We start from the raw sequence: 93,256 nt of genomic DNA on the forward strand, positions 1-93,256 counted from the left end.
TGCTTGTCGTGCAGGGTAGGCTAGATGCAAGCGTAATACGTTAGAGCGCGGCGCCGCCACTTGGGCGGGCCGTGCTTTTTTAAGACGGGAGCTTTCCCGTGAAAGGAGCCGCCCATGGCAGCAACTGAGCAGCTGTTCAACGTTCGTGAGCGCAAGCGTTTTGAGCGCCACGACATCTGGGAGCGCATCGCCGAGAACGGCACGATTTCCGCCGCCGTCATGGTCTTCGCCGCCATCGCCGCCGTCATTTGCGCCAATACCGATGCCTACGAGGCCATCCATCACTTTTTGGAGACCCCGCTGTATGTGGGTCTGGGCAACCTTACGGCCGGTCTCACCGTCGAGCTATTCGTCAACGACTTCCTCATGGCGATTTTCTTTTTGCTGGTGGGCATTGAGCTCAAGTATGAGATGACGGTCGGCGAGCTCAAAAACCCGCGCCAGGCTATGCTTCCCATGCTGGCGGCCGTGGGCGGCGTCGTCGTTCCCGCCTGCATCTATCTGATCTTTAACCATGCCGGCGCGCACAACGGCTGGGCCATTCCCATGGCAACCGATATTGCCTTTGCGCTGGGCGTGCTGTCGCTTTTGGGCAACCGTGTGCCCAACGGCGTGCGCGTGTTCTTCTCGACGCTCGCCATCGCCGACGACCTCATCTCCATCGCCGCCATCGCCATTTTCTACGGTCAAAGCCCCAATCCGTTTTGGTTGGGCGCCGCCGCGCTTGTGACCTGCGCGCTCGTGTGGCTCAACAAGACGCAGCATTACCGCCTTGCCCCGTATTCGGTACTGGGTCTGCTGTTGTGGTTCTGCATGTTCAAGAGCGGCGTGCATGCTACGCTCGCCGGCGTCATCTTGGCCTTTACCATCCCGGCCAAGTGCGGCGTCAAGCTCGATAGCCTCACCGATTGGTTGGGCGAGTGCCTGCCGCTGCTCGATGACCGCTACGATGACGAGGCACACATCCTGGGCCAGCATGACTTTACCGTCTCGACCAGCAAGGTCGAGCGCGTCATGCACCGCGTGACCCCGCCGCTCATTCGCATGGAGCGTCTGATCTCCACGCCGGTCAACTTTGTGATCCTGCCGATCTTTGCGTTCGTCAACGCACAGGTTCGCCTAGTGGGCGTGGACATGAGCACGCTGCTCACCGACCCGGTGACGCTCGGCGTGTACTTTGGCATGCTGCTGGGTAAGCCGATCGGTATCTTTGGCATGACGTTTGCCCTGGTTAAGCTTAGGGCCTGCGAGCTGCCGCGCAATGTCAACTGGCACATGATTGCCGGTGTGGGCATTCTGGGCGGCATCGGCTTTACCATGTCGATTCTCATCAGCGGCCTTGCCTTCCCGACGGCCCAGTTTGAGGTTCTGGCCGCCAAGGCCGCTATTCTCGCCGGCTCTGTCACCGCGGCCGTACTTGGCATGATCTACATGAGTGTGATCTGCAAGCACCCCGCGCCCAAGAACGAGTAGGCGCGTAGAAACAGACGCCAGAGCCTGCTCGAGCGCGTGTAAAACGCGGTTTTGAGTGGTACTTGCCACCTGCCGGACACCCCAGTGGCCAAAAAACGCCGTTTGTGAGTACTGTCACAAACGGCGTTTCATTTTAGGCGCGAAAAATAATGTACAAATCTATTCTGTCTGTGCATTAACGATTGCGTGGCTGGACGAAAAATGCTGATGCATCCTTCCAAAACCGGACACAAAAGGCCAAGACTGGCCTTTTTAATTCAAAATCGCTGTTACTAAAAAAGTAACAGTACTCATATTTGCTATTTTTTGACCACAGGCCCCAATGACTAGGTTTATTCCACGGTGCCGTAGATGGCGCCCCAGCCGTGGGCGGCCAAGGCGGAGTTGAGCTGGTCGCAAAGTGACTGGCGGTCGTAATAGCCGGGCGGTAGCAGGTTCACGATTTCCATGAGATCGGGCGCCAGGTCCAAGATTTCGGCCTGTACGATCAGATCCAGGCGGTCGATGGCGTGGCGGTCGTAAAACAGTCCGTCGACCAGGCGCTGAAGGTCGCCGAATTCCTCGGCCTGGAACGATCCGTACTCCATAGTGCCTCCTTGGGCGCTTCATGCCGGCATGCGCGGCGATTCGTAATTCATTGCGATGGACTTAATCTATCACGGCTTCATAACGTTGCGACGGTGGCGGTCTATACTTAGAAGAATTGCAACGTACCGCTTCGTGAAAGGTCGCACCCATGCAGACGATCTACCAGAAGATGGAAACCACCGAACTCGATGCCGCCATCGAGGCGCTCAAAGCCGAGGTCGCCGAGGTCAAGGCCAAGGGCCTGGCGCTCGACATGGCCCGCGGCAAGCCGTCGCCCTCCCAGGTGGACATCTCTCGACCCATGCTCGATATCCTCAATGCCGATGCCGATCTGCACGACGGCAACGTCGACTGCTCCAACTACGGCTGCTTTGAGGGCATTCCTTCGGCGCGCAAGCTAGCGGGGGAGTTTTTGGGTTGCCCCGCCGAGCAGACGCTCGTACTGGGTTCGTCGAGCCTTTTGATCGAGCATGACATCGCCGGCATGTTCTGGCGCTGCGGCTCGTGCGGCAGCGAGCCCTGGGAGGCTTACGAGGCCGCGCACGACGGCAAGAAGGTCAAGTTCCTGTGCCCGGTTCCCGGCTACGACCGTCACTTTGGCATCACCGCCGACCTGGGTATCGAGAATGTCCCCGTCGCGATGACCGACAACGGCCCCGACATGGACGAGGTCGAGCGCCTGGTTGCCGCCGACGACTCCATCAAGGGCATCTGGTGCGTGCCCAAGTATTCCAACCCCACGGGCATCACCTTTAGCGAGGACACCGTGCGTCGCCTGGTTGAGATGCCCACGGCCGCACCCGATTTCCGCATCTTCTGGGACAACGCCTACTGCGTGCACGACCTGTACGACGAGACCGACGAGCTCGCAAACATCTTTGACCTCGCTCGCGCGGCGGGCACCGAGGATCGCGTGGTGGCATTTGCCTCGACGTCCAAGATCACCTTCCCGGGCGCCGGTATCGGCTTTATCGGTGCGAGCCCCGCGGTCATCACCGAGTTCTCCAAGCGCCTGAAGGCAGGCCTTATCAGCGCCGACAAGCTCAACCAGCTGCGCCACGTGCGTTTCCTTCCCACCATCGAGGCGGTCAAGGAGCACATGAAAAAGCACGCCGAGTTCTTGCGCCCGCGCTTTGAGGCCGTTGAGCGCAAGCTCACCGAGGGCCTGGGCGATACGGGTTGCGCCACTTGGACGCATCCCCGCGGCGGCTACTTTGTGAGCTTTGATGGTCCCGAGGGCTCGGCCCAAAAGGTCGCTGCGCTTTGTGCTGACCTGGGCGTCAAGCTCACGCCGGCCGGTGCTACCTGGCCCTATGGCAAGGACCCGCGCGATACCAACATCCGCATCGCGCCGAGCTATCCCACGGTCGAGGACCTGGAGGCCGCGCTCGATGTGCTGGTGCTGGCCGTTAAGCTTGTCGCTGCCGAGCTCGCGCGTGCCGAGCGCGCCTAACGCGCGGCTTCCCGTACTATCCGCACCTTCGATACGTAAAGGAGCATATACATGGATTTGGGTATTTCCACCAACCCCACGCCAGAGCTCTACACCATTAAGGTAACCGGCGAGATCGACATCTCTAACGCCGATAGCCTGCGCAATGCCATCGACCTGGCGCTCGAGCAGCCCACTGAGGCCGTTGAGCTCGATTTTGCCCAGGTGAGCTACATCGATTCAACGGGCATTGGCGTGCTCGTGGGCGCCGCGCACCACGCGGTCGACCACGGCAAGCGTTTTAGCTGCACCAATGTGCAGCCCCCGGTAATGCGCGTGGTTCAGCTGTTGGGTGTCGACCAGGAGATTTCGATCACCGCTGCATAATCTTTGCCCCCAAAAGGGCGTGCCGTTTGGCATATGTTTGTGATGCGCTCGGACGTTTTGGCGTCCGGGCGCTATACTTGACCGAATGAATAGACGAGTTCCGGCCGAATGGCGCGGTGCGGGCTCGACTCACATCGAGCCTTGGAGGTATGTGTGTTTGGTATTGGAGAGGGTGAGCTCGCGATCATCGTGGTCTTCGGCTTTTTGCTGTTTGGCCCGGATAAGCTCCCGCAGATGGGCCGCACGATCGGCCGTGCCATCCGTCAGTTCCGCGAGACGCAGGAAAAGATGACGGCCGTTGTTCAGTCTGAGATTATCGATCCGGTAAGCGAGGCCGCTTCGGCACCGGTCAAGCCCAAGAAGACTGCCGTCGATGACGATTCCGATGCGGACAAGGATGCCGCCGAGACGGCAGCGCCCGCCAAGAAGGAGACCTTTGCCGAGCGCCGTGCCCGCCTTGCTGCCGAGAAGGCCGCGAGCGAGGCTGCCGCCGAGGGCGAGGGTGCTGCTGAGGAGGCCGAGGGTGCCGAGCCTGCCGCTGCCGCCGAGCCTGTCGTCGAGCCCGAGCCTGCTGCAGAACCGGAGCCCGAGCCCGAGCCGGTAGAGCCCACGACGGCCGACCTCTACGCCCGTCGTCCCCGCAAGCGCAAGGCCGTCGTCGACCAGCTCGCCCGCGAGCTCGAGGCCGAGGACGACGCCGCTGCCGCCGACGCCTCGAAGGGAGGCGATGAGTAATGCCTATCGGACCTGCGCGCATGCCGCTCTTCGATCACCTGGGAGAGCTCCGTCGCCGCCTGACTATCGTGGTCGTGTCGGTGTTTGCCGCCGCCATCGTGCTGTATTTCGCCACGCCCGTGGTGCTCGACATCCTGGAAGACCCCATCCGCTCCTTTGTGCCGGACGGTAAGTTCTACATCACCACCACGCTCGGCGGCTTTGGCCTGCGCTTCTCGCTGGCCATCAAGATGGCCGTGGTCATGTGCACGCCCATGATCATCTGGCAGATTCTAGCATTTTTCCTGCCGGCGCTGCGTCCCAACGAGCGCAAATGGGTCGTGCCCACGGTGCTCGCCTCGACGGTGCTGTTCTTCCTGGGCGCCATCTTCTGCTATTTCATCATCATCCCGGCGGGCTTTGAGTGGCTTATCGGCGAGACCTCGGCCGTCGCCACGGCGCTGCCCGACCTGGAGAACTACGTCAACATGGAGCTGCTCTTTATGATCGGCTTTGGCGTGGCGTTTGAGCTGCCGCTTATCATCTTCTACCTGTCCGTCTTCCACATCGTGTCCTACGCGGCCTTCCGCGGCGCCTGGCGCTACGTGTACGTGGGCCTGCTTGTGGGCTCGGCTGTGATTACGCCCGACGGCTCGCCCGTTACGCTGGGCCTCATGTATGGTGCCCTGCTCTCGCTCTACGAGATTTCGCTCGCCATTGCCCGCGTGGTCATTACCGCGCGCGAGGGCAAGGAGGGCTTGTTTGTGAGCCGTCTGGACCTGTTCTCGGACGATGAGGACGACGAGGAGTAAATCGGTATGCACGAGGTTGGCATTGTCAACGGCATACTCGATACAGTGATTCGCGCGGCGCGTGGGGCGGGGGCCTCGCGCGCCGTTTTGGTAACGCTGCGTATCGGGGATATGACCGAAGTGGTGCGCGAGGCGCTCGACTTTGCGTGGGAGACATTTCGCGATGAGGACCCGCTCACGCGAGGCTGCGAGCTTGTCGTGGAGGAAGTCCATCCACAAAGCGAGTGTCTGGACTGCGGGGAGGTCTTTGAGCACGATCGCTTCCATTGCCGCTGTCCCCAATGTGGCGGCGCCAACGTGCGTCTGCTGCACGGCCGCGAGCTCGACATCGCATGTATCGAAATCGAAACCCCCGACGATTAGCCCGCTAGCCATCTGGGGACGGGGTATAAAGGGGCAGAAGTAAGGAGTGCCGAATATGGCCGAGAAAACGATTGATATCGCGTCGCCGATTCTGTCGCGCAACGAGCGCCTGGCAGATCAGCTGCGTCAGCGATTTCATGAGACAAACACCTACGTGATTAACGTGCTGTCGAGCCCCGGCTCGGGCAAGACCACCACGATCCTGGGCACCAACGAGCGCCTGCGCGACAAGACTGGCCTGCGCTGTGCCGTCATCGAGGGCGATATTGCCTCGGATGTCGACGCCATCACCATGAAGGAAGCCGGCATGCCCGCCATCCAGATCAACACGGGTGGCCTGTGCCACCTCGAGGGCAACATGATCATGGAGGCCGTTGACGCGTTCGACCAGGCCGTCGGTCTGGAGAACATCGACGTCATCTTTATCGAAAACGTGGGCAACTTGGTCTGCCCGGTCGACTTTGACCTGGGTGAGAACCTGTCCATCATGATTCTCTCGGTGCCCGAGGGCGACGACAAGCCCATCAAGTACCCGGGCATCTTCCAGCACGCTGGCGCGCAGCTGCTCAATAAGGTCGACGTGGCCCCGGCTTTCGATTTTGACATGGATAGGTATACTAAGACACTCGATGACCTCAATCCGCAGGCGCCGCGGTTTGCCGTGAGCGCGCGCAAGGGCGAGGGCATGGATGCCTGGTGCGATTGGCTCATCGGGCAGATCGAGCAAGCAAGGGCGTAAATCGGCCGCCATACGGGCGGGCGTAGCCGCAGAGACACGAGATAGGAGCCTCTTTTGAAGCTCATCATCGCCGAGAAAAATGACGCCGCGCGTCAGATTGCCGAGCGGCTGTCCACGGGTAAGCCCAAAAAGGACAAGGTGTACAACACCGCAATCTACCGTTTTGAGTGGAAGGGCGAGGAGTGCGTGACCATCGGCCTGGCCGGTCACATCCTTGCGCCCGATTTTTGCGACAGCGTGCTGTTCGATAAAAAGCTGGGCTGGTATTCGGTTACCGAGGACGGCGAGATGCTACCGGCCGACATGCCCGATGGCCTGGCACGCCCGCCCTACGACACCAAGCGCAAGCCGTTTCTTGCCGACGGCATCTCCATCAAGGGCTGGAAGCTCGAGAGTCTGCCGTATCTCACCTGGGCACCCGTCATTAAGCTGCCGGCCGAGAAGGAACTCATCCGCTCGCTTAAGAACCTCGCCAAAAAGTCCGACAGCGTCATCATTGCCACGGACTTCGATCGCGAGGGCGAGCTGATCGGTTCGGACGCCCTCAACAAGGTGCGCGAGGTGGCGCCCGACTTGCCGGTCGCCCGCGCCCAGTATTCTTCGTTTACCAAGGCCGAGATCACGCAGGCCTTCGATAACCTTGTCTCGCTCGACCAGAACCTGGCCGACGCCGGCGAGAGCCGTCAGCACATCGACCTCATTTGGGGTGCGGTGCTCACGCGCTACCTGACGCTCGCCAAGTTTGGCGGCTTTGGCAACGTGCGTTCCGCCGGCCGCGTGCAGACGCCGACGCTTGCCCTGGTGGTCGAGCGCGAACGCGAGCGCATGGCGTTTGTGCCCGAGGACTATTGGCAGATTCGCGGCATGGGCGCCGCGCAAGGCGCTGCCGAGGACGATCGCTTTAAGATCGCGCACAAGACGGCGCGCTTTACCGACAAGGATGCTGCTGAGACGGCGTACGGTCACGTTGACGGTGCCAAGACGGCAACCGTCGCCGCGGTGACCAAGCGCTCGCGCAAGCAGCAGCCGCCCACGCCGTTTGCGACCACCTCGCTGCAGGCTGCCGCCGCAGCCGAGGGTATCTCGCCTGCGCGTACCATGCGCATCGCCGAGTCCCTCTACATGGCGGGCCTCATCAGCTACCCGCGTGTCGACAATACCGTATACCCCGCGACGCTTGATCTGGGCGCTGTGGTGAGTGACCTTGCAAAGATCAACCCGGCGCTGGCGCCCGTATGCAAAAAGGTCCTCGCCGGCCCCATGAAGCCCACGCGCGGCAAGGTCGAGACCACCGACCACCCGCCTATCTATCCCACGGGCGAGGGCGATCCGTCCACGCTCGACGGCGGTCAGCGCAAGCTCTATGACCTCATCGCTCGCCGCTTCCTGGCGACGCTTATGGGTCCTGCGACCATCGAGAACACCAAGCTCGAGCTCGACGTGAACGGCGAGCCGTTCGTGGCTTCGGGCGACGTGCTCGTGACCCCGGGTTTCCGCGAGGCATACCCGTATGGACTCAAACGCGACGAGCAGATGCCGCCGCTTGAGCAGGGCGATACGGTTGATGTGTTCGACATTAAGCTCGAGGCAAAGCAGACCGAGCCGCCCGCACGCTACAGCCAGGGTAAACTCGTGCAGGAGATGGAGAAGCGCGGCTTGGGCACCAAGTCCACGCGCGCGAGCATCATCGAGCGCCTGTACGCCGTGCGCTACCTCAAAAACGATCCCGTGGAGCCGAGTCAGCTGGGCATCGCCATCATCGATGCGCTGACGCAGTTTGCCCCGCGCATCACGAGCCCCGATATGACCAGCGAGCTCGATGGCGACATGACCCGTGTGGAGCGCGGCGAGGATACCGAAGAGCATGTCGTGACGCACTCGCGCGCGCTGCTGGCTGGCGTGCTCGACGAGCTGCTCAAGCATACGCAGGAGCTGGGCGACGCTATCAGCGACGCCGTCACGGCCGATGCACGCGTGGGCGCCTGTCCCAAGTGCGGCAAGGACCTGGTTATGAAGACGAGCGCCAAGACCCGCGGCAGCTTCATTGGCTGCATGGGCTGGCCCGACTGCGATGTGACCTATCCGGTGCCGAGCGGCGTCAAGGTAAGCCCGCTCGAGGGCGAGGCGGCCGTGTGCCCCGAGTGCGGCGCGCCGCGCATTAAGTGCCAGCCGTTCCGTCAGAAGGCCTTCGAGATTTGCGTGAACCCCACGTGCCCCACCAACTACGAGCCTGACCTTAAGGTGGGCGAGTGCAAGGTGTGCGCCGAGGCCGGACGCCATGGCGACCTGATCGCGCACAAGAGCGAGAAGAGCGGCAAGCGCTTTATCCGCTGCACCAACTACGATGACTGCGGCGTGAGCTATCCTCTGCCGGCGCGCGGTAAGCTCGAGGCGACGGGTGAGACCTGCCCCGAGTGCGGCGCCCCCATCGTGGTGGTCAACACGGCGCGCGGTCCGTGGCGCATCTGCGTGAACATGGACTGCCCGACCAAGGAGAAGAAGCCCGCCCGCGGCCGCAAGACCACGACTAAGGCGAGCACGGCCAAGAAGACGACGGCGGCAAAGAAGACTGCTGCCAAGAAGACGACCGCCAAAAAGACGACGGCCAAGAAGTTGACTACCAAAAAGACCGCTGCCGACAAGTAGCCGCACGGTCGAAACATCACCTAAAACAAAAACGAGCGAGGACCTCAAAATCCTCGCTCGTTTTTTATCCGGCAGTTAGGGACGTTCCTTTTCTGCCGGCAGTTTAGGAACGTCCCTAACTGCCGGCTCGGGAACGACAAAGCGCTAGTTCACCTCGACAGGCTTGGCGCCGGGATAGCGCTTCTCAAAATCTAGGCGGTACTTATTGTCATTGGTGCCCGCCACGTTGTCGCGCGACAGCGGCGCCACGATCTCATTCTTGTGGTCCGCAGGCTTGGCGTATTTCAGGCTGATCTCCCAGGCATCACAGATTGCGTCAATGCGGTGATCCAGGTCGTCGTACAGGGCGATGATGTCCTTCCAGGAGCTGTAGTTCTTGGAGCTCGTCGGGACGTCTAGGTCCTCGACGATGTCGTAATACTGCTCGATGGTGTCCTCCGTGCGCTCGGCGACGTCGGCGAGATTTTGACGGGTGGTTCGATCCTCTTCCAGATAGCTGCCGTTGAAGTTCTGCGCGCAGCCACGGACGTAGTTGTCGAGGTCTTCGAGCAAGTCGTAGTATTCGCTCAGTCGGCGGTAGAGGTTCTGCTCGGAGAGCGTTGCTTCGCCGCCATCCTCGTCGTCATCGTCATCATCGTCGTACAGGCTGTTGGGATCGCCGAGAGGCTTTAGGTCATCGTCGTCGACGTCATGGTGCAGCTTAGCTACCTCGGCAGTCGTCTGCGTGGCGGCGTTGTCGAAAGGCTTGATCACAAAGAAAACGACCAGGGCGATGATGATTGCCACCAGCACAACGATAACGGCGATAAGCGGCCCGGTGCCGCTCTTTTTGGGGGCGGGGGTCTGTGGCGAAGCGGGCGCGTATGCGGGAGCCGGCTCCTGTTGGGACGAGCCGCTCGCGACGGGTATGCGCTGCGTGGTCTCGACGGCCGCGGGGCCTGCGGCGGGGTCGGGGCGATAGGCGAGGGGGTCGTCCGCCTTGGCTTGCGGCGTATCGAGGGAACCGGTCTGCTCAAAAGCGGGCTGGCTATCGCTCGCGGCTGTTTGCTCAACGGGTGCACCGCACGAGGTGCAGAACTTGGCATTATCTGCAAGAAGCTTGCCGCACGAGGCGCAATACCGAGACATCGCCACTCCTTTCGCCACATTTCAATGCAATACGACGATTATACCCAGCGTCCAAAATTCTCCATCATAAGTTGCGGTGAAATAGGGACTGTTTGGCGGTCTCGGAGCTTCAATCAGTCCCTATTTCACCGCAACTTTGGAAAGGCACCTTTAGCCATTGGGGACGCACCGAGCACTGGGGTATGATGGCTTGGTTGCTATAAATCGCATTTACGCGCCTTGTAGGAAGGGACTGCGTCCATGGCTTTTGAGCCCGCTCAACATAGCTTTATCACGCTCGAGGGCGTCGACGGCGCCGGCAAGTCCACGCAGGCGCGCCTGCTTGCCCGCGCGCTCGAACTCGCTGGCTACCAGGTTGTGAGCCTGCGCGAGCCGGGCGGCACCGCCATCAGCGAAAAGATTCGCGCTTTGCTGCTCGACCCCGCCAACACGGCGATGGGCGACACCTGCGAGCTGCTGCTCTACGAGGCCGCGCGCGCCCAGTTGGTGCACGAGGTCATAGCTCCCGCCCTCGCGGCCGGTAAGGTGGTCCTGTGCGACCGCTTCTACGATTCCACGACCTGCTACCAGGCGTTTGCCGATGGCCTCGACCGTCAGATGGTGCGCGACGCCAACAGCCTGGCCGTCGCGGGTACGCACCCGGCGCTCACGCTCGTCTACCACATCACGCCCGAGCAGGCGGCACTGCGCATGGCAGTCCGTGGCGCGGCAGATCGCATGGAGGCAAAAGGTATGGCATTCCAGGAGCGTGTTTACCAGGGATTTTGCGCCATTGCTGCCGAGGAGCCAAACCGCGTAAAGCTCATCGACGCCACTGCGACCGTCGAGGAAGTCTTCGAGAAGACGGTCGAGCAGATTCGCGCGTACGGTCTCGACATTCCGCAAGACGCCGTCGCCGCCGCACTTGCCAAGGAGGCCGAGTAACATGGCACCCGCTCAGGCAAGCCTGATGGCCAAGCTCGACACCCAAGAGCGCGTGCGCGATTTTTTGACCAACGCCGTCGCCAGCGGCCGCGCATCGCACGCCTACCTGTTTTTGGGCGCTCCCGGTGCCGGCAAGCTCGATGCCGCATGGGCGCTCGCCCAGGCCTTCCTGTGCGAGCAGGACGGCTGTGGCGCATGCGACAGCTGCGTACGCGTTGCTCGGCACACGCATCCCGACGTGCACTATTACACGCCCGAGAGCGCCACGGGCTACCTCATTGCCCAGACCCGCGAGTTGCTCGATGACGTGCCGCTGGCGCCCATCCGTGCCAAGGCCAAGGTCTACATCATCGACCGTGCCGAGCAGCTGCGCGCTAACACCGCCAACGCACTGCTCAAGACACTCGAGGAGCCGCCCGAGGGCGTAATGTTTATCTTGCTGGGCACCTCCGCCGACGTGATGCTGCCCACCATCGTGAGCCGCTGCCAGTGCGTGCCGTTTCGGCTGGTGTCGCCCGCCGTGGCCGCGCGTGCCGTGAGTCGCGCGACGGGTCAGGACCTCGCGCGTTGCCGCATGGCGGTCGCCGTGGCGGGAAGCCCCACACGCGGCATCGAGTTCCTTAAGAGTGCCGAGCGCCAGGATGCTCGCCGCCAGATGGTCCGCGCCATCGATTCGCTCATCGCTGCCGACGAGGCCGATGTACTCAGCCGCGCCAAGTCGCTCATCGTCGCCGTTAAGGCACCGCTCGCCGAGGTCAAGTCCACGCAGGAAAAGGTGCTCGAGCAAAATGCCGATTATCTGTCGCGTGGAGCATTGAAGCAGCTTGAGGACCGCAACAAGCGCGAACTCAACGCGCGCGAGCGTTCGGGTATCATGGAAGCGTTGGCGAGCGCACGGACGCTCATGCGCGACGTGCTGCTGACACTTCAGGACGAGGCGGCCGACGTAGTGAACGAAGACGTGCGCGACACAATCGGTCGGCTTGCCGCCGCGACGAATGTTGCGGGTGCCACCCGGGCGCTCGAGGCAGTCGCGACCGCCGAGCGCAACATCGCCAGAAACGTTACTCCCCAGCTGGTCATCGAGGTCATGCTGTTCGATATCAGGAAGGCACTGAAATGCCGTTAGTCGTACCCGTTAAGTTTACCTACGCCTCGCGCGACCTGTGGTTCGACCCGCAGGATCTGGATATCCTCGAGGCCGATTATGCCATTTGCTCCACCGAGCGCGGAACCGAGATCGGCCTGGTCACGGCCGATCCCTTCGAGGTGCCGCAAGACGAGATCGGTCAGCCGCTCAAGCCCGTGCTGCGCGTGGCGAGCGACATCGACCTGCAGCTTGCCGACGACCTGGCCATCCAGGGCGACGAGGCGATGGTCGATTTCCGCCGTCTGGTCAAAGAGCTCGACCTCGAGATGAAGCCGGTCGGCGTCGAGTACCTGTTTGGCGGCGAGAAGGCCGTGTTCTACTTTGCGGCCGAGGAACGCGTCGATTTTCGTCAGCTCGTCAAGGACCTGTCCTCGACGCTGCACATTCGCGTCGACATGCGCCAGATCGGTGTGCGCGACGAGACCCGTCTGGTGGGCGGCTATGCCCAATGCGGACAGGAACTCTGCTGCACGCGCTTTGGCGGACAATTTGAGCCCGTCTCGATTCGCATGGCAAAAGAGCAGGACCTGCCGCTCAACTCGTCCAAGATCAGCGGCGTATGCGGCCGCTTGATGTGCTGCCTGCGCTATGAGTTCGAGGCGTACAAGGACTTTAAGAGCCGTGCGCCCAAAAAGAAGACGCTCATCGATACGCCGCTCGGCAAGGCGCGTATCCAGGAATATGACACGCCGCGTGAGCAGCTGGTGCTGCGCCTGGAGAACGGCAAAGTCTTTAAGGTCAACCTGGCCGATATGACGTGCTCGGAGGGCTGCAAAAAGAAGGCCGCCGAGCAGGGCTGCAACTGCCGCCCCGACTGCGTGACGCGTGACGTGCTCGAGCGCATCGAGTCGCCCGAGATGCGCCTGGCGCTCATGGAGCTCGACCGCGAGAACGGCGTCGACGTGGGCGATGGCCTGTCGAGTGCCGACCGTCTGGCCGGCACGTCGATGCCCAAGCGCCGTCGTCGCGACGTCGATTCCGATGCCCGCGCTGCTCAGAGCCAGGGCGAGGGCCGTGGCCGCGGAAAGGGCCGCGGCAAGGCCGAGGCGCCCGAGGCCGAGGGGGCGGCCGATGGCCGTCGCCGCCGCAAGCGCGCGGGCTCGGGCGATGCTACCGAGGCTGCAGCCGCGGGCAAGCACGCCTCTCGCGAGCGCGAGGTTCAGCAACCCCAGCAGCAGAATCGCGGCGGTGGCATGAACCCCACACGTCGCCGCCGCCGTCATCTGTCGAGCGAGGAGCGCGAGGACGCCTTCCGCGCCGCAGCTGCTCGCGAGGCCGGTGCCGCTTCCAAGGGCCCCTCGGCCTCCGATGCGTCTGCCGACAAGGGCGGCAAGTCACGTGGCGAGGAGGAGCGCGCGCCGCGTCCGCGCCGTCGCCATTCCTCGGGCGCGCAGCAGAAGCCTTCAGTGCCCTCCGTGGCCGATCAGGTCTCGGATGGCGAGGTCAAGGTCATGCGCCGTCGTCCCGGAGATGGCGGGGGAGCTGCTGCCAAGGCTTCGCGTGGCGCCGCTCGCGACGAGCGCGAGCCGCGCGAGGATCGCGGTGGCGAGGGCTCGACCGACCAGGGTCAAAAGCGCCGTCGCCGTCGCCGTTCCCGCAAGCCGCGCCAGGATGGCGGCGAGGGCTCGACTCCGTCTTCGTCCGCACCGCAACCGCCCGCCGGCGAATAACGCCCGCGAGCGGATTTAGCCCGCCTTGCCCCGAGCGCATCGGGGCATCATAGCGCCGAATCAACAACCCTCCCCGCGACCGAACGTAGGGAGGGTTGTGTCTTGAAGAGCCATCTGAACATATTGAGCCGTCTGCAGGGAGCCGGTGCCCTACCGTTTGCGGACGAATTGCTACCGTTTGCCGAGCACGCGACGTACGAGGCGCTCGAGGCATTGTCGCCAACACGATGTACCGGCTGCGAGCGCGCCGGTGCGCTTATTTGCCAAGACTGCCTGGCCGCGCTCACGCTCATCGACCCACGTCATAGCTGTACCCGATGCGGCGCCCCGTTTGGGGATTTGCTGTGCACTGAGTGTTCGGTCGAGGGCACGTCCTCGGCAATGGCGGAGGCGCTCGACCGCTGCCTGGCGTGCGCCGTCTATGCGCATCCGCTGCCGTGCATCATTAAAGCGTACAAGGATGCGGGCGAGCGACGTCTGGCTCCGTATCTGGCGGAGCTGCTCTACGACACCGCCCTGCATGCCCAGGTCGTAGCGCCCGATCGCTACGGAGGCGTGCTGTCCGGTGCGGATGCGGTGGTGTTTGTGCCTGCGACGGCGGCAGCGTTTCGGCGGCGTGGTTTTGATCATATGGAGGCTATTGCGCGCCCATTTTGCGAGCTGTCGGGTGTTCCTCTGCTCGATGCTCTCGCCAAGTACGGGCATGGCGACCAGCGCGAACTCGGTCGTGAGGAGCGCCGCGAGCGTGCCCAAGGCATGTACGAGACGGTTGAGGACGTGCACGGCCGCCACCTGCTGCTTATCGATGACGTTATCACCACGGGTGCGACGATGGCAGCGGCTTCGGCGGAACTCAAGCGCGCCGGTGCCACGGCCGTTGATGGCCTCACTATCGCACGCGTTTGGTAGGGGTGGTTTTGTGGCAGTAAAGATTGAGCGGCGCAACGAGCCGACAGGCGAACAGCTAGCGGCTTCCATAATTCTGACCGGCGCCTCGGCGCTGCGCATGATGCGCGCCGAGCGCCGGCAGATGGGCTATATCAGCTGGAAGGACCTTAATCCCGATGAAGAGCGCCGTGTGCTGCGCACATCGTCGCCCTCGACCGAGGACATCTATCTTCCCGATTTGGTGCGGATTGGGGCCGCAAGCGGCGAGGTGCAAGAGGATTTGTGCTTGCTGGTAGGGTCTGCAGCGCAGCGCCGCCGTATTCTTGGCGTGAGCTGGTCCGTATGCTCCGGGTTGCCCGCCGGCTCGATTCTAGAGGTGGAACCGGGGGTGTACAGTCTATCTCCCGAGGCCCTTTGCGTAGCCGTCGCGCGCGAGGTCGGCTGCATCCAGGCATTTGCCCTGGCCCAGGAGCTGTGCTCTAAGATTTCACTGAGTGACCGCGGGAAGTATCTGCCTCCCTACACCTCGCCTGTCGTGAACAAATTGGCAAAGGACAAAGACCAGCCGCCAGATGTCGGTTACTTTGAGGTCGAGTCCGTGCTGACACCCGATTGCCTGGTAGATTACCTCGCGGCATGCAAGGGGAGCGCGGCCAAGCAGCTGCGGCGGCTGTGTCCCTAACTGTCGGAAAACCTGCGTTCACCCATGGAGTGCATCATGCTTGCCATGTTTTCGCTTCCGTTTTCCTATGGCGGATTTGCCTGTGGTCCCTTTAAGACCGACTACAAGATCGAGTTCAACGACCGTGCACAGGCGATCTCGGGGATGCCGCATGCGGTTTGCGATGCCTTTCAGGAAGCAGCCCGGTTTGACTTGGAATACAACGGTGAGCTGGGCCATTCCTCTCGGAGGGGACGTATCCATGATGAAAAGCGCAACACGGGCTTGATTACTATGGGAATCGAGGTCGCGACGGTCAACAACGAAATGCTCTGTGACATGGAAGCGATGGAAGCACTCGCATGGCGCATCCACCAGCGTATGGGTAAGCGATATCAGAATCGCGTAGAGGCTCGTCGAAAGAGGCAAGATGCTCTGCTGAATACGCTCCGAGCGTGCTTTGGGCTCAAACCAGCGTAAAACTATGGCTTTATAGGGGGTCTGTTTATATGCTCTGTGCAAAAAACGGCAAATATGAGTACTGTTACTAGATTAGTGACAGCAAAAACAAAGAAACTTGGGCCGATAATCTGGATTCAGCGAAGAGATAATAAACGAATGTGGAATATCTTGGCGCCAAGCAGGCTGTGCGGAACTCAAAAAGGGCTCGTGAGGCGGTAATACGCTGCTACTAAATTGGTAACAGTACTCATATTTGCCGTTTTTTGCACACGGCACCCTGAGACGGGTGCCCCGGAGCTCCCCGTAGGGAAGCTCCGGGCTTCATAGGGGCACGAATGGTCCGCTCCGACCCGCAAAATCTGTACTCGCGATGCGAATGACGCCCCTAACCTTAAACTTTAGCTTGAACTTAGCTATAATGCGCTTCGTTCCTACCAGGCTGTGGTTGCGGACGGACGAAATGCCCGTCCTAGTCCAAGACAGACGCGGTCAAAGGGATCCACGTAAGCGACCGCGTGCGCGCGGCGCGATCATGGCGCGTCCTAGATGTAAGCCGCACCGTCCGTTCTACTTTCTTTGGGGCAATACCGCCTCGCGGGCGAGCGGGTCAGTCGTGAAGGTGGCTGCGGCCTCCCGAGCAAACACCCCGGTGCGCAAGTGTGGGGTCAAATACCAGGTCAGCTGGTGGGAACAACCTGATATTCCGCGCAACGCACGGATTGTATACGACACAGAAGGCAGGGTAGTGGACATGGTGAGGGGCAGCTTGATGCACGCGGCTCGGTTAGGTGCTGGGACCGCAGCGGTCATCGCCGTTTTGGGCCTGAGCGGATGCGCGTTCAACCCGCTGTCTACGTTCACGACTCCCACGATCGACCAGATCGAGTACGAGACCGTCACGCCGGCGGTGTCGGACGATGCCCTGGTCACTTCCGGAACCCTGACGGTCGCCCTCGATACTTCCGATGCGCCGCAGGCCATGCAGGACGCCGACGGCGAGCTCACGGGGTATGCGGTTGACGCCGCCCGCGCCCTCGCAAGCCGCATGGGCCTTAAGGTCGCCTTTGTCGATGCGTCTTCGGCAGATTCCGCGCTCGGCGACAAAAAGGCCGATATCTTTATCGGCGAGATTAACTCCACGGACGGGGACATTAGCTCGCTCGGCACCTGCCTGTACGATGCCACTTCCGTGTTCGGTAAAACTAGCGATGGTGGGTCGCTAAGCGTTTCCACCGATACCCTTAACGCGTCTACTCTGGGTGTCCAAATGTCCTCGGCCTCGCAGGAGGCGCTTGCTAAGCAGAGCATCACCGCCAATCAAAAGACCTACTCCAACATCAACGAGTGCTTTGAGGCGCTTGAGTCCGGCGAGGTCGACTATGTGATCTGCGACTCCACGGCCGGCGGCTACCTTGCACGCCTGATGAGCGAGGTCTCCTATGTCGGTGCGCTCGAGGCACCCTCGACGCTTGGTGTTGTGGGCCTCTCGTCCAATGACGAACTGTGCCGTGCCGTGAGCGATGCCCTCGACGGTATTACGGCCGACGGCACGCTCGAGGCGGTCCACTCTGTCTGGTATGGCACGATGCCCTACGACCTCACCACTAAGACGGTTTCGGGCGCTAACGTGCAGCCGGGCGACTCTGAGTCCGGTGAGACCACGTCCTCCGGCAGCGAGTCCTCCGATTCCAACAATGAGACCGCATCCTCCGAGGACAAATCGTCCAGCCAGGAAGGCGCCATCACCGACGACGACATTAACAAACTCAATAGCTAGTTATTGCTAGGGGTGGTGTCTCCTATACGTTGGAAAGGACACCTCTTCACGGTTTCAACACGCACTGCCGGGCTTCCCCGATGGGGGAGCCCGGCTTTTTCATCCCAATAAAACCAGCAGGTCAAAGCCAATTTTCGGGACCAAATACAAAGCCGTCGGCCCCCCTATAGCGCACTTTGCCACAGAAAAGTGCGAGACTTCGGTATGCGGTATCAAGCAATCGTTATTCGGGTCTTTAGGAATCCGCGTGATTAAATGCACGGCAATGGGTACATAGCCAGTACAGTAAGTCCCCGAGGCAGATTGGAGCCACGTATGGATATCAAGGTTTCTGGACGCAAGACGACGGTAACCGATGCTCTGCGTGCGCATGTGGATGAAAAGATCGGCGAGGCGCTCAAGGTTTTCGATATCGAGCCCATGACAGTCGACGTTGTACTTCGCTATGAGAAGAACCCCTCGAACCCCAACCCGGCAATCGTCGAGGTCACGGTTCGTGCCCGCGGTTCGGTGATTCGCGTTGCCGAGCACGGTGCAGATATGTACGCCGCCATCGACCTCTCCGCCGATAAGGTCACCCGCCAGCTGCGCAAGTTCAAGACCAAGGTCGTGGACAACCGCCAGGGCGGTGCCAGCGCCGCGGATGTCGCGCCGGTCGAGCGCGTCGAGGATCTGGCCGACCTGCTGCTGCCCGAGGAAGAGGACGACCTGCTCGTCCGCGAGAAGGTTATCGACGTCACCCCGATGACTGAGGAGCAGGCGCTGGTGCAGACCGATCTGCTGGGTCACGACTTCTACGTGTTCGAGAACGCGACGACCGGCCTTATCAATGTGGTGTATCACCGTAAGAATGGTGGATATGGCATCATCAAGCCCCGCATCGAAACACTTGACGAGTAAAATACGTTAACTTGCATGAGTTAACGGTTGGCGGCCATCCCATGCGGGTGGCCGCCTTTTTTACGTAAGGAGTCGCTTTGATGGACAAAGCTGCATCTACCGGCCATTCTGACCGCTGCCGCATCGTCGTCGATACCTGCTGCGACTTTAGCCCCGAGGTCGCCGCGAACCTCGATGTCGATATCTTGGGCTTCCCCTTTATCATCGATGGCGAGGAGCGTACGGACGACATCTGGTCGAGCATGAGCCCTAAGGAGTTCTACGACCGTATGCGCGCCGGTGCCCGCGTGTCCACCTCGGCTGTGTCGCTCGGTCGCTATATTGAGTTCTTTACCGAGTGCGCTAAAGAGGGCACGCCCACGGTCTACCTGTGCTTTACCTCGGCGCTGTCGTCGAGCTACAACTCCGCGTGCCAGGCGGCAGATGCCGTGCGCGCCGAGTATCCCAACTTTGAGCTCTACGTGGTCGACAACGCTCTGCCCTGCGCGACCGGCGCGCTCTTGGCGCTCGAGGCCGTGCGCCAGCGTTCGGCGGGACTGACCGCCAAGCAGCTGGTCGATTGGGCAAACGAGGCAAAGACCTACGTCCACGGCTACTTTACGCTCGAGAGCTTCGACGCACTGGCTGCCGGCGGCCGCATTCCGCCCGCGGCGGCGCAGCTTACGGCAAAGCTCGATGTCAAGCCCGAGCTCTCCTACGACCTTGCCGGCTCGCTGTCGCTAATCGGTGTCAACCGAGGCCGCAAGAAGGCACTCAAGTCCATCCTCAAGTCGTTCCGCGAGAACTACGTGCCCGATCGCACCATGCCCATCGCCATTATGACTGCCGATGCCGAAAAGGACGGTGACTGGCTCGAAGCTGCCATCCGCAAGGAGGAGGGTTGCGCCGACGTCACGATCATTCGCGGCTCCGTGGGTCCCACCATCGGCTCGCACGTGGGCCCCGGCATGGTGGCCTGCGCGTTTTGGGGCAAGAACCGCGCCGACAAGGCGTCGCTTTCCGATCGCATCGCCCGCCGCGTGCGCGGTCAGTAGGCAAGCGCTGCGTCCGTAATCGCCCTCGACTCACAGCCCAAACGCTGGCACCGAGTATTCAACCTGGTAATAACACCCAACCTAAAAGGAAAGGTTTCATGGCAAACAAGCTCTCCGTCGCATTTATCGGCACCGGAATCATGGGTGCCCCCATCGCCGGTCACATCCTGGATGCCGGCTATCCCGTCACGGTCAACAACCGCACCAAGTCCAAGGCTGCCGCGCTTATCGAGCGCGGTGCCGCCTGGGCCGATACGCCGGCCGATGCCGTGGCTAACGCCGATGTCGTCTTTACCATGGTGGGTTATCCCTCCGAGGTCGAGGAGCTCTACCTGGCGGGCGACGGTCTGCTCGCGTGCACTAAGCCCGGTGCGGTCCTGATCGACCTTACCACGAGCTCGCCCGAGCTGGCGCGCGACATTGCCGAGGCCGCCCAGGTTTCCGGTCGCATGGCGTTTGACTGCCCCGTCACCGGCGGCGAGTCGGGAGCTATCGCCGGCACGCTTACTGCTGTCGTGGGCGCCACCGAGAACGACATCGCGCCGGTCCGCGACATCCTTGCCACCTTCGCGGCCAACATCTGCTGCTTCGATGGCGCCGGTAAGGGCCAGGCTGCCAAGCTCGCCAACCAGGTGTCGCTGGGCGCCTGCATGGTCGGCATGGCAGACGCCATGGCGTTTGCCGAGCTGAGCGGCCTCGATCTGGAGAAGACCCGTCAAATGATCCTGGGCGGCACCGGTAAGTCCGGCGCCATGGAGAGCCTGGCTCCCAAGGCGCTCGACGGCGACTACAAGCCCGGCTTTATGGTCGAGCACTTCATCAAGGACCTGCGCTTGGCGCTCGCCTATGCCGACGATCGCGAGCTTGCGCTGCCCGGCGCCGACGTGGCCTTTACGCTCTACGACATGCTCGATGCCATCGGTGGTGCCAAGCTGGGCACCCAGGCCATCACGGTCCTCTATAAGGAGGAGGCCGACGCCATCGCCGCCGGTCTGGACTGGTCGCAGTATCGTCCTGAGGAGCATGGCGCTCACGAGGACGGCTGCGGTTGCGGCGAGCACGGCGACGACCATGAGTGCGGTTGCGGTCACCATCACGGCGAGGACCACGAGTGCTGCGGCGGCCACGGCCATGACGACGGCCATGAGTGCTGCTGCGGCCACCATCACGGGGAGTAGCGCCCATGAGCTGGACGTTCGTGGTACTAGCGCTGGTGCTCTTTCTCTTTGCGATCTACATTGGCTTTTTGTGCGGCCAGTGGGCGTGCGAAAAGCGCGTGATCACCAAGCGCGACTACTGGATTGCCAACTTTGCGGGCGCGGCGGCAGTCGTCCTACTGACCTGGGTGTTCTCGCTGTTCCCGCTGGTGCAGTTTGCGCCGATCGGCTGGCTCGGCGGCTTTATCGCCGGTCTTAAGATGAGCTTTGGCGAGTCCGTCGGTCCGTGGCGCAAGCACGACGAGGTCTTTAACGTCAACAAGGCTCATCGCGCCGCCGCCGACGCGGGCGACGCTGAGGAACGCCGCCGTGCGCGTCGCAATGGCGCGGCCGACCGACAGCTCATCTCGGTCACCGATGACAGCAAGGGTGCTGGCAAGCACGCTAAGAAATAGTAAGAAGAGGTAACTATGGCAGAAAACAAAGATGAACAGCTCACCGACGAGGAGCTGGCACAGCTTCAGCTGGCAGAGGAGAACGAGAACGCCGTCGACCGTCTGGTCAAGGAGCTCGGCTGCCCCACGCGCCGCATCCGCCAGTTTGCCGCCCGCGTGCTTCACCTGCTTGCCGAGCGCGATCCGCAGCGCGTCGTGCCCTGCGTGCCCGCGCTAATCGAGGCGCTCGACCGCCCCGAGGCGCAGACCCGCTGGGAGGCCCTCGATGCCCTGACGGCGCTCGCTACCACCTGCCCCGAGCAGCTGGGCGATGCCTTTGAGGGCGCCGAGACTGCACTGTTCGACGAGATCTCCTCCACGCTGCGCTATGCCGCCTTCCGCCTGCTGTGCGTGTGGGGCGCCACGAGTGTCGAGCGTTCGCGCGAGGCTTGGCCGATCCTGGACGAGGCCATCCAGTGCTACCACGGCGACCTCGAGTATCGCGATATGCTCGGTTGCCTGTACGAGTTTAGCCAGGGCGAGATCGACACCGAGGTCGCCGAGAAGCTCGCGCTGCGCCTTAAGTTCGATGCCGAGAACGGCAAGGGCAGCTATCTCAAGGCCCGTTCGAGCGAGATTTGCGAAATGCTTGTTAAACGTTTTGGCCTGGATCTCTCCAAAAAGAAGAAGCGTGCTAGCGTTAAAAAACCTGGCGACGCCGAAGACGAGGAGTAACAGATTATGGCGCACGATGTAGTCCTGATTCCCGGTGACGGTATCGGTCCCGAGATTACGCAGGCCATGCGCCGCGTGGTCGAGGCCACCGGTGTCCAGATCAGTTGGAATGTCCAGGAGGCCGGTGCCGGCGTCATGGACGAGTTTGGCACGCCGCTGCCCCAGCACGTGCTCGATGCGGTCGCCGAGACCAAGGTTGCCATCAAGGGTCCCATCACCACGCCGGTCGGCACAGGTTTCCGCAGCGTCAACGTGGCCCTGCGCAAGCACTTTGACCTGTACGCCTGCGTGCGCCCCTGCCTGTCGCAGCCGGGCGACGGCTCGCGCTTCCGCGACGTCGACCTGGTCATCGTGCGTGAGAACACCGAGGACCTCTACGCCGGGATCGAGTTCGATGAGGGCGCTGCCGAGGTCGAGGAGCTCTCACAGCTTGTCGAGCGCTCGGGCCAGAAGACCTTCGCTGCCGATTCCGCTATCTCGATCAAGCCCATCTCCATCGCCAAGAGCCGCCGCATTGTGGAGTACGCCTTTGAGTACGCCCGCCGCTGCGGCCGCAAAAAGGTGACGGCCGTGCATAAGGCTAACATCATGAAGGCGACCGATGGCCTGTTCCTGCGCGTTGCGCGCGAGGTGGCCGCCAACTATCCCGATATCGAGTTCAACGACAAGATCGTCGACGCCACCTGCATGGGCCTGGTCCAGAATCCCAACGACTTCGATGTTCTGGTGCTGCCCAACCTGTACGGCGACATCGTGAGCGACCTGTGCGCCGGCCTGGTAGGCGGCTTAGGCATGGCCCCCGGCTCCAACATCGGTGCTGACTGCGCCATCTTCGAGGCAACGCACGGCTCCGCGCCCGATATCGCTGGCCAGGATATCGCCAACCCCACGGCCGAGATCCTCTCTGCTGCGATGATGCTCGATCACCTGGGCGAGAACGACGCTGCCAATCGCATTCGCGCCGCCGTCTCTGCCACGCTCGACGAGGGCGAGCAGGTTACCGGTGACGTGCGTCGTGCCCAGACCGGCTCCGTCGAGGGCGCCGTGGGCACGCAGGCCTTTGCCGATGCCGTTATCGCGCACCTGGCCTAAGGTATGCACGCTGCAAACGCCTAAATAGTACTTAAGTGTTTGCGTATAACCTAAGAATCAATACGCCCGGCACTCTGTCGGGCGTATTCTATTGAAGACTATGTTTCCTAACAAGGAGTAACTGATATGGGTCTGATTCAAAAGAAGGACGAGAAGGACGAGATCGACGGCATCCAGATCATCGAGCGCGGCGAAGGCCCCGACGGTGACGAGGACGAGAAGATCGATCTGGTCGCCGGTACGTCTGCCGAGCACATTGCCGCCGGCACGACGGTCGAGGAGGAGGACGCCCGACTGGAGGCTCAGATTGCCGCGGATGCCGCTGACGAGAATCTGATGCCCGAGGAGCAGGACGAGGACGACGACTCCGACGTGGATGACCACACTTGCAAGCACAAGAAGACGATGATTGCCGCCTTTGTGGTTGCAGTCGTGATTGCTGCCGTGATTGGCTTCTTTATTGGCAATGGCGGCTTTGGCGGCAAGGGTGTCGGCTCGTCGACCCTGACCGAGGACCAGCTCGATTCGACCGTGGCAAGCTATAGCTACAACGGCAAGAAGAGTGACATCACCGCGCGCGAGGCCATCGAGAGCCAGTACAGCCTCGACACCGTCAAGGACGACGACGGCAACTATACCGCTCCGTCTGCCGACGTCATCCTGTCCTACGTGCGCAACAAGATCCTGCTCGATGCTGCCGAGGACGAGGGCATCACCGTCTCTTCTAAGGAGATGAAGAAATACGCCGAGGATTCCATCGGCACTTCGGACTACAAGACCATGGCCACGCAGTATGGCGTGTCCAAGGACCAGGCCAAGCAGATCGTCCGCCAGTCCGCGACGCTGCAGAAGCTCTACAAGAAGAAGGTGGGCGATAGCTCCGCAAGCATGCCGACCGCTCCGACCGAGCCTGCTGACGGCAACGAGGAGACCGCGAGCAAGGACTACGCCGACTACATCATCAACCTTGCCGGTGACGAGTGGGATAGCGAGAAGGGCACTTGGAAGGACGCCGACAGCACCTATGCCAAGGCCTTTGCCGACGATGCCTTTACGGCCGATAGTGCGACCTATAAGCAGGCCATGACCGCCTATTACACCGCCTACCAGCAGTATTCTTCGCAGGCCTCGAGCGCCAGCTCCAAGCGGACCGAGTACGCTAACGGCCTGTACGCCAAGGCCAACATCAGCATCTACGGCCTGTTTGCGTAAAGATTTGTCTGAGCCACCGAGCGCGTAGCCGAAATATCTGAATAGCCCGCTAGAACGGATGTTGTTCTAGCGGGCTATTTGCGTTTAGGCGCTGGTGGCTAAATTATGCCTATGAATCTTTAAGTCCAAAAAGGTTATCGGCTTCATCGTCAGGCATATATTCCAGCACATCGCCCGGTTGGCAGTCGAGTGCCCGGCATATCGCATCAAGAGTTGAAAAGCGCACGGCAGAAACCTTGCCCGTCTTGATGCGCGACATATTGACCTGGGAGATGCCCACGCGTTCCGCAAGCTCTTTGGATGAGATCTTGCGTTCGGCAAGCATGCGGTCAAGCCGCAGAATAATCATGGATTCCCCCTAGAGCAACTCGTCATCTTGTTTTTGCAGGATATACCCGTAGCGGAAGATGCTGGCAATCAGGCAAATAATCAGGCCTGCAAAGAGCATGGAGGGCTCGAATAACTGGCCGACGAACGCATCCGTAAAGCTGCCGCCAAATCCTGAGAGTATCATTCCCGTGATTGCGGCACCAAGAAGCCTCACGGCAACGCCGCCGATAAGGAATAAATGTCCTACTCGACGAAGTGTCTGGTTACATTCAAGGTCAAAGGGCCTGCCTTCCTTTTCAATGTTGAAGAAAAGCCTGCGCACGCTTAGCGCGATGGTAAGCGCGAGGCATGTCATCAAGAGGCTCCCTATGGCAGTGTGACCATCGTGTGCGACGAGCATAAGTGGGGTCTGTGCATTGGTACCGACGATGGCAAGGCACGGTCCTTCGCCGGCTTGAAGTTCTACGGATTGGAGACACGACCCTTGGGAGAGGCTAGGCAATATGAGTAGAAGTTCGATTGCAATGACTGCGAGGAGTCCCAGAGCGAGCGCCACGGTGGTGCAGATTGTGGTCCATTTGCAGATGCGAGTGAGCTTCCTCAGATCGGCTATTGCCTGTTCACGGTCGATGGCTTCATTCGATTTGGGTACGTTCCAGCGGATCATAGCTCCTCCAACCAATGTCTTGGATGATACTTGTATTTTATAACATATTTAATGATAAACGATAAATAATTACAGATTAGAGTAAGTAATGTTTGTGAGACGAATAGCGAGAGCTATGGCTCATTTTGGGTGCCGGAGTTTGGTGCGCGGGGGATGAGGACAAATGTCAAAACTTTCCGTGATCGCACAAGTGCTTCATCGGGTTCCCCGATTCATATGGGAAAACAACTGTAAACGATTGCAAGTAACCGGTGAACGGTCGAAAACTACCGTTCACCGATAATCTCAAAACTGGTTCTAACTGGTATTAAGTCAAAAAGACCAATTCACATATCTTCACAATGACCTGCAATTTTTCTACACGCTATTTTTAGCCGCCCTGCGTTGTTTAGGGACAGGAAAAGTTCCGATCTTTTGCCAAAGCATTTCGAAACGGTTTCAAAACCGCAGGTAGAAGTGTTAACGACCGGTAAACGGTCGAAATATCACCGTGAGCGGTGCAAAAACGTTTTACCGTATGAATCAACGAAAGCGACCTCTTCTGGGGTGATATAGTGACAACAACACGTCACGTGGTTACTACCAGTTTAGAAACCACTGGTCTTCAAAGAACGCTTTCTAAGAAGCTTTAAGGGCGAGCGCCCGCTGGCTTCCGAAAATCATCGGACTCAGATTGTACACACCTTCGGAAGGGAAATTTGAATGGTTGGCTTTATTCTTACCGGTCATGGACAGTTCGCACCCGGCCTAGCTAGCGCTATCGCTATGGTTGCCGGCGACCAGCCCGCTTTTACCGTCGTTCCTTTTGAGGGCGACCAGGCTGCTTCCTACGGTGAGGATCTCCGCGCCGCTATTACCGCCATGCGCGAGGAGTGCGATGGCGTGCTTGTCTTTACCGACCTGCTTGGCGGCACCCCGTTCAACCAGTCGATGATGATTGCCCAGGATGTCGACAACGTCGAGGTTCTGACTGGCACCAACCTTCCCATGGTTATTGAGCTTCTGTTCCTCCGCGGCAATGCCACGCTCGCCGAGCTTGGCGAGCAGGCCGTGACCGTTGGCCAGACGGGCGTCACCGCCCAGACGGTCGCATCCGTTGCCGGCTCCGAGGAAGAGGATATCTTCGGCGACGAGGACGGCATCTAATGGCCGATTTCGGAGCCAACGTCCTGAGCTCCTCGGTCGCCCTTTTAGGCCTGCTTGTCATCATGGGCTTGATTTACACCATCTGGTCGCAAATCAACATGAAGAAGAAGCAGAAGTACTTCAAGGAGCTGCACACCGAGCTCAAGCCGGGTCAAGAGGTTCTTTTCGCCGGCGGTATCTACGGAACCGTCAAAGGCATCGAAGGCGAGAAGGTCCAGATCAAAGTCCGATCCGGAGCCGTCGTAGATGTTTCGCGTTACGCGATTCAGGAGATCAAGTAACTGTCGTCAGCAAATAACGAAAGGAAGCTGATCAACATGGCAGAACCCAACATTCTTCTTACCCGCATCGATAACCGACTGGTTCATGGTCAGGTTGCCACCCAGTGGAACTCCACCCTGGGCTCCAACCTCATCCTCGTCGCCAACGACGACGTGGCGTCCAACACCATGCGCCAGAACCTCATGAAGATGGCCGCTCCCGCCGGCGTCGCTACGCGTTTCTTCTCTCTGCAGAAGACCATCGACGTCATTGGCAAGGCGAGCCCGCGCCAGAAGATCTTCATCGTGGCCGAAACACCGGAAGACGTGCTTACGCTCGTCAAGGGCGGTGTGCCTATAAAGAAGGTAAACATCGGCAACATGCACATGTCGGAAGGAAAGCGCCAAGTCGCCACCTCCGTCGCAGTTAACGACGAGGATGTCGCTGCGTTTAAAGAGCTGCAGGAATTGGGGGTGGAGTTGGAGATCAGGCGCGTTCCGAGCACGCCTGTTGAGGACACGAGCAAGCTCTTCTCGTAATCCTCGTGATCCACGTTGTCAGGAGTGAAACCCTGACGTTCTGTACGTGAAATCCAAAGTGCGTACATACATTTTGAAAGGAGGAGCAAGATGGAATACTCGATCATCCAGATCGCTCTGGTCTTCGTCGTCACGTTCATCGCGGCAATCGACCAGTTTGACTTCCTCGAGTCTCTCTATCAGCCCATCGTCACCGGCGCCGTCATCGGTCTTATCCTTGGCGACCTCAACACCGGTCTTCTCGTGGGTGGTACCTATCAGCTCATGACGATCGGCAACATGCCGATCGGAGGCGCTCAGCCGCCTAACGCCGTCATCGGCGGCATCATGGCAGCCATTCTCGCTATCGCCACGGGCCTCGAGCCCAACGCGGCAGTCGGCCTCGCCATTCCGTTCGCTCTGCTTGGCCAGCTTGGCGTTACCCTGGTCTTCACGCTTATGTCCCCGCTTATGTCCACGGCCGATAACATGGCTCACAACGCGGACACCAAGGGCATCGAGCGCCTGAACTACTTCGCCATGGCTCTGCTCGGCCTGATCTTCGCTGTCGTCGTCACCCTGTTCTTCATCGCTGGCGCTACCATCGGTCAGACCATCGCTTCTGCCATCCCGACTTGGCTGCAGACCGGTCTCTCCGCTGCAGGCGGCATGATGCGCTTCGTCGGCTTCGCCGTCCTGCTCAAGGTTATGATGAACCGCGATATGTGGGGCTTCTTCCTCATGGGCTTTGGCCTCGCGCTCATCACCGTTGCCAACGATTCGCTGGCAACCCCTGCTCTGCTCATCCTCGCTCTCATCGGCTTCGGCATCGCTTTCTGGGACTTCCAGCAGCAGACCGAGCTGAAGGGTGCAGCTGTTTCTGACGGAGGTGACTTCGAAGATGGCATCTAATGAGTATGTGATCCCGGAGCACTACGAGGATCTCACTCCTGCTCCGCAGCTCGACCAGAAGACCCTCAACAAGATGGCTTGGCGCTCCTGCTTCCTGCAGGCATCGTTCAACTACGAGCGCATGCAGGCCGCTGGCTGGCTTTACTCCATCATCCCCGGTCTGGAGAAGATCCACACCAACAAGAACGACCTCGCGGCTTCCATGAGCCACAACCTGGAGTTCTTCAACACCCACCCGTTCCTTGTCACCTTTGTTATGGGCATCGTGCTTTCGCTCGAGCAGAACAAGGTTGACATCCCCACGATCCGCGCCGTCCGCGTCGCCGCAATGGGCCCGCTCGGTGGTATCGGTGACGCCCTGTTCTGGCTGACGCTTGTGCCTATCACGGCCGGCATCACCTCTAACATGGCCATCAACGGCAACGCCGCTGCACCGATCATCTTCCTGGTGATCTTCAACGTCGTCCAGTTCGCTCTGCGCTTCTGGCTCATGAACTGGTCCTACAAGCTTGGCACCAGCGCTATTGACGCTCTGACCGCCAACATGCAGGCCTTCACGCGTGCCGCTTCCATCATGGGCGTCTTCGTCGTCGGTTGCCTGGTCGTCACCATGGGTGGCACCCAGATCAACCTCCAGATCCCCAACGGCACCACCCGTGGCCTCTCCGCTACTACCGTGATCGTCTCCGAGAAGGAGGCCGAGAACTTCACCGGTATGGAGGGTATCGATACCGAGACCGCTGAGGCCGGTACCATCGCCATGACCGATGAGGACGGCAACGCCCTCACCGCTTCCGATGCCGACGGCAACGCTGTCGAGTGCGGCGTCACCGATCTGGGCAACGGCATGGAGTCCGTTACCTACGGCACCGTCACCGAGGATCCGGTCAACTTCTCTGTTGCCGACACCCTCAACACCATCGTCCCGAAGCTCGTCCCGCTTATGCTTACGCTGCTGCTTTACTACATGTTCGCTAAGCACAGCTGGACCCCGACCAAGGGCATTCTGCTGCTCTTCGTCCTTGGCATCCTGGGCGCTGGCCCGCTTGGTCTCTGGCCGAGCATCTGGTAAGGCTCTAGCTTGAGGGGTGTGTCCCTACGCGGCTCACACCCCGACCCCTTAAGCCATGTGTATGTTAAAAGCCGCGTGCTCGAAAGAGCGCGCGGCTTTTGTTTTCTTGATGAGTCGGGTGTTGCAGACCGATAATGCTTAACACCCTAGGTAGTTAGCCGAATTCGAGCAAAAGGGAGGATAGGATGGCGATCGGAGCGCGCAAACAGCCCCTTTACGATCAGCTGGTCGATATTCTGACCGAAAAGATTGACCATGAATATCATGCCGGTGACATGATTCCTTCCGAGCGCGAACTTTCGGAGCGCTATGGTCTCTCGCGCACCACAGTACGCCTAGCTCTACAAGAGCTGGAACGCTTGGGACTGGTGGTTCGGCAGCACGGTCGCGGCACCTTTGTGACCGACCGTTCGGCAAAGGCAACCAATCTTACGCAGTCCTACAGCTTTACCGAGCAAATGCGGGCGATGGGTCGCGATCCAGAGACCACGATTCTCGAGTTTTGCGAGATGGAGGCCGATAAGAATCTGGCCGAGCATATGGGGTGTCGCATCGGCGACCGTATCTTTAAGCTCAAGCGCCTTCGTTCCGCCGACAATATGCCCATGATGGTCGAACGTAGCTATCTACCGGTTCGTCAATTTCTGTCCCTAAAGCGACCGCTGCTGGAGCGTAAGCCGCTTTACGATGTGATTGAGCAAGACTTTCAGCAAAAGATACGTGTTGCCGAAGAGGAGTTCTATGCGAGCATAGCCCGTCCCACCGATGCCCACCTTTTGGGAATTGTCGAGGGCTCGCCTGTGCTCGATTTGATCAGAACCACGTATAACGAGTCAAACGAGGTCGTGGAGTATACGCTCTCGGTTGCTCGTGCCGACCAGTTTAAGTACAAGGTTTATCACCAGCGCACCGATTAGTGATGCGCCTGTTTCGTTGTGTTGATTCTTTGCAGTCAACTGGTTACTACCAGATAACCAACCGAAGTGTATAATTGCACGTCAGAGGTTTACTTCTAGAGAGAGGTATTAGAAATGTTCGAGAAGAGTGTCGAGGAGCTCACCGAGCTCGGCGCCCAGATCACCACGGCCGAGATTGCTCAGCAGCCCGAGCTTTGGCGTGATACGCTCAACATCTACCGCGAGAACAAGGAGGCCATCGAGGCCTTTCTGGCCGAGGCTCGCGCTATGGGCGAGGGCCGTCTGTCCGTTGTCTTCACCGGTGCCGGTACGTCCGACTACGTTGGCGATACCTGCGCCCCGTACCTGCGTCACGCCGGCAACACTGATCTCTACGACTTTAAGCCCATCGCTACGACCGACATCGTGAGCGCTCCGCGCGACTTCCTGCGCGCCGAGGATCCCACGCTCGTGGTTTCCTTTGCCCGTTCTGGCAACAGCCCCGAGAGCCTTGCCGCCGTCGCCGTTGCCAAGGAGCTTGTCCACAACGTCAAGTTCCTCAACATCACCTGCGCTCCCGAGGGCAAGCTCGCCGTCGAGTCTGCCGATGATCCTAACGCGCTGACGCTGCTCATTCCGCGCGCCAACGACAAGGGCTTCGCCATGACCGGTTCTTATTCCTGCATGACCCTGCTCTCCACCCTTATTTTCGACACTGCCTCTGACGAGCAGAAGGCCGAGTGGGTCGAGACCATCGCCAAGATGGGCGAGGAGGTTATCGCTCGCGAGTCCGAGGTCGCCGATTACCTGGCTGGCGACTTCAACCGCGTGACCTACTTGGGTTCTGGCTCCTTCGGTGGCCTTGCCCAGGAGAGCCAGCTCAAGATCCTCGAGCTTGCTCACGGTCTGGTCGCTACTTCCTACGACACCTCCATGGGCTATCGTCACGGACCCAAGTCCTTCGTCGACGATAAGACGCTCGTCTTCGTGTTCGTCAACAACGACGCCTACACCCGTCAGTACGACATCGACATCCTCAATGAGATCGGTGGCGACGATATTGCTCAGCACACCGTCGCCGTTCAGCAGGAAGGTGCCACCGTCTATGAGGGTGAGTCCTTCACCTTTAAGGGCTACGAGGCGCTTCCCGAGGGCTACCTTGCTCTGCCGTTCGTGATGTTTGCCCAGGCTATCAGCCTGCTCAACTCCGTGCGCGTGGGCAACACGCCCGATACGCCGAGCCCCACCGGCACGGTCAACCGCGTGGTTAAGGGCGTGACGATTCACCCCTTCACCGCTTAATCGCGTCCCCCTGTAAGGGCGCCCGTCCGCTCATAACGGCGGGCGGGCGCTTTTTGTTTTTACATGGACCGGGTATAAGTATCATCACGGTCAACTGCTTCAAGAAGCAAGGAGTGCATATGAGCACATACGCAATTAAGGCTGACAAGTTCTTCTTGCCGGCAGGCCCGCAGCTGGGCGGCTATCTTATGGTCGAGGATGGCGTCTTTGGCGCCTGGCAGGCCGACGAGCCCTCCTGCGAGATCAAGGACTACACGGGATCGTGGATCGCGCCGGGCATGGTCGACACCCACATCCATGGCTTCTATAACCATTCGACTACCGATAACGACCCCGAGGGTATCGATATCAGCTCGACCGAGCTCGCTCGTCGTGGTACCACCAGCTGGCTGCCCACGACGTTCACCGATGGCGTCGAGCAGATCAAGGATGCCTGCGCCGCCATCGCCCAGGCTGACGAGGGCCGCGGTCCTGACTTCTGCGGTGCTCGCATTCAGGGTATCTACCTGGAGGGCCCCTTCTTTACCATGAAGCACGTGGGCGCGCAGAACCCCGCTTATCTTATCGATCCCTCCGAGGAGGTCTTCGACCAGTGGCAGGAGGCTGCGGGTGGTCGCATCGTTAAGAGCGCCATGGCTGCCGAGCGCGACGGTGCCGCTGCTTATGCGGCTGCTTTGAACGCCAAGGGTGTGGTGACCAGCATCGGTCACTCAGACGCCACCTACGATGAGTGCATCGCCGCCATCAACGCCGGTGCCAGCTGCTTTACGCATACCTATAACGGCCAGCGCGGGCTGCATCACCGTGAGCCCGGTGTCGTGGGTGCCGCCATGTCCACGCCCGAGACCTATGCCGAGATCATCTGTGACGGCAAGCACGTGAACCCTGCCGCCATCAAGGCGCTGCTGCAGGCAAAGGGCTGGCAGCACACGGTGCTCATCACCGACTGCCTTGGCTGCGGCGGCATGCCCGAGGGCAGCTACACCAGCGGCGGCATGGACGTCATCATGAAGGACAACCTGTGCTGGCTCGCCGACGGCAAGAGCATTGCCGGCTCGGTGCTCACGCTTGCCCAGGGCGTCAAGAACATCGTCGACTGGGGCATCGCCAGCGCCGATATCGCCATCCGCATGGCAACCGAGGTGCCGGCACGCTCCGCGCACATCGAGGATAAGTGCGGCAGCATCATGCCGGGTCGCGACGCCGACTTTGTCGTGTTCGACCATGAGCTTACCCTCGTCGAGACGTATGTTGGCGGCCAGAGCGTCGGCAACGCCTTTACTGAGTAACGATAGAAAAAGGCGGCGGGCCCGAATCTGCTCGGACCCGCCGCATGGGTTAAACGCTCAAAAGCACCTTCACAGTTACAGCTTGTTAGCGATCTTCTTTGCCGTGCGCTTAACGCCGGCCACCAGGCCTCCTGCAGGATGCTCCTTCTCGTATGCTAGGCGCTTCTCGCGCTTGGCGTACTCTTCGACGATGATGTCGCCATACTCGTCTTCGATCTTGTCGAAGAAGTCGACGGCGCCCTTAATTTCCTCAGCGGTCGGGTGTCCCTTTTGGACACCGCCGGCGAGTTTGAACGGTCCCCACGTATCAAAGCCTGGGCAGCCGTAGACACCCATAAAGATAGCCTGCCTCATGCGGCAGATGCCATCGATATCCTTGCCGTACCATTTGTTCTTGCCACCGTAGGTCATAAGGCCAAACACCTTGTCCTGCGGCTGCAGCACGTTCGTGAGCACGCGTGCCATGTCCTTGTCGATCTCGGAGTAATAGATGCCCGTGGCGACACCGATCAGATGATATTCGTGCAGGTCGGGGTACTCGTTTTTACCGAGCGCCTTGACGTCGAGGGTATCGATCTCGGGGTGTGCCTCGACGATGGCGTCCACGAGCTTTTTCGTATTGCCGTGATGGCGCGAGGCGTAGAGGATGATGGTTCGCATAAGAAGGCCTTTCAGCTGTAATTGCATCAATGTCTGTATGGTACCCCGTTACATGACTGGGATACCGGACGCATCGATGAACGTGCGGGTTTGTCCTTTGGTTAGGGCCGAGACGGGTACTTGCGAGCAAAAAGCAGTTGTTCGAAAGGATGGGCAATGGAATACGCTCTCTCCAACGATTCGATTTCTATTAAGGTGTCCACGGCTGGTGGTTCGTTTACCTCGATCGAGGCCGGAGGTCGCGAGTATCTGTGGCAGGGCGATCCCGCCGTGTGGTCCGGCCAGGCACCGATTTGCTTCCCGATTTGCGGAGGCTTGCGCGATAACAACGCCATGACGTTTGCCGGGCATCATGTAAAGCTCGCTCGCCATGGGTTTGCGCGCAAACAGGAGTGGAAGCTGCTGAGCCAGAGCGAGAACGAGCTGGCGATGTGCCTGGCTTCGGAGGATAACGCCGCGCTGCTGAGCGATTATCCGTATCCGTTTAAGCTTGTCGCCCGCTATACGCTCGAGGACGCTGCCGTGCGCGTTTCCTACGAGGTCACCAACGAGGGCACCGAGGACATGCCGTTCTTTATTGGCGGTCATCCCGGCTTTAGGTGTCCGCTCGATGAGGGCGAGGCCTATACGGACTACGAGCTGCGCTTTGAGAAGGACGAGGCTGCGGAGCTTTGCACCGCTGTCCCTTCGACTGGCTTGATTGACGTGGCAAACCGCTCCAAGAACCCCATGGTGGGAAAGACGCTGCCTCTGTCACATGAGCTCTTCGATTTTGCGGAGACCATCTTTGACGTGCTCGAGAGCCGTCAGGTCACGCTTTCCAAAAAGGGCGAGGACAAGGGCGTCCGCCTGAGCTTTGAGGGCTTCCCATATCTCATTGTGTGGAGCAAGCCCGAGGGCGATTTTGTGGCGGTTGAGCCTTGGGGCGGTCTTTCGACCTGTTCCGATGAGGACGATGTGCTTGAGCATAAGCGCGGCTGCCTTGTCGCCAAGCCCAAGGAGACCGTCGTTCGCTCGTTCACGATTGAGATTCTGTAATTCCGTTTTGTCGACTCGTATCGCGAGGCACAAGGAGCCTGCGAGATAAGGAGCTAAAAATGATCCTCACCGTTACGATGAACCCGTCTGTCGATACGCGCTATCAGCTCGATGAGCTCGTCATCGACGACGTCAACCGTGTGACGCCCGAAAAGACCGCCGGCGGCAAGGGCCTTAACGTAGCCCGCGTCCTTGGTCAGTTGGGCGACGATGTTGTGGCAACCGGCCTGCTTGGTGGCCATATGGGCGCCTATATGGCCGAGCTCATGGACGCCAACGGTATTAACAACGACTTTGTGCCCATCAAGGGCGAGACCCGCATCTGCCTCAATATCCTTCATGCCGGCAACCAGACCGAGCTGCTCGAGAGCGGCCCGACAATTGCCCCTGAGGAGCTCGATGCCTTTACCGCCAAGTTTACCGAGCTTGCGAGCAAGGCCGACGTCGTCACCATCTCGGGTTCGCTGCCCCGCGGTGTCGAGGCAGACTACTATGCCAAGATCACGGGCATTGCCGAGAACGCCGGCGCCAAGGTGCTGCTCGATACCTCGGGTGCTTCGCTCGAGGCGGCGCTCAAGTCCGAGGTCAAGCCTGAGCTTGTCAAGCCTAACCTGACCGAGATCAACGGCCTTCTGGGCACGAGCTTTACCACCGACGATGTGGACGAGCTCCGCGCCGCGCTCGCCTCTGATGCCCGCTTCTCCGATATCCCCTGGGTCGTCGTGTCCATGGGTGCCGCCGGCTCCGTGGGCTTCCATAACGGCCGTGCGTTCCGCGCAAAGACGCCCGATATCCCTGCCGTTAACGCCACGGGCTCTGGTGACTCCACTATCGCAGGCTTCGCGCATGCCATCGCTGCTGGCGCAGACGACGAGACGGTGCTGCGTACCGCCAATACCTGCGGCAAGCTCAACGCCATGGATCCCATGACCGGCCATCTGGTCATGGACCGTTGGGACGAGGTCTACAACGGCGTTGTCGTGACCGAGCTGTAAGAGCTTGGGTGACGGCCCCGGCATCGCTTGCTAGCTCATGTCGACGACAAGTGCGGTAGCATTATGCCGGGGCGCGACGCCGAGTTTGTCGTGTTCAATCCCGACCTTACCCTGGTCGAGGCGTATGTGGGTGGCAACAGCGTCGGTAACGCGTTTGCCGAGTAGCCGCCAAAGAAGCGATCCGAAAGGGGATTTAGATGATTTACGGTGCATTGGGCGATATCGAGGAGTATCGCGGAATGCTCAAGGGCCTCGACGTGCTGATCGACTGGCTCGAGGAGAACGACCCGGCGCAGCTCGAGGTCGGCAGCCATCCGATTCTGGGCGACAAGGTCTATGCGAACGTCATGGCTCCCACGACGCGTCCCGAGGCCGAGGCTCACTATGAGACGCATCAGCGCTATCACGACCTGCAGATCGATGTCGAGGGTCGCGAGGCCTTTAAGGTTGCCACGGGCAGCCTGACGTTGGTTCAGGAGTTTGACGAGAAGGACGACTACGATCTGGTCGATTCCGACGCTTCGATCGCCGGCGATCTTGCCGACGACAAGTTCGCGCTGTTTGTTGCCGGCGAGCCTCACATGCCCACGCTCGAGTTCCCGGGCGATGGCGCACAGCCGGTCAAGAAGATCTGCTTTAAGCTGCTTGCAGATGCTTACTGGGAAGAGTAACGAACTGCTCGGCTGAGCTGTTCGCCTGATGGCGTGATTTCCCTAGGGGAATCACGCCACGACCCCGTCAAGCGTGTTTTCCCTAGGGGAATCACGTCTGGCGGGGTTTTCTGTTTTTGAATAGGGGAGATGTTTATTTGCGAAGAACATCGGCTAGCCGCAGGATTGAAATCATCGACCGATAAGTGAGTTCCACCTTTTCGCCCGCAAGCAGTCGTTTCGATTGAATCTCATCCAGCCCCACAAGCCGAGAGAACAACGAACTGCTCATCGTGCCCTTGTCAATTGATTCCCTTATGGTCTTCAAAACGTCCGTATCATGAAGCGATGCCGAGCTGTAGGGGGCAACACGAGCGGAACTCTCAATTAACGACGAGACAAAAGGATGGAGATGCTTTGGACATAGTCCATCAAACACAACATCCCCATTGTCGTTCGAGCCGACCAGGCGCCAAGTATAATGATCGACCCAGTCATCTCCGTCATATATGGCGTCCATGAGCAACTTCCCGTCTAGAGAGAGAAATCTATTTGGACTTCGGGGCGCAAGACCGCAATCCATATCGGGCCTGCAGCAGCTCCAACCCAACGCACCACAAAGGTTCCCTTTCGTACATGTGTATCAATCTGCCCCGAAATGCCGGTGAATGCAATTCCAGACCCGTTTGTCGGATAGCAATCGACGTATTTTTGTTTTCCGCTCACAACCTTGTATAGATATATCGTTCCAGCAAAAGAGAAGGTATCGTGGCTATTTTAAATCTATATGGCCAATTCGAGCCCTCACCATGGCAATTGTTGCTGCTGGGTTTCTTTTCATTAAAATTTCACTTTGGTAAATCCCCGCCCCCTAAGCATTAAATCCGAAGTCCACCGAGTGGGCGAATCGGCAACAAAAAAGCCGCCCGAAGGCGGCTATCTTGTGCAATGGAGCCAGCGACCGGGCTCGAACCGGTGACCCCCGCTTTACGAGAGCGGTGCTCTACCAACTGAGCTACGCTGGCGACCATGTGGTGACGCAACTGAGGCGTCAACGGCTGTCTATGATACGGGACATCGCACATCCACGCAAGGGTTCTGACGGCTTTTCTCACTTTAAATGCACTAATATTGGAGACGTGATGTCTTGCTCTTACGGGTCTCAAAGAGAATGGGACTGCCATGGCTCAACCCAAGATCCTTCTCACGCGTATCGATGACCGGTTTATTTACGGGCAAGACGTTGAGCTGTGGAACGAGGCTATGGGTTCCAACCTCGTCCTAATCGTCAACGACGAGATTGCGGCGGATTCGCGCATGTGGGCGCCTATGAGGGTCGCGGCGCCCGAGGGCGTGTGGACGCGGTTTTTCTCGGTACAAAGGACCGTCGACATCATTCATACCGCAACGCCGCGGCAGTTGATTCTGATTGTGGTGGCATCACCCGCGGATGCGCTCGCGCTGGTCAAGGGCGGTGTGCCCATTACCAAGATCAGTATCGGTCACATGCAAGCAGGGGAGGGCAAGCGTCCCGCGACGCCCACAGTTGCCGTAGACGACACAGACGTCGCCGCCTTCAAAGAGCTGCAAGAACTCGGCATAGAGCTAGAAATCCGCTCCCTCCCCAGCTCCAATCCCGACCCCATTCAACTAGTCGTTGGGGACACCCTTGGCACTTGGGGACTGTCCTTTTAATATGAGCAGGACATTGTCAAGAGGCAAAATCGGGCCTGGCCCCAACGATGTGGGGTCAGGCCCCCTCCCTATATCAGCCCGTCCGCGGCGACCTCGGCGTGTCTTACCGACGCTCGTCTTTGCAGTTTAATATCCGCCCGCGGCGATCTCTCGCCGGGCAATCCGTTGCTACGGCTGAGGCTTCTTCGTCGAACCGACAGTCTGTGCACGCGTGTGGCGCCCCGGGCGCTCGCAGAAAAGGGACCTGAGGTTCGCCTCAACGGCTTCGGATACAACCGCTTCCGGGGTGATCGGCTTATGTGCGGGGGAACGCCCCCCTATGCCTCCTCGGCCATGAGGCCGACCGCCCATACCCAGCAGGCGAGCTCGCGCGCCGTGGCGACGTTCTGCCGTGGACCCCGCGCGCGAGCAGGGCCTCGCGCCTCTCGACAAGCCTCCGCACGCCCTTGGCGGCATGCCTCCGGGCGACCCGGTCCGGGGCCTGGACCTTGGCGAGGTCCTTCGGCCGCCCCGAGCACGTCAGGTAGCGCCACGCGGCCTCGACCAGCGTCTTCCTCAGGTGCTTGTTGCCGGCCTTGGTGATCGCGCCCCTGCGGTCGCTCTCCCCGCTGGAGTGCTCGGAGGGCGTCAGGCCGACCCACGCCGCGAACGAGCGGGCGTTCGACTGGATAGAAAAACGCCCGTCGGCGGTGGTGCCGGCGCGCGCTGCTGTGCGATATGTTGCGTTGTGGGCTTAGTGCCTCATAAAGTGGTACTCGATCACATTGCTGTAGGGGTGATCCGGGCCCACAATGCCCTGCGGGAACAGCGGCTGGTGCGGCGTGTCGGGGTACATCTCGGCCTCGAGGGCAAAGCCGGCGCCCCAGCCATAGTTGGCATCGTCCTTGGCGTGCTCATCGCCCAGCCAGTTGCCGGTGTAGAGCTGCACGCCCGGGGCGGTGGTGTAGTAGTCCAGCTCGCGACCGGTCCACATCTCCTCGACGTGCATCGCGCGGCGCAGATTACGGCCGTACTGATAGCCATCGATGCACAGGCAGTGATCGTAGCCACGGGCCTGCTTAATCTGCGGGTCGTCGGCTTCCATGCCAGGAGCGACGGGGCGCAGCTCACGGAAGTCAAACGGCGTGCCTTCGACCGGAGCGATCTCGCCGGTGGGGATGTTCTGCTCGTTGATGGGCAGGTAGTGGGCAGCGTTGGCAACAAAGAAGTGCTCGCAGTCCATGCCGGCGTTATGGCCGGCAAGGTTAAAGTACGTGTGGTTGGTCATGGACACGTAGGTGGCGCGGTCGCTCTCGCAGCCATACTCGATGCGAAAGACGCCGGTGCGTGTAACGGTAAACACGGCCGTAAAGGTGCGGTTGCCGGGAAGGCCCAGTTCGCCATCCTCAAGCGAGGTGGTCATGCGCACGGCGTTATGGGCCTCGTCGAGCTCAACGTCCCACACGCGTTTATGCAGACCGTGCTCAAGATCGCTGTGCAGGTTGTTGGCGCCCTCGTTGGCGGGCATATGCCAGTCCGTGCCGGCGATGGTGATCGTGGCGCCCGCGGTGCGGTTTGCCACGGGGCCGATGGTCGCGCCAAAGCAGGCGGGGTTGTCAAAGTAATCCTCGAGCTTATCGAAGCCCAGCACCACATCGCGCACGTTGCCGGGAATGTCGGGCACGTCGACACCAAGCACGGTGGCGCCATAGTCCATAATGCGAACGCAGATCTCGGGCCCGTTGAGGGTGTAACGATGAACGGGGGTACCGCACGGCGCGGTGCCGAAAAGCTCGGAAGTGATCATTTGGTTCCTAACATCGAGGTATTTCCGACAAACTGTAGCGCGAACAGGCGAGATTATCACTACACCCCACTAAAGCAGGGGGTATTTTTCTCAAAAAAGTGATGATTGGAGCTGTGCGGGCGTTCATTTCTGACGCGCGCGAGTCTGATACAATTTGTTCGTTATTGTTTGAATTGACGTGAGCGTGGAACAGCGAGGACTCATCGTGATTAAAGCGGAGCGACAGGATAAGGTTCGGCAGCTGCTCGAGGAACAGGGAACGGTCTCGGTCAAGGAGATTTCGGATGCGTTAGGTGTCTCGGATATGACGATCCGCCGTGACCTTGAGGAGCTTGCGAGCCTGGGCGAGATCGAGCGCGTGCACGGCGGAGCCCGCAGTGCGCAGAGCCGTCCACACGCTATGCTGCGCCATGAGTATTCGCACAGCGAAAAGCGCACAAAGCATGCCGAGGAAAAGTTGCAGATTGCGCGCCGTTCTGTGGAGCTTATCGAGGAAGGCTCGACCATCTTTTTGGGCACGGGCACCACGGTTGAGCAGATGGCCTCGATGCTGCCGGCGTTTCGCCTGCGCATTGTGACCAATTCGCTTTCGGTGTTTAACCTGCTCGAGGCGCGCGAAGACTGCGAACTGTGCCTGGTGGGCGGCGTGTACCGCCGCCGCACTGCCGCCTTTGTGGGCCCCACGGCCGAGGACACCTTGCGCGCACTGGGGATCGACGCAGCCTTTATCGGCGCAAACGGCATTTTGGACGGCGACGTGTCTACGTCTAACATGGAAGAGGGCCGCATCCAGCAGCTCGCCTTTAGCAAGGCCGACTCGCGCTATCTGATCGCCGATTCCAGCAAGATTGGCAAGCGCGACTTCTACACCTTCTGCCGTCTGGACAGCCTGGACGCCGTGGTGTGCGAGCCGGGCATCGCCGCCGAAGATCGTGCCGCCATCGAGGAGCATACGCAGGTCATTTGCTAGCTAGCGCTACGGGATTGCCAACGGGCGATGCGGGGGGGACTTTTACCTCCTGTCATTGTGGAAACCAGCGCGTCAGCGCTACGCGATATGACGCGCAAATGAGGACTCCACTATCAAATTGTCTCAACCTGTGATATCTAGGCGGCCAAATGCGAGTCATATGTTACAGATCTAGATTTTTGGCTCGGCCTATTCCGTTTGTCTCGATCTGTAACAGCTAGGACCGAAAAATTCAGCTAGTTGTTACAGATTGAGATTGAGAGGATTGACCTGTGCATTCATCTCAATCTGTAACATCTAGACGTCCAAAACCGGTCTTAGTGTTACAGATTGAGACAATTCGGCGTGGTCTACCTTGTTTGTCTCGATCTGTAACGGTTAGGACTTAAAAACTCGGCTACGTGTTACAGATCGAGACAAAAGAAAAAGAACATTAGGACTTGAAAATAAAGTTTTGATAAGGGACCCGCCCAGTTAAGACGGTGCGGCAGACAATTGAGATTAGTTTGCCTCCGGAGTCGTAAGCATAATGAGTCAGTTCGATGACCGGAAGTTTTGCAACACCATAATTACTGGCTTCGGAATCGCTAAGCTGACGTGCTCTATAGCTTTCCCTAACAGATTGGATAGACTTGGACAAGTCGTCCATGATTCTGCTAAATGCCTGAAAATCTAACTGGTTATTCGGAACGCGTGACTTTGAAATGAAGAACGTATCAGCGCCTATGAAGCTGCCTTCAAGTTCGTAGGTCAATTCAAGACGCTGAATTTCATCGCGACTTTGACATCCAAATTGTTGGAGCATCATTACGGAAATTGGACGACCTGATGTGAGGCCGCCGAAATGTTTGGTGATGGCATCCGGATCAACGCCATCGCAATGGCTTGCAAAGTCAAAGTCTAAAAGTGAATTGAGCTCGCTAACGCGTTTCGGTGCAACAAACGATCCCTTACCTTGGATTCGATAGATACTTCCACGACGCTCCAGCTCACTCATGGCAAGTCGGACGGTTGTTCTGCTTACGGCGTATTCGTCGCAGAGTTCCATTTCTGTTGGAAGTTTATCGTCTGCTTGATATTCATCGACGATCTGCTTGAGCAGCGCGTCGGTGAGCTGTAAATAGAGTGGCCGTTTTTCGTGTGTATCGAGCATTAGAGCCTCAGTTTGCATGTTGGTTATACCTGATGGTTGCCTCAGTCGGGATGTAACGTGGGCAAGGTAACCTTAACGTATCACAGAGCGGCTCAGCATGACGATCTGATGCCTGTATCCACGAAGGGCTTGTCCGAGCGTGAAGATATTCTGGGGCAGGCAAATACCGTTCATGGAGTCCCCGATATGTTGGAGGTCAGCGCCGGCTGCTTTTGCTGCAAGGCCTATTTTCTTAATGGTCTCGCTGTCGCAGGAGTCTTGACTCGTCCCGTTCGCCGCCATGACGAGAACCTTCTCTCCAATTGACTTGCCTACGTTGTGGGATCGTACAAAGTCTACGATGGCGCGCAGGTCTGCTTCTTGGAAGCAAGGGACGGTGTAGGGGGCTGGCACGAGAAGGATATCGACGCCGAGGTCAACAAACTTGCGCGCAATTTCGAGCGTCATGACAGGTTCCGCAACGCCCGCTCCATGCATTTTTCCGGCTATGACCAGGCCATTGAAATGCTCTTTGGAGAGTTTAATCGAATGGGCGATTGCATCGTTGGAGACGCCGGTTCCAGGGTTGCCCGTCAGGCAGATAAAATCAAATCCGAGTTCGTTAGCCTTTTCTAAGGTCTTGGGAGAGACGCGACGACCCATGGGGATTTCCGTTCGGGATTCAGACATCTCTGCCTCGTTATCAACTGGCTCCAGATTGACGCCAATGGGCCTTCCGCATGCTCGCTTCACCCAAGTGACCGGGTTTTCATTGAGATCATCTGGAATACCGGCAATAACTGGATCGAACACATCGAGCGCGTTAAACAGAAGCAGGTCGGCACCTGCGGCACGTTCGATTTCTGCATTAGTAACGCCGCCGAGAAATTGGGAAGAGGGTACGTTTTCCGCCATGATGGTACGTCCCTCGGAAGCCAGAATTGCCTGTTTTAGATCCATGGGTGACGTGGCGGCAAAATCGGATGCGGACATGTTCAGTAATCGTTTGGGCATTGTTACTTCCTTTGACTAGAACGACAGGCTTGTGACATTGTCTCTAATATTGTTACAACAATATATTCAATATGTTATATCCAATCGGTGAACGGTTGCAAGCTTATTGTATTGCTCGAAAAAAATAGCCTTTAGCTGGGAAAACATTATATTAATCAACTACCGTTCACCGAATAAGTATTTGAATTCTTGACATATCGACAAAGCGGAAAAAGAATTGGTTATGACAAATCGCGCAAATGATATTACATTTCGCACAAGAACGTATTCACTTACATAAGTGGATACAAACGGGGACGACGACGGTTGAGTCCGGATAAATCGTTGTGTGCCCGGGAATCATGAAAGGATGTGTTATGGACGCTATCGTCAAATTCCTTGAAAAACACCAGCCCCTCTTCGACAAAATCTCGAGGAACATTTATCTGGTGGCAATTAAGGATGGCTTTCTCTCGAATATGCCAATTGTGCTGTTCTCGAGCCTGTTCCTTCTTCTTTCGACGCTCCCTGCCTATGTAGGCATCACGCTTCCGTCTGAGGTGCTGGATTTCTTCAATAAAATCTATGCATATACCATGGGACTTCTTGGCATTATGGTGGCCGGCACCACGGCGAGCTCACTTGCCATGTCGATGAACCGTCGCATGCCTTCGGGTAAATCTCTCAACCCCACCTCGTGCATGGTTTGTGCCATGTGCGGCATGCTCTTGCTATCGGTGACGAACGATGTTGTCTCGATTGGCGGAGCAGATACATCTGTTTTTGAAACCGGCTATATGGGAACCAAGGGTTTTCTCGCTGCGTTCGTAGCCGCATTCTTGACCGTTAATATCTATAAGGTGTGCATTAGCCATAATGTGACGATCAAGCTTCCCAAAGAGGTCCCTGGCTCTATTGCGCAGAGTTTTCGCGATATCTTTGCATTTGGGTTTTCGATCCTTGCGTGCGCTTTTATCGATCTTGCGAGCCGCAAGCTGCTTGCTGTGCCGTTCGCCAATTTGGTATCCGCTCTCATCTCGCCGCTGTTCTCCGCGGTCGACACCTATCCTGGCATGGCGCTTATCGAAGGCGCGGTCGCGCTTTTCCAATTTATGGGTATCCACGGTGCTTCGGTTGTCATGAGTCCGATCAATGCTGCGCTCTACGGCAATACCGTTACCAATCTTGAGGTTTTCCAAGCAGGTGGACACCCGTCAATTGCTCTCACGCAGGACTTTACAAGCTTCATCGGCGGTCTGGGCGGTTCTGGCTGCACGTTCATCGTTCCTATTATCCTGATCATGTTTATGCGCTCCAAGCAGCTTAAAGCCATGGGCAAGGCATCGATTATCCCGGTGATTTTTGGAGTTAACGAGCCCGTTATCTTCGGTATGCCGATTGTTCTCAATCCCTATATGTTCGTGCCCTTCCTAGTGGCTCCTATGGTCAACGCCATTATCGGTAAATTTTTCATTGACGTCATTGGAATGAACGCCCCCATGTATACCATGCCGTGGGCGCTTCCCGGCCCAATTGGTGCGTTCCTCACCACGGGTCTCGATCTGCGTTCTCTCGTATTGATGGCAGTGCTGTTGGTCGTTGACTTTGTGATTTACTATCCGTTCTGCAAGGCGTATGACCATCAGCTTTGTTTGGAAGAGTCTGCAAAGGAGACTGCAGGAAACTCGGATGCAGATGCTATTGCCGCACAGGAAAATGTCGCAAAAGCTCTCGAGGCGGTAAAGGACAAGGCGGAGCAGATCCGCGTGCTTGTGCTTTGCCAGGGTGCCGGCACTTCGACTCTCTTGGCAAATGCTCTTCGCGAAGGTGCCGCTGCTAAGGGTATCGATCTGGTTTCTCAGTCCGGTGCGTACGGAAGCCACTATGAGACGATGGATCAGTACAACGTGATTGTTCTGGCGCCCCAGGCACGCATGTACTATGACGCTATGAAGGCCGATACCGATCGCCTTGGAATTAAACTGCTCACCACAAGGGGCAAGGAGTATATCGACCTTACCAACGATCCCGAAGGTGCAATTGACTGGATCGTTCAGGAGCTGGCTAAATAGTGGATGCACTTCGTCGTTGATTCGTCGGTGTATGGTACGGCCCCGCAGCTTATTGAGCTGCGGGGCCGTATTTCGTTGAGTATCTAATTGAGACAATGAGCGCAACCGTCGTGAGATCGCATTGGCGCTCTCCGAGTCACCGACAAACTGCCTTCCATCTATGTGACCAATTCGCTTTCGGCCTTTAGCCTGCTCGAGGCGCGCGAGGATTGCGAGCTGTGCCTGGTGGGCGGCATGTACCGTCGCCGCACCGCCGCCTTTGTGGGCCCCATGGCCGAGGATGCCCTGCGCGCACTAGGGATTGACACGGCGTTTATCGGTGCCAACGGCATTCTGGACGGCGACGTGTCCACGTCCAACATGGACGAGGGCCGCATCCAGCAGCTCGCCTTTAGCAAGGCCGATGCGCGCTATCTGATTGCCGACTCCAGCAGGATGGGCAGGCGCGACTTCTGCACTTTCTGCCGCCTGGACAGCCTGGACGCCGTGGTATGTGAGCCGGGTATTGCCGCCGAGGACCGTGCCGCCATCGAGGAGCACGCGCAGGTCATTTGCTAGCTAGCGCAGCAGGAGGACTTTTGCCCTTGCCAGCGCGGGGTTACCGCTTCACAATGACGCGCAAATAACTTTGGGCAACAAGGATGAGGCTATTCTGAGATATGACTAGACTCCGTATCTCGTCTTTATGTCCCTTGAGAATGAATCGTAGTCTTCATAGAGCCCTTCTCTGCTTTCATCCTCGGCGTGGTTTACACGTTCAAGGAGCTTATCCTTTGAAGCCTCTTTTGTTATTGCGGCCTCGCCATCGGGTATTGTGGCTTGCAAGAATAGTTCTAGAGCATGGACGTCTTTGAGTATGTAGCCCGTCGAACGACCCGCTCCTGTTTTTTCGATTGCGCTGCAACTAACAAGCTGGCCGAGGGTTCGTTTAACGGTTACCTCGCTGATATCGGGGCAGCTGGACCGGATGTCGGATTTCTTAATGACGCCGGGTCTCTGTTGAAATAGAACAGCGATGCGCGCTTGCTTCGACATGGGACGAGTGCTTGATTCAATTAAGGTACGCTGCTCGAGCTGTCGGTAGGCGGCCAGGGTTGTTCCGAGCATGAAACGGATAAAGGGTACTTCGGTGTTTTGATTTTCATTCCATCCAGTGGAGCTTGCAGCGAGGGCGTTGTAGTAAAGCGCTTTGTTGTCTTCAATAAGTCGTTCGATGCTGATGTAACGCGCAACATCGTATCCAGTCTTTTCGAGCAGCAGCGTTGTAAGGAGCCGGCTCATCCTGCCATTGCCATCGTTGAAGGGATGAATGCTAACAAAATCGAAGATAAAGCGGAGCGATATAAGGAGGGGATCGCAAACTTGGCGAGATAAAGCATCGTTGAGGGACTGGCAGGCTTCTTTAATAAGTCCCGGGGTTGCTAGAGCCGAAGGGGGCCTAAAGCGCACAAATCGATTACCTTGATCGTCAATGGAGACGATTTCGTTATCGCCATCTTTCCAATGGCCTCCATACGAGATTGCCGTGTGCGCCATGAGGTCACGATGCAACTGCAGAATGACCGATGGCGTTACGGGAATGGAATCGTGTTGCTCGTGAATAAGCGACAGCACATCTCGGTATCCAGCGATTTCTTCCTCTGCGCGGGAGCTTGGCTTGGCGGAATACGCCATGATCGCTTTGAGTCTTTTTTGGGTGGTAACAATTCCTTCAAGTCCGTTGGAGGATCGGGTGCTTTGGATCTTAGCCTCCTCCATTAGGGACGATAGAAGCTCGGGTTTGACTTGACTCAGAGCAAGCTGACGGCCTTTATGCTCGCGTATCGAGAGGAGGAGGTTGGTGATTGGAGTTGCTTCGAGTTCCGCTGGGACTGTGGTGTAATCGAACTGGTGCATGCGGCTCCTTTCGGTATCACGAACATACTTTCGATATCATAATACCATTAAATGATACCGAAAGTATGTTCGTGATACCGAAAACTGGAAACCATGGTTCATAACTGCTTGGAAAGTTCGGATTTGACTATCTTATTGTCTTGATCTGTAACAGTTAGACGGTTAAAAGTGGGCTACGTGTTACAGATTGAGATCTTTCAGCCCTGGTCGCCCGTTCGTCTAAATCTATAACAGTTAGGATTGAAAATCCCTGCTAGATGTTACAGATCGAGATAAACGGTCCGCACGGGCTCACCAAAAACAAAAAGACCGCATGCGAACCCGTGGAGGGATTCGCATGCGGCCGACAGGGGGTATGCGGCAAAAGTTAGGCCATAAGCAGGCCGGTCTCCGCGACGTTCTTGTACCAGTACGCGCTCGCCTTGGGATAGCGCTTCTGGGTCTCAAAGTCGATGTAGAACAGGCCATAACGCTTGTTGTAGCCGTTGGTCCAGGAGAACTGGTCCTGCAGCGACCACACAAAGTAACCGTCGACGTTTACGCCGCCGTCGATTGCCTTGAGGATCCACGCGAGATGCTGACGCATGTAGTCGATACGAGGGGCGTCATCGATAAAGCCATCCTCGAAGTCGTCCTTATAGCCCATGCCGTTCTCGGTGATGTAGATCTTCTTGTAGTTGGGGTAATCGTTCTTAATGCGGAGCAGCAGGTCGTACAGGCCCTCGGGATAGATGATCCAGTCCCAATCGGTGGTGGGTACGCCTTCGCGCACGCACGACTCGCCCACGCCCTTGAGGAACCAGCGCGAGGAGCCCTTGTCGCCGGTGCCATTGTGGTTGATGTCGTTTTCGCCCTCGGCGGCACGCAGGAACTGGCACTTGTACGTGTTGACGCCCAAGCAATCGTTGTAGGGGAGCGCGGCGGTCAGCGCGGCGATGTCCTCGTCGCGGACGTCGAGCTCGCCGCCGGCGATATGGGCAAGCTTGGTTGCGGCTTCCATGGTGTCGGCTGCATAGTGGCCACGGAAGGTGGCGTCGAGTACCCAGCGGTTGTTGATGACGTCGGCCATGCGAGCTGCCTCGCAGTCGGCAGCGCTGTTGGGATCGAGGGGATACTTGGGCTCCAGGTTCTGAACAATGCCGATCTCGCCCTCAAAGCCGCCCTCATGGAAGGCGACGACAGCCTTGGCGTGGGCCACCATCATGTTGTGCATGAGCTGGAAGGCCTTGTCCAGGCGGTACTTCTCGCCGTGCGGCCAGTTGCCGACGATAAAGCTGCCCTCGGCGGTTGCGGGAATCTCGTTAAACGTGAACCAGTGCTTGACCTCGGTGAACTCGGCAAAGCAGAACTTGGCGTACTCGACAAAGGCGTCGATCGTCGTGCGCGTCAGGAATCCCTCGCCGCCGTTCTGGTAAAAGGCCTCGGGCGTATCGAAGTGATCGAGCGTGACATAGGGGATAACGCCAGCTTTGTTGCAGGTGGCGAAAAGCTCGTGATAGAAAGCGACGCCCTCGGGGTTAATCTCGCCGGTGCCACTGGGGAAGATACGGCTCCAAGCGATGGAGACACGGATACCGTTGATGCCAAAACGCTGGCACAGGTCGATATCGACCGGGTACTTGTTGTAGAAATCGCTTGCGGGATCGGGGGAGAAGCGACCCTGGGCTGCCAGGAAATCGTCCCAGGGCACTTTGCCCTTGCCGTGCGTACGGGTCTCGCCCTCAACCTGGTAAGCAGCGGTGGCGCCGCCAAAGACAAAGCCGTCGGGGAACTGCATGGGGTTGGTCATGAGTCATCCTTTCTGTGGGATACGAATAGGGAGAGGTGCCCGAACTGGGGATCCGGGCACCAACAGAGGGAGGAAACTAGTCGAGGTTCTCGCGGAGCCACTTAATGGCGCCGGCGGGGTCGCGAGTAAGGTCGATATATTCCTTACCGCGCGGGGCGAGCAGCTTAATGCCCAGGCGATCGGTGTCGGCCTTCATGTCGTTGTAGTAGCTACGAACCTGCGGGGCAAGCACGATAACGTCGTACTGATCCATGATGGCAGTGTGCTGACCATAGGCGCCTGCGGAGGAAGCGATGTTCTCTCCGGTCTGCGCGGCACCTTCCTTGATGGCGTTGGCAAGCATGGCAGAGGTGCCGGCACCGGCGCACAGGACGAGGACCTTCAGGCCGTCGACATCCTTCTTAGCGGATGCGTCGGCGGCAGGCTCGGGCTGATCGGCGACAGGCTTGCTTTCGGCGGCAGCGGCGGTCGTCTCGACGGAAGCGGTGGCCTGCTCGACAGCGGGCGCAGAGGCGTCGGCGGCGATGGCAGCGGCACCATTGGACTCGAGACCCAGCTCGGCGGCGCGCTCGGCCTCCTGGTCGCAGAGCAGCTTATCGTATGCCTTCAAGAACGGCAGGTAGATGATGGCGTCCAGTAAGATGATGATCGCGACAAATACCAGGGCGATAAGCTGGAAGTTCGTGGTGATGAAGATGCCGATGGGGGCGGGGGTGGCCCAAGGCACCACGAAGGAGAGGCCGTTCATGCCTACGTTATCGATAAAGAACTTGGCAACGCTCACGTTGACGCAGCCGGCGGCAACAAAGGGGATGAGCATGTAGGGGTTAAGGATCATCGGCGCGCCAAAGAGCAGCGGTTCGTTGACGGCAAAGGCAACAGGAACAATCGAGGCCTTACCGACGGCTTTGAGCTGCTTGGACTTCATAAAGAGAATCAGCAGAAGCGGCACGATGAAGGTGGCGCCGGTGCCGCCGAACTCACCCACGAGCGACATGTTAAAGGTGAGGGAGTGGGCGGGGTGGCCACCGGCCAGCAGAACCTGCAGGTTCTCGGCCTGGTTGGCAAGACGGATGGGGTCGATGCCCGGCTGGACGATCGAGGGGCCGTGGACGCCGATGAACCAGAAGAACGCGGTGGCTGCCTGGATAAGGATAAGGCCAGGATAGGTTTCTGCAGCGGTAAAGAGCGGGGAGAGCAGCTTGATGAGCAGCTCGGAGAACGGAACGCCCATGAGGTTGCGCACAACCACATCGATGATGCCGCAGATGATGACGGCGCCGCCAAAGGGGATGATGTCGCGGAAGTTCTGAGCGATGGCGCCCGGGACCTCCTTGGGCAGCTTAATGGTCAGATCGCGCGAGACGCAGAACTTATAAACCCACACGGTAATGAACGCGGCGATATAGGCCGAGAACAGACCGCGCGTGCCCATGCTGGTGCAATCGAAGACCGAAAGTTCGGAGCCGTTGAACTTGGTGGTGAACTGCGTGACTGCGAGCAGCAGCATGCTGCACTGGGCGGCCACCATGGTGGAACCGTCGTTGAGCACCTTGCCGGCGGGCATGCGACGGTTCATGGAAGCCGTGAAGTTCTTGGCGGTGGTGCCGGCAACCATGATGCCCATGACGCCCATGGTGAAGTTGTACAGCTTGTTGCACCAGTCGATGAGCGGCTGGGGCAGCGTGATGCCAACTACGCCAGGAAGGGTGGCGATCAACAGAAAGATCGAAGAGGTGAGGACGATGGGCATGCACCCAAGGAATCCGTCCTTAATGGCCTGGAGGTAGACGTTCCTCGAGATCTTCTCAAAGAACGGTTGATGCTTTTCGAGCATCTTTACGATGGCGTCCATAGAGCTCCTTTGCTACTTGATGCGCGATGCATGTGGATGGAACTGGTCGTCGATGGATGGTCAGGACTGCCCGGAAACCTTCCTGCTTAAGGAAGGCCTTGCGAAATGACAACGTTGTCATTTCGTTAATGACAACGTAAGACATTTTTGGAAGAGCAACAAGGATATACGGGTGAGCGGTCGGTATTGTCCGGTAAACGGTTGATTTGTCAGTCGGGCAGGTAGTGTATGCTAGAACGCAAAAAGCAAGCGATAGAGAACCGAGTGGAGAAGCAGTGGCAACGATGGACAAGAAAAATGTCTCAATGAATGATGTGGCGATTGCCGCTGGTGTTTCTCTCAAGACGGTTTCGCGCGTGATCAACGAGCCCGATAGCGTGCGAGAGTCGACACGCGATAAGGTCCATGCGGCCATGGAGGCGCTTGGGTTCCGGGCGAATTTTGCCGCGCGTTCACTCAAGTTGGGCCGTTACGGGTGCATCGGCGTCGTGCTGTTTCACTTGTCGGGCGGCGCCGTGGACATGATTGACGGTATCGCCGATGCCGCCGAAGAGCGTGGATTTGCGCTTACGATGATCAAAAAGCGGGCGGGGGAGAAGATGACCCTTGCCGAAGCGGCGCGCAGGATGTCGCAGCTGCCTGTTGATGGCATGATCTTCAACCTGCGTCAGATGGTCGATGACTTTGATACCTTTGAGGCACCGAAAGACCTCAAGACGGTGATTATCACGCCGATGGAGCATCCTACCTGCTCTACCGTTAGTGACGATCAAGAGGGTGGTGCGCGCATGGCGTGCGAGTACTTCTTAAATCGCGGGCACAAGAACGTATACTTCGTCTCTGGTAAGAAAGAGTCGCTGTCGAGCCAGTGTCGTATGAAAGGTTGGCGTGCGGCACTCGAGGCACGTGGCATTGAGCCGCCCGAGCCTCTGCAAGGCGATTGGAATGCGGATAGTGGCTATGCCGCGGGCCTTGTGCTTGCCGATAAGCCCGATTGCACGGCGGTCCTTGCTGCTAACGACTGCATGGCAAACGGCGTGATGATGGCTCTACGTGACAAAGGGCTCAGTGTGCCCGATGATGTGTCCGTGATCGGCTTTGATGACGAGCTTTACAAGACGATTCCCAACTCGATTCTGACGTCGGTGAAGTTTCGCCACCGCGAGCTGGGCGTCCGTGCGCTCAACGAGGTCGTCGCGGGCCTAGAAGCCCCGAGCTCCAGAAGCCGCACGCTTGTGTCGGGCGTGTTGGTCGAGCGTTCCAGCGTAAAGGACCTGCGGGCGTAGACGTGCTCGGCCTGTTCGTCTAAATCTGTAATAGGTAGGGCCGAAAATCTCAGCTAGATGTTACAGATTTAGACAATTCGGTCCAGCTTATTCCGTTTGTCTCGATCTGTAACAACTAGACGGTCAAAAGTGGTCTACATGTTACAAATCGAGATTGTTCGGCCCGGGCCGCCCGTTCGTCTAAATCTGTAACAGCTTGGACCGAAAAACTCGGCTAGATGTTACAGATTGAGATGAACAGGAGGACGGGTGCGGTCTAAACAAAATGGCCCGCGCATCACGCATCGATGCACGGGCCATTTTTTTTCTGCGAGCGGCAGGTGGCGTCAGCGTTTTATGCCTCGAGGTTTTCCTCGATCCAGGCGACGGCACCCTTGGGATCCTTAGTGAGGTCGATGTACTGTTTGCCCTTGGGCGACAGCAGCGTGATGCCCAGGCGGTCGGTGTCGGCCTTCATCTCGTTGTAATAGGTGCGAACCTGCGGAGCCAGGACGATGACGTTGTACTGGTCCATGATGGCGTAGTGGCTGCCGTAGGCACCGGCGTTGGCGGTAATGTCGATGCCCAGCTCGTCGGCGCCTTCCTTAAGCGCGTTGGCGAGCAGTGCAGAGGTGCCGGCGCCAGCGCACAGAACCAGAACCCTCAGATCCTTGCCCTTAAGGGCGGACGGAGCTGCGGAGGCCTCAGTGGCAGAAGCGGTCTCGACAACAGGAGCCTCAACGGCGGGGGCGGCAGCGGTCTTGACGGCCTTGGTCTCCTCGGCCTCTTCTTCGGCCAGGGTCTCGGCCTCCTGCTTGCACAGGACGTTGTCGTAGGCCTTGCAGAACGGGTAGTAGATTAAGAAGTCAACGACCAGCAGGACGACAACCAGGACCAGAGAGATCGGCTGGAAGTTGGTGTCGATGAAGGTGCCGATCGGTCCGGGGAGTGCCCACGGCATGGCATAGATAAAGCCGTTCATGCCCAAAAAGTCGATGAAGAACTTACCAATGAGGACGTTGGCCACGGGGGCAAACAGGAACGGGATCAGGAAGTACGGGTTGAGGATGATGGGCGCGGCGAACAGCAGCGGTTCGTTGACGGCGAACATCACGGGTACGACAGAGGCTTTGCCGACGGCCTTGAGCTGCTTGGAGCGCATAAAGAGCAGGAAGATGATCGGGACAATGAACGTGGCGCCGGTGCCGCCGAGTTCGCCGATGTAGTTACCGAAGTTCTCGGTCAGGGCGAGGGCGGGGTGACCGCCGGCCTGCAGCGTGGCGAGGTTGGTGGTGATGTTGCCAAACAGCGCGGCGTTGAGGGCAGGCTTAACGACCGAGGGGCCGTGGATGCCCATGAACCAGAACAGCGGGATCATGAACCAGATGAGGGCGAGGCCGGCGTAGGAATCGGCAGCGGCGAACAGCGGGCTCACCAGCGTGGAGATGACGTTGGCAAACGGGACGGCCAAGCAGGTGCGGCAGATAACGTCGATGACGGCGACAAACAGGATGGAGAAGCTGAAGGCGAAGATGTCGCGGAAGTTCTGGGCGATGGCGCCGGGGACTTCTTTGGGCAGCTTGATGGTGATGTCTCGCTTAATGCAGAAGGCATAGATGTTGACCGTGGCAAATGCGGCGACAAAGGAGCTCAGTAGGCCCTTGGTGCCCATGTTGTCGGTAAAGAACACCGAGACATCGGCGCCGTCGATCTTGGCACTCGTCTGGGTAACGGCCAAGATGAGCATAGCGCACATGGCGGCGACCATGGTGCTCGTGGCGTTGATGGCCTTGCCGGCAGGCATGCGGCGGTTCTTGGAGCCGGTCAGCGCGCTTGCGGTGGTGCCGGCGACCATGATGCCCACGACGCCCATCGTGAAGTTGTAAACCTTGTTGCAGAAGTTCACGACGTCGACGTTCCACCAGTCGGGCAGCGTAAAGCCGCCGACCGTGGCGACAACGCCCGGCAGGGTCGAAATAAGCAGGAAGACAGAAGAAGACAGGATGATGGGCATTGCTGCCAAAAAGCCGTCTTTAATGGCCTGAAGGTAGATGTTCTTAGAGACCTTGTCGAAGTACGGCTGACCTTTCTCCAAGAACTTAACGATCGATTCCATAGTTCACGCTCCTCTTTGCATGAAATCTTAATGGCATGGACGTTGAAAACCTATATGGTCTCCCGCTTGCTAAAAGCCCGGGTGCAGGCGGGGTCGGTCCCAGGGGGAGAGAGGGGAGCGGCTGGGTTTGTATCGCATAGGGCCGCTCCCCTCTCGGGGGAAAGCGAGGCGATGCGCTACTGCGCGTCCGCCATAGTGTCGGCGAGCTCCTTGTACCAGAGTGCCGACTGCTTGATGTAGCGTTTTTGCGTGTCGAAGTCGATGTAGAACAGGCCGTAGCGCTTGTTATAGCCGTTGGCCCACGAGAACTGGTCCTGCAGGCTCCAGATAAAGTAGCCCTGGACGTCGACGCCCTCGGCGCGCGCCCGGAGCACCTTCTCCATGTGCTGGTCGACAAAGTCGATGCGCTCGGGATCGGCGACGATGCCGTTTGCGTCGGGCTCGGGGTCCTTGTGGCCCAGGCCGTTTTCGGTGATATAGATGACGGGGAGGTTGGGATAGGTGGCACTGATGTGCTTGAGCGTGTCGTAGAGGCCTTGCGGGTAGATGAGCCAATCCCAGTCGGTGGTGGGGATACCCGGCATATCGACCTGCTGCCCGACGCCCTTAAACTTAAAGCACGAGGTGCCCTTGTCTCCGGTGCCGTTAAAGCTGTTGGTGGACTCGCCATCGTAGGCGGCGATAAACGCCGACTGATAGTAGTTGAGGCCGAACATATCGTTGCGGGGCGCCGCCTTGGCGAGCTCCTCCATGTCGCTGTCCTCAACCGTAAGCGTGGCGTTGTTGGCACGCAGAATCTCGTTGATGAGTGAGAGGGTGCGCGCGGAGTAGTGACCCAGGAAGGCGCCGTCCATGATGAAGTCGGTGTAGAAGGCGTTGTACAGGTCGGCGGCGTGCTGGTCGGCGGGCGAGTCTGTGGCAGGATATGCCGGCGTCAGGACGTTGACCATGCCAATGCGTCCGCCCAGGTGCTCGGTCTCGTCAAGATCCTTATACAGGTTGACGGCGCGGGCGTGGGCAACGAGCTCGTTGTGCTGGCTCTGGATGCCGCTCGTCACATCAAAGTGATGGTTGGGCGGGAAGTTGCCTTGGATGTATTGGGAGTGCGAGAGGCTGATGAGCTCGTTGATGGTGAACCAATTCTTGACCTCGCGGAACTCGCGGAAGCAGAACTCGGCATAGCGCACATAGGCGTCGACGGTCTTGCGGTTGAGCCAGTCGCCCTGGTTGAACAGGGCGGCGGGGGAGTCAAAGTGATGCAGGGACACATAGGGCTCGACGCCATACTTTTTGCAGCAGGCGAACAGCTCGTGGTAGTGCTTAACGCCCTCGGCGAGGGGCTCGGCATCGTCGCCGTTGGGGAAGATGCGGGTCCAGGCGATGGACACACGGATGGCGTTGAGTCCATGCTCGGCAGAAAGGCGGATATCCTCCTCGTAGCGGTTGTAGAAATCACTGGCCGGGTCGGGCAAAAAGCGACCCTGGGCGACAAGGTAATCGTCCCACATGGTCTTACCCTTGCCTGCCACCTTCGTGGAACCTTCCGTTTGGTACGCGGCGGTTGCGGCGCCCCAAACAAAGCCCTTCGGCAGCTGCTGTACGCGGTTTAGCAAAGACATATGCATACACCCTCTCGTCTCGCTGTTCGATATTGTGCGTTTGCGCTCAGGAGGCTCCCTGGTTAGCGTTCAGCGGTGAAAAAGCCCGATAAACACTATCTTAAAATGATTAGAACCAAAATGAGCACGTGAACATTTGACAATGAGCACGTTAACATCCGGCTGGGATGTATAGAAACAAAACAACTTCAAACAGCCGCGAACGGTTGTATTTGTTCGGTAAGCGGTTTTGATTGACAGAAGTTTTCATGTTGTGGTATATGGATCGGGTATCATGAGCACGTTATCGATGTATGTACGATGCGCCATGGGCGCGGGGAATAGTTGGGAAGCAGGTTAGCGTGGAAGGCATGGCTCAGCAGACAAGGAATGGTCATTCGGCGAGCGCGGCAGAGGTTGCGGCGCTCGCTGGCGTGAGCCGCCAGACTGTGTCTCGCGTGGTCAACGGTATGCCCAACGTGACGGAAAAGACGCGCAAGCGTGTGCTGGCCGCCATGGAAGAGCTGGGCTTTCGTCCCAATTTTGCTGGAGCGGCGTTGCACGGCGGGTCGTATCGTTCTATTGGCCTGTGCATGTACAACATCACACGTGTCGGTAACCTGGCGACGCTCGAGGGTATCATGCAAGCGGCGCGCGAGCACGATTTTGCCGTCACTATGATCGAGATGGGCGGCGACAAGCCCTATACACTTGCCGATGCCTCGCGCCGCATGGTCGAGCGACCCGTCGACGGCATGATTCTCAACATGAACCGCATGGCTCCCGATTTTGAGGAGTTTGTTCCCCAGCCGGGAGTGCGAACGGTCATCCTGTCCATGTATGCGCATCCGCGCTGCACGACGATCGACTCCGACCAGTATGGTTCGTGCGAGCTGTTGACCAATTATCTGCTGGAACATGGTCACTCGAATATGCGGTTTGTGGCGGGTCCGGAAAACTCGATTTCCTCGCGTTTTCGTGAGGCCGGTTGGCGCGATACGCTGGGTCGTGCTCATGTCGATGCCGCTCCGATGCTGCGTGGCGATTGGAGTGCGGACAGTGGGTACGCCATGGGCGAGCGGATTGCGGCCGAGGTGCTTGCCGGCGGGTCGCAGGCGCCGACTGCCGTGCTTGCGGCAAATGACCAGATGGCGCTGGGCGTTATCGCCGCGCTCGAGAACGCGGGCCTGTCCGTGCCCGACGACGTGAGCGTGGTTGGTATCGACGACGCACTCGAGGGACTTGTTCCTCACAATCGGCTGACGACGCTGCGATTTGATTTGCGCGGTGTCGGTAAGCTTGCGTTTGAGGCGGCGATTGGAGAGAGCTCGTCTATCGAGGCGATTCATGTGCCGAGTACGCTGGTCGAACGCTCGACTGTTAGGGACATACGGGGTTAGGTCCTACTCCGTTTGTCTCGATTTGTAACAGGTAGACGGTCAAAAGCGGGCTACGTGTTACAGATTTAGATTCTTCGGAAAGAGCAATCCTGTTCGTCTCAATCTGTAACAGCTAGGACCAAAAAACTCGGCTAGATGTTACAGATCGAGACAAACGGCTCCCGACCAGCCCAAAAACAAAAAGACCGGGGGCGGCGCGCCGTGTGACGTGCCGCCCCCGGCTGAGAAATGGGGACAGGTTGTGTGAGCGGGCAACCCCGCCAGCCACTAGTCCAGACGACGGGTCTGCGCCACGTGCTTGTACCAGTAGGCGCTTGCCTTGGGCGTGCGCTTCTGGGTTTCAAAGTCAACGTAAAAGAAGCCGTAACGCTTGTTGTAGCCATTGGTCCAGGAGAACTGATCCTGCAGGCTCCACAGGAAGTAGCCGCCCACGTTGACGCCCACCTCCATGGCCTTGAGCAGCCAACGCAGGTGCTGCTCGATGTAGTCGATGCGCGGCTGGTCGTCCACAAAACCGTCCTTGTAGGGGTCCTTGTAGCCCATGCCGTTCTCGGTGATGAAGATCTGCTTGTAGTTGGGGTAGCGCTGTTTAATGTAGACGAGCAGATCGAACAGGCCCTCGGGATAGATGATCCAGTCCCAGTCGGTGGTGGGGATGCCAGGCTTGTTCACATGCTCGCCAATGCCCTTAACGCGCCAGCGGCCGGTGCCCTTCTCTCCCGTACCGTTGTGGTGCAGGTCGTTTTCGCCATCGTAGGCCTTCAAGAATCGGCACTGGTAGTTGTTAACGCCCAGGTAGTCGTTGTAGAGCGCGGCCTCGCGCATGATTTCCAGATCCTCGTCCAAGATCTCGATGGTGCCGCCCGAGACGGCGGCCAGGCGGTTGGCGCACTCGAGGGTGTCGGGCGCGTAGTCGCCGCGGAAGGTGGCGTCGAGCAAGAACTGGTTTTGCAGCACGTGCTCGTTGTTGGCGGCTTTGATGTCGGCGGGGTCGTTCTCGTTGAGCGGATACTTAAACTCCAGCGACTGGATGACGCCGATCTTGCCCTTAAAGCCGCCGTTGTGGAAGGCCAGTACTGCCTTGGCGTGGGCGAGCATCATGTTGTGCTCGCACTGGAAAGCCTCGGCCAGATGCGCCTTGACGCCACCGGGGAAGGTGCCCTCGATGTAGGTGTTGGAGGCGTCGGCCCAGATCTCGTTAAAGGTGAACCAATAGGTCACCTGGTCGGCGTACTCCTTAAAGCAGAAGGTGGCAAAGTCCACAAAGGCGTCGATGGTCTCGCGGTTGAGGAAGTCGCCCTTCTCAAAGAGGGGAAGTGGCGTATCGAAGTGATGCAGCGTGACAAACGGCTCAACGTGGTGCTTGTGGCACTCGGCGAAAAGGTCGTGATAGAACTGGACACCCTCGGGGTTGATTTCGCCGGTACCGTTGGGGAAGATGCGGCTCCAGGCGATAGAGAGGCGAATTCCGTTGATGCCAAACTCCTCGCACAGTTCCAGATCGACGGGGTACTGGTTGTAGAAGTCCGAAGCGGGATCGGGGGAGAAGCGCCCCTGGGCCTTCAGGAAGTCGTCCCAGGCAACCTTGCCCTTACCGTGAGTGCGGGTCTCGCCCTCTACCTGGTAGGCAGCAGTGGCGCCGCCAAAGACAAAGTCCTCGGGAAACTGCGCGGGCGGGTTGGTGACGCTAGCAGGGTTAACGGACATGATGATCCAATCGTCTAAATCGAAGGGCCAGTCGGTCTTGGATGGTCGGCTGGCCCTGAGCGTTACTTACTTCGAGAGTTGCTCGCTTACGAAGGCGAGAGACTTATCGCCGTTCTGGGAGAGTTCGATGTACTGCTTGCCACGGCAGGCGACGCACTTGTTGCCCACGCGCTCGCAGTCCTTCTGCAGGTCGGCCAGGTAGCTTGCGGCCTGCGGGGCCAGTACGACCAGGTCAAAGTCGGGGAGCATGTCGACGTGGTTGCCATATGCCTCGGCAGCGGTCTCAAGATTGATGCCGCGCTCTTTAGCAGCCTTGGCCAGCGCGTTGGCGAGCAGGCCCGAGGTTCCGCCGCCCTGGCAGAGCACGAGCACGCGCTTGCCGTTGAGGTCGCTGGTGGCCGTTGCCTCGGCAGCGGGTGCTGCGGAAGCGGCGGGAGCGTCGGCCTTCACGGCCTCGGCAGCAGCGCCGGCGGCAACGCTCTTGGCGTCGGCCTTGCCCTGGAAGGCATCGTTGAGCTTGGCGGCCTTCTCGGCGTTCTTGGCGGCGAGCTCCTCCTGGGAAATCTCGGCCTCCTCGGCGCACTTCTGGGCGTCATAGGCACGGAAGAACGGATAGTACAGAACGAAGTCGACGACCAGGATAAGGGCGAGCATCACAAAAGCGAGCGGCTGGAAGCCCAGGCCCATGATGGTGCCGATGGGCCCGGGGACGGTCCAAGGCAGGGTGTACATAAAGCCGTTCATGCCCAAGAAGTCGATAAAGATCTTGAGGATCCAGATGTTGGCGATCGGGGCAAAGACAAACGGGACAAAGAAGACGGGGTTGAGCACGATGGGCGCGGCGAACAGCAGCGGCTCGTTGACGGCAAAGCAGACGGGGACGATGGCGGCCTTACCGACGGCGCGCATCTCCTGGGACTTGGCTAGGAAGCAGAACATAAAGACCAGGACGAGCGTGGCGCCGGTGCCGCCCATGCAGACGACGAAGTACTGGGCACCCTGGGTCAGGACGGCGGAAGCGTGCTGGCCAGCCTGGAACGCAGCTAGGTTGTCGGTCATGTTGGCAACGAGAGCGGCGGCGATGGCGGGCTCGACGATCGAGGGGCCGTGGACGCCGACGAACCAGAAGAGGCTCATGGCGCCGTAAATCACAGCGAGGCCGATATAGCCGTCGGCAGCGGTGAACAGGGGCTGGAACACCTGGATGACGCCCTGGGCAAAGCAGAAGCCAAAAGCAGCGCGGAAGACGATGTCAAAGACCCAAAAGACGGTGATGCAGACGGAGAAGGGGATGATGTCCTTAAAGGTCTGCGAGATGTTGGGCGGAACCTGCTCGGGCATCTTGACGGTGATGTTGCGCTTAATGAAGAACTTGTAGATGATGCCGGTCACAAACGCAGCGATGAAAGCGGTCAGCAGGCCCTTGGAACCAAGGTAGGTGGTGTTGAAGCCGCTGGCGGCGTCTGTGGCGATGGTGTCGCTCGAAAGGAGCAAGAAGCCGATGATGGCCGCGCACATGCACGAGATAAAGTTGATCTGGTTGTTCTTGGGCAGATCGCGGTTCTGAGCGTCGGCGAAGTGCTTGGCCGTGGTGGCGGCGCAGGCGATGGCCAGGATGCCCATGGAGTAGTTGTAGCACTTCCACAGGGCGTTGTTGATGTCATCGGGCCAGTAGAAACCCCAGATGTTGGGGACCGAGGCTACCAGGCAAAAGATGGACGAGAAGATGATGATGGGGATGACGGAGATAAAACCGTCACGGATCGCCTTGAGGTACTTGTTGCGGGCGATCGCGTTGAAAAAGGGCTGGCCCTTTTCGATGATGGCGATGAGTTGCTCCATGCAAAGCTCCTAAGAGTCGGTGGGTTGGCAACGATAGTAGCTTTTGACGTTTGGTTGCCAAAATGTTGACGTTGCCATTTTGCGACACAAAAAAAGACGCGAACCGGTGGTTCCTGTGCCTGCGAACCGTCGATTCCTTACGCGTAAACGTTTGAGCCGCCCGGTGGCTCTGTGTTTGCACAATGGCAACGTTAACATTTTGGTGACAAAAGCCGTTCAGGGAAGCAAAAATGTCGGTGAACGGTAGGTTTTGGGTGGTGAGCGTATGGTGGGGGAGGCGTTGGATATACTTGAAGGCGTTAAAAATGACTGCGTAGGGTGCCACTAATGGCATCGTTGACATAGAAAGATCGACCTATGGGCGCTGTTAAAAAATCGGTTTCCGTTAAGGATGTGGCGCGCCTCGCGGGCGTCTCGGAGCAGACGGTCTCGCGCACTGTGCACGATTCGCCCAGCGTGCGCCCCGAGACCAAGGAACGCGTGCGTGCCGCCATGCGCGAGCTGGGGTATCGCCCCAATTTTGCCGGTCGATCGCTGCGCCGCGGTAAGTTTAAGACCGTCGGCGTCGCCATGTTCAACATTACCGGCACCGGCAATCTCGACCGTATGGAGGGCTTTGCCGCCGCCGCCGATAAGCACGGCTATGCCATCACCCTTACTAAAGTAGATGGACATCCCTATACCCTCGAGAGCGCATCGTCGCGTATGAGCGCACTGCCAGTGGACGGTATGGTCGTGATCATGAATCGCATGCCGGCGGACTTTGGCACCTTCGAGCCGCTACCTGGCATGCAGACGGTGCTCGTTACCATGCTGGAGCACCCGCTCTGTTCAACGGTCGATAACGACCAGTTCGATTGCTCGCGCCAGGTGGTCGAGTACTTGCTGGAGCGGGGGCACAAGACTGTGCACTTTATCTCGTGTCCCGAGCGCTCGCTTTCGGGCATGCGGCGCGAGGAAGGCTGGCGCGAGACATTGCGCGCGCATGGCATTGAGCCACCGCGACTTATCCGTGGCGATTGGACGGCGCAGAGCGGATATGCCGCAGGTCAGGCCCTGGCGGATGATCCGACCTGTACTGCCATCTATGCCTCCAACGACGCCATGGCCTACGGCTGCATTCGCGGACTCGAGTCGCGCGGAAAGCGCGTACCCCAGGACGTGAGCGTGGTGGGTGTTGATGACAGCCTGGGCGATATCGTGCCCGACCGTCGCCTGACCACGGTGCGCTTTGACAACAAGCGCGTCGGCATGTGGGCGGTCGACAAGATTGCCGGCGCCGATGGGGGTGCGTCTGGCGTGGAGCACATGCTGATCCCCGGTGTGCTCGTAGAGGGCGATACGGTGCGCGATTTGCGTTAGGGTGCGGCCCTGTTTGGGTTGCCGCTAATTGTGTTCGATATTGTTCAGATTGGTTTAAAAACCGTTCACGGGCGAAAAGTGACCGTTCATAGTTCGAAATTACGTTTTGCGATGTTCTTTTTTGTTTGAATGTTATTGTTTCTGTCATACACAACGCAGCGCGTATGCCCGGACGCGATGCTCTCCATTGGTTCATATGTGAAAGGAACGCAATATGGCAACCAAAGAAGAAATCTCGATGGTTGGATTCGAGATCGTCGCATACGCAGGTGACGCCCAGACCGATCTGCTTGCAGCGCTCGATGCTGCTCGCGAGGGTGACTTTGAGAAGGCCGAACAGCTGCACAAGGATGCCAGCGATGCGCTCATCGGTGCCCACGACACGCAGACCAAACTGCTTTCGCAGGAGGCCGGCGGTGGCGAGATGGAGATGACCTTCATCATGGCTCACGCTCAGGACACCCTCATGACCACTATGATCCTGGAGAAGCAGACCCGCTTTACCATCGATGCCTACAAGCGTATCGCCGAGCTCGAGGCCAAGCTCGCCTAACGAGCCCTCACAACCAAGTCCCCTTCCAAAAGCTCTGCCGCTACCCGCGACAGGGCTTTTTCTGTCCTCCTCCAAGTTGCGGTGAAATGGGGACTGAATAGGGGCCGGCGGGCGCAAAACAATCCCTATTCCACCGCAACTCATCCCGAGACAGTCATTGGGGACGTTCTTAAACGACTAGTCGTTGGGGGCAGTCTTGGAGCTTCTGCACGCCCTCCCGTTCGGTTTTTCGATGGGTGGGTATACTTCCATCCGCAATGCAGGCCGGAATGAGGAGGTGTCCAAATGCCGGACAACGGATTGATTCAAAAGACAGATGCGCGCGAGATGGCTCGTGGGCGTCCTGTCCAGATAACCGAGCATACGACGGTAACCGAGCTGCAGCCCAGCCTGTCCGATGTCGTGTGCGCAAACAAAAAGCTGCAGATTGGCTTTATCGTTGCGCTCGTGGTACTGGCGCTGTTGTCGGGCTTTGTAGCTCGTCCGCATTTTGCCGATACCAAGACTTGGGACTCCACCATCGAGGTCATCGATCAAAAGAAGGGCAATGTTTTGACGCTCACAACCTCGTGCGTCGCCCTATCTGCGGGTATCACTGCGCTGCCGGGCGATACGGGAACGCCAGTTGCCGAGCAGCTCGCGCAGCTTTCGGGAAACTTGGGTATCGTGCTTGCCGTGCTCTACCTCGAAAAATATCTGCTGACCATTTTATGGTCGGTCGGGCTGGGCATCCTGATTCCGTTCTCGCTCGTACTCTTCGCGGTGTCGCTTGGCATTCACGGACGCTGGAGCACGAGCGCGGTCATTCGCCGCGTGGCAACGCGTGTGCTGGTGGTCGCCATAATTGGCATGGCGTTGGTGCCTGCAAGCGTTTGGGTGTCGCAGAAGGTCGACGAAACATATCGCGTTAGCATCGAGGCGGCTGAGCAAAAGGCTGCGGACGCGGCCGACACCACGGACAAGTCAGCCGAGACCAGCTCAAAATCGAACAAGAAAAAATCCGAGGCCACGGAGTCCAAAAACGTGCTCGAGCAGTTGACTGATGGAGCATCGAGCCTTGTTACGTCGGTGACCAGCGGCGCCAAGCAGATGACCGACGAGATCGTGCAGCAGGTGACCAATCTGATTGAAGGCGTCATCGTGATGATCGTGACCTCGTGCGTTATCCCGCTGCTGGTGCTCGTGGCGTTCCTGTGGCTAGGACACGTGCTGCTGGGGATCGATATTTCCGGCCCGGCGAACTATTTGACGGGCCGCTTTCTGGGTGCTCCGTCCAAGCACGCCAAGAAGGGCAGGCAGTCTGAGTAGGCGGCAAAGCGTTCTTTGGAAGATCAACTGTAAGAAGGGCGGCCGAGACACGTTCTCGGCCGCCCTTTTGTTTGTTGAACACATGGTCGCTACGTCCGTGCCGGGCCCAAACGGTCAGCAATCATCCGTAAACGGTATTTGTTCAAAAAAGAACAAAGATAAACAAATAATTCTTGCAGTTGATGTTCGAATGTGTTCAAATAAACACGAACAGTGAAGAACCGCACATTCAGATGCCCGGACCTGAACGCGATTCAACACTTCCAAACAGAAACTACGCACCTGCGTATCTCTCAAGGAGGATGTCATGAGGGTTGTAATCGCTTCCGATGCCGACGGTATGTCGATGAAGGAGTCCATCAAGGAGATGCTCATCGCCGACGGTCACGAGGTCGTCGACTATTCCGAGACCCCTGCCGCGGACTTTGTCGATTCCGCGACCGCCGTTGCCAAGGACCTGCTGGAGCACAAGGATTCCCAGGGCTTCGCATTCGATAAGTACGGCGTCGGCTCCTATATGGCCGCCGTCAAGATCAAGGGCATGGTCGTCGCCAACATTTCCGACGAGCGTTCCGCCTACATGACCCGCGAGCACAACGGCTCGCGCATGGTCACCATGGGCCCGGGCGTTGTGGGCACCGAGGTCGCCAAGAAGATCGCCCGCGAGTTCCTGCGTGCACAGTACGCCGGCGGCCGTCACCAGATCCGTGTCGACATGCTCAACAAGATGGCCTAACGAGAGCCACCGAGAACTCGAACTTCTACCTCAACTTGTGAATTCAGACGAAAGGACGTTCTGATGAAGAAGACCATCGCAATCGGTTGCGACCATATCGTTACGGACGAGAAGATCTATCTGGCCGACCGCCTGGAGCAGGCTGGCTACAAGGTGCTCGACTGCGGCACCTACAGCCACACCCGTACGCACTATCCCATCTACGGTAAGGCCGTGGGCGAGGCTGTTGCCAGCGGCAAGGCCGACTTTGGCGTGGCCCTGTGCGGCACCGGCATCGGCATCACCAACGCCGTCAACAAGGTTCCCGGCGCCCGCTGCGCCCTGGTCCGCGACATGACCTCTGCCCTGTACGCTCGTCGCGAGCTCAACGCCAACATCGTGGGCTTTGGCGGCAAGATCACCGGCGAGTTCCTGATGGCCGATATCATGCTTGCCTTCCTGGAGGAGCCCTACGAGAAGACCCCCGAGCACGATGCCCTGATCGCCAAGATCGATGCCTGCAATAAGGCCGACGCCGAGGCTCAGGCTGACCCGCACTTCTTTGACGAGTTCCTCGAGAAGTGGGACCGCGGCGAGTACCACGATTAGCGGGTATCCGGCGTAATTAACTAGTCCGTTGATGGCTCGCGTTTCTGTGATGGGGCGCGGGCCGGTTTTCTATCAGCCCAATTGGCCCAGCGGGCTGGACGTGCATTGTTCTTTTGTTTGCGGCGCTGCCTCATTACCTTTCTGCTAAAGGCACGACGTTCACAATGGATCGTGCGAGATGATATGTGAAGGAGAAGATTCCCATGGAGTTTGTTCTTGATAACGGCTCTGTCCGCATTGCGTTGAGCACGGCTGGCGGATCGTTCACTTCTATTGCGGCCAACGGCCGTGAGTACCTGTGGCAGGGTGACCCGGCGGTCTGGTCGGGCCAAGCACCCATTTGCTTCCCGATCTGCGGCGGCCTTCGTGACGGTCGCGCAATGACCATGGGCGGCCGCGAGGTTAAGCTCGCCCGCCACGGCTTTGCGCGCAAACAGGAGTGGAAGCTCGAGGAGCAGAGCGACAACATGGTTGCGCTGAGTCTAAGCTCTGCCGACCATGCCGAGTTGCTCGAGCAGTACCCGTATCCGTTTAAGATCGTTGCTCGTTACACGATCGATGCGGCTAAGGTGGCCGTGTCGTACGAGGTGACCAATGAGGGCACCGAGGACATGCCGTTCTTTGTGGGCGGTCACCCTGGCTTTAAGTGCCCGCTTGACGAGGGCGAGTCCTATGACGACTACGAGCTCCATTTTGATCAGCGCGAGGCCGCCGAGCTCTGTACTGCCGTTCCTTCGACGGGTCTGATTGATGTTGAGCATCGCAGCAAGAACCCCATGATCGACCAGAACCTGCCGCTGACCCACGAGCTCTTCGACTTCGCGGAGACCATCTTTGACGTGCTCGAGAGCCGCGTGGTTACGCTGACCAAGAAGACCGAGGACAAGGGCGTGCGCCTGACGTTCCCCGATATGCCGTACCTGATTGTGTGGAGCAAGCCCGAGGGCGACTTTGTGGCCGTGGAACCGTGGGGCGGCCTGTCCACCTGCTCCGACGAGGACGATATTCTGGAGCACAAGCGCGGCTGCCTGGTGGCCAAGCCGGGGGAGACCGTCACCCGCGGCTTTGAGATCGAGATCCTTTAACGAGCTATCGTATGTTTGGGGCCGCGCGTGTCGTGCCCCGGAAACAGGAGTTCAATATGATTCTGACCGTTACCATGAACCCGTCGATTGATACGCGCTATCAGCTCGATAAGCTGATCATCGACGATGTTAACCGTGTGACGCCCGAAAAGACCGCTGGCGGCAAGGGCCTCAACGTGAGCCGTGTGCTGCTGCAGTTGGGCGACGATGTGCTCGCGACCGGTCTGCTCGGCGGTCACATGGGTGCCTATATGGCCGAGCTCATGGATGCCGATGGCGTCAAGAACGACTTTGTGCCCATCGCTGGCGAGACGCGCGTCTGCCTGAATATCCTGCACGAGGGCAACCAGACCGAGCTGCTGGAGAGCGGCCCGCAGATCGCCCCGGCCGAGCTCGAGGCCTTTACGGCCAAGTTCGCCGAGCTTGCAGCGAAGGCGGACGTTGTGACGCTTTCGGGCTCGCTGCCGCGCGGCGTCGATGCCGGCTACTATGCCGAGCTCGTCAAGATCGCCGAGGAGGCGGGCGCCAAGGTGCTGCTCGACACCTCGGGTGCATCGCTGGAGGCCGCGCTTGAGTCCGACGCTAAGCCTGAGCTCGTAAAGCCCAACCTGACCGAGATTAACGGCCTGCTGGGTACGTCCTTTACGACCGATGATGTCGATGCCCTGCGCGAGGCGCTTGCCGCCGATGACCGTTTTGCCGGTATCCCCTGGGTTGTCGTTTCGATGGGCGCTGCCGGTTCGGTGGGCTTCCATGAGGGCCGCGCGTTCCGCGCCAAGACGCCCGCGATTGCGGCTGTGAACGCGACGGGTTCCGGTGACTCGACCATCGCCGGTTTTGCGCATGCCATTGCTGCTGGTGCCGACGACGTCACGGTGCTCAAGACCGCCAATACCTGCGGCAAGCTCAACGCCATGGATCCCAAGACCGGCCACCTGGTCATGGACCGCTGGGATGAGATCTTCAACAACGTTGAAGTAACGGAGCTTTAGAGTTACGCGGTTTTACCAAACCGCGTAACCAGCCGACGCTGCAAGCCCGCCAGAGCGGCAATCTGCCTTTCAGCTTCGGCGGCATGACCAGAAGGTCAATGCCGCCTCGCTTCAAGGCACCTTGCTCGCTTTGGCGGGCTTTCGCTGTCGTGGCCAAAACATCGGCGTGGTCATTGGGGACGTTCTTAAATGAATGCGGCAGATAGGGACGTTCCTTTTCTGCCGGCAGTTTGGGACACTCCTTACGGGACACCCCCTCCACAGCGCCTATGCCAGCTTGTCGATTTGCCCAATCTCCCAGAGCGGAATGTTGACGAGCGTGCCTTCGTCTCTATATGCCGCTAACGATGTTCTCACGCAGCGCTCGAGCTTGAACTTCTCGCAGGCAATCCTCAGGCTCTTTGCTTTGAGGTTCTCTGCCGCCTTGACCTCGAGCGGAAGCACGGTCCCCGCATGGTCGACGGCAAAGTCAGTCTCTGCATTGCCGGAGGAGGATGACCAATACGCGGGAGTATTGCCTTGGAGCAAAAGCTCCTGTGCGACGTATTGCTCGGTCAGCGAGCCTTTGAACTCCGTAAAAACAGCGGGCCCGTTCAGAACAATGGCTGGCGAGAGGCCGGAGAGTGCTCCGAGGATGCCGGTGTCGATGCAGAACAGCTTGAAGCCCGAGAGATCCTCGTAGCTTGTGAGCGGTGCTCTTAGGGCGGAAACACGTGGTACCTTATGAACGATTCCATAGTCCATGAGCCACTGGAGGCTTTCCTCAAAATCGCGTGCGCGCGCCCCGGGACGGAGCGCACCGTAGACGAACTTCTTGTTTTCCTTTGCGAGTTGGCCGGGAAGGGATTTCCAAACCAGCCTCATGCGCTCGACGATGCGGGCTGGCGCATGCTTGCCAAAATCGGATTCATAAGCTTCGATGATTTGCTGCTGAAGCCTGCGGGCCTCGATGAAATCGTGGGAGGCGGAGAAAGCGGAGACAACTTCTGGCAGGCCACCGACAACGAGGTATTCCTTGAGCAGGCGCTCGAGCTTTTCGGAAACGTTTGTCAGCAGGTCCATGTCTGCGGCAAGGATGGCATCTGCGAGCGGATCGCCATCGACGGCACGAACGAACTCGACAAACCCCATGGGGCGCATGGTGAGCTGGTCGATCTTGCCGACGGGGAACGACTCGTTTTCGCGTCGGAGCGCGAGCCCCATATAGGAGCCGGCTGCCACGATATGGTATTCCGGCGCCAGCTCGTTGAAGTATTTGAGCGAGGTGATGCCACGCGGTGCCTCTTGGATTTCGTCGAAGATGATGAGCGTGTCTGTCGGCGTTATGGTCTGGCCGCGCAGGAGCTCTATCTGGGAGATGATGCGTTTGGGGTCAAGGCTTCCGTCGAACAGCGAACGTGCGCCCGGTTCGAGCATAAAGTCAAAGCGGATGACGTTTTGATACTGCTGGCCTGCGAATTCGTTAAGAAGCCAGGTTTTTCCCGTCTGGCGGGCCCCCTTAAGCAGGAGGGGCTTGCGGTTTGCCCTAGATTTCCAAGCGATGAGTGCGTCCATTAGCTGTCGCTGCATACTGCCTCCTAACGATCATGGTTAGTATAAGACTGTTTTGGTCTTTCCATTGAAAAATGTGGGAATGAACCACGTCTTTCCATCGAATAATGTGGGAGGCAATCACGTTTTTCCATCGAATAATGTGAGGGTTTAGGTAGGCATCTGGGGACGTTCTTTTTCTGCCGGCAGTTTGGGACACTCCTTGTTTTGGTGCAAATTAGTTACCCTTGCATCAGAAAACGGCGCCCGTCGGCGATGTTGCCGGCGGGCACCGTTGTCGTGTAGGTGGTTATGTCGTGCGGGCTGCTGTTGAACGTTCGGGCCCGTGCTCTATAGCGAGTCGATAAAGCGCTGTTGGGCGGCGCGGCCGGCTTCGTCCCACTTAAAGACGCCGGCGTTGTCGAGCACGTGGCCAAACACCACGCCGACCTCCTCGTGCAGGATATCGATGGCGTTGTCGGCCGTAAGCTCGTTGACGCGGCGGGCATAGACATCCTCGGCCCATGCGGCGTGGCTGCGGCATAGATCATCGCCCTCGAGTGCACCGGCAAGGTCGTAGCTGGCATCGGCCTTGGCTGCCAGCAGATGCTCGCGGACAGCGCCGAGCTCGGGAACCAGGCGCGGCGGAAGAATGGCCAGGCCCATGACCTCGATCAGGCCGATGTTTTCCTTTTTAATATGGTGATACTCGGCATGCGGGTGGAAAACGCCCAACGGATGCTCGTCGGTCGTGATGTTGCAGCGAAGCGCCAGGTAGGCCTCGTAGATCTCGCCGCCAGCATTGCCGCGGGAGTCGACACGGCGGATGACGGGCGTCACGGTGTTGTGCGCAACGCCGTCGGCTGTGCGCGCGACGACGCCAACCGACTCATCGGTCCACTCGCGCCAAACGAGGATAATCTTCTCGGCAGCGTCGAGCAGCTGAGCACGGTCATGCGAGCGCAGTCGCAGCACCGAGAGCGGCCACTGCAGCACGGTGCCGCTGACCTGGTCAAATCCGGGCACGCTAAACTGCGAGACCTCGGCGGCATGCATCATGGGGAACTCGTGTGCGCCGCCCTGGAAGTGGTCGTGCGACAGAATTGAGCCGCCCACGATGGGCAGGTCGGCGTTGGAGCCAATAAAGTAGTGCGGGAACAGGTCCACAAAGTCGAGCAGGCAGGTCAGCCCCTTGCGGTCGACGTGCATCGGGCGATGCTCGGAGCTCATAGCAATGCAGTGCTCGTTAAAGTATGCGTACGGGCTGTACTGGAAGCCCCAGCGCTCGCCGTCGAGCTGAATGGGGATAACGCGCAGGTTCTGACGGGCGGGGTGGGCGCCGCCGTCGGCTGTTGCGGAGCGTCCTGGATAGCCCTCGTTTTCGATACAGAGCTGGCAGGCGGGATACTTCTCGCCCGTGTTCTTGGCCACACCGGCCGCGGCGATATCGCGCGGGTCCTTCTCAGGCTTGGACAGGTTGATGGTAATCTCCAGGTCACCCCAGTTGGTGGGGGTGCTCCATTTGATGTTGCGCGCGATAGCGGCGCGGCGCACGTAGCCGGCGTCGCAGCACAGGCCGTAGAACCAGTCGGTCGCGGCGCGGGGCTCGTTGACGCCTATACGTCCGTTGAACTCCTCGTTTACAACCGAAGGCCTCGGCATGAGCGCGCCCATGATGCGCATGGCGATGCGGTCGCGGCCCGACGCCGTGTCCTCGGCAGCACCGTTGGCAACGGCAGCCTCGGAAAGCGCGGCAAGCGTGCCCTCCAGGTCAAAATCGGGCAGGGTATCGGGGTGCAAGAGCGAGAGTTTCTCGACCTGGAGCGCCCAGGTCATGTCGAGCGCCGGGCCCGTAGCACCGATGCACTCGAGAATAGTGTTGTATGCCCAGATGCGATCGTCCTGACCGATCATCGATCGATGGATGGCATACTCAATCAGGCCTTGCGCGGCCTCGCGCACATCAGTCATTACAGCCATGCCGCGTAAGCCCCCTTGTCAGAAATCGCGTAGTGGCGGGCAGAGCCCTCGCCCAGCCAGCTGTTCATCTTGGTAATAAAGGTGTCGACCAGATCGAGCGGCACAAAGGCCTGGATGGTGCCACCAAAGCCGCCGCCGTGGATACGGACGGCGCCGCGGCCGTCGAGTACATGCTCGGCCAGTGCCAGGGCATACATGGAAGGCTGCTCGGAGCCCAGCTTGGCAACAACATTCTGCAGGTACATGGCAGAGCTGGCGCCGGACTCGCGCGTCAGGACCAGGAACTGGTCGATGTCGCCGGCGTTCAGGGCAGCCCAGCGCTTATCGACCAGGCCGTTCTCGTACCAGTAGTGAACGGCGCGCAGGCAGGCGCGGTCGCCCAGCTTGGCGCGCAGCTCGGGGAGCTTGGCGTCAAAGTCGGCAACGTCGACCTCGCATAGGCGTGCCTTGCCAAACTCGGCGGCGACGTCCTGCATCTCGCGCGGAACGGCGGCGTAGTCGTCGGTGGCGGCCACATGGTCGGCGCCAACCTTAACGAGCACGAGCGCGTAGCCGTGATCCTCAAAGTTGAGTTCGAGCTTCTGGGTCTTAGGCTGGGCCTGATCCTCAAAGTCCATGTAGGCGAGGCCGCCCAGGCAAACGGCGGCCTGGTCCATCAGACCGCAGGGCTTGCCGTAATAGTTGTTCTCGGTGCGCTGGCTCATCTGGGCGAGCGCGACGGGCTCGATGTCGGGTGCGCCCCAGAGCGTCTCCATGGCGCGACCGTACGCCGCTTCGACAGCAGCAGAGCTGGAAAGGCCGCCGCCCGAGGGGACGGAGCAGGTGAAGGCGAAGTCGAAGCCCTGGGGCTCAACGCCCAGAGCAGCGATTTCGTGGGCCATGCCGCGGACGAGGCTTGCGGACGTGCCTTTCTCGGATTCCTGAACATCCAGCGTGTCGAGCGCGATCTCAAAGGTGGGGTAGCCCTCGTCGGCAACGCGGACCTTGTTGGAGTCAGTTGCCACGGCGATGCCGTCGACAGCGACATCGAGCGAGCCGGCGATAACGTGGCCGCCCTCGTGGTCGGTGTGGTTGCCACTGATCTCGGAACGGCCGGGCGCGTGCACGTAGAGCACCTGGCGGTCGCCGACGGGGCCAAACTCCTCCTCAAACAGCTTGGTGAGCGTGGCGAATGTCTTATCGTCGGGGGTGGTCATGGGAGTCCTTTCCTTGGCGCGCGAGGGTGAGTTTTGCGTCATTATGAGTACGTTAACAACTTGAAGCGGCATGAACCAAGTGTTCACGATACCGCACGTTACGGGCTATGTTAACGTACTCATAACACAACGCTTGTCACTTTTTGAGAATCCGGTAATCGGTAGAAATACAGCCGTGAACGGTACTGCCGTATGGACTTATAAAGCAGAAGAGATGCAGATAGAAAAAGTAGAGTACGTTAACATGCGTCCGACGATAGCGGGCCTCGGTGCGGGGCGTGTTTCCGTTCGAGCCGGTATTCACGCTATTCAGATCTCGCAAGGGTGAAGGTGATTTTGTGGCAAGGCGCCCTTCCAACGATACAGGTTCGCGTCCGGTCTCCATGGCCGACGTCGCCCGCGCTGCTGGCGTTTCGCAGCAGACGGTTTCGCGCGTCGCCAACGGCTTGCCCAACGTTAACGAGCAGACACGCCAGCGCGTGCAGACTGCTATGCAGGAGCTCGGCTTTCGTCCGAGTTATGCCGGTCGCTCGCTGCGCGACGGCCGTTACCATTCGGTCGGCCTGTGCGTCAACGATGTCACCAAGTTTGGCAACCTCTCAATGATCGATGGCATCGCCAGCGCTGCTCGCGAGCATAATTGCGCCATCACGCTGGTCGAGATGTCCAAGACCGAGGAGTTTTCGCTTGCCGAGGCCACGCGTCGTATGGCCGCATTGCCGGTGGACGGCATCATCATCGGCATGAGTCGCATGGCACCCGATTTTGAGACGTTTGATCCACTGCCGGGCATTGGCACGGTCATCGTTACCATGTACGCGCACCCGCGGGTGACCACGGTCGACTCCGATCATTACGGCTGCTCGCTATTGCTTATGGATCACCTGTTTGAGCTGGGGCACGAGCAAATTCGCTATATTGGCGGCCCGTCGTTCTCGGTCGACGAGCAATTTCGTCGCGCCGGTTGGCAGGATGTACTCGAGCGTAATCACATCGAGTCGGCAGAGCCGCTCGAGGGCGACTGGTCTGCCAACAGCGGCTACGAGGCTGGCAGGTACCTAGCCGAGCACGATCGCACCATGACGGCGATTTACGCGGCAAACGACCAGATGGCAAATGGCGCAATTGCAGCGCTGCGCGATAGCGGTCTGCGCGTGCCCGAGGACGTGAGCGTGGTGGGCGTCGACGATTCACTCGATGATTTTGTGGCACACAACGAGCTCACGACCGTGCGATTCGATCTACATCAACGCGGACGCGAGGTGTTTGAGCATGCGGTTCCCGAGGCGGGTACGGCGGGCAAAACCGTTGCCATTCGTATTCCCGGCCAGCTCATTATTCGACATACCACGGCAGCTACGCACGCATAATTTTTGCAGGTCAACGGCGCTTTATCGCATTTCAATAACAATCGGTAAGGATGCCGGCAGATAGGCGTGGCTCTAAAGGCGAGTGTTATGATAGACGGGTTCTTTTGTCTATCTAGGAGGCTTTGCCTGATGGAGATCACCAAGGATATCCGCTACATTGGCGTCAACGATCACGACATTGACCTGTTCGAGGGCCAGTACGACGTGTCCGAGAACGGTATGGCATATAACAGCTACGTTATCTTGGGCGATAAAATCGCTGTCGCCGATTCGGTCGACGCTGGCTTTGTCGACGAGTGGCTCGGCAACCTCGAGGCCGTGCTCGATGGCCGTACGCCCGACTATCTGGTTGTCCATCACATGGAGCCCGACCACTCCGCCGGTATTGCCGCCTTTATGGAGCGCTATCCCCAGGCGCAGATTGTGGCAAGCATGGGCGCTTTCCGCATGATGGTCAACTACTTTGGCACCGACTTCCCCGAGCGCAAGATGGTCGTCAAAGATGGCGACGTGCTCGACCTGGGCGGCCACAGCCTGACGTTTGTCGGCGCCCCCAACGTGCACTGGCCCGAGGTGCTCTTCTCCTACGAGTCCACCGACAAGGTGCTCTTTAGTGCCGACGGCTTTGGCAAGTTTGGCGCCAACGACATCGAGGATCCGGAAGGGTGGGCTTGCGAGGCGCGCCGCTACTACTTTGGCATCGTCGGCAAGTTCGGCAAGTTCGTGCAGGCCGTCCTCAAGAAGGCCGCAGACCTGGACATCCAGATCATCTGCCCGCTCCACGGCCCCGTGCTGACCGAGAACCTGGGCTACTACCTCGACACCTATAACACCTGGTCGAGCTATCAGCCCGAGGACGAGGGCATCACGATTGCCTATGCGAGCGTGTACGGCCATCTGAAGGCTGCCGTTGAGGAGCTTGCATCTGCGCTTGAGGCTCGCGGCCAGAAGGTTTCCGTCTTTGACCTGGCTCGCGACGATATGGCCGAGGCTGTTGAGGATGCGTTCCGCTACGACCGCCTGGTGCTCGCTTCCATCACCTATCAGGGCGAGATCTTCCCGTTCATAAGCACCTTTATCCACACGCTTGCCGAGCACGCCTATCAGAACCGTACGGTGGCACTCGTTGAGGCCGGCTCCTGGGCGCCCGCTGCCGCCAAGGTTATGACCAAGGAGCTCGAGGGCATGAAGGACATCACCCTGGCGCAGAACAAGGTGACCGTGCTGGGCTCGCTCAACGACGCCTCGCGCGCTCAGATTGAGACTCTCGCCGACGAGCTTTCCAAGTAGCGACACGTTCGCTTTTGACGCACAGCCACCACAAAGGGGACAGGCACCTTTGTGGTGGTTTTTGTTTAAGCGCCGGCGATGAGGAGATTTGGGCGGGCGTCGTCGACGATCTCGGCGATTGAGGTGGCGACGGCCTCGTCGGGATCACGGTCCATCACGATGGTGTCAACGTCGGCAAGCTCGGCAAAGCGGTACATGCCGCGTCCGTTGACCTTGCTGGCGTCCATGAGGGCGACGCTTTGACGGGCGGCACCGACCATAGCCGTTTTGGTCTCGGCCATCTGGGGAAAGTCGGTCGTAAAGCCGCAACGGGGGACAAAGGCGCCGGGGCACATGACGGCCAGATCGGCATGGACCATTTGGAGCGCCTGCATAGTGAGCGGTCCGTACAAATAACGATGGCCTTTGCGCAGTGCCCCGCCCAGCATGACGACATCGACTGAGGGCATGCTCTCGTCGATGTAATCGGCAATGGTAATGTCTGCCGTGATGACGGTGATACCGTCGCGCTGATCGAGGAGCCGGACGAACTCGAGCGCCGTGGTGCCCGAGTCGACGAGCAGGGTGTCGCCGTCATTGACGAGCTCGATGGCGCTTTGTGCGATGGCTTGTTTGGCGGCGACATTGACGTTAATACGGCGATCCTGGGTAGATACGGTCAGCCGCTTCTGGAGCGACACGGCGCCACCATGCGTGCGGCGCAGCTTGCCGGACTCGGCGAGCGCGTCCAGGTCGGCGCGGGCGGTGACGGAGGACACGCCAAAGGTCTGGGCGATTTCGGCTACCTGCACCGAGGCGTTATGTTCGAGCATCTCCATGATGGCGGCACGACGCTCATCGGCGAAGGCTCGGGTTGTCGCATGGGCCATAGCTGCTCCATTCTCAACCGAAATTTGCAGGAATTGTGTTGACTCTATTTTCGTTCATTTTCTTTTTGAGTAAGAAAACACCTTTCGATTACTTATCTTTTCTATAAAAGAAAGATGATCCGCTTGAAAACTTCAATGTCGTATAGAGGAATCCGGCGCGAATCTCTTCCGTTTGCTTTTCAAAAACGAGCATCTTGACCTGCGTACCGGTGATATCTCGTACGTGCGAAGCCGTCGAATTTCATACAATGGGCGCAGTAAAACGCAAGGTAAAACGCCTTGTGAACAACTACGCCCGATGTCCAGATGCGGGCGAGGGAGAGGAGCAAACGCTCATGGCACTTGTTACCACCGAAAAGATGCTCAAGGACGCTCAGGCCGGCCACTACGCCGTCGGCGCGTTCAACGTCGAGAACCTCGAGTTTGTTATGGCCGTTCTGGCCGCTGCCGAGGAGACCAAGTCCCCCGTCATCATGCAGACTACCCCGGGCACCATTAAGACCGCTGGCCTGGACTACTTCTACGGCATGGTCAAGGCTGCCGCCGAGCGCGCTTCCGTGCCCGTCGCTCTGCACCTCGATCACGGCGATGGCTATGACCGCTGCATGCAGGCTTTCCGCACTGGCTACACCTCTGTCATGATCGACGGCTCGCACGAGTCCTTCGAGGACAACATCGCCCTGACCAAGTCCGTCGCCGACGCTGGCCGCGCTATGGGCGTGCCCGTCGAGGCTGAGCTCGGTAAGGTTGGCGGCAAGGAGGACGACGGTCCCGCGGTTGAGGGCGAGAGCCCCTACACCGATCCTGCCGAGGCCAAGGAGTTCGTCGAGCGCACTGGCTGCACCTCGCTGGCTATTGGCGTTGGCACCAGCCACGGCGTGTACACGAGCGATCCGCACATCGAGCAGTCCGTGGTCAAGGCCATCCGCGACGCCGTCGACGTGCCGCTGGTTCTGCACGGCACCTCCGGTGTGCCCGATGAGCAGGTTGCCGAGGCCGTGAAGAACGGCATCTGCAAGGTCAACTACGCCACCGAGCTGCGTCAGGCCTACACCAAGGGCTTCATGGCCTACATGGCCGAGAACCCCGCCTGCTTCGATCCCAAGAAGCCGGCCAAGGAGGGCATGCGTGAGATCACCGAGCTGGTTAAGATCCGCATGACCAACCTCAACTCTGTGGGCAAAGCAGAGTAACAGCAAGGGTACTCCGACTCGCTACATATCCCGGGGAGGGACGAGGGCTTAGTTCCCCAATCGTCCTCGGGCATGCAAAAAGCCTCGCTGCGCACTTCGTGCGGCGAGGCTTTTTGCCCCCTGCGGAAAGATTGGGGAACTAAGCCCTCGTCCCTCCCAGGTTGACCTACTCGAGGTCGTCGCCCTTGTGGCGTTAGGGCGGAAAGGGGTGGGGCGTCAGGGCTTCTTTGTTGATGAGGGGTTAGTATGCCCGGGCTTGGTTGGGGAAGGTTTTGTCTAGGGATGCTTGGAGCTTTTCGAACGATGCTTGCAAGTTGTGGCTCTGATCGGTTGAGCGTTTGGCTATTGTGGTGGGGGAGTCGAGGAGGTCGTTCCTCTGTGTCGGGGGGAAGGAGAAAAGGTTTGCATGTTTCAGGGATGGCTGCCGTGCTACGGCATTGGAAGAATGCATGCTTATGCGGCCTCCTCGATGTCCACCAAAAGGTTGCGCACGGGGTGTGCTGCTAGGTCCCGTGCGTTGGCAGTATTATGCCGCGGCTGCTGCAAAGAAGCGCTAAAGAAAGGCTTAACCTGGTTTGGTGTTACGATGAAACTGCAGGTCAGAGGCATCGAGTAACACTCTTGAAAGGTTGGGAGCTTAAGGGCTTTCTAAGGTTTGTGACGTGGATGTGGCGCAGACGTGCGGAGCGTGTGAATGCTCGCTGTTAGCGCTGCGGCTCTGCAGCCCGCACCTGTTCGATGACCTTTTCCATGGTGGCGTCGATGCGGTCTTTTTTGAGTTCGCATTCCCAGATGGTTATGGGCGTCCAGCCCATTTCGGTGAGCGCTGCCACGGCGGCACGGTCGCGCTCGACGTTGCGACGGAACTTTGCCTCCCAAAACTCAACGTTGCGCTTGGGCTGGCTAGGGTTGCATTTGGGGCAGCGGTGCCAAAAGCAGCCGTTGACGAAGATGGCGATTTTGCGGCCGGGGAAGGCGATGTCGGGTTTTCCGGGCACCTTCCATTCCAGACGGTACCCCGTAAGGCCTGCGGCGCGCAGGCGCTGTCGTACGAGCAGCTCGGGCTTGGTGTTGGCGCGTTTGTTGCCCTTCATGGACTTTTTGATGGCGGCGCGACGGCGGACCAGTTCGCGCTCGTCAGCGGAGAGGTCCGAGGTATCTATGCCGTCGAGCAGGCCGGGCTTGGGACGCTTCTTGCTGCGGCGCTTAGGTGCGCGCTTGGGTTTGGTGGCGGGCTCGTTGGCCGTGGCGGCGTCGGCATCTTTGGCAGTGCTGTTGGCCTTAAGCCGGTCTTCCCTCAACTCAATCAGAGCATCGATAAGCCCTTTGTCGGCGGGCATCCACTCAACGGTGGCAAGCGAGGTGCGCGGAATCCAGCGGATATCGAGCTGGCGGTCGTGCTTCTGGGGCTCATCGGATTCTTTAGCCAGCGAGCAGTAGTAACACTCCATTGAGAGATGAAAATCGGGGTAGTCATACTCAACGGTGTAAAAATCGCGCAGGTTGGTGACTTTGACCTGCAGCTCTTCCATGAGCTCGCGTCGTACGGCGTCCTCGGGCGTCTCGCCGCGCATGAGCTTGCCACCGGGGAACTCCCAAAGTCCCTGCATGTCGCCATAGCCGCGCTGCACGGCAAGCAGCTCATCGGATCCTTCCTTGCGAATGATCCCAGCGGCAACATGAACAGTCTTCAACAGGAGTCCTCTCTCAGCATCAACACGTGGCAGGGTAGCTACCCGTGCCTTACACAACGGTAAGGCAAGCGTAAGCCATATCGATGGTAGCCGACTCGACTTCTTGCGACTATAGATGCCGTAGACTAATCGCAAGAAAGGACTCGGTATGCAAACCACGCACATGGCGACCCCGGTACTGGAGGTCGCGCATCTCGAAAAGGTATATGGAGCGCTGGGCAACGTGACCCGCGCGCTCAACGACGTCAGCTTTACCGTCAACCGCGGCGAATTCGTTGGCATCATGGGCGCCTCGGGCTCGGGCAAGTCGACGTTGCTCAACTGCGTTTCGACCATCGATAGCGCCACGAGCGGCACCATCCGCATCAACGGCCAGGACGTGACGCGCATGAAGCAGGCTAAGCTTTCGCAGTTCCGCCGCGAGGAGCTCGGCTTTATCTTCCAGGACTCCAACCTGCTCGATACGCTCACGGCACGCGAGAACATCGCCCTGCCGCTCACCATCGCCCGCACAAACTCGGCAGAGATCTCGACCCGCGTGCAGGATGTGGCCGCGCGTCTGTCCATCAGTCAGGTGCTCGACAAGTATCCCTACCAGATGTCCGGCGGTCAGCAGCAGCGCGTTGCCGCGGCTCGCGCGCTCGTCACCGACCCCACCATGATCATGGCCGACGAGCCCACCGGCGCCCTCGATTCCAAGAGCGCTCGCCTGCTGCTCGAGAGCCTGGAGGCCCTTAACCGCCGCCTACGCGCCACCGTGCTCATGGTCACGCACGACAGCTTTGCCGCCAGCTACACGAGCCGCGTGCTGTTTATCCGCGACGGCAAGATTTTCACCGAGCTGCGCCGCGGCGACACCGACCGCCGAGAGTTCTTCGACCGCATTATGGAGGTCGTTGCCATGATGGGCGGTGAGGGCTCCGATGCTCTGTAAACTCGCTTGGGGTAACGTCCGCCGCGCCGGCCGCGACTACCTCGTCTACCTTTTGACGCTCACCCTGGGCGTCACGGTCTTCTATGCCTTTAACACCATCTCGATGCAAGTCGACATCGCCGGCATCGATGAAAAGGGCTTGGCGCAGGTTATGGGCAGCATGCTCGGCGACCTGACGTACTTTTTGGCCGGTGTCATGGCCTTTTTGATGGTGTATGCCAATAACTTCATCATGAAACGCCGCAAGAAGGAGTTTGGCCTGTACCAGGTGCTCGGCATGGGGCGCGGGCGCGTCGCCACGATCATGGCGCTCGAGACGGTGATCGTCTCGGTTGTGGCCTTTGTCGCCGGCATTGTGCTGGGTGTGGGACTCTCCCAGCTCATGACGTTCTTTACGGCCTCGCTCTTTAAGACACAGATCGCCAATTTCCACTTCTTTTTCTCGGTGCATGCGTTCAACCTGACCCTTGCCTGCATGCTCGTGATGTTTGTGCTCACGCTACTGCTGAACCTTCGCGTCGTGCGTCGTACCAAACTCATCGAGCTTATGGGTGCCGAGCGTCGCAACGAGAGCATCAAGACACGCAACCCCTGGATCGCGATTGCCATCTTTGCCGTGGGCGTGGTGCTTGTGGGCGTGGCCTATTACCGTCTGCTACGTGATGGGTTCCCGCTAACCGCGACGGACAGCAGGCTGCAAGAGGCCATGACCCAGTTTGGTATTACGACCGCTATGGTTACCGTGGGCACCTTTGCCCTGTTCTGGGGACTCTCGGGCATGCTCATCAAGCTGCTGCAGAGCCTGCGCGGCGTGTATTGGCGCGGCCTCAACATGTTTACCGTGCGCCAGCTTGCGGCCAAGGTCAACACGGTGTGCTTTTCGATGGGCGTCATTGCGATGCTCCTGTTTTTGGCCATCACCTCGGTGACGTGCGGTATGTCGATTGCCAACGTGATGAACGAAAACCTGGAGCGCTATAACCCTGTTGACGTGTCTCAGACGTATGCCTATTACACGCCCGATACGCTCGACTACTACAAAGAGTATGTCAATCCGTCTGAAGCCGATCGCATGGTGCTGGCCGATAGTACGGTCGATTTGTACCCCGCATGGCACGGTAAGGGCAAGTCGGCGGACAACAACGACGAGACCGGCAAGAAGGTCAATATCGCCGATGTTGCCGGCGAGCATGTGCAGATCGATTCGTATCTGAGTTACCCGCTTGGCGGCTCGAATCCTTCGGTGACTCCAAGTGAGATGTGCAAGATCATGGGCGAAAAGCTTCCCAAGGCGTTCGGGGGTAGCAATGCCGATGCGATGGGTCTGTTTGTGACGCCGGCAAGTCAGTACAACAAGCTGCGCCAGATGATGGGCGAGGAGCCGGTGCACATCGGTCACGACCAGTATCTGCTCACATGTGATATGGGCGGCGAGCTGGTCGACATGTACACCAAGTATATGGCTGGCGGCCATGCCCTTACCTTGGGCGGGCATGAGCTCAAGCCCGCAACCGATAAGTCGGACGAAGATACGGCGGCCATCGCCAACTCGGCGATGGGCAGCAATCCGGGTACCGTCGTCGTTTCCGACGAGCTGTTGTCCCAACTTAATCTGCAGCCGTATTCCAGTAGCCTGCTCGTTAACTACAAACAGGGGATGGATACGACCGAGGCAGACGAGAGTATTAAATACACTGTGCTCGACAATCTGCTCGTTGACGGCAAGGAGCCGGGGTCGTGGGGAACCTTCATCACACGCTCCGAGATGTACACGCAGGCAGCGCAAATGAACGGTCTTATTAGCTACCTAGCCATCTACATCGGCTTTGTATTGGTCGTTGCATGCGCGGCGATTCTGTCGATCCAGCAACTCTCCAACGTGGCCGACGGCAGCCGCAGCTATCGTGTGCTGGCACAGATTGGCTGCGACGACCGCCAGATTCGCCATTCGGTGATGGCACAGCAAGCGGTATTCTTCCTGTTCCCGCTGGCAGTGGGCCTGGCACACTCCTTTGTGGCACTTAAGGTGATCATCGAGATAGTGAGCATATTCGGAAATATGAGCATCGGCGGCACCGTGGGCCTCACCTGTGCAATCTTCCTGGCAGCCTACGGCGGTTACTTCCTGGTGACCTACCTCATGAGCACCGGCATGGTACAAGCCGCCATAGCCACCCGCTACAGCGAGTAACAAGCGGGCAAAACCGTCGCAAAATTAGAGGCGTATGACCGCCGCGAAGGGACCAGGGGCCCTTTCGCGGCGGTTTTTGCCAATCTGGTGCGTCTCAGATACAAGTGAGTAGACTTTTTTGAACCTGCCGAGCACATCGCGACAAATGATCGATGAAACCGCAGGTTAGAGCTGTGGCGTTTTAGGGCGTGATCGGCCTTCTGCAAAAAGCCTACTCACTTGGTTTTTCTGCTAGAAGACCGCCACGAGGGAAGGCAACTCCCTTACGGCGGTTTGGACGTTTGCCCAGATAAAACCTACCAAAATAAACCTGTCCCTTTTTGGCAGGTAGTCGTTGGGGACGTTCTTAAACGACTAGTCAAACAAGAACGTCCCCAATGACTACCCTCGAGCCGCCATAGCCACCCGCTACAGTGAGTAACTCACCCAGTTTGGAATTATCGTAGGTTGAGCATAAGTCAGCGAAAACGCCCCTAAGCGAGCAAGGTGACGTGAAAGAGGAGGGAAGCGTACTTTGGTACGCAACCGACGATTGAACGTCAGATTGCTCGCTTAGGGGCGTTTGCAGCGTCGAGCGGTCCGCCGTTCGTTAGAACGGCGGAACCAAAGGCGCAGCGTCGAGCCGTTACGGCGTTTGGTAAAACGCCGTAACCTACACCCGCTCCGCGATCTCGTGGATGAGGTAGTCGGTCTTTTCCCAGCCCAGGCACGGGTCGGTGATCGACTTGCCAAAGACACCGCCGTCGACCGGCTGGTTGCCGTCCTCCAGGTAGGACTCGATCATAAAGCCCTTGACCAGCTTGGAGATGGACTCGTTGCGGCGGCAGCTGTCGAGCACCTCCTTGCAAATGCGGTACTGCTCCAGCGGGCGCTTGCCCGAGTTGTCGTGGTTGCAGTCGATGACCGCTGCCGGATTGGCATAGCCGGCATGCTCGGTATAGCGTTCGGCCAGGCGTTCCAGGTGTTCGTAGTGGTAGTTGGGGTAGGTGCGCCCATCGAGACCGATGTAGCCACGCATAACGGCGTGTGCGAGCGGGTTGCCGTCGCACTCGACCTCCCAGTTGCGGAAGATGAAGCTCTGGTGCGCCTGCGCGGCGTAAATGGAGTTGAGCATAACGGTGGTGGAGCCGGCAGTGGGATTCTTCATGCCGACGGGTACCGAAATGCCGCTCGACACCAGGCGATGCTCCTGGTTTTCGACCGAGCGTGCGCCCACGGCAACATAGCTCAGCAGGTCAACGAGGTATTGGTAGTTGGACGGATAGAGCATCTCATCGGCGGTAAAGAAGCCGGTCTCCTCGATGACGCGCAGGTGCATGTGGCGGATGGCCTTGACGCCCTCGAGCAGGTCGTCGGGAGCCTCGGGGTTGGGGTTGTGCAGAAGACCCTTGTAGCCGGTGCCCTTGGTGCGCGGCTTATTGGTGTAGACGCGCGGAATGACGATGAGCTTGTCCTTGACCTCCTCGGCGGTCTTGGCCAGTCGGTTCATGTACTCGAGCACCGAATCCTCGCGGTCGGCAGAGCACGGGCCGATGATGAGCACCTTACGTGCGTCCTCGCCGGTAAAGACTTTGGCGACCTCGGCGTCAAATGCCTGCTTTTTGGCGGTAAGCTCGGCAGAAAGCGGCATTTCCTCGCGGATCTCCATGGGGATCGGCAGCCTGCGTTTGAATTCCATGGCCATAGGGGTCTCCTCAATCTATAGAAAGAGCAATAAGCGTGTTGTCGAATGCTCGGCATTATCCGCTGTCGCACGCTAAAGTGCAAGTCCTTGTCACCCCGAAACCTACCAAAAAGAGACAGGTTTATTTTGGCAGGTTTTATCTGGGGAAACGTCGGCGGATGCCGGGAGGGAGCGGCGCCGCGCGGGACCCTAAGGCTGTTGTCGGTTCCCTAGGAAATACCCTGTGGGCAAAAAATGCCAAATATGAGTACGGTTGCTATCTTAGTATCATATTGTCTTCGCAAAATAATAGACATAACAGCAAAATATGTTCATTAATGCAAACACATATAAGTTCGCTATAGGGCTGTTTGATCAATTTAGGGGCGCGTGTAAGCTGTGAAAACGGCATTTGGGGCTGTTTTGGCTGTTACTAAAAAGGTAACAGTACTCATATTTGCCATTTTTTGCCCACGGGGCCTCGAAGGGGCTGTCAATCAGGTCCCAGGGGAGGCGGTTTGAGGGTCGCAGAACAAAAAACGGGGGCACAGGTTGTCCTGCGCCCTCGTTTTCTTGGCATTGCGGTTGTTTGCCGCCGGTTTTTACGCCGCTTCGTCGAACTGCGAGTTGTACAGGTCGGCGTAGAAGCCGCCCTGGGCGAGCAGCTCGTCGTGCGTGCCCTTCTCGACGATGTCGCCGTCGCGAATCACCAAGATCACGTCGGCGTTGCGGATCGTGGACAGGCGGTGCGCGATGACAAAGCTGGTGCGGCCCTGCATCAGCGCATCCATGGCGCGCTGAATGAGCTCCTCGGTACGGGTATCGACGTTGGAAGTCGCCTCGTCCAGAATCAGTGCCGGGCGGTCGGCCAAAATGGCACGGGCGATGGTCACGAGCTGGCGCTGACCCTGCGACAGGTTGGTGCCCTCCTCGTTGATCATAAAGTCGTAGCCACCGGCGAGCGTATGAATAAAGTGATCGCAGCGTGCGGCGCGTGCGGCGGCCTCGACCTCGGCATCGCTTGCATCGGGGCGTCCGTAGCGGATGTTCTCGCGGATCGTGCCGTTAAACAGCCAGGTATCCTGCAGCACCATGGCAAACTCGCCGCGAAGTGCCGCGCGGTCCCAATCGCGCACGTCGACGCCCTCGACGCGCAGCGAGCCGCCGTCCACATCGTAAAAGCGCTGCAGCAGCTTAATGAGCGTGGTCTTGCCAGCGCCGGTGGGACCGACGATGGCGATGGTCTGGCCGGGCTGCGCCTCGCAGCTAAAGTCGTGGATGATGGTCTTGTCGGGCGTGTAGCCAAACTTGACGTGGTCGAACTCCACGTGGCCGGGGCGCTTCTCGGGAATCTGCGCGTCAGCCTTCTGCTCCTCCTCGGGCGCGGCCAGGAACTCAAAGACGCGCTCGGTGGCGGCGGCCATCGACTGCATCGTGTTGCTCACGTTGCCCAGCTGCTGTACGGGTTGCGTAAAGTTGCGAACGTACTGGATAAAGCTCTGGATGTCGCCGGGCGTGGCATTGCCGGTCAGCGCGAGTTGCGCGCCCACCACGACGACGCCCACGTAGCCCATGTTGCCCACCAAACTCATGAGCGGCATCATCAGGCCCGACAGGAACTGCGAGCGCCAGCCACTAATAAAGAGGCGGTCGTTTTGGCGGTCGAATTCCTCGATCGAGGCCTCGGCGCGGTCGAACACCTGAATGACGTTCTGGCCGGCAAAATCCTCCTCGATAATGCCGTTGACGGCGCCCAGAACCTGCTGCTGCTCGCGGAAGTACGGCTGCGAGAAGTGAATCATCACGGTCAGGATAATCGCAGCGGCCGGCAGCGTGAGCACGGTGACGCCGGTGAGCGGCAGGCTGATCGACAGCATCATGACGAGCACGCCGATAATCTGCGTCACCGACGTGATGAGCTGGGTCACGCTCTGGTTGAGCGACTGGCCGAGCGTATCGACGTCGTTGGTGATGCGACTGAGCACGTCGCCCTTGCTGTGTCCGTTAAAGTAGCTCATCGGCACGACGGCAATCTTGGCGGCGATCTCCTTGCGCATTCGGTAGCAGATCTTTTGCGTGACGCCGGTCATGAGCCAGCCCTGGATTAGACTGCAGATAGAGCTCGCCAGATACAGGCAGAGCAAAAAGCCGAGCGTCTTGGCAATCCAGGCAAAGTCGACATCGCCGGTGCCGTTGACCTTGGCAACCAAGCCCTCGAACAGTTTGGTGGTAACCTGGCCGAGCACCTTGGGCCCCACGATGTTAAAGATGACCGAGCACACGGCAAAGGCGACGGCGGTAAACACGGCAATCTTGTGCTGGCCGATATAGCCGAGCAGCTGCCTCATGGCGCCCTTAAAGTCCTTGGCCTTTTCGCCGCGACGCATGCCGCCCATGCGGCCCATGGGACCACGCTGGCGGGTGGGCTTGGGAATCTGAGTCTTGGTCTCGTCTGCCATTAGCGCTCGCCTCCTTCCGTGACGGCTGCAATTTCTTCTTGGGTAAGCCCCAGCTCCTCGGCGGAAAGCTGCGACTGTGCGATCTCCAGGTACGCCGGGCAGCTGCGCAGCAGCTCCTCGTGCGTACCGGTGCCCACCACGTGGCCGTCGTCGAGCACGATGATCTGGTCGGCGTGCATGATGGTCGCGATGCGCTGGGCCACGACCACGAGCGCGGCGTCGGTAACGTTTTTGGCCAGCTCCTCGCGTAGGCGCGCGTCGGTCTTGTAGTCGAGGGCACTAAACGAGTCATCGAACACCACGACCTCGGGCTTTTTGGCCAACGCGCGGGCGATGGCCAGACGCTGGCGCTGACCACCCGAAACATTGGAGCCGCCCTGGCTGATAGGGGAGTCGTACCCGTCCTCGCGCTCGGCGATAAAGTCCTCCGCCTGGGCGATGCGTGCTGCCTGGCGCATATCCTCGTCACTCACCATGTCGCCGGCAAACTTGAGGTTGCTCTCGACGGTACCCGAGAACAGGCGACCCTGCTGCGGAATATAACCGATGCGGCGGCGCAGCTCGGAAAGGGTCATGTCGCGCACATCGATGCCGTCGAGCGAAATGCTGCCGCCCGTGACGTCGTACAGGCGCGGAATCAGCTGCACGAGCGTGGACTTGCCCGAGCCCGTGGAGCCAATAATGCCGAGCATCTGACCGGCATGCGTGGTGAAGTTCACGCCGCTGATGACGTCGGCGCGGGCATCGGGATACTGGAAGCTCACGTCGCGGAAGGTGAGCTCACCGCGCGGCGCGCTGGCTGCGGGCAGTTTGGGCGAGGCGGGGTCGTTGATGCTCGTGGGGCAAGTGATGACCTCTTCCACGCGCTCGGCTGCGACCTCGGCACGGGGCAGGATAACCGAAACCATGGTGAGGATCATAAACGCCATGACGATCTGCATGGTGTAGGAGATAAACGCCATCATGTTGCCGACCTGCATCACGCCGTCGGACACGCCCTGCGCGCCAAACCAGACGATAAGCACGGTGATGCAGTTCATGACGAGCATCATGAGCGGCATCATAAAGCTCATGGCTCGGTTGGTGTAGAGCTGCGTGGTCATCAGATCGAGCGACGCCTTGTCAAAACGCTCGAGCTCATGCTCCTCGCGGTTGAACGAGCGGATGGGCATAAGGCCGTCGAGTAGCTCGCGGGCGGTAAGGTTCACACGGTCCACGTAACTTTGCATCTTTTTGAACTTGGGCATGGTGAGGCCCATGAGCACGCCGACGACGGCCGAGACCGCGATGATGGCAACGGCGATGGTCCACTCCAGGCCGGTATGGTTGGCCAGGACGCGCATGACGGCGACGATGCCCATGACGGGGGCCATCAGACACATGCGGATAAACAGGGTTGCGGCCATCTGGATCTGCTGAATGTCGTTGGTGCAGCGGGTGATGAGCGAGGCCTGGCTAAACTTGCCCACCTCGGCCGGTGAGAAGTGCATAACCTTGTTGAAGGTCTCACGGCGCAGGTCGCGGGCGATGGAGCAGGCGGTGCGCGAAGCCACGGCACCGGTCAGGATGGTGGCGACGAGTGACACCAGACACAGACCAAACATCGTGGTCGCCATGCGGCCCAGGTAGGCGTTCTGCACGTCGGCGGGGTCGATGCCCTGCGCCTTGTACTCGTCCTGTACATAGCTCACGGCGCGCTGAGTGACGATGGAGCCCGACATGGAGCCCATTTTATCCGCCATTTCGTTGGCGCCCTCAACGAGCTTGCTTTGGTCTACCAGACCGCCCTCGACACCCAGGCGCAGGCTCTTCATGGTGATCTTACCGCCGTCGGCATCAATCTGCTTTTGCATGTTCTGCGCCGCAGCGGCCTTCCGCTGCATCTCGGCGAGCTGCTCGGGCGTCATCGTCGCCATCTGCTCGGGGGTGGGCATGGCCTGGGCGGCGCTGTTGCCAGATTCGTTGGACGTGCCGGTCATGTCTCCCATGGAGTCAGCGTCAATGCCCTGGTTGAGCGAAAGGACAACAGTCTCGGGCAGGCTCATAATGTCGGCGAGCTTGCTGCCGTCGGCGCGCTCGTCCTCGGTACCCTCATACGTTCGAATGCCGTTTTTGTCAGCCTTGCTAAACACGGCCTCCACAGCCTTGGCGTCCTTGGCGCTCATAAAGAGCTCAAGGTCATCGAGCGATTCGGCACGAATGGTGTCGGGCACGGGCGAGGCGATGCCGCCTTGCTGCACGCCTACGTCGACGATGTCGCTCATATAGGTAGGCAGTGCCAGATCGGCGTTGCAGCTGATTACGATAAGTACGATAGCTGCGAACAGTGCCAGGATATGCTTTTTAAAGAGCTTGAGAATCCTCACTCGGCATCTCTCCTTTCTTGATTGCGGTCGATAATTTCGTTGGCACGCCTTAGAAGACGCACCATCTCTTGGGTATCTGTTTCGCCGAGCTGCTCGAGGAAAGCCGCAGTGCGGTCCTCGAATTCCCGACGTTTGATTTCGAGATCCTGGAATCCTTTGTCGGTCACCGTGACGTGTACGCGACGACGGTCGGTCTTTGAGTGCTCGCGCTCGACCCAGCCCTTGGCTTCGAGAGCGCGTAGGATATTGGCGATGCGGGCACTCGAGACCCAGGCGCGATCAGCGAGTTCGCTCGGCGTGAGCGAACCGCCGGCGCGCATGAGGGCGCGCATGACGGCCATCTCGCCACCCAGAGCCTGGTCGGCAAAGCGCGAAACGCGCTGGTGCATGCTGCCAAACTCGGTAAAGAGCTGACGCCCAAGCTCATGGAAATCGGTATCTTCCACCGAAAACCCCTAACACTAGAAACTATTTTCGGTGGAAGATGATACCCCCATACGCGGGCCTCATACAATGGGCAATATTAAGAGCTCATTAAGACTTAAAATCATTCAATTGCTAAAGTGTTTCAAAGAACTAGTATGCACGCGGTTAGGCGAGGGGTTGTCACCACCATGACGACTGGGACTCATTTATCGCCACGTGCGATGCTCCAACTTCCCGCAAGGAGACACCTAAATTAAAGGGGGATGGAGTCATGGCATTTGACTTCACGGGCAAGACCGCGATTGTCACGGGCGGCACTCAGGGCATTGGCCTCGAGATCGCCAAGGGCATCGTCGCGGGCGGCGGACACGTCGCGCTCATCGCAAGGAACGCTGCTAAGGGCGAGGCCGCAGTGGCCGAGCTTGGCGAGGGCAACAAGTTCTATCAGCTCGATGTCGCCGATGCGCCCAAGGCGCGCGAGACCGTCGAGCAGATTTTTACGGACCTGCCGCAAACCAACATCTTGATTAACTGCGCTGGCGTCATCAGCACCAAGAAGTTCGACGAGATCGATGACACCGAGTGGCGCCGCACTATCGATATCAACCTCAACGGTACCTTCACTATGATGAACGCCGTGTACCCGCACTTTAAGGCGGCGCATGCCGGCACTATCGTCAACGTGAGTTCCGTTGCTGGCAAGATCGGCGGCGGCCTGCTTGGCACCGCTGCCTACGCGAGCTCCAAGGCCGGTGTCAACGGCCTTACCAAGGCGGTCGCCAAGGAGGGCGGCAAGTTTGGCGTTCGCTGCAACGCCGTGTGCCCGTCGCTCACGTTGACCGATATGACCTCGATTCTCTCTGACGAGAACTCTCAGCGCATCATCAACGGTATTCCTCTGGGCCGCGCTGCCCAGGCCAGCGAGCCTGCGCAGATGGTGCTGTTCTTCGCTTCCGACCTCGCCAGCTTCGTGAACGGCGAGATCGGTGACTGCGACGGCGGCATCGTCCTGGACGGGTAATACCCCGCGATGATTATTCGGCGACGGCTCCTGCGACTCGGGACCGTCGCCTTCTTTCTGACATAGGCGCGTGCGGCTACGATTCGCATGCATCCAAAGGAGATATATATGAGTGAATCGACTGCGGTGGAGGCGCCGGCGGCAAAGGAGCCGTTCTTTAAGATGTCCTCCATCCCGGGTGCCAATATTTTGGTGCCGCTTTTGCTGGGCTGCCTGCTCAACACGCTATTCCCCGACCTGTTCAAAACGCTCGGCAGCTTTACGCTTGGTATGACCCAGCAGGGCGCAGGCCCGCTCGTGGGCGCTTTTTTGCTCATCGTCGGTACGACGATTTCGTTTAAGAGTGCTCCTGCCGCCGCTGCACGCGGCGCCATCATCATCGCCGTCAAGCAGATCGTGGTCGTTGCCGTGTCGCTGCTCATCCTTTATGTGTTCAACGACAACCTGTTTGGCATCTCTGCCATGGTGATGCTGGCGGCTTGCACCGGCGCCAACAACGCTATGTACGCTGGTCTGATGGGCACCATGGGCAATGAGGCCGAGCGTGGCGCCGTCGCCATCACCACGCTGGTTGTCGGCCCTCCGGTCACGATGATCGTGCTCGGCGCTGCCGGTCAGGCTCCGATCGGCTGGTCGCTCGTGGGCGCCATCCTGCCGATCGTCGTCGGCATTATTCTGGGCAACCTCTTCCCGAGCTTTAAGAAGATGATGGCACCGGCACTTTCCGCCGTCATCGTGCTCGTCTTCTTTGCCATGGGCTCGACCATGACCTTTGGCCAGCTCATTAATGGCGGTCTCCCCGGTATTCTGCTCGGCGTGATCTGCTCGGTGGTCTTTGCAATTCCCGTTATCGCGGTCGATAAGCTCACGGGCGGTACGGGTGTCGCAGGTGCGGCCATTTCGAGCTGCGCCGGAGCCAATGTGGCCACGCCTGCTGCCATGGCAAGCGTCAACGAGGCCATGTACGGTGGTGCTGTGCTCGCGACGGCTACGGCACAGGTTGCTGCCTGCGCTATCGTGACGGCCATTTTGACCCCGCTGGTCACCAGCTGGTGCTACAAGCATTTTGAGGGCCAGCAGAGCAACGGCAAGGCAACGACCGACAAGGCCTCCGCAGCCGCCTAATGCCAAACGGTAATCAAAGCTAAAAACTAGCTACGCCACAGGGCGGCCACGGGGGATCCCGTGGCCGCCCTGCAGTTTCTGTAGGGTCTTTGGGACACTTTACCCTGCTAAAGCTGGCATAACAGCTAGAGCGAACGTCGTACAAAGGCAAGGAAAAATAACATACAAATCGGTGAACGGTAGTTGTTCGCGCTCGCGTTTCCTGCGGATTTGTAAAAAACGCCCTTATGATATAAAAAAAGAAACATATAACAGCCCAGATGGAGAGGGTCGCTATGTTATCCTTCTCAGACGGGTGAAATCTTGGGTTTTGGGTTGTAGTTCCAAGGTGGACAAACGTTTTCTCTGCACCAGTGTGTGTTGAAGAACGGAAGAAGCCGGTAGTGCAAGCCGAACATTCAAGAATTCAATAAGCAGCGGTGTGAGAGAGCGCCGCATTACACGTAACTAGGAGCGTGGTTACACAATGCAGGAGGCATGGGAAGGCTTCAAGGAAGGCATCTGGACGGGAGAAGTTGACGTCCGAGACTTCATCCAGAAGAACTACACCCCCTACGAGGGCGACGAGTCGTTCCTCGTCGGTCCGACCGAGCGTACCAAGGAGCTGTGGGGCGAGGTTCTCGACCTGCTGCTTAAGGAGCGCGAGCAGGGCGGTGTCCTCGATATGGACACCAAGATCGTCACGGGTATCGTGAGCCACCCCGCTGGCTACATCGATAACGCCCACCGCGAGAAGGAGACTATCGTCGGCCTCCAGACCGACAAGCCGCTCAAGCGCGCGCTGCACGTCAACGGTGGTATCCGCATCGCTTGCCAGGCTGCCAGCCAGCACGGCTACAAGGTCGACGAGAACGTTGTCGAGCGCTACACCTTCGAGCGCAAGACCCACAACGCCGGCGTCTTCGATGTTTACACCCCCGAGATGCGTGCTTGCCGCTCGGCTCACATCATCACCGGTCTGCCCGATGGCTATGGCCGCGGCCGTATCATCGGCGACTACCGTCGTGTCGCCCTGTACGGTGTCGACTACCTGATCAAGGACAAGGAGGCCCAGAAGGCTTCCACCCCGACGGTCATGACCGCCGACAACATCCGCGATCGTGAGGAGCTGCAGGAGCAGATCCGCGCCCTCGGCGAGCTCAAGATGATGGCCGAGACCTATGGTTTCGACATTTCCAACCCTGCTACCAACACGCAGGAAGCCATCCAGTGGATGTACTTCGCCTACCTTGCTGCCGTCAAGGAGCAGAACGGCGCTGCCATGTCCATCGGCCGTACCTCTACGTTCATCGACATCTACGCTGAGCGCGACCTTGCCAACGGTACCTTCACCGAGGAGCAGATCCAGGAGTTCGTGGATCACTTCATCATGAAGCTTCGCATGGTCAAGTTTGCCCGTACCCCTGAGTACCAGGCCCTGTTCACCGGCGACCCGCAGTGGGTCACCGAGTCCATCGGCGGCATGGGTGTCGACGGCCGTACGCTCGTTACCAAGATGAGCTACCGCTACCTGCACACGCTCGAGAACATGGGCACCAGTCCCGAGCCCAACATGACCGTTCTGTGGTCGACCCGTCTGCCCGAGAACTTCAAGAAGTTCTGCGCCAAGACTTCTGTCGCCAGCTCCTCGATCCAGTACGAGAACGACGACCTCATGCGCGTCTATCATGGCGACGACTACGGCATCGCCTGCTGCGTGTCCTCCATGCGCATCGGCAAGGAGATGCAGTTCTTCGGCGCTCGCGCCAACCTGGCCAAGTGCCTGCTGTACGCACTCAACGGCGGCGTCGACGAGGTCTCCAAGAAGCAGGTCGGCCCCAAGTATCGCGCCGTCGAGGGCGATACGCTCGATTACGACGACGTTGTGGCCAAGTACAACGACATGATGAAGTGGCTCGCTGGCGTGTACGTCAACTCGCTGAACATCATTCACTACATGCACGACAAGTATTGCTACGAGCGTATCCAGATGGCTCTGCACGACAAGCACGTGCACCGCTGGTTCGCTACGGGCATCGCTGGCCTTTCCGTCGTGGCTGACTCCCTGTCCGCCATCAAGTACGCCAAGGTCCACCCCGTCCGTGACGAGAACGGCATCATCGTCGACTTCGAGACCGAGGGCGAGTTCCCCAAGTACGGTAACGACGACGACCGCGTCGACCAGATCGCTCACGACGTTGTGCACCAGTTCATGGAGTACATCCGCATGAACGACACCTACCGCAACTCCGTGCCCACGACCTCGGTTCTGACCATTACCTCCAACGTCGTGTACGGTAAGAAGACCGGCTCCACGCCCGACGGCCGCAAGGCTGGCCAGCCGTTCGCCCCGGGTGCTAACCCCATGCACAAGCGCGATAGCCACGGCGCCATCGCTTCGCTGTCTTCGGTTTCCAAGCTCCCGTTCCGCGATGCTCAGGACGGCATCTCCAACACCTTCTCCATCATCCCGAGTGCGCTCGGCAAGGAGGACCAGGTGTTCTTTGGCGATATCGACCTTGATCAGCTGGGCGAGTAACTATTGTTAGTGCTATACTAACAATAACGATTACTGATTAGTGCGCCGGTTTCGGCCGGCGCCTATCGATCGAAGGAGACACATTATGAAGGTTTCTGAAGTTTCCGAGACTCAGGCCGATAACCTGGTCCACATGCTCGACGCTTACGCCGAGAAGGGTGGCCACCACCTGAACATCAACGTCTTCAACCGTGAGACGCTTCTCGACGCTCAGGCTCACCCCGAGAAGTACCCGCAACTGACCATCCGCGTTTCCGGCTATGCCGTGAACTTCCACACGCTCACCAAGGAGCAGCAGGACGAGGTCATTGCGCGTACCTTCCACAACAAGTTCTAAAGGGATTTAACTCCCGCAGGATCACCGGGCCGCTTTGGGTTACTTTCCAAAACGTCCTCGGACATGCAAAGAGGCTCCGCATCGCGCTTCGCGCTGCGGAGCCTCTTTGCGTCCTGACGCTCCTATTTGGCAAGGTGTTTTTTAGAATCCATTTTGCGCTCGGCCTCGAAGGCCTGCCTGTCCCAATCGAGCGGAAGTCCGGCCTCGACCCATGCCTCGTAGGCCCTCCTTATGGGCTTG

The 93,256-nt window shown here is 59.0% G+C and carries 80 protein-coding genes, 1 tRNA gene and 1 pseudogene; 55 read left to right on the forward strand and 27 right to left on the reverse strand.

The features are described from left to right. Positions 1–114 precede the first annotated feature (114 nt). Positions 115–1,473 carry a Na+/H+ antiporter NhaA gene (nhaA, locus tag AAAX77_RS02560; RefSeq protein ID WP_349104653.1) on the forward strand — a complete coding sequence of 453 codons (1,359 nt, stop codon included), beginning with the start codon at positions 115–117 and terminating at the stop codon, positions 1,471–1,473. Between the two features lie 332 nt (positions 1,474–1,805). Here the strand turns inward: nhaA and AAAX77_RS02565 are convergent, their stop codons facing one another. Then, complete coding sequence (locus AAAX77_RS02565) at positions 1,806–2,060, reverse strand: hypothetical protein (RefSeq protein ID WP_055285533.1); 255 nt, start codon at positions 2,058–2,060, stop codon at positions 1,806–1,808. Positions 2,061–2,209: 149 nt separating this feature from the next. On the opposite strand from AAAX77_RS02565, the gene AAAX77_RS02570 reads away from it, so the two are divergent. From AAAX77_RS02570 to AAAX77_RS02600, 7 genes are all read left to right on the forward strand, one after another. Next, positions 2,210–3,514: an aminotransferase class I/II-fold pyridoxal phosphate-dependent enzyme gene (locus AAAX77_RS02570; RefSeq protein WP_349104654.1), complete on the forward strand. Its 1,305-nt coding sequence runs from the start codon at positions 2,210–2,212 to the stop codon at positions 3,512–3,514. Positions 3,515–3,565: 51 nt separating this feature from the next. Beyond that, complete coding sequence (locus AAAX77_RS02575; RefSeq protein WP_035137695.1) at positions 3,566–3,880, forward strand: STAS domain-containing protein; 315 nt, start codon at positions 3,566–3,568, stop codon at positions 3,878–3,880. Between the two features lie 153 nt (positions 3,881–4,033). Further along, entirely contained in the window at positions 4,034–4,615 is a 582-nt protein-coding gene (locus AAAX77_RS02580) for a twin-arginine translocase TatA/TatE family subunit (RefSeq protein ID WP_161159248.1), read from the forward strand. Further along, positions 4,615–5,406 carry a twin-arginine translocase subunit TatC gene (gene tatC / locus AAAX77_RS02585; protein WP_022093860.1) on the forward strand — a complete coding sequence of 264 codons (792 nt, stop codon included), beginning with the start codon at positions 4,615–4,617 and terminating at the stop codon, positions 5,404–5,406. The genes AAAX77_RS02580 and tatC overlap by 1 nt, the downstream gene beginning before the upstream one ends. Before the next feature lie 6 nt (positions 5,407–5,412). After that, on the forward strand, positions 5,413–5,769 hold the full coding sequence (locus tag AAAX77_RS02590; protein ID WP_349104656.1) for a hydrogenase maturation nickel metallochaperone HypA: 357 nt from the start codon (positions 5,413–5,415) through the stop codon (positions 5,767–5,769). Between the two features lie 55 nt (positions 5,770–5,824). Then, entirely contained in the window at positions 5,825–6,508 is a 684-nt protein-coding gene (gene hypB / locus AAAX77_RS02595; RefSeq protein ID WP_349104657.1) for a hydrogenase nickel incorporation protein HypB, read from the forward strand. A 54-nt stretch (positions 6,509–6,562) separates the two neighbouring features. After that, entirely contained in the window at positions 6,563–9,154 is a 2,592-nt protein-coding gene (locus AAAX77_RS02600) for a DNA topoisomerase I (RefSeq protein WP_349104659.1), read from the forward strand. A 144-nt stretch (positions 9,155–9,298) separates the two neighbouring features. Here the strand turns inward: AAAX77_RS02600 and AAAX77_RS02605 are convergent, their stop codons facing one another. Next, the gene (locus tag AAAX77_RS02605) at positions 9,299–10,282 is read right to left on the reverse strand and encodes a zinc ribbon domain-containing protein (protein WP_349104660.1); all 984 of its coding nucleotides are present in this window, start codon (positions 10,280–10,282) and stop codon (positions 9,299–9,301) included. 240 nt (positions 10,283–10,522) lie between these two features. On the opposite strand from AAAX77_RS02605, the gene tmk reads away from it, so the two are divergent. From tmk to AAAX77_RS02675, 14 genes are all read left to right on the forward strand, one after another. Next, entirely contained in the window at positions 10,523–11,206 is a 684-nt protein-coding gene (tmk, locus tag AAAX77_RS02610) for a dTMP kinase (RefSeq protein WP_349104662.1), read from the forward strand. 1 nt (position 11,207) lies between these two features. Then, complete coding sequence (locus AAAX77_RS02615; protein WP_349104664.1) at positions 11,208–12,335, forward strand: DNA polymerase III subunit; 1,128 nt, start codon at positions 11,208–11,210, stop codon at positions 12,333–12,335. Beyond that, the gene (ricT, locus tag AAAX77_RS02620; protein ID WP_349104666.1) at positions 12,326–14,026 is read left to right on the forward strand and encodes a regulatory iron-sulfur-containing complex subunit RicT; all 1,701 of its coding nucleotides are present in this window, start codon (positions 12,326–12,328) and stop codon (positions 14,024–14,026) included. The genes AAAX77_RS02615 and ricT overlap by 10 nt, the downstream gene beginning before the upstream one ends. A gap of 102 nt (positions 14,027–14,128) precedes the next feature. Next, positions 14,129–14,935, forward strand: a complete 807-nt coding sequence (locus AAAX77_RS02625; protein WP_349104668.1) for a double zinc ribbon domain-containing protein — start codon at positions 14,129–14,131, stop codon at positions 14,933–14,935. 10 nt (positions 14,936–14,945) lie between these two features. Beyond that, positions 14,946–15,596 (forward strand): hypothetical protein, encoded by a 651-nt coding sequence (locus AAAX77_RS02630; protein WP_349104669.1) that lies wholly within the window; start codon positions 14,946–14,948, stop codon positions 15,594–15,596. A gap of 36 nt (positions 15,597–15,632) precedes the next feature. Next, positions 15,633–16,055: a hypothetical protein gene (locus tag AAAX77_RS02635; RefSeq protein WP_349104670.1), complete on the forward strand. Its 423-nt coding sequence runs from the start codon at positions 15,633–15,635 to the stop codon at positions 16,053–16,055. Positions 16,056–16,788: 733 nt separating this feature from the next. After that, positions 16,789–17,814 carry a transporter substrate-binding domain-containing protein gene (locus tag AAAX77_RS02640; RefSeq protein WP_349104724.1) on the forward strand — a complete coding sequence of 342 codons (1,026 nt, stop codon included), beginning with the start codon at positions 16,789–16,791 and terminating at the stop codon, positions 17,812–17,814. A gap of 315 nt (positions 17,815–18,129) precedes the next feature. After that, positions 18,130–18,714 carry a ribosome-associated translation inhibitor RaiA gene (gene raiA, locus AAAX77_RS02645; protein WP_035137685.1) on the forward strand — a complete coding sequence of 195 codons (585 nt, stop codon included), beginning with the start codon at positions 18,130–18,132 and terminating at the stop codon, positions 18,712–18,714. Positions 18,715–18,794: 80 nt separating this feature from the next. Continuing rightward, on the forward strand, positions 18,795–19,748 hold the full coding sequence (locus AAAX77_RS02650; RefSeq protein ID WP_349104672.1) for a DegV family protein: 954 nt from the start codon (positions 18,795–18,797) through the stop codon (positions 19,746–19,748). 98 nt (positions 19,749–19,846) lie between these two features. Then, on the forward strand, positions 19,847–20,926 hold the full coding sequence (locus tag AAAX77_RS02655) for an NAD(P)-binding domain-containing protein (protein ID WP_349104674.1): 1,080 nt from the start codon (positions 19,847–19,849) through the stop codon (positions 20,924–20,926). Positions 20,927–20,931: 5 nt separating this feature from the next. Next, a complete protein-coding gene (locus tag AAAX77_RS02660; RefSeq protein ID WP_055310425.1) occupies positions 20,932–21,360 on the forward strand; it encodes a hypothetical protein in 429 nt (142 codons plus the stop codon). Between the two features lie 15 nt (positions 21,361–21,375). Beyond that, the gene (locus AAAX77_RS02665; RefSeq protein WP_349104676.1) at positions 21,376–22,074 is read left to right on the forward strand and encodes a hypothetical protein; all 699 of its coding nucleotides are present in this window, start codon (positions 21,376–21,378) and stop codon (positions 22,072–22,074) included. Positions 22,075–22,080: 6 nt separating this feature from the next. Next, positions 22,081–23,166 (forward strand): isocitrate/isopropylmalate family dehydrogenase, encoded by a 1,086-nt coding sequence (locus AAAX77_RS02670; RefSeq protein WP_349104677.1) that lies wholly within the window; start codon positions 22,081–22,083, stop codon positions 23,164–23,166. A 126-nt stretch (positions 23,167–23,292) separates the two neighbouring features. Further along, positions 23,293–24,378, forward strand: coding sequence for a hypothetical protein (locus AAAX77_RS02675; RefSeq protein WP_349104678.1), 1,086 nt, complete (start codon positions 23,293–23,295; stop codon positions 24,376–24,378). A gap of 109 nt (positions 24,379–24,487) precedes the next feature. Here AAAX77_RS02675 and AAAX77_RS02680 read toward each other — a convergent pair whose 3' ends face one another. After that, positions 24,488–24,703 (reverse strand): helix-turn-helix transcriptional regulator, encoded by a 216-nt coding sequence (locus AAAX77_RS02680; protein WP_255413417.1) that lies wholly within the window; start codon positions 24,701–24,703, stop codon positions 24,488–24,490. A 33-nt stretch (positions 24,704–24,736) separates the two neighbouring features. Then, the gene (locus tag AAAX77_RS02685) at positions 24,737–25,375 is read right to left on the reverse strand and encodes a hypothetical protein (RefSeq protein WP_349104679.1); all 639 of its coding nucleotides are present in this window, start codon (positions 25,373–25,375) and stop codon (positions 24,737–24,739) included. A gap of 702 nt (positions 25,376–26,077) precedes the next feature. On the opposite strand from AAAX77_RS02685, the gene AAAX77_RS02690 reads away from it, so the two are divergent. The 8 genes from AAAX77_RS02690 (at position 26,078) to nagA (ending at position 32,771) form a co-directional block, all read left to right on the forward strand. Further along, a complete protein-coding gene (locus tag AAAX77_RS02690) occupies positions 26,078–26,521 on the forward strand; it encodes a PTS sugar transporter subunit IIA (RefSeq protein ID WP_035137680.1) in 444 nt (147 codons plus the stop codon). Then, positions 26,521–26,802: a preprotein translocase subunit YajC gene (gene yajC / locus AAAX77_RS02695; RefSeq protein WP_022094612.1), complete on the forward strand. Its 282-nt coding sequence runs from the start codon at positions 26,521–26,523 to the stop codon at positions 26,800–26,802. Before AAAX77_RS02690 ends, yajC begins: the two co-directional genes overlap by 1 nt. 36 nt (positions 26,803–26,838) lie before the next feature. Continuing rightward, complete coding sequence (gene agaV / locus AAAX77_RS02700; protein ID WP_022094611.1) at positions 26,839–27,321, forward strand: PTS N-acetylgalactosamine transporter subunit IIB; 483 nt, start codon at positions 26,839–26,841, stop codon at positions 27,319–27,321. Positions 27,322–27,411: 90 nt separating this feature from the next. Beyond that, positions 27,412–28,212: a PTS sugar transporter subunit IIC gene (locus AAAX77_RS02705; RefSeq protein ID WP_022094610.1), complete on the forward strand. Its 801-nt coding sequence runs from the start codon at positions 27,412–27,414 to the stop codon at positions 28,210–28,212. Next, complete coding sequence (locus tag AAAX77_RS02710) at positions 28,202–29,284, forward strand: PTS system mannose/fructose/sorbose family transporter subunit IID (RefSeq protein WP_022094609.1); 1,083 nt, start codon at positions 28,202–28,204, stop codon at positions 29,282–29,284. Before AAAX77_RS02705 ends, AAAX77_RS02710 begins: the two co-directional genes overlap by 11 nt. Positions 29,285–29,469: 185 nt before the next feature. Further along, a complete protein-coding gene (locus AAAX77_RS02715) occupies positions 29,470–30,201 on the forward strand; it encodes a GntR family transcriptional regulator (protein ID WP_349104681.1) in 732 nt (243 codons plus the stop codon). Positions 30,202–30,315: 114 nt separating this feature from the next. Then, positions 30,316–31,482 carry a tagatose-6-phosphate ketose isomerase gene (gene agaS, locus AAAX77_RS02720; protein WP_349104683.1) on the forward strand — a complete coding sequence of 389 codons (1,167 nt, stop codon included), beginning with the start codon at positions 30,316–30,318 and terminating at the stop codon, positions 31,480–31,482. A 119-nt stretch (positions 31,483–31,601) separates the two neighbouring features. Beyond that, positions 31,602–32,771, forward strand: a complete 1,170-nt coding sequence (gene nagA, locus AAAX77_RS02725; RefSeq protein ID WP_022094606.1) for an N-acetylglucosamine-6-phosphate deacetylase — start codon at positions 31,602–31,604, stop codon at positions 32,769–32,771. Between the two features lie 75 nt (positions 32,772–32,846). Here the strand turns inward: nagA and AAAX77_RS02730 are convergent, their stop codons facing one another. Then, positions 32,847–33,431, reverse strand: coding sequence for a flavodoxin domain-containing protein (locus AAAX77_RS02730; RefSeq protein ID WP_055310431.1), 585 nt, complete (start codon positions 33,429–33,431; stop codon positions 32,847–32,849). A gap of 156 nt (positions 33,432–33,587) precedes the next feature. On the opposite strand from AAAX77_RS02730, the gene AAAX77_RS02735 reads away from it, so the two are divergent. From AAAX77_RS02735 to AAAX77_RS02745, 3 genes are all read left to right on the forward strand, one after another. Continuing rightward, positions 33,588–34,469 carry an aldose 1-epimerase family protein gene (locus AAAX77_RS02735; RefSeq protein WP_055310432.1) on the forward strand — a complete coding sequence of 294 codons (882 nt, stop codon included), beginning with the start codon at positions 33,588–33,590 and terminating at the stop codon, positions 34,467–34,469. Between the two features lie 59 nt (positions 34,470–34,528). Continuing rightward, positions 34,529–35,464 (forward strand): hexose kinase, encoded by a 936-nt coding sequence (locus tag AAAX77_RS02740; protein WP_349104685.1) that lies wholly within the window; start codon positions 34,529–34,531, stop codon positions 35,462–35,464. A gap of 197 nt (positions 35,465–35,661) precedes the next feature. Further along, positions 35,662–36,135 carry a YhcH/YjgK/YiaL family protein gene (locus tag AAAX77_RS02745; RefSeq protein WP_117743267.1) on the forward strand — a complete coding sequence of 158 codons (474 nt, stop codon included), beginning with the start codon at positions 35,662–35,664 and terminating at the stop codon, positions 36,133–36,135. 133 nt (positions 36,136–36,268) lie between these two features. On the opposite strand, the gene AAAX77_RS02750 is transcribed toward AAAX77_RS02745, so the two are convergent. Both AAAX77_RS02750 and AAAX77_RS02755 read right to left on the reverse strand, forming a co-directional pair. Continuing rightward, complete coding sequence (locus tag AAAX77_RS02750; protein ID WP_349104686.1) at positions 36,269–36,634, reverse strand: hypothetical protein; 366 nt, start codon at positions 36,632–36,634, stop codon at positions 36,269–36,271. A gap of 429 nt (positions 36,635–37,063) precedes the next feature. Then, positions 37,064–37,139, reverse strand: a tRNA-Thr gene (locus AAAX77_RS02755). 157 nt (positions 37,140–37,296) lie between these two features. On the opposite strand from AAAX77_RS02755, the gene AAAX77_RS02760 reads away from it, so the two are divergent. After that, entirely contained in the window at positions 37,297–37,809 is a 513-nt protein-coding gene (locus tag AAAX77_RS02760) for a PTS sugar transporter subunit IIB (protein WP_349104688.1), read from the forward strand. A gap of 541 nt (positions 37,810–38,350) precedes the next feature. Here AAAX77_RS02760 and AAAX77_RS02765 read toward each other — a convergent pair. Together AAAX77_RS02765 and AAAX77_RS02770 are read right to left on the reverse strand one after the other, a co-directional pair. Next, positions 38,351–38,455, reverse strand: a pseudogene (locus AAAX77_RS02765) (transposase); the annotation flags it as partial. An 87-nt stretch (positions 38,456–38,542) separates the two neighbouring features. Then, positions 38,543–39,595 (reverse strand): aldose epimerase family protein, encoded by a 1,053-nt coding sequence (locus AAAX77_RS02770; RefSeq protein ID WP_349104689.1) that lies wholly within the window; start codon positions 39,593–39,595, stop codon positions 38,543–38,545. A 205-nt stretch (positions 39,596–39,800) separates the two neighbouring features. On the opposite strand from AAAX77_RS02770, the gene AAAX77_RS02775 reads away from it, so the two are divergent. Then, positions 39,801–40,565: a DeoR/GlpR family DNA-binding transcription regulator gene (locus AAAX77_RS02775; RefSeq protein ID WP_217108204.1), complete on the forward strand. Its 765-nt coding sequence runs from the start codon at positions 39,801–39,803 to the stop codon at positions 40,563–40,565. A 433-nt stretch (positions 40,566–40,998) separates the two neighbouring features. On the opposite strand, the gene AAAX77_RS02780 is transcribed toward AAAX77_RS02775, so the two are convergent. After that, positions 40,999–41,736 (reverse strand): GntR family transcriptional regulator, encoded by a 738-nt coding sequence (locus AAAX77_RS02780; RefSeq protein WP_250787243.1) that lies wholly within the window; start codon positions 41,734–41,736, stop codon positions 40,999–41,001. Positions 41,737–41,790: 54 nt separating this feature from the next. Then, positions 41,791–42,711 (reverse strand): haloacid dehalogenase-like hydrolase, encoded by a 921-nt coding sequence (locus AAAX77_RS02785; RefSeq protein WP_349104691.1) that lies wholly within the window; start codon positions 42,709–42,711, stop codon positions 41,791–41,793. 356 nt (positions 42,712–43,067) lie between these two features. Here AAAX77_RS02785 and AAAX77_RS02790 point away from each other — a divergent pair, with 356 nt between their 5' ends. Beyond that, the gene (locus tag AAAX77_RS02790) at positions 43,068–44,762 is read left to right on the forward strand and encodes a PTS lactose transporter subunit IIBC (RefSeq protein WP_055310563.1); all 1,695 of its coding nucleotides are present in this window, start codon (positions 43,068–43,070) and stop codon (positions 44,760–44,762) included. Positions 44,763–44,924: 162 nt separating this feature from the next. Further along, positions 44,925–45,320 carry a hypothetical protein gene (locus AAAX77_RS02795; protein ID WP_349104692.1) on the forward strand — a complete coding sequence of 132 codons (396 nt, stop codon included), beginning with the start codon at positions 44,925–44,927 and terminating at the stop codon, positions 45,318–45,320. 105 nt (positions 45,321–45,425) lie between these two features. Here AAAX77_RS02795 and AAAX77_RS02800 read toward each other — a convergent pair whose 3' ends face one another. The 3 genes from AAAX77_RS02800 to AAAX77_RS02810 all read right to left on the reverse strand — a co-directional run bounded on the left by AAAX77_RS02800 (position 45,426) and on the right by AAAX77_RS02810 (position 50,302). Further along, positions 45,426–46,658 (reverse strand): Fic family protein, encoded by a 1,233-nt coding sequence (locus AAAX77_RS02800; protein ID WP_349104693.1) that lies wholly within the window; start codon positions 46,656–46,658, stop codon positions 45,426–45,428. Positions 46,659–47,025: 367 nt separating this feature from the next. After that, positions 47,026–48,447, reverse strand: coding sequence for a 6-phospho-beta-galactosidase (gene lacG / locus AAAX77_RS02805; RefSeq protein WP_197032106.1), 1,422 nt, complete (start codon positions 48,445–48,447; stop codon positions 47,026–47,028). Positions 48,448–48,523: 76 nt separating this feature from the next. Then, positions 48,524–50,302 carry a PTS lactose transporter subunit IIBC gene (locus AAAX77_RS02810; protein WP_349104695.1) on the reverse strand — a complete coding sequence of 593 codons (1,779 nt, stop codon included), beginning with the start codon at positions 50,300–50,302 and terminating at the stop codon, positions 48,524–48,526. A gap of 284 nt (positions 50,303–50,586) precedes the next feature. Between AAAX77_RS02810 and AAAX77_RS02815 the strand changes: the two genes are divergently transcribed. Next, the gene (locus AAAX77_RS02815; protein ID WP_349104697.1) at positions 50,587–51,588 is read left to right on the forward strand and encodes a LacI family DNA-binding transcriptional regulator; all 1,002 of its coding nucleotides are present in this window, start codon (positions 50,587–50,589) and stop codon (positions 51,586–51,588) included. A 334-nt stretch (positions 51,589–51,922) separates the two neighbouring features. On the opposite strand, the gene AAAX77_RS02820 is transcribed toward AAAX77_RS02815, so the two are convergent. Together AAAX77_RS02820 and lacG (AAAX77_RS02825) are read right to left on the reverse strand one after the other, a co-directional pair. Then, on the reverse strand, positions 51,923–53,683 hold the full coding sequence (locus tag AAAX77_RS02820) for a PTS lactose transporter subunit IIBC (RefSeq protein ID WP_022094682.1): 1,761 nt from the start codon (positions 53,681–53,683) through the stop codon (positions 51,923–51,925). A 176-nt stretch (positions 53,684–53,859) separates the two neighbouring features. Further along, positions 53,860–55,308 carry a 6-phospho-beta-galactosidase gene (gene lacG / locus AAAX77_RS02825; RefSeq protein WP_082437840.1) on the reverse strand — a complete coding sequence of 483 codons (1,449 nt, stop codon included), beginning with the start codon at positions 55,306–55,308 and terminating at the stop codon, positions 53,860–53,862. Between the two features lie 344 nt (positions 55,309–55,652). On the opposite strand from lacG (AAAX77_RS02825), the gene AAAX77_RS02830 reads away from it, so the two are divergent. Beyond that, positions 55,653–56,681 (forward strand): substrate-binding domain-containing protein, encoded by a 1,029-nt coding sequence (locus AAAX77_RS02830; protein ID WP_349104725.1) that lies wholly within the window; start codon positions 55,653–55,655, stop codon positions 56,679–56,681. Positions 56,682–56,948: 267 nt separating this feature from the next. On the opposite strand, the gene lacG (AAAX77_RS02835) is transcribed toward AAAX77_RS02830, so the two are convergent. Both lacG (AAAX77_RS02835) and AAAX77_RS02840 read right to left on the reverse strand, forming a co-directional pair. Then, positions 56,949–58,388: a 6-phospho-beta-galactosidase gene (lacG, locus tag AAAX77_RS02835; RefSeq protein WP_349104698.1), complete on the reverse strand. Its 1,440-nt coding sequence runs from the start codon at positions 58,386–58,388 to the stop codon at positions 56,949–56,951. A gap of 66 nt (positions 58,389–58,454) precedes the next feature. After that, positions 58,455–60,230: a lactose/cellobiose PTS transporter subunit IIB gene (locus AAAX77_RS02840; RefSeq protein WP_349104700.1), complete on the reverse strand. Its 1,776-nt coding sequence runs from the start codon at positions 60,228–60,230 to the stop codon at positions 58,455–58,457. 357 nt (positions 60,231–60,587) lie between these two features. Here AAAX77_RS02840 and AAAX77_RS02845 point away from each other — a divergent pair, with 357 nt between their 5' ends. From AAAX77_RS02845 to AAAX77_RS02875, 7 genes are all read left to right on the forward strand, one after another. Continuing rightward, complete coding sequence (locus tag AAAX77_RS02845) at positions 60,588–61,592, forward strand: LacI family DNA-binding transcriptional regulator (protein ID WP_349104702.1); 1,005 nt, start codon at positions 60,588–60,590, stop codon at positions 61,590–61,592. A 214-nt stretch (positions 61,593–61,806) separates the two neighbouring features. Further along, a complete protein-coding gene (locus AAAX77_RS02850) occupies positions 61,807–62,145 on the forward strand; it encodes a PTS lactose/cellobiose transporter subunit IIA (RefSeq protein WP_006234827.1) in 339 nt (112 codons plus the stop codon). Positions 62,146–62,430: 285 nt separating this feature from the next. Further along, positions 62,431–63,453, forward strand: coding sequence for a hypothetical protein (locus AAAX77_RS02855; RefSeq protein WP_349104704.1), 1,023 nt, complete (start codon positions 62,431–62,433; stop codon positions 63,451–63,453). A gap of 307 nt (positions 63,454–63,760) precedes the next feature. Beyond that, a complete protein-coding gene (gene lacA / locus AAAX77_RS02860) occupies positions 63,761–64,189 on the forward strand; it encodes a galactose-6-phosphate isomerase subunit LacA (RefSeq protein WP_006234830.1) in 429 nt (142 codons plus the stop codon). Between the two features lie 63 nt (positions 64,190–64,252). Next, entirely contained in the window at positions 64,253–64,777 is a 525-nt protein-coding gene (gene lacB, locus AAAX77_RS02865; protein WP_006234831.1) for a galactose-6-phosphate isomerase subunit LacB, read from the forward strand. 203 nt (positions 64,778–64,980) lie between these two features. Next, a complete protein-coding gene (locus AAAX77_RS02870) occupies positions 64,981–65,862 on the forward strand; it encodes an aldose 1-epimerase family protein (protein ID WP_349104705.1) in 882 nt (293 codons plus the stop codon). Positions 65,863–65,918: 56 nt separating this feature from the next. After that, a complete protein-coding gene (locus tag AAAX77_RS02875) occupies positions 65,919–66,854 on the forward strand; it encodes a hexose kinase (RefSeq protein WP_349104706.1) in 936 nt (311 codons plus the stop codon). 267 nt (positions 66,855–67,121) lie between these two features. Here the strand turns inward: AAAX77_RS02875 and AAAX77_RS02880 are convergent, their stop codons facing one another. The 3 genes from AAAX77_RS02880 to AAAX77_RS02890 form a co-directional block, all read right to left on the reverse strand. Further along, complete coding sequence (locus AAAX77_RS02880) at positions 67,122–68,423, reverse strand: AAA family ATPase (protein WP_349104708.1); 1,302 nt, start codon at positions 68,421–68,423, stop codon at positions 67,122–67,124. A gap of 312 nt (positions 68,424–68,735) precedes the next feature. Continuing rightward, a complete protein-coding gene (locus tag AAAX77_RS02885; RefSeq protein WP_349104709.1) occupies positions 68,736–70,364 on the reverse strand; it encodes a UDP-glucose--hexose-1-phosphate uridylyltransferase in 1,629 nt (542 codons plus the stop codon). Then, positions 70,355–71,560, reverse strand: a complete 1,206-nt coding sequence (locus AAAX77_RS02890; RefSeq protein ID WP_349104710.1) for a galactokinase family protein — start codon at positions 71,558–71,560, stop codon at positions 70,355–70,357. The genes AAAX77_RS02885 and AAAX77_RS02890 overlap by 10 nt, the downstream gene beginning before the upstream one ends. Before the next feature lie 383 nt (positions 71,561–71,943). Here AAAX77_RS02890 and AAAX77_RS02895 point away from each other — a divergent pair, with 383 nt between their 5' ends. After that, positions 71,944–72,930, forward strand: coding sequence for a LacI family DNA-binding transcriptional regulator (locus AAAX77_RS02895; RefSeq protein ID WP_349104727.1), 987 nt, complete (start codon positions 71,944–71,946; stop codon positions 72,928–72,930). Between the two features lie 129 nt (positions 72,931–73,059). Next, positions 73,060–74,220 (forward strand): MBL fold metallo-hydrolase, encoded by a 1,161-nt coding sequence (locus tag AAAX77_RS02900; protein WP_349104712.1) that lies wholly within the window; start codon positions 73,060–73,062, stop codon positions 74,218–74,220. A 65-nt stretch (positions 74,221–74,285) separates the two neighbouring features. On the opposite strand, the gene AAAX77_RS02905 is transcribed toward AAAX77_RS02900, so the two are convergent. After that, entirely contained in the window at positions 74,286–75,089 is an 804-nt protein-coding gene (locus tag AAAX77_RS02905) for a DeoR/GlpR family DNA-binding transcription regulator (protein WP_349104713.1), read from the reverse strand. 335 nt (positions 75,090–75,424) lie between these two features. On the opposite strand from AAAX77_RS02905, the gene AAAX77_RS02910 reads away from it, so the two are divergent. Continuing rightward, positions 75,425–76,282, forward strand: coding sequence for a class II fructose-bisphosphate aldolase (locus AAAX77_RS02910; protein ID WP_022095149.1), 858 nt, complete (start codon positions 75,425–75,427; stop codon positions 76,280–76,282). Positions 76,283–76,986: 704 nt separating this feature from the next. Here AAAX77_RS02910 and vsr read toward each other — a convergent pair. Continuing rightward, a complete protein-coding gene (vsr, locus tag AAAX77_RS02915) occupies positions 76,987–77,976 on the reverse strand; it encodes a DNA mismatch endonuclease Vsr (RefSeq protein WP_349104715.1) in 990 nt (329 codons plus the stop codon). Between the two features lie 163 nt (positions 77,977–78,139). Here vsr and AAAX77_RS02920 point away from each other — a divergent pair, with 163 nt between their 5' ends. Together AAAX77_RS02920 and AAAX77_RS02925 are read left to right on the forward strand one after the other, a co-directional pair. After that, a complete protein-coding gene (locus AAAX77_RS02920; RefSeq protein WP_155813824.1) occupies positions 78,140–78,910 on the forward strand; it encodes an ABC transporter ATP-binding protein in 771 nt (256 codons plus the stop codon). Next, the gene (locus AAAX77_RS02925; protein WP_349104717.1) at positions 78,900–81,101 is read left to right on the forward strand and encodes an ABC transporter permease; all 2,202 of its coding nucleotides are present in this window, start codon (positions 78,900–78,902) and stop codon (positions 81,099–81,101) included. The genes AAAX77_RS02920 and AAAX77_RS02925 overlap by 11 nt, the downstream gene beginning before the upstream one ends. Positions 81,102–81,753: 652 nt before the next feature. Here the strand turns inward: AAAX77_RS02925 and AAAX77_RS02930 are convergent. The 4 genes from AAAX77_RS02930 to AAAX77_RS02945 form a co-directional block, all read right to left on the reverse strand. Further along, the gene (locus AAAX77_RS02930) at positions 81,754–82,785 is read right to left on the reverse strand and encodes a 3-deoxy-7-phosphoheptulonate synthase (RefSeq protein WP_254881682.1); all 1,032 of its coding nucleotides are present in this window, start codon (positions 82,783–82,785) and stop codon (positions 81,754–81,756) included. Between the two features lie 581 nt (positions 82,786–83,366). Then, positions 83,367–85,223 (reverse strand): ABC transporter ATP-binding protein, encoded by a 1,857-nt coding sequence (locus AAAX77_RS02935; RefSeq protein WP_349104719.1) that lies wholly within the window; start codon positions 85,221–85,223, stop codon positions 83,367–83,369. Then, positions 85,223–87,589 (reverse strand): ABC transporter ATP-binding protein, encoded by a 2,367-nt coding sequence (locus tag AAAX77_RS02940; RefSeq protein ID WP_349104721.1) that lies wholly within the window; start codon positions 87,587–87,589, stop codon positions 85,223–85,225. Before AAAX77_RS02940 ends, AAAX77_RS02935 begins: the two co-directional genes overlap by 1 nt. Next, positions 87,586–88,035, reverse strand: a complete 450-nt coding sequence (locus tag AAAX77_RS02945) for a MarR family transcriptional regulator (protein WP_349104722.1) — start codon at positions 88,033–88,035, stop codon at positions 87,586–87,588. Before AAAX77_RS02945 ends, AAAX77_RS02940 begins: the two co-directional genes overlap by 4 nt. Positions 88,036–88,286: 251 nt before the next feature. Here AAAX77_RS02945 and AAAX77_RS02950 point away from each other — a divergent pair, with 251 nt between their 5' ends. From AAAX77_RS02950 to grcA3, 4 genes are all read left to right on the forward strand, one after another. Next, positions 88,287–89,036: an SDR family NAD(P)-dependent oxidoreductase gene (locus tag AAAX77_RS02950; protein ID WP_006234857.1), complete on the forward strand. Its 750-nt coding sequence runs from the start codon at positions 88,287–88,289 to the stop codon at positions 89,034–89,036. Positions 89,037–89,144: 108 nt separating this feature from the next. Next, the gene (locus AAAX77_RS02955) at positions 89,145–90,161 is read left to right on the forward strand and encodes a 2-keto-3-deoxygluconate permease (protein WP_227790803.1); all 1,017 of its coding nucleotides are present in this window, start codon (positions 89,145–89,147) and stop codon (positions 90,159–90,161) included. A 466-nt stretch (positions 90,162–90,627) separates the two neighbouring features. Continuing rightward, positions 90,628–92,679 (forward strand): formate C-acetyltransferase, encoded by a 2,052-nt coding sequence (gene pflB, locus AAAX77_RS02960; RefSeq protein WP_006234859.1) that lies wholly within the window; start codon positions 90,628–90,630, stop codon positions 92,677–92,679. 85 nt (positions 92,680–92,764) lie between these two features. Next, a complete protein-coding gene (grcA3, locus tag AAAX77_RS02965; protein WP_117746636.1) occupies positions 92,765–93,016 on the forward strand; it encodes an autonomous glycyl radical cofactor GrcA3 in 252 nt (83 codons plus the stop codon). Positions 93,017–93,256 lie beyond the last annotated feature (240 nt).

This window comes from Collinsella sp. CLA-ER-H6 (assembly GCF_040092305.1).
Taxonomy (GTDB): Bacteria; Actinomycetota; Coriobacteriia; order Coriobacteriales; family Coriobacteriaceae; genus Collinsella.

Bases quoted from the DNA above. Each gene is read 5' to 3' on its own strand.
- yajC (WP_022094612.1), top strand. From the start codon at position 26,521: ATGGCCGATTTCGGAGCCAACGTCCTGAGCTCCTCGGTCGCCCTTTTA.
- AAAX77_RS02730 (WP_055310431.1), bottom strand. From the start codon at position 33,431: ATGCGAACCATCATCCTCTACGCCTCGCGCCATCACGGCAATACGAAA.
- AAAX77_RS02790 (WP_055310563.1), top strand. From the start codon at position 43,068: ATGGACGCTATCGTCAAATTCCTTGAAAAACACCAGCCCCTCTTCGAC.
- raiA (WP_035137685.1), top strand. From the start codon at position 18,130: ATGGATATCAAGGTTTCTGGACGCAAGACGACGGTAACCGATGCTCTG.
- AAAX77_RS02910 (WP_022095149.1), top strand. From the start codon at position 75,425: ATGGCACTTGTTACCACCGAAAAGATGCTCAAGGACGCTCAGGCCGGC.
- AAAX77_RS02605 (WP_349104660.1), bottom strand. From the start codon at position 10,282: ATGTCTCGGTATTGCGCCTCGTGCGGCAAGCTTCTTGCAGATAATGCC.
- AAAX77_RS02750 (WP_349104686.1), bottom strand. From the start codon at position 36,634: ATGGACGCCATATATGACGGAGATGACTGGGTCGATCATTATACTTGG.
- AAAX77_RS02820 (WP_022094682.1), bottom strand. From the start codon at position 53,683: ATGGAATCGATCGTTAAGTTCTTGGAGAAAGGTCAGCCGTACTTCGAC.
- AAAX77_RS02650 (WP_349104672.1), top strand. From the start codon at position 18,795: ATGGACAAAGCTGCATCTACCGGCCATTCTGACCGCTGCCGCATCGTC.
- nhaA (WP_349104653.1), top strand. From the start codon at position 115: ATGGCAGCAACTGAGCAGCTGTTCAACGTTCGTGAGCGCAAGCGTTTT.
- lacG (WP_197032106.1), bottom strand. From the start codon at position 48,447: ATGACCAACCCCATGCAGTTCCCCGACGGCTTTGTCTTTGGCGGCGCC.
- AAAX77_RS02565 (WP_055285533.1), bottom strand. From the start codon at position 2,060: ATGGAGTACGGATCGTTCCAGGCCGAGGAATTCGGCGACCTTCAGCGC.
- ricT (WP_349104666.1), top strand. From the start codon at position 12,326: ATGCCGTTAGTCGTACCCGTTAAGTTTACCTACGCCTCGCGCGACCTG.
- AAAX77_RS02895 (WP_349104727.1), top strand. From the start codon at position 71,944: ATGGCCGACGTCGCCCGCGCTGCTGGCGTTTCGCAGCAGACGGTTTCG.
- AAAX77_RS02875 (WP_349104706.1), top strand. From the start codon at position 65,919: ATGATTCTGACCGTTACCATGAACCCGTCGATTGATACGCGCTATCAG.
- AAAX77_RS02920 (WP_155813824.1), top strand. From the start codon at position 78,140: ATGGCGACCCCGGTACTGGAGGTCGCGCATCTCGAAAAGGTATATGGA.
- lacA (WP_006234830.1), top strand. From the start codon at position 63,761: ATGAGGGTTGTAATCGCTTCCGATGCCGACGGTATGTCGATGAAGGAG.
- tatC (WP_022093860.1), top strand. From the start codon at position 4,615: ATGCCTATCGGACCTGCGCGCATGCCGCTCTTCGATCACCTGGGAGAG.
- AAAX77_RS02590 (WP_349104656.1), top strand. From the start codon at position 5,413: ATGCACGAGGTTGGCATTGTCAACGGCATACTCGATACAGTGATTCGC.
- AAAX77_RS02675 (WP_349104678.1), top strand. From the start codon at position 23,293: ATGGGTCTGATTCAAAAGAAGGACGAGAAGGACGAGATCGACGGCATC.
- AAAX77_RS02740 (WP_349104685.1), top strand. From the start codon at position 34,529: ATGATCCTCACCGTTACGATGAACCCGTCTGTCGATACGCGCTATCAG.
- AAAX77_RS02925 (WP_349104717.1), top strand. From the start codon at position 78,900: ATGCTCTGTAAACTCGCTTGGGGTAACGTCCGCCGCGCCGGCCGCGAC.
- grcA3 (WP_117746636.1), top strand. From the start codon at position 92,765: ATGAAGGTTTCTGAAGTTTCCGAGACTCAGGCCGATAACCTGGTCCAC.
- AAAX77_RS02930 (WP_254881682.1), bottom strand. From the start codon at position 82,785: ATGGCCATGGAATTCAAACGCAGGCTGCCGATCCCCATGGAGATCCGC.
- AAAX77_RS02665 (WP_349104676.1), top strand. From the start codon at position 21,376: ATGGCAGAAAACAAAGATGAACAGCTCACCGACGAGGAGCTGGCACAG.
- AAAX77_RS02845 (WP_349104702.1), top strand. From the start codon at position 60,588: ATGGGCGCTGTTAAAAAATCGGTTTCCGTTAAGGATGTGGCGCGCCTC.
- AAAX77_RS02735 (WP_055310432.1), top strand. From the start codon at position 33,588: ATGGAATACGCTCTCTCCAACGATTCGATTTCTATTAAGGTGTCCACG.
- AAAX77_RS02850 (WP_006234827.1), top strand. From the start codon at position 61,807: ATGGCAACCAAAGAAGAAATCTCGATGGTTGGATTCGAGATCGTCGCA.
- AAAX77_RS02785 (WP_349104691.1), bottom strand. From the start codon at position 42,711: ATGCCCAAACGATTACTGAACATGTCCGCATCCGATTTTGCCGCCACG.
- pflB (WP_006234859.1), top strand. From the start codon at position 90,628: ATGCAGGAGGCATGGGAAGGCTTCAAGGAAGGCATCTGGACGGGAGAA.
- AAAX77_RS02900 (WP_349104712.1), top strand. From the start codon at position 73,060: ATGGAGATCACCAAGGATATCCGCTACATTGGCGTCAACGATCACGAC.
- AAAX77_RS02615 (WP_349104664.1), top strand. From the start codon at position 11,208: ATGGCACCCGCTCAGGCAAGCCTGATGGCCAAGCTCGACACCCAAGAG.
- AAAX77_RS02890 (WP_349104710.1), bottom strand. From the start codon at position 71,560: ATGACCACCCCCGACGATAAGACATTCGCCACGCTCACCAAGCTGTTT.
- AAAX77_RS02855 (WP_349104704.1), top strand. From the start codon at position 62,431: ATGCCGGACAACGGATTGATTCAAAAGACAGATGCGCGCGAGATGGCT.
- AAAX77_RS02905 (WP_349104713.1), bottom strand. From the start codon at position 75,089: ATGGCCCATGCGACAACCCGAGCCTTCGCCGATGAGCGTCGTGCCGCC.
- AAAX77_RS02660 (WP_055310425.1), top strand. From the start codon at position 20,932: ATGAGCTGGACGTTCGTGGTACTAGCGCTGGTGCTCTTTCTCTTTGCG.
- AAAX77_RS02745 (WP_117743267.1), top strand. From the start codon at position 35,662: ATGATTTACGGTGCATTGGGCGATATCGAGGAGTATCGCGGAATGCTC.
- AAAX77_RS02680 (WP_255413417.1), bottom strand. From the start codon at position 24,703: ATGCTTGCCGAACGCAAGATCTCATCCAAAGAGCTTGCGGAACGCGTG.
- AAAX77_RS02770 (WP_349104689.1), bottom strand. From the start codon at position 39,595: ATGATCACTTCCGAGCTTTTCGGCACCGCGCCGTGCGGTACCCCCGTT.
- nagA (WP_022094606.1), top strand. From the start codon at position 31,602: ATGAGCACATACGCAATTAAGGCTGACAAGTTCTTCTTGCCGGCAGGC.
- AAAX77_RS02640 (WP_349104724.1), top strand. From the start codon at position 16,789: ATGGTGAGGGGCAGCTTGATGCACGCGGCTCGGTTAGGTGCTGGGACC.
- AAAX77_RS02635 (WP_349104670.1), top strand. From the start codon at position 15,633: ATGCTTGCCATGTTTTCGCTTCCGTTTTCCTATGGCGGATTTGCCTGT.
- lacB (WP_006234831.1), top strand. From the start codon at position 64,253: ATGAAGAAGACCATCGCAATCGGTTGCGACCATATCGTTACGGACGAG.
- tmk (WP_349104662.1), top strand. From the start codon at position 10,523: ATGGCTTTTGAGCCCGCTCAACATAGCTTTATCACGCTCGAGGGCGTC.
- AAAX77_RS02950 (WP_006234857.1), top strand. From the start codon at position 88,287: ATGGCATTTGACTTCACGGGCAAGACCGCGATTGTCACGGGCGGCACT.
- lacG (WP_082437840.1), bottom strand. From the start codon at position 55,308: ATGCATATGTCTTTGCTAAACCGCGTACAGCAGCTGCCGAAGGGCTTT.
- AAAX77_RS02685 (WP_349104679.1), bottom strand. From the start codon at position 25,375: ATGATCCGCTGGAACGTACCCAAATCGAATGAAGCCATCGACCGTGAA.
- AAAX77_RS02810 (WP_349104695.1), bottom strand. From the start codon at position 50,302: ATGGACGCCATCGTAAAGATGCTCGAAAAGCATCAACCGTTCTTTGAG.
- AAAX77_RS02655 (WP_349104674.1), top strand. From the start codon at position 19,847: ATGGCAAACAAGCTCTCCGTCGCATTTATCGGCACCGGAATCATGGGT.
- AAAX77_RS02715 (WP_349104681.1), top strand. From the start codon at position 29,470: ATGGCGATCGGAGCGCGCAAACAGCCCCTTTACGATCAGCTGGTCGAT.
- AAAX77_RS02880 (WP_349104708.1), bottom strand. From the start codon at position 68,423: ATGCAGCGACAGCTAATGGACGCACTCATCGCTTGGAAATCTAGGGCA.
- AAAX77_RS02840 (WP_349104700.1), bottom strand. From the start codon at position 60,230: ATGGAGCAACTCATCGCCATCATCGAAAAGGGCCAGCCCTTTTTCAAC.
- AAAX77_RS02760 (WP_349104688.1), top strand. From the start codon at position 37,297: ATGGCTCAACCCAAGATCCTTCTCACGCGTATCGATGACCGGTTTATT.
- AAAX77_RS02670 (WP_349104677.1), top strand. From the start codon at position 22,081: ATGGCGCACGATGTAGTCCTGATTCCCGGTGACGGTATCGGTCCCGAG.
- AAAX77_RS02710 (WP_022094609.1), top strand. From the start codon at position 28,202: ATGGCATCTAATGAGTATGTGATCCCGGAGCACTACGAGGATCTCACT.
- AAAX77_RS02690 (WP_035137680.1), top strand. From the start codon at position 26,078: ATGGTTGGCTTTATTCTTACCGGTCATGGACAGTTCGCACCCGGCCTA.
- hypB (WP_349104657.1), top strand. From the start codon at position 5,825: ATGGCCGAGAAAACGATTGATATCGCGTCGCCGATTCTGTCGCGCAAC.
- AAAX77_RS02800 (WP_349104693.1), bottom strand. From the start codon at position 46,658: ATGCACCAGTTCGATTACACCACAGTCCCAGCGGAACTCGAAGCAACT.
- AAAX77_RS02575 (WP_035137695.1), top strand. From the start codon at position 3,566: ATGGATTTGGGTATTTCCACCAACCCCACGCCAGAGCTCTACACCATT.
- AAAX77_RS02830 (WP_349104725.1), top strand. From the start codon at position 55,653: ATGGCTCAGCAGACAAGGAATGGTCATTCGGCGAGCGCGGCAGAGGTT.
- AAAX77_RS02815 (WP_349104697.1), top strand. From the start codon at position 50,587: ATGGACAAGAAAAATGTCTCAATGAATGATGTGGCGATTGCCGCTGGT.
- AAAX77_RS02885 (WP_349104709.1), bottom strand. From the start codon at position 70,364: ATGGCTGTAATGACTGATGTGCGCGAGGCCGCGCAAGGCCTGATTGAG.
- lacG (WP_349104698.1), bottom strand. From the start codon at position 58,388: ATGTCCGTTAACCCTGCTAGCGTCACCAACCCGCCCGCGCAGTTTCCC.
- agaV (WP_022094611.1), top strand. From the start codon at position 26,839: ATGGCAGAACCCAACATTCTTCTTACCCGCATCGATAACCGACTGGTT.
- AAAX77_RS02705 (WP_022094610.1), top strand. From the start codon at position 27,412: ATGGAATACTCGATCATCCAGATCGCTCTGGTCTTCGTCGTCACGTTC.
- AAAX77_RS02870 (WP_349104705.1), top strand. From the start codon at position 64,981: ATGGAGTTTGTTCTTGATAACGGCTCTGTCCGCATTGCGTTGAGCACG.
- AAAX77_RS02935 (WP_349104719.1), bottom strand. From the start codon at position 85,223: ATGGCAGACGAGACCAAGACTCAGATTCCCAAGCCCACCCGCCAGCGT.
- AAAX77_RS02570 (WP_349104654.1), top strand. From the start codon at position 2,210: ATGCAGACGATCTACCAGAAGATGGAAACCACCGAACTCGATGCCGCC.
- AAAX77_RS02780 (WP_250787243.1), bottom strand. From the start codon at position 41,736: ATGCAAACTGAGGCTCTAATGCTCGATACACACGAAAAACGGCCACTC.
- AAAX77_RS02955 (WP_227790803.1), top strand. From the start codon at position 89,145: ATGAGTGAATCGACTGCGGTGGAGGCGCCGGCGGCAAAGGAGCCGTTC.
- agaS (WP_349104683.1), top strand. From the start codon at position 30,316: ATGTTCGAGAAGAGTGTCGAGGAGCTCACCGAGCTCGGCGCCCAGATC.